The organism is Mammaliicoccus sciuri (assembly GCF_002901825.1).
GTDB classification, from domain to species: Bacteria; Bacillota; Bacilli; order Staphylococcales; family Staphylococcaceae; genus Mammaliicoccus; species Mammaliicoccus sciuri.
Map to the genome: position 1 here is coordinate 298,565 of NZ_PPQD01000018.1, position 107,035 is coordinate 405,599.

107 protein-coding genes (1 of these 107 only partly in view) are annotated in these 107,035 nt (G+C 31.9%); 35 read left to right on the plus strand and 72 right to left on the minus strand.

Annotation, left to right across the window (positions count from 1 at the left end; all coding sequences use genetic code 11):
• The 7 genes in view from CD035_RS05960 to CD035_RS05990 are tightly spaced (at most 54 nt apart) and all read right to left on the minus strand, a layout consistent with a single transcriptional unit that may run on beyond the window.
• A protein-coding gene (locus CD035_RS05960; protein WP_048541613.1) for a solute:sodium symporter family transporter crosses the window boundary here: on the minus strand, positions 1-335 show its beginning. It extends 1,255 nt beyond the left edge of the window; only the first 335 of its 1,590 coding nucleotides appear in the window; the start codon lies at positions 333-335; the stop codon falls past the left edge of the window.
• 54 nt (positions 336-389) lie between these two features.
• Positions 390-1,274, minus strand: a complete 885-nt coding sequence (gene iolE / locus CD035_RS05965) for a myo-inosose-2 dehydratase (RefSeq protein ID WP_048541612.1) — start codon at positions 1,272-1,274, stop codon at positions 390-392.
• A 10-nt stretch (positions 1,275-1,284) separates the two neighbouring features.
• Positions 1,285-2,304 (minus strand): Gfo/Idh/MocA family protein, encoded by a 1,020-nt coding sequence (locus tag CD035_RS05970; protein ID WP_048541610.1) that lies wholly within the window; start codon positions 2,302-2,304, stop codon positions 1,285-1,287.
• A gap of 16 nt (positions 2,305-2,320) precedes the next feature.
• Positions 2,321-4,234, minus strand: a complete 1,914-nt coding sequence (gene iolD / locus CD035_RS05975) for a 3D-(3,5/4)-trihydroxycyclohexane-1,2-dione acylhydrolase (decyclizing) (protein ID WP_048541608.1) — start codon at positions 4,232-4,234, stop codon at positions 2,321-2,323.
• A gap of 13 nt (positions 4,235-4,247) precedes the next feature.
• The gene (iolC, locus tag CD035_RS05980; protein WP_048541606.1) at positions 4,248-5,207 is read right to left on the minus strand and encodes a 5-dehydro-2-deoxygluconokinase; all 960 of its coding nucleotides are present in this window, start codon (positions 5,205-5,207) and stop codon (positions 4,248-4,250) included.
• Between the two features lie 13 nt (positions 5,208-5,220).
• Positions 5,221-6,039 carry a 5-deoxy-glucuronate isomerase gene (gene iolB / locus CD035_RS05985; protein WP_048541603.1) on the minus strand — a complete coding sequence of 273 codons (819 nt, stop codon included), beginning with the start codon at positions 6,037-6,039 and terminating at the stop codon, positions 5,221-5,223.
• A gap of 16 nt (positions 6,040-6,055) precedes the next feature.
• A complete protein-coding gene (locus CD035_RS05990) occupies positions 6,056-7,510 on the minus strand; it encodes a CoA-acylating methylmalonate-semialdehyde dehydrogenase (protein WP_048541601.1) in 1,455 nt (484 codons plus the stop codon).
• A 205-nt stretch (positions 7,511-7,715) separates the two neighbouring features.
• Here CD035_RS05990 and CD035_RS05995 point away from each other — a divergent pair, with 205 nt between their 5' ends.
• A complete protein-coding gene (locus CD035_RS05995) occupies positions 7,716-8,471 on the plus strand; it encodes a DeoR/GlpR family DNA-binding transcription regulator (RefSeq protein WP_048541599.1) in 756 nt (251 codons plus the stop codon).
• 174 nt (positions 8,472-8,645) lie between these two features.
• Here CD035_RS05995 and CD035_RS06000 read toward each other — a convergent pair whose 3' ends face one another.
• From CD035_RS06000 to CD035_RS06055, 12 genes are all read right to left on the minus strand, one after another.
• Positions 8,646-9,911: a Gfo/Idh/MocA family protein gene (locus CD035_RS06000; protein WP_048541597.1), complete on the minus strand. Its 1,266-nt coding sequence runs from the start codon at positions 9,909-9,911 to the stop codon at positions 8,646-8,648.
• A gap of 191 nt (positions 9,912-10,102) precedes the next feature.
• The gene (nagE, locus tag CD035_RS06005) at positions 10,103-11,593 is read right to left on the minus strand and encodes an N-acetylglucosamine-specific PTS transporter subunit IIBC (protein ID WP_048541594.1); all 1,491 of its coding nucleotides are present in this window, start codon (positions 11,591-11,593) and stop codon (positions 10,103-10,105) included.
• Between the two features lie 215 nt (positions 11,594-11,808).
• The gene (locus tag CD035_RS06010) at positions 11,809-12,165 is read right to left on the minus strand and encodes a zinc ribbon domain-containing protein YjdM (protein ID WP_048541593.1); all 357 of its coding nucleotides are present in this window, start codon (positions 12,163-12,165) and stop codon (positions 11,809-11,811) included.
• An 80-nt stretch (positions 12,166-12,245) separates the two neighbouring features.
• Complete coding sequence (locus CD035_RS06015; RefSeq protein WP_048541590.1) at positions 12,246-12,833, minus strand: helix-hairpin-helix domain-containing protein; 588 nt, start codon at positions 12,831-12,833, stop codon at positions 12,246-12,248.
• A gap of 16 nt (positions 12,834-12,849) precedes the next feature.
• Positions 12,850-14,442, minus strand: coding sequence for an ABC transporter permease (locus tag CD035_RS06020; RefSeq protein WP_048541588.1), 1,593 nt, complete (start codon positions 14,440-14,442; stop codon positions 12,850-12,852).
• Between the two features lies 1 nt (position 14,443).
• Positions 14,444-15,340, minus strand: coding sequence for an ABC transporter ATP-binding protein (locus tag CD035_RS06025; protein ID WP_048541586.1), 897 nt, complete (start codon positions 15,338-15,340; stop codon positions 14,444-14,446).
• A 1-nt stretch (position 15,341) separates the two neighbouring features.
• Positions 15,342-15,983, minus strand: coding sequence for a TetR/AcrR family transcriptional regulator (locus CD035_RS06030; RefSeq protein WP_158258846.1), 642 nt, complete (start codon positions 15,981-15,983; stop codon positions 15,342-15,344).
• A gap of 362 nt (positions 15,984-16,345) precedes the next feature.
• Positions 16,346-18,223 (minus strand): BglG family transcription antiterminator, encoded by a 1,878-nt coding sequence (locus CD035_RS06035; RefSeq protein WP_048541582.1) that lies wholly within the window; start codon positions 18,221-18,223, stop codon positions 16,346-16,348.
• A 36-nt stretch (positions 18,224-18,259) separates the two neighbouring features.
• The gene (locus CD035_RS06040) at positions 18,260-19,642 is read right to left on the minus strand and encodes a glycoside hydrolase family 1 protein (RefSeq protein WP_048541580.1); all 1,383 of its coding nucleotides are present in this window, start codon (positions 19,640-19,642) and stop codon (positions 18,260-18,262) included.
• Positions 19,639-19,953, minus strand: a complete 315-nt coding sequence (locus CD035_RS06045) for a PTS lactose/cellobiose transporter subunit IIA (protein ID WP_048541578.1) — start codon at positions 19,951-19,953, stop codon at positions 19,639-19,641. The genes CD035_RS06040 and CD035_RS06045 overlap by 4 nt, the downstream gene beginning before the upstream one ends.
• A 22-nt stretch (positions 19,954-19,975) precedes the next feature.
• Complete coding sequence (celB, locus tag CD035_RS06050) at positions 19,976-21,256, minus strand: PTS cellobiose transporter subunit IIC (RefSeq protein ID WP_048541576.1); 1,281 nt, start codon at positions 21,254-21,256, stop codon at positions 19,976-19,978.
• 9 nt (positions 21,257-21,265) lie between these two features.
• Complete coding sequence (locus tag CD035_RS06055) at positions 21,266-21,580, minus strand: PTS sugar transporter subunit IIB (RefSeq protein ID WP_048541575.1); 315 nt, start codon at positions 21,578-21,580, stop codon at positions 21,266-21,268.
• Positions 21,581-21,787: 207 nt separating this feature from the next.
• Between CD035_RS06055 and CD035_RS06060 the strand changes: the two genes are divergently transcribed.
• The 3 genes from CD035_RS06060 to CD035_RS06070 all read left to right on the plus strand — a co-directional run bounded on the left by CD035_RS06060 (position 21,788) and on the right by CD035_RS06070 (position 25,776).
• The gene (locus tag CD035_RS06060) at positions 21,788-23,152 is read left to right on the plus strand and encodes an amino acid permease (protein ID WP_048541572.1); all 1,365 of its coding nucleotides are present in this window, start codon (positions 21,788-21,790) and stop codon (positions 23,150-23,152) included.
• Between the two features lie 219 nt (positions 23,153-23,371).
• Positions 23,372-24,541, plus strand: coding sequence for a hypothetical protein (locus CD035_RS06065; protein WP_048541570.1), 1,170 nt, complete (start codon positions 23,372-23,374; stop codon positions 24,539-24,541).
• A gap of 17 nt (positions 24,542-24,558) precedes the next feature.
• Complete coding sequence (locus tag CD035_RS06070) at positions 24,559-25,776, plus strand: metal-dependent hydrolase family protein (protein WP_025904434.1); 1,218 nt, start codon at positions 24,559-24,561, stop codon at positions 25,774-25,776.
• Between the two features lie 82 nt (positions 25,777-25,858).
• On the opposite strand, the gene CD035_RS06075 is transcribed toward CD035_RS06070, so the two are convergent.
• Genes CD035_RS06075 through gabT form a run of 3 tightly spaced genes read right to left on the minus strand, consistent with a single transcriptional unit; the run spans position 25,859 to position 29,910 of the window.
• Entirely contained in the window at positions 25,859-27,238 is a 1,380-nt protein-coding gene (locus CD035_RS06075) for an NAD-dependent succinate-semialdehyde dehydrogenase (RefSeq protein ID WP_048541568.1), read from the minus strand.
• Complete coding sequence (locus tag CD035_RS06080) at positions 27,201-28,592, minus strand: APC family permease (RefSeq protein ID WP_048541567.1); 1,392 nt, start codon at positions 28,590-28,592, stop codon at positions 27,201-27,203. Before CD035_RS06080 ends, CD035_RS06075 begins: the two co-directional genes overlap by 38 nt.
• A 31-nt stretch (positions 28,593-28,623) precedes the next feature.
• On the minus strand, positions 28,624-29,910 hold the full coding sequence (gene gabT / locus CD035_RS06085; RefSeq protein ID WP_048541564.1) for a 4-aminobutyrate--2-oxoglutarate transaminase: 1,287 nt from the start codon (positions 29,908-29,910) through the stop codon (positions 28,624-28,626).
• Between the two features lie 101 nt (positions 29,911-30,011).
• On the opposite strand from gabT, the gene gabR reads away from it, so the two are divergent.
• Complete coding sequence (gene gabR, locus CD035_RS06090; RefSeq protein ID WP_048541562.1) at positions 30,012-31,394, plus strand: MocR-like transcriptional regulator GabR; 1,383 nt, start codon at positions 30,012-30,014, stop codon at positions 31,392-31,394.
• An 85-nt stretch (positions 31,395-31,479) separates the two neighbouring features.
• Here the strand turns inward: gabR and CD035_RS06095 are convergent, their stop codons facing one another.
• Complete coding sequence (locus CD035_RS06095; protein ID WP_048541560.1) at positions 31,480-32,490, minus strand: aldose epimerase family protein; 1,011 nt, start codon at positions 32,488-32,490, stop codon at positions 31,480-31,482.
• A gap of 62 nt (positions 32,491-32,552) precedes the next feature.
• Positions 32,553-33,140: a signal peptidase I gene (gene lepB, locus CD035_RS06100; protein WP_048541558.1), complete on the minus strand. Its 588-nt coding sequence runs from the start codon at positions 33,138-33,140 to the stop codon at positions 32,553-32,555.
• A gap of 140 nt (positions 33,141-33,280) precedes the next feature.
• Between lepB and CD035_RS06105 the strand changes: the two genes are divergently transcribed.
• A complete protein-coding gene (locus tag CD035_RS06105) occupies positions 33,281-33,529 on the plus strand; it encodes a DUF3923 family protein (protein WP_048541555.1) in 249 nt (82 codons plus the stop codon).
• Positions 33,530-33,620: 91 nt separating this feature from the next.
• Here CD035_RS06105 and CD035_RS13920 read toward each other — a convergent pair whose 3' ends face one another.
• Positions 33,621-33,782 carry a hypothetical protein gene (locus CD035_RS13920; RefSeq protein WP_153653627.1) on the minus strand — a complete coding sequence of 54 codons (162 nt, stop codon included), beginning with the start codon at positions 33,780-33,782 and terminating at the stop codon, positions 33,621-33,623.
• Between the two features lie 28 nt (positions 33,783-33,810).
• The gene (locus CD035_RS13925) at positions 33,811-33,966 is read right to left on the minus strand and encodes a hypothetical protein (RefSeq protein ID WP_103354199.1); all 156 of its coding nucleotides are present in this window, start codon (positions 33,964-33,966) and stop codon (positions 33,811-33,813) included.
• Positions 33,967-34,197: 231 nt separating this feature from the next.
• On the opposite strand from CD035_RS13925, the gene CD035_RS06115 reads away from it, so the two are divergent.
• On the plus strand, positions 34,198-34,377 hold the full coding sequence (locus CD035_RS06115; RefSeq protein ID WP_048541552.1) for a VraH family peptide resistance protein: 180 nt from the start codon (positions 34,198-34,200) through the stop codon (positions 34,375-34,377).
• 46 nt (positions 34,378-34,423) lie between these two features.
• Here CD035_RS06115 and CD035_RS06120 read toward each other — a convergent pair whose 3' ends face one another.
• Positions 34,424-35,032, minus strand: coding sequence for a YIP1 family protein (locus CD035_RS06120; protein ID WP_048541551.1), 609 nt, complete (start codon positions 35,030-35,032; stop codon positions 34,424-34,426).
• A gap of 902 nt (positions 35,033-35,934) precedes the next feature.
• Here CD035_RS06120 and CD035_RS06125 point away from each other — a divergent pair.
• From CD035_RS06125 to CD035_RS06135, 3 genes are read left to right on the plus strand one after another with little or no spacing between them, the layout of a single operon-like run.
• Complete coding sequence (locus tag CD035_RS06125) at positions 35,935-37,026, plus strand: efflux RND transporter periplasmic adaptor subunit (RefSeq protein WP_048541548.1); 1,092 nt, start codon at positions 35,935-35,937, stop codon at positions 37,024-37,026.
• Positions 37,023-37,703 carry an ABC transporter ATP-binding protein gene (locus CD035_RS06130; RefSeq protein ID WP_048541546.1) on the plus strand — a complete coding sequence of 227 codons (681 nt, stop codon included), beginning with the start codon at positions 37,023-37,025 and terminating at the stop codon, positions 37,701-37,703. The genes CD035_RS06125 and CD035_RS06130 overlap by 4 nt, the downstream gene beginning before the upstream one ends.
• Positions 37,700-38,875 (plus strand): ABC transporter permease, encoded by a 1,176-nt coding sequence (locus CD035_RS06135; RefSeq protein WP_048541545.1) that lies wholly within the window; start codon positions 37,700-37,702, stop codon positions 38,873-38,875. The genes CD035_RS06130 and CD035_RS06135 overlap by 4 nt, the downstream gene beginning before the upstream one ends.
• Positions 38,876-38,935: 60 nt before the next feature.
• Here CD035_RS06135 and alsE read toward each other — a convergent pair whose 3' ends face one another.
• The 14 genes from alsE to CD035_RS06205 form a co-directional block, all read right to left on the minus strand.
• Positions 38,936-39,619: a D-allulose 6-phosphate 3-epimerase gene (gene alsE, locus CD035_RS06140; RefSeq protein WP_048541542.1), complete on the minus strand. Its 684-nt coding sequence runs from the start codon at positions 39,617-39,619 to the stop codon at positions 38,936-38,938.
• Positions 39,620-39,633: 14 nt separating this feature from the next.
• A complete protein-coding gene (locus CD035_RS06145; RefSeq protein ID WP_048541539.1) occupies positions 39,634-40,734 on the minus strand; it encodes a PTS fructose transporter subunit IIC in 1,101 nt (366 codons plus the stop codon).
• 16 nt (positions 40,735-40,750) lie between these two features.
• A complete protein-coding gene (locus CD035_RS06150) occupies positions 40,751-41,203 on the minus strand; it encodes a PTS sugar transporter subunit IIA (RefSeq protein WP_048541537.1) in 453 nt (150 codons plus the stop codon).
• Between the two features lie 12 nt (positions 41,204-41,215).
• Entirely contained in the window at positions 41,216-41,527 is a 312-nt protein-coding gene (locus CD035_RS06155; protein ID WP_048541535.1) for a PTS fructose transporter subunit IIB, read from the minus strand.
• A gap of 15 nt (positions 41,528-41,542) precedes the next feature.
• On the minus strand, positions 41,543-41,926 hold the full coding sequence (locus tag CD035_RS06160; RefSeq protein ID WP_048541533.1) for a PTS sugar transporter subunit IIA: 384 nt from the start codon (positions 41,924-41,926) through the stop codon (positions 41,543-41,545).
• The gene (locus tag CD035_RS06165) at positions 41,919-43,403 is read right to left on the minus strand and encodes a BglG family transcription antiterminator (RefSeq protein WP_048541531.1); all 1,485 of its coding nucleotides are present in this window, start codon (positions 43,401-43,403) and stop codon (positions 41,919-41,921) included. Before CD035_RS06165 ends, CD035_RS06160 begins: the two co-directional genes overlap by 8 nt.
• 230 nt (positions 43,404-43,633) lie before the next feature.
• Complete coding sequence (locus tag CD035_RS06170; RefSeq protein WP_048541530.1) at positions 43,634-44,638, minus strand: zinc-binding alcohol dehydrogenase family protein; 1,005 nt, start codon at positions 44,636-44,638, stop codon at positions 43,634-43,636.
• Between the two features lie 21 nt (positions 44,639-44,659).
• Complete coding sequence (locus CD035_RS06175) at positions 44,660-46,159, minus strand: tagaturonate epimerase family protein (RefSeq protein WP_048541527.1); 1,500 nt, start codon at positions 46,157-46,159, stop codon at positions 44,660-44,662.
• Positions 46,160-46,184: 25 nt separating this feature from the next.
• Positions 46,185-47,432 carry an MFS transporter gene (locus CD035_RS06180; protein WP_048541526.1) on the minus strand — a complete coding sequence of 416 codons (1,248 nt, stop codon included), beginning with the start codon at positions 47,430-47,432 and terminating at the stop codon, positions 46,185-46,187.
• Positions 47,433-47,456: 24 nt separating this feature from the next.
• The gene (locus CD035_RS06185; protein ID WP_048541524.1) at positions 47,457-48,290 is read right to left on the minus strand and encodes an SDR family oxidoreductase; all 834 of its coding nucleotides are present in this window, start codon (positions 48,288-48,290) and stop codon (positions 47,457-47,459) included.
• Positions 48,283-49,365, minus strand: coding sequence for a mannonate dehydratase (uxuA, locus tag CD035_RS06190; RefSeq protein WP_048541522.1), 1,083 nt, complete (start codon positions 49,363-49,365; stop codon positions 48,283-48,285). Before uxuA ends, CD035_RS06185 begins: the two co-directional genes overlap by 8 nt.
• A 12-nt stretch (positions 49,366-49,377) precedes the next feature.
• Positions 49,378-50,394, minus strand: coding sequence for a zinc-binding alcohol dehydrogenase family protein (locus CD035_RS06195; RefSeq protein WP_048541520.1), 1,017 nt, complete (start codon positions 50,392-50,394; stop codon positions 49,378-49,380).
• Positions 50,395-50,410: 16 nt separating this feature from the next.
• The gene (locus CD035_RS06200) at positions 50,411-51,355 is read right to left on the minus strand and encodes a sugar kinase (protein ID WP_048541518.1); all 945 of its coding nucleotides are present in this window, start codon (positions 51,353-51,355) and stop codon (positions 50,411-50,413) included.
• 15 nt (positions 51,356-51,370) lie between these two features.
• A complete protein-coding gene (locus CD035_RS06205) occupies positions 51,371-52,003 on the minus strand; it encodes a bifunctional 2-keto-4-hydroxyglutarate aldolase/2-keto-3-deoxy-6-phosphogluconate aldolase (RefSeq protein ID WP_048541516.1) in 633 nt (210 codons plus the stop codon).
• 157 nt (positions 52,004-52,160) lie between these two features.
• On the opposite strand from CD035_RS06205, the gene CD035_RS06210 reads away from it, so the two are divergent.
• Positions 52,161-52,913 carry an IclR family transcriptional regulator gene (locus tag CD035_RS06210; RefSeq protein WP_048541515.1) on the plus strand — a complete coding sequence of 251 codons (753 nt, stop codon included), beginning with the start codon at positions 52,161-52,163 and terminating at the stop codon, positions 52,911-52,913.
• 368 nt (positions 52,914-53,281) lie between these two features.
• On the opposite strand, the gene CD035_RS06215 is transcribed toward CD035_RS06210, so the two are convergent.
• A complete protein-coding gene (locus CD035_RS06215; RefSeq protein WP_048541514.1) occupies positions 53,282-54,124 on the minus strand; it encodes a LysR family transcriptional regulator in 843 nt (280 codons plus the stop codon).
• Between the two features lie 97 nt (positions 54,125-54,221).
• On the opposite strand from CD035_RS06215, the gene CD035_RS06220 reads away from it, so the two are divergent.
• The 3 genes from CD035_RS06220 to CD035_RS06230 all read left to right on the plus strand — a co-directional run bounded on the left by CD035_RS06220 (position 54,222) and on the right by CD035_RS06230 (position 56,592).
• The gene (locus tag CD035_RS06220; protein ID WP_048541512.1) at positions 54,222-55,208 is read left to right on the plus strand and encodes a YeiH family protein; all 987 of its coding nucleotides are present in this window, start codon (positions 54,222-54,224) and stop codon (positions 55,206-55,208) included.
• 57 nt (positions 55,209-55,265) lie between these two features.
• Complete coding sequence (locus tag CD035_RS06225) at positions 55,266-56,090, plus strand: trypsin-like serine peptidase (protein WP_229412525.1); 825 nt, start codon at positions 55,266-55,268, stop codon at positions 56,088-56,090.
• A gap of 85 nt (positions 56,091-56,175) precedes the next feature.
• Positions 56,176-56,592: a DUF2188 domain-containing protein gene (locus tag CD035_RS06230; protein WP_048541510.1), complete on the plus strand. Its 417-nt coding sequence runs from the start codon at positions 56,176-56,178 to the stop codon at positions 56,590-56,592.
• A gap of 362 nt (positions 56,593-56,954) precedes the next feature.
• Here the strand turns inward: CD035_RS06230 and CD035_RS06235 are convergent, their stop codons facing one another.
• Positions 56,955-58,643 (minus strand): CocE/NonD family hydrolase, encoded by a 1,689-nt coding sequence (locus CD035_RS06235; protein WP_048541508.1) that lies wholly within the window; start codon positions 58,641-58,643, stop codon positions 56,955-56,957.
• A 219-nt stretch (positions 58,644-58,862) separates the two neighbouring features.
• Between CD035_RS06235 and CD035_RS06240 the strand changes: the two genes are divergently transcribed.
• A complete protein-coding gene (locus CD035_RS06240; RefSeq protein WP_048541506.1) occupies positions 58,863-59,459 on the plus strand; it encodes a TetR/AcrR family transcriptional regulator in 597 nt (198 codons plus the stop codon).
• 22 nt (positions 59,460-59,481) lie between these two features.
• Here CD035_RS06240 and CD035_RS06245 read toward each other — a convergent pair whose 3' ends face one another.
• The 3 genes from CD035_RS06245 to CD035_RS06255 all read right to left on the minus strand — a co-directional run bounded on the left by CD035_RS06245 (position 59,482) and on the right by CD035_RS06255 (position 60,943).
• Positions 59,482-59,859, minus strand: a complete 378-nt coding sequence (locus tag CD035_RS06245; protein WP_048541504.1) for a nuclear transport factor 2-like protein — start codon at positions 59,857-59,859, stop codon at positions 59,482-59,484.
• Between the two features lie 67 nt (positions 59,860-59,926).
• Positions 59,927-60,706, minus strand: a complete 780-nt coding sequence (locus CD035_RS06250) for a GH25 family lysozyme (RefSeq protein ID WP_048541502.1) — start codon at positions 60,704-60,706, stop codon at positions 59,927-59,929.
• A 33-nt stretch (positions 60,707-60,739) separates the two neighbouring features.
• The gene (locus tag CD035_RS06255) at positions 60,740-60,943 is read right to left on the minus strand and encodes a DUF6440 family protein (RefSeq protein ID WP_048541500.1); all 204 of its coding nucleotides are present in this window, start codon (positions 60,941-60,943) and stop codon (positions 60,740-60,742) included.
• A gap of 71 nt (positions 60,944-61,014) precedes the next feature.
• Here CD035_RS06255 and CD035_RS06260 point away from each other — a divergent pair, with 71 nt between their 5' ends.
• On the plus strand, positions 61,015-61,329 hold the full coding sequence (locus CD035_RS06260; protein WP_048541498.1) for a thioredoxin family protein: 315 nt from the start codon (positions 61,015-61,017) through the stop codon (positions 61,327-61,329).
• 2 nt (positions 61,330-61,331) lie between these two features.
• On the opposite strand, the gene isaB is transcribed toward CD035_RS06260, so the two are convergent.
• The 3 genes from isaB to CD035_RS06275 form a co-directional block, all read right to left on the minus strand.
• Positions 61,332-61,883 carry an immunodominant staphylococcal antigen IsaB family protein gene (isaB, locus tag CD035_RS06265; RefSeq protein ID WP_048541494.1) on the minus strand — a complete coding sequence of 184 codons (552 nt, stop codon included), beginning with the start codon at positions 61,881-61,883 and terminating at the stop codon, positions 61,332-61,334.
• Between the two features lie 229 nt (positions 61,884-62,112).
• Positions 62,113-63,333, minus strand: coding sequence for an MFS transporter (locus tag CD035_RS06270; RefSeq protein ID WP_048541492.1), 1,221 nt, complete (start codon positions 63,331-63,333; stop codon positions 62,113-62,115).
• A gap of 128 nt (positions 63,334-63,461) precedes the next feature.
• Complete coding sequence (locus CD035_RS06275) at positions 63,462-63,794, minus strand: YflT domain-containing protein (protein ID WP_048541491.1); 333 nt, start codon at positions 63,792-63,794, stop codon at positions 63,462-63,464.
• Between the two features lie 148 nt (positions 63,795-63,942).
• On the opposite strand from CD035_RS06275, the gene CD035_RS06280 reads away from it, so the two are divergent.
• On the plus strand, positions 63,943-64,932 hold the full coding sequence (locus CD035_RS06280; RefSeq protein ID WP_048541489.1) for a siderophore ABC transporter substrate-binding protein: 990 nt from the start codon (positions 63,943-63,945) through the stop codon (positions 64,930-64,932).
• A gap of 26 nt (positions 64,933-64,958) precedes the next feature.
• Here CD035_RS06280 and CD035_RS06285 read toward each other — a convergent pair whose 3' ends face one another.
• Entirely contained in the window at positions 64,959-65,831 is an 873-nt protein-coding gene (locus CD035_RS06285; RefSeq protein WP_048541487.1) for an AraC family transcriptional regulator, read from the minus strand.
• Positions 65,832-66,036: 205 nt separating this feature from the next.
• On the opposite strand from CD035_RS06285, the gene CD035_RS06290 reads away from it, so the two are divergent.
• From CD035_RS06290 to CD035_RS06320, 7 genes are all read left to right on the plus strand, one after another.
• Positions 66,037-66,612 carry a GNAT family N-acetyltransferase gene (locus tag CD035_RS06290; RefSeq protein ID WP_048541485.1) on the plus strand — a complete coding sequence of 192 codons (576 nt, stop codon included), beginning with the start codon at positions 66,037-66,039 and terminating at the stop codon, positions 66,610-66,612.
• Between the two features lie 485 nt (positions 66,613-67,097).
• Positions 67,098-68,405: an LLM class flavin-dependent oxidoreductase gene (locus CD035_RS06295; protein ID WP_229412529.1), complete on the plus strand. Its 1,308-nt coding sequence runs from the start codon at positions 67,098-67,100 to the stop codon at positions 68,403-68,405.
• A gap of 9 nt (positions 68,406-68,414) precedes the next feature.
• On the plus strand, positions 68,415-68,984 hold the full coding sequence (locus tag CD035_RS06300; protein ID WP_048541480.1) for a GNAT family N-acetyltransferase: 570 nt from the start codon (positions 68,415-68,417) through the stop codon (positions 68,982-68,984).
• A gap of 34 nt (positions 68,985-69,018) precedes the next feature.
• Positions 69,019-69,645, plus strand: a complete 627-nt coding sequence (locus CD035_RS06305; RefSeq protein ID WP_048541896.1) for an amino acid ABC transporter permease — start codon at positions 69,019-69,021, stop codon at positions 69,643-69,645.
• A gap of 9 nt (positions 69,646-69,654) precedes the next feature.
• Complete coding sequence (locus CD035_RS06310; protein WP_048541478.1) at positions 69,655-70,413, plus strand: amino acid ABC transporter ATP-binding protein; 759 nt, start codon at positions 69,655-69,657, stop codon at positions 70,411-70,413.
• The gene (locus CD035_RS06315; RefSeq protein WP_048541476.1) at positions 70,410-71,747 is read left to right on the plus strand and encodes an MmgE/PrpD family protein; all 1,338 of its coding nucleotides are present in this window, start codon (positions 70,410-70,412) and stop codon (positions 71,745-71,747) included. Before CD035_RS06310 ends, CD035_RS06315 begins: the two co-directional genes overlap by 4 nt.
• A gap of 3 nt (positions 71,748-71,750) precedes the next feature.
• Positions 71,751-72,524, plus strand: a complete 774-nt coding sequence (locus tag CD035_RS06320) for a transporter substrate-binding domain-containing protein (protein ID WP_048541474.1) — start codon at positions 71,751-71,753, stop codon at positions 72,522-72,524.
• A 46-nt stretch (positions 72,525-72,570) separates the two neighbouring features.
• Here the strand turns inward: CD035_RS06320 and CD035_RS06325 are convergent, their stop codons facing one another.
• Positions 72,571-73,281 carry a GntR family transcriptional regulator gene (locus CD035_RS06325; protein ID WP_048541472.1) on the minus strand — a complete coding sequence of 237 codons (711 nt, stop codon included), beginning with the start codon at positions 73,279-73,281 and terminating at the stop codon, positions 72,571-72,573.
• Between the two features lie 78 nt (positions 73,282-73,359).
• Complete coding sequence (locus CD035_RS06330; protein WP_229412527.1) at positions 73,360-74,739, minus strand: PTS transporter subunit EIIC; 1,380 nt, start codon at positions 74,737-74,739, stop codon at positions 73,360-73,362.
• A 242-nt stretch (positions 74,740-74,981) separates the two neighbouring features.
• Between CD035_RS06330 and CD035_RS06335 the strand changes: the two genes are divergently transcribed.
• From CD035_RS06335 to sarA, 6 genes are all read left to right on the plus strand, one after another.
• Positions 74,982-76,181, plus strand: coding sequence for an enolase C-terminal domain-like protein (locus tag CD035_RS06335; protein ID WP_048541471.1), 1,200 nt, complete (start codon positions 74,982-74,984; stop codon positions 76,179-76,181).
• A gap of 584 nt (positions 76,182-76,765) precedes the next feature.
• Complete coding sequence (locus CD035_RS06340; RefSeq protein ID WP_048541469.1) at positions 76,766-78,277, plus strand: PTS mannitol transporter subunit IICB; 1,512 nt, start codon at positions 76,766-76,768, stop codon at positions 78,275-78,277.
• Between the two features lie 24 nt (positions 78,278-78,301).
• Positions 78,302-80,344, plus strand: coding sequence for a BglG family transcription antiterminator (locus CD035_RS06345; protein ID WP_048541467.1), 2,043 nt, complete (start codon positions 78,302-78,304; stop codon positions 80,342-80,344).
• Between the two features lie 6 nt (positions 80,345-80,350).
• Positions 80,351-80,785, plus strand: a complete 435-nt coding sequence (locus tag CD035_RS06350; protein ID WP_025905499.1) for a PTS sugar transporter subunit IIA — start codon at positions 80,351-80,353, stop codon at positions 80,783-80,785.
• Positions 80,785-81,903, plus strand: coding sequence for a mannitol-1-phosphate 5-dehydrogenase (locus CD035_RS06355; protein ID WP_048541464.1), 1,119 nt, complete (start codon positions 80,785-80,787; stop codon positions 81,901-81,903). The genes CD035_RS06350 and CD035_RS06355 overlap by 1 nt, the downstream gene beginning before the upstream one ends.
• A 381-nt stretch (positions 81,904-82,284) precedes the next feature.
• Positions 82,285-82,653, plus strand: a complete 369-nt coding sequence (gene sarA / locus CD035_RS06360) for a global transcriptional regulator SarA (RefSeq protein ID WP_048541463.1) — start codon at positions 82,285-82,287, stop codon at positions 82,651-82,653.
• A 738-nt stretch (positions 82,654-83,391) separates the two neighbouring features.
• On the opposite strand, the gene CD035_RS06365 is transcribed toward sarA, so the two are convergent.
• From CD035_RS06365 to CD035_RS06425, 13 genes are all read right to left on the minus strand, one after another.
• Positions 83,392-84,174 carry an alpha/beta fold hydrolase gene (locus CD035_RS06365; RefSeq protein ID WP_048541461.1) on the minus strand — a complete coding sequence of 261 codons (783 nt, stop codon included), beginning with the start codon at positions 84,172-84,174 and terminating at the stop codon, positions 83,392-83,394.
• A gap of 132 nt (positions 84,175-84,306) precedes the next feature.
• Positions 84,307-85,023: a hypothetical protein gene (locus tag CD035_RS06370; RefSeq protein WP_048541459.1), complete on the minus strand. Its 717-nt coding sequence runs from the start codon at positions 85,021-85,023 to the stop codon at positions 84,307-84,309.
• 94 nt (positions 85,024-85,117) lie between these two features.
• Positions 85,118-85,645 (minus strand): SA0570 family protein, encoded by a 528-nt coding sequence (locus CD035_RS06375; protein WP_048541457.1) that lies wholly within the window; start codon positions 85,643-85,645, stop codon positions 85,118-85,120.
• Positions 85,646-85,769: 124 nt separating this feature from the next.
• Positions 85,770-86,549, minus strand: a complete 780-nt coding sequence (locus CD035_RS06380) for an alpha/beta fold hydrolase (RefSeq protein WP_048541455.1) — start codon at positions 86,547-86,549, stop codon at positions 85,770-85,772.
• Positions 86,546-87,310 (minus strand): HAD family hydrolase, encoded by a 765-nt coding sequence (locus CD035_RS06385; RefSeq protein ID WP_228065162.1) that lies wholly within the window; start codon positions 87,308-87,310, stop codon positions 86,546-86,548. The genes CD035_RS06380 and CD035_RS06385 overlap by 4 nt, the downstream gene beginning before the upstream one ends.
• An 86-nt stretch (positions 87,311-87,396) precedes the next feature.
• Positions 87,397-88,377: a FecCD family ABC transporter permease gene (locus CD035_RS06390; protein ID WP_048541452.1), complete on the minus strand. Its 981-nt coding sequence runs from the start codon at positions 88,375-88,377 to the stop codon at positions 87,397-87,399.
• Positions 88,370-89,260, minus strand: a complete 891-nt coding sequence (locus CD035_RS06395) for an ABC transporter substrate-binding protein (protein ID WP_048541450.1) — start codon at positions 89,258-89,260, stop codon at positions 88,370-88,372. The genes CD035_RS06390 and CD035_RS06395 overlap by 8 nt, the downstream gene beginning before the upstream one ends.
• 97 nt (positions 89,261-89,357) lie before the next feature.
• Positions 89,358-91,016 carry an arginine--tRNA ligase gene (gene argS / locus CD035_RS06400; RefSeq protein WP_048541448.1) on the minus strand — a complete coding sequence of 553 codons (1,659 nt, stop codon included), beginning with the start codon at positions 91,014-91,016 and terminating at the stop codon, positions 89,358-89,360.
• The gene (locus CD035_RS06405; RefSeq protein WP_048541446.1) at positions 91,013-91,429 is read right to left on the minus strand and encodes a YwiB family protein; all 417 of its coding nucleotides are present in this window, start codon (positions 91,427-91,429) and stop codon (positions 91,013-91,015) included. The genes argS and CD035_RS06405 overlap by 4 nt, the downstream gene beginning before the upstream one ends.
• Before the next feature lie 205 nt (positions 91,430-91,634).
• Entirely contained in the window at positions 91,635-92,147 is a 513-nt protein-coding gene (locus tag CD035_RS06410; protein ID WP_048541444.1) for a YwhD family protein, read from the minus strand.
• Positions 92,148-92,215: 68 nt separating this feature from the next.
• Complete coding sequence (locus CD035_RS06415) at positions 92,216-93,514, minus strand: HD domain-containing protein (protein WP_048541443.1); 1,299 nt, start codon at positions 93,512-93,514, stop codon at positions 92,216-92,218.
• A 23-nt stretch (positions 93,515-93,537) separates the two neighbouring features.
• The gene (locus CD035_RS06420; RefSeq protein ID WP_048541441.1) at positions 93,538-94,299 is read right to left on the minus strand and encodes a 2-keto-4-pentenoate hydratase; all 762 of its coding nucleotides are present in this window, start codon (positions 94,297-94,299) and stop codon (positions 93,538-93,540) included.
• A gap of 13 nt (positions 94,300-94,312) precedes the next feature.
• Positions 94,313-94,789, minus strand: coding sequence for a GNAT family N-acetyltransferase (locus tag CD035_RS06425; protein WP_048541439.1), 477 nt, complete (start codon positions 94,787-94,789; stop codon positions 94,313-94,315).
• 639 nt (positions 94,790-95,428) lie between these two features.
• On the opposite strand from CD035_RS06425, the gene CD035_RS06430 reads away from it, so the two are divergent.
• A complete protein-coding gene (locus CD035_RS06430; RefSeq protein ID WP_255209537.1) occupies positions 95,429-95,764 on the plus strand; it encodes an SDR family NAD(P)-dependent oxidoreductase in 336 nt (111 codons plus the stop codon).
• Positions 95,765-95,914: 150 nt separating this feature from the next.
• Here CD035_RS06430 and rihB read toward each other — a convergent pair whose 3' ends face one another.
• Entirely contained in the window at positions 95,915-96,844 is a 930-nt protein-coding gene (gene rihB, locus CD035_RS06435) for a ribosylpyrimidine nucleosidase (protein ID WP_048541437.1), read from the minus strand.
• Positions 96,845-96,946: 102 nt separating this feature from the next.
• Between rihB and yeiL the strand changes: the two genes are divergently transcribed.
• Entirely contained in the window at positions 96,947-97,609 is a 663-nt protein-coding gene (gene yeiL / locus CD035_RS06440) for a transcriptional regulator YeiL (protein ID WP_048541436.1), read from the plus strand.
• A 60-nt stretch (positions 97,610-97,669) separates the two neighbouring features.
• Here yeiL and CD035_RS06445 read toward each other — a convergent pair whose 3' ends face one another.
• The 5 genes from CD035_RS06445 to CD035_RS06465 form a co-directional block, all read right to left on the minus strand.
• Positions 97,670-98,005, minus strand: a complete 336-nt coding sequence (locus CD035_RS06445; RefSeq protein WP_025904905.1) for a YuzB family protein — start codon at positions 98,003-98,005, stop codon at positions 97,670-97,672.
• Between the two features lie 78 nt (positions 98,006-98,083).
• Complete coding sequence (locus CD035_RS06450; protein ID WP_048541435.1) at positions 98,084-98,923, minus strand: lipoate--protein ligase family protein; 840 nt, start codon at positions 98,921-98,923, stop codon at positions 98,084-98,086.
• A 2-nt stretch (positions 98,924-98,925) separates the two neighbouring features.
• Positions 98,926-99,912, minus strand: a complete 987-nt coding sequence (gene pta / locus CD035_RS06455; protein ID WP_048541433.1) for a phosphate acetyltransferase — start codon at positions 99,910-99,912, stop codon at positions 98,926-98,928.
• Positions 99,913-100,025: 113 nt separating this feature from the next.
• Positions 100,026-100,706 (minus strand): hypothetical protein, encoded by a 681-nt coding sequence (locus CD035_RS06460; RefSeq protein ID WP_048541431.1) that lies wholly within the window; start codon positions 100,704-100,706, stop codon positions 100,026-100,028.
• A 71-nt stretch (positions 100,707-100,777) separates the two neighbouring features.
• A complete protein-coding gene (locus CD035_RS06465) occupies positions 100,778-102,577 on the minus strand; it encodes a purple acid phosphatase family protein (protein ID WP_048541429.1) in 1,800 nt (599 codons plus the stop codon).
• A gap of 659 nt (positions 102,578-103,236) precedes the next feature.
• Here CD035_RS06465 and CD035_RS06470 point away from each other — a divergent pair.
• Genes CD035_RS06470 through CD035_RS06480 form a run of 3 tightly spaced genes read left to right on the plus strand, consistent with a single transcriptional unit; the run spans position 103,237 to position 106,129 of the window.
• Complete coding sequence (locus tag CD035_RS06470) at positions 103,237-104,109, plus strand: hypothetical protein (RefSeq protein WP_048541426.1); 873 nt, start codon at positions 103,237-103,239, stop codon at positions 104,107-104,109.
• Entirely contained in the window at positions 104,106-104,903 is a 798-nt protein-coding gene (locus tag CD035_RS06475) for an aspartyl protease family protein (protein ID WP_048541424.1), read from the plus strand. Before CD035_RS06470 ends, CD035_RS06475 begins: the two co-directional genes overlap by 4 nt.
• A gap of 8 nt (positions 104,904-104,911) precedes the next feature.
• Positions 104,912-106,129: an MFS transporter gene (locus CD035_RS06480; RefSeq protein WP_048541422.1), complete on the plus strand. Its 1,218-nt coding sequence runs from the start codon at positions 104,912-104,914 to the stop codon at positions 106,127-106,129.
• Between the two features lie 52 nt (positions 106,130-106,181).
• Here CD035_RS06480 and CD035_RS06485 read toward each other — a convergent pair.
• Positions 106,182-107,035: ABC transporter substrate-binding protein (locus CD035_RS06485; RefSeq protein ID WP_103354209.1), on the minus strand; the 854-nt coding region annotated here is incomplete at its 5' end.

Genomic DNA, 107,035 nt, shown 5'->3' on the forward strand with positions numbered 1-107,035 from the left:
CTCATTTCAATAAAATCTGATATTGTATCAACACCATACCTAAAATATCTAGGTAAAAAGACAAGTGCTAATATAACAATAGCTACTGATGAGGTTACTTCCCATGCCATAACTTCCATACCTGCAACGAAACTTTGACCATTTTGACCAACTATTTGTTCAGTAGATAAATTGGTCATGATAATTGTAGAAGCAATTGTAAAACCAGTTAAACTTCTACCACCCATAAAGAAACCGTCGGAATTTTGAGTATCGATTTTTCTACTCCGTAAGTAAGCATATACACCTACACATATAACAACTAAAATAAATGAAATTGCTGCAAACATACTCATGATAATTCTCTCCCTTTAGGAGCCCTTAACTCCTATACCATTTTGTTTTAAATTTTATTGATATTGTGCAATATACTCTTTTGCTTTTTTAGCATATATAAATGGATTTGCAATCGCTGGATCTTGTTCAGCTTCAACTACAATCCATCCACTGTAATCAGATTTATAAATTAAATCTAAGATAGGTTTAAAATCTATTACACCGTCTCCAGGTACTGTGAACATACCTTTTTTCACACCATCCAAGAAGCAACTACATTCTTTATCTACTGCTTCTTTTACATCTTGTCTAACATCTTTAAAGTGAATATGTTTTATCCTACCTTCATGTCTTTTAAATATGTCAATCGGGTCTTCGCCTGAAAGGACAAGGTGTCCTGTATCAAATAAGAGAGAAACATTATCTTTGTTTGTTCTTTCCATTAACTCGTCTATTTCTTTTGTCGTTTGTACACCTGTACCCATGTGATGGTGGTATACGATTTCCATATCTTTTTCGTGTGCTAATTGCCCTAACTTCTCTAAACCATCTACTAATAATTGCCATTCTTGTTCTGTAAATATAGGTTTTTCTTTAAATAATGCTTTCGTTAAATCCCCTTGAATACTATTGCCTTGTTCTGAAACAACAATAACTTTTGCGCCTAATTCATATAAAAAATCTCTATGTTTTATAAACGCTTCTTCTGTTACTTCATATGGTTCCGAAGTTAAATATAAACTCAACCATGCACTTGCGACAGATAATCCTCTTGGTTCCAAATATGATTTCAAGACTTCAGGATCTTTCGGGTACTTGTTACCTATTTCTGTACCTTCATACCCAGAGAGTGCCATTTCACTAATACATTGTTCAAATGAATTTTCACGCCCTAGTTCTGGCAAATCATCATTTGTCCAAGCTATCGGTGCACATGCGTATCGAATATTTTTAGTCATTTACTTCACCTCATAACGTAATGATTGTTTTCTTCTCATACGATTCTTGCATTGCAATTGCAACTTCTGTACTTTTTAATCCATCAATACCTGTTATTGATGAAGGAACATTATTATTGATAGATTCTATAAATGCATTAATTTCATTAATAAATGCTAATTTAAAGCGTTCAGGAAAATGACCTGAAGTTGGTCTAACGACACCGTTTTTGTCATAAACTGTAACTAAGTTTTTCTCAGGTGCATTTCCGATTCTTATCATACCTTCAGTTCCTATAATTTCTGTTTCAACATGATATCCATGTTGAGCATTTCTTCCAGCTAATAAGTATGCGATTGTGCCATCTTCTAATTCTGCCAGACATGCACCTGTTTCCAATTCTTCACATTCGGTTAATTCAGGTGCTGCTATGTTATTACCTAGTGAATAAACAGTTTTAAATTCTGAACCTGTAAACCAACGTACAAGATCAATATCATGAATCGACATATCTAAAAATATGCCACCACTTGCACTGTTCTTCGCAAATTGTATAAAGCTGTCTAACCCTGCACTAGGATCAATTCCATAACATCTCATTGCTGTAATTTTGCCTAGTTCACCATTCTGAACAACGTCTTTAGCAAATTGATAAGAATCATCAAATCTACGCATAAAGCCTAATTGAAATACTTTGTCTGAGTAACTATTTATTTTTTCAACAACTTGTTTAATATTGTCTAACTCAAGTCCAATAGGTTTTTCTGAAAAGACATGTAAACCTTTATCTAATGCTTGTGAAATTTGAACTGCATGAAATCCACTCGGTGAAACAATTACAACTGCATCAAGCTCATCGTTTTCTATCATCTCTGAATAGGATGTATAACAATTTTTTACTCCTAATTCTTCTTTGGCATATGCTAATTCTTGCTCAACAACACTTGCAACAGCGAATAATTCTGCACCCTTTACATGGTTAACAATGTTTTCTGCATGCACTTTTCCTAATCTACCTAAACCAACTTGACCAATTTTTATTTTTGCCATGTTATGAATCTCCTCTTTAATATTGTTTTGCTTTTTTCAAAGCTCGAACCTTTTCTTGATAAGATGTTTTTATATCTGGTTTTTCACTATGTTCGGATACACCAACATTCCAGAATGATTCATATCCGTCAGTCATCGTTTTAGGTAAAGTTTTTATTTCTATTAATGTTGATTTTGTTTCTTTTTTAGCATCTTTAATTGCATCTTCTAACGCTTGAAGACTATTAACTTTGTAAGAAACTGCACCATATCCTTCTGCAATTTTCTTATAATCTACATTCATGACTTCACCGTTATAATCATTAAATTCAGTACAGAAGCTTTCACTACCATTACCCATCTGTAAATTATTAATACAACCAAATCCACTGTTATCAAATAATACAATGTTGATTTTATAGTTATATTGCAACGCTGTTAGCAATTCAGTGTGCAACATTAAGAAACTTCCATCACCAACTAATGCATATACTTCTTTTTGGGGGTTTGCTATTTTTGCACCAAGTGCAGCTGCAATTTCGTAACCCATCGTAGAATAACCATATTCCATATTGTAAGTATTAAATATGTCGGTCTCCCACAATCTTTCTAAGTCTCCTGGCAATGAACCCGCTGCAGCTACAATAATCGCTTCATCATCAATTGTTTCATTAACTTTAATCACTGCATTTGTCTGAGGTAATTCCGTTTCTAATGCTTCAATATATTGATTAAGTTTTTCTTTACTAAAATGACCTGATATTTCAGCTTCAAAATCATTTTTATTAATATCTACATGAGATAATCTTTCTCTTTCTTCAGACCATCGATTCTTTAAATTTTTTACTTGATTTAATGTATTAAATTGACATTCACTTAATGCTTTATCCAATAAACTAATTGATATTTTTGCGTCTCCAACTACTTGTATCGCATCTAATTTATAAGCATCAACTCTATTAACATTAATGTTTATAAATTTCGCATTATCAAAGTTAGCTACTGTCTTTGAGCTTGTTGTAAAGTCTGAATATCTTGTTCCAATACCAATAATGACATCAGCTTCTTTTGCATATAAATTGGCTGCTAAATTTCCTGTAACGCCAAGACCACCAAGATTCAGTGGATGAGAGGCTTCTATTGTCGATTTACCTGCTTGAGTTTCTGCAATAGGAATATTCGTTTTTTCTATAAATGCTTTTATAGAATCTTGAGCTACCGAATACTTAGCACCACCACCAACAATTAATAGTGGTTTTTTAGCTGTCTTCAATAGTTCGACTGCTACATCTATTGATCTCTTCGAAGGTTGAAGTCTATCAACATAATGTACACGCTTTTCAAAAAACGATTCTGGGAAATCATATGACTCTCCTTGAACATCTTGACTCAATGCTAATGTCACAGGACCCGCTGTTTGAGGATTTGTCATGACCTCAAATGCACGAATTAAGGCTGACATGATTTGCTCAGGTCTTGTTATGCGATCAAAATATCTCGAAATTGGTTTTAACGCATCATTTGTAGTAATACCAATACTTTGAGGATTTTCAATCTGTTGTAATACTGGATCTGGTTGACGAGTCGCAAATGTATCTCCTGGTAGTAATAATACTGGTATATGATTTGCTGCCGCTGTACCTGCAGCCGTTACAAGGTTAGCAGCACCAGGACCGACAGATGTTGTCACTGCAAATACTTTTTTTCGTAAACTTTGTTTACTAAAGCCAATCGCTGTATGCGCCATACCTTGTTCATTTTTACCTTGGATTATTTTTAATTCCTTTTGATAATTTGATAGACCTTCTCCTAAACCAAGCACATTACCATGACCAAAAATATTCATGACACCTTCAACAAATCTTGTCTCTTTTCCATCAATAGAAATATATTGTTTAGTCAAAAATCTAACAATTGCTTCTCCAGTTGTTAACTTCACTGTATTAACCATGTTTAATACCACCTTAAGATTGTTCTTTAATTAAATTCTCTATTTTATCAACTGTAGGCATCGCTTCAGATGAACTATGACTACTTACAACAATCGCTGCTGAAGCTGCACCATATTTCAATGCTTCTTCAACTGATTTACCTTTAACTAATGCATAAATAAATGCGGCTGCATATGAATCTCCTGCACCAAATGTTTTAACGACATTCGCTTTAAATGCTTTACCTTCATAAGTGTTTCCTTCTTTATCAAATGCATTTGAACCTTGCACACCGTGTTTAATGACAACTAAATGTGGATTAGCTTTAAATAATAGTTCACTAATTTCTTTGTCTGATAATGCTTTATATCTTTCGACCATATCAAATTCATCACGTGTTCCAATGACGACATCAGCTTGTTCAGCGACTAACTCATAGTAAATAGAAGTTTCTTCTTCGTCTGTCCAACTATACGGTCTATAATCGAGCTCAAAGATTACTTGTACATTATGTTGTTTTGCTAGTAACAGTGCTTTTAATACTGCCTCTCTTGATGGAGATTTAGCTAATGCTGTTCCTGAAATAAGCAAATATTCTGAATTTTTAACATATGATTCATCTACATGTTCAGGCGCTAAATATAGATCTGCTACTTCTTCTCTATACATTAATATGCTTGATTCACTCGGACTTTTAATTTCTGTAAACGTTAAACCGATTTTATGTCCATCTTCATCTACATGTATTTGAGACGTATCAACGCCTACTTCTTCAAAGTAATTCGTAATAAATTTTCCATGTTGATCATCTGATACATTAGCAATCATACCCACATCTAATCCTAACTTTGCCGTACCAATCATGATATTAGCTGGTGAACCACCAACATATTTGCGAAATGATTCTGTTTCTTCCATTGGTCTATTAATTTCTATTGAGTTCAAATCTATTGCAGCACGACCTATTGCTATAATTTGTTTTTTATTAGACATTCACGTACACCCCTTATTCTCTATCAATAATCCATTCATGATCTGGTTGGTTATAAAATTTCCAAACTTTTTTAGGTCCTGCCATAACATTTAAATAATAACCATCGTAACCATCAGGTACAGCTACTGGATGATAGCCTTTAGGCACTACAACAACATCACTATTCTCTACTGTCATCGTTTCATCTATTGAAAGGTCGTCTGTAAATACACGTTGAAAGACGAAACCTTTACTCGGATTCATTTCATGATAGTAAGTTTCTTCAAGTAATGATTCATTTGGTAAGTTATCAACGTCATGTTTATGTGGTGGATAGCTCGACCAATTACCTTGATCTGTATACACTTCAACGACAAGTAATTTTTCACTCGCTGTATGTGTATCAGGTAAAATATTATGAACATGTCGTTTATTTGAATATTTACCTCTATCTTCTACTGAGTTCTCAGATGCTGGGATTAATTGTGTTGCTCTTTCTTCATCTGCTGGCGAATAACAAAGCACAACTCTTGAATCTTTATTCGCTTTAATTGTCACTTCATGATTTTTAGAAATATATATACTGTCTGTTGGTATTTTTTCAAATACAGATTCTCTTGTTCCTAAATCTTCATAAGAACTTTCTCCATCTGACACATCGATGTTGCCAGTTAAAGCGACAATACATAGTTCAAAATCACCCGTTGATTCTGTGTAAGTACCTTGTGATTTTATGTCTAACACTTTAAATCCGATATAAGCTAAATCAATATCTTCAGGTTTCAAATCATGTATCACTTGTACATCATCACTTAATGGATGATGTACAGGTTTATTTAATAATCGAGCCATCTCTATTTTTCACTCCTTAAAATTGTGGATTACCATGTCTAGCAGTTACGACCTTACGGTGTGTATAGAAATCAATACTATCTTTACCGTTCGCATGTAATGAACCATAGAATGATGATTTCCATCCAGAGAATGGGAAGATTGCCATTGGTGCTGGTACACCTAAATTAATACCTAACATACCTGCATCAATATACTCTCTGAAGTATCTAATGGATGATGCACTGTCTGTAAATAAACATGCACCGTTCGCAAATTCAGATTGATTCGCTAATTGAATGCCTTCTTTTAAATCTTTTACTTTAACAAGTGATAACACCGGTGCGAATATTTCATCTTGCCATAGTTTCATATCAGTTGTAACATCTTCGAAAATAGTCGGTTTTACGAAGAAACCATCTTTGTTGTTGTCTTCTCTACCATCTAATACAAGTTTGGCACCTTCTTCGACACCTTGATCAACGTAATTTAATGTACGTTCAACATTTTCTTCTCTAATAACTGGACCTAAGAAAACATTATCTTCTAAGCCATTTCCGATAACGATATCTTTAGAAGCTTGTACAAGTTTTTCTTTAAATTCGTCATAAACACCTTCTTGAACAGCTACTACTGCTGCTGCCATACAACGTTCACCTGCTGATCCAAATGCTGCACCAATTACATCTTTAACTGCGCCATCAATGTTCGCATCATTTAAAATGATTGTATGGTTTTTAGCACCTGTTAAACATTGCGCACGTTTTAAGTTTTCAGTTGCTTTTTTATAAACATATTCACCTACTGGTTTAGAACCAACGAATGATACAGCTTTTATATGTTCATTTTCACAAATACCATTCACAACATCATGTGCACCATGTACAACATTGAATACACCTTTTGGGAAACCTGCTTCTTCAATTAACTCTGCAAGTTTATTAACAAGTAATGGTGTCTTTTCAGAAGGTTTAATCACAAATGTATTACCTAATGAGATTGCCATTGGAAACATCCAACAAGGCACCATCATTGGGAAGTTAAATGGTGTAATACCACCTACAACACCTACTGGGTATCTATAGCTTGTTCCTTCTATATTTGTTGCGATACTTGAAAGTGAGTCACCCATCATTAAAGATGGTGTCCCAGCAGCAAATTCAACATTCTCAATACCTCTTTGTACTTCTCCTAAAGCTTCTGTCGTATTCTTACCATTTTCTTTCGTAATAATTTCAGCTAATACTTCTCTATTGTCTGTTAATAATTGTTGAAGTTTGAATAAAAGTCGAGCACGTTTAGGCACAGCAACTTCTTTCCATTCTTGAAACGCTTCATGTGCAATTTTTGCCGCTTCATCTAATTCTTCTCTTGTTGAAACAGGTACTTTAGCAATCACTTCTTTAGTAGCTGGATTGTATACATCTATTGTTTCCTTACTTTTTGACGCTTGCCATTGTCCGTTAACGTAATTCTTTAAGATTTCTACCATTTACATATCCTCCAGTTATAAATATTAAAGTAACCGCTTTCATAATCTTTTAAAAAAATGAGTATATATTGATTAACTATTGGTTACTTGTTGAGATAATATTATAATAACGAGTATAATATGTCAACTTTTGAGTAACTTATATTTTTTATAGTTGTTATATAAGTAAATTTTGGGTATATTGTAAGAAATGGGGGAATCGTATATGAAATCTAAACGAATTTATGAAATAGAATCTTTCATAAAAAAAAACAAAACGGCTTCAATTGATGAATTGAAGGATATATTTAATGTATCTGTAAATACAATAAGGCGTGATATCAATCTTTTAGTAGATATGAATGTAGTTAAAAAAGTTTATGGTGGCATTGAAGTTATCGAAGATGAATATAAAGCAGTTGATTACCAAAAAAGGAATGTGGAGAATTATCAATCAAAAAAACACATTGGAAAATTAGCTGCTGCACATATCGAAACTAACGACATTATTTATATTGATACAGGAACAACAACAATACATGTATTAGATTATGTCGACAAAAAATTATCATTTACAATTATTACAAACAGTCTTGATATCATGAATAAAGCTTCACAATTTGAAAATGTAACTTTATTTATAATTGGCGAGAAATACAAACCACGTACTCGATCATTTATAGGTATAGATTCTAATATTTTATTGAATAAATTTAATATTAATAAATGCTTTATGGCAGCTACTGGTGTCAATATTCCAAATGGTCTATCTAACTCAGAGATGGAAGAAAACTTAATCAAACAACTTATAACAAAAAAAGCACGGCAAACATATGTGTTAGCTGATAATAGTAAGATAGGACATTCAACATTACTAACATACTGCAATCTAAGTGACGTAGACAAAATAATTACTAATAAAATACTCCCACAAGAAATACAACAATTCTGCGATGAAAATGATATTAGGGTATTATTTTAGTTAATAAATTTAACATGCGTTAATTCGTGCGCTAACGATCTTGTTTCGCTTTCTTGGACGTTAGAATTTCTAAAGATCTTGTTTGCGACTCTTGAGCGTTAGCGCTATTTTCACGCACAAAAAAGACGTGATACTGCTATTTTCTAGCGGTATCACGTCTTTATTTATCTTATATTATGAAGTTAAGGCTATTTCATTATATAATTCGTCTATATTTATGGATTGGCCGTGGTTCAGTCTTGATTCTTCTGCTGCAAATGCCATTAAGTGACTGATTAAGGATTTACTTGCTATGGATTTAGATTCATTTTGATCTGAGCTATTAATTGCATCTATAAAATCTCTCATAATACCTTCGTCTCCTCCTCCATGTCCACTGCTCACTTCTGGGAATTTGACAATTTTTTCTTCTCTTGTTAAAAAGTCAAAAATGCTTATTTCATTTGTTTCCATATTCCCTCTTATTTCACCTTTTGTTCCCATTATTTGAACAATTCTTGTTTGTTCTCTTGTAAATGCGCTCATACTAAATGTTGCTGTTGCACCATTTTCAAATTCCATATTCACAACTTGATGATCGACAACGTCATTATCTGATTGGAAAACGCATTTCCCATAATCCGTATGATTCAATCTTTCTATGATCGCTTCGTTAGAATTTTCTTCTGTAAATTTCATCGCCCATCCTCTACCGATACCTAAATAATACCTTCCAGCATGAAATGGACATTCATTCTCTACTGGGCATCCGTCTAGACATCTTAATGGTGCGCCTTCTGGTTTGTTTGCTTCATTAAAATACATCAATGAACCAAAGGAATTGATTCTTTTACAATCTTGATCCATGATATAACTGATAATATCCATGTCATGGCAAGATTTAGCTAATATCATTGGACTTGATTGTTCTTTACTTTTCCAATTACCTCTTACAAAACTATGTGACATATGCATATATTCTACATTTTCATTAAGTTGAATAGATGCAATCTGACCAATATCTCCGTTTTGAACGATAGATTTTATCCTACTCCAGAATGGTGTATATCTTAATACGTGACAAATCGTTAATGTTCTATCCATTTCTTTCGCTTTTTCTACCATTTTTATACACTCTTTAGGAGTAGGAGACATCGGTTTTTCAAGCAACACGTGATATCCTAAATCTAATGCTTTCATTGTTGGTTCAAAATGCGCTTTATCTTGTGTACATATGATTGCTATATCAGCTTCTGGCTTCATGTCCAATAATGCATTCCAAGACGCTTGTACATATTGTTCATCTAAACTATGATGACTACTTATGCGCTCTCTTCTTTCTTTAACAGGTTCCGCTACCCCAATTAATTTAATTTTATGAGGCAAAGACTTTATCAAATTCGCATAAACTCTTCCCCCTCGATCACCTGCACCTAACAAAATCGCTTTTTTTATACCCATTGAATCGTCCCCCTTTATCATTCAATAATTTCATATTACTACTATAAAAGTAAAAAATCACACATTTACCATGATTTTTTGTTCATATTTGTTCAAAAATGTTATTATTATAAATAAAATTAAAGATAAAAAAACAGTAGGCTTTCAAATTATAAAATGAATGTCTACTGTTTAACTATTGATATATTCAATTACTGACCTTGATTTTGTTGCATTTGCATGAGCTCATCTGCTGTAAATTGTACATCAGTTCCAATAATAATTTGGATATTTTTATCACTAATCACTTTGTTTCCTAATGCGCCAGATTGTTTGATTTTTTCTTGATCAACAACACTTGTATCTTTTAAAGTTAGTCGTAGTCTTGTTGCACAGTGATCGATAACTTCTATATTATCATTACCACCAATTGCTTCATATATAAGTTTTGTCTTATTAGATACTTTCACACCACTATTGTTTGTTGAAGTACCTGCTTCATCTTCTTCAAGACTAGGATCTTGCTTTGCCGCTTCTTCCATTAAACCATCTCGACCTGGTGTCTTAAGATTAAATGTACGAATCGCAAAATCAAATACGACAAAGTATACGACACCCATAATCAAACCAAGTACAAGTAACATTAATGGTTTATTCGCAATCGGAATACTTAAACTTAATAAATAATCTATTAATCCTGCGCTAAATGTAAATCCTGCAGTCCAATGGAATGTTGCTGCAATAAATAATGAAATACCTGTTAATAACGCGTGAATACCAAATAACATTGGTGCTGCTACTAAGAATGAGAATTCTAATGGTTCTGTGATCCCTGTTACAAAGGAAGCAATCGCTGCTGTAACCATTAAAGAACCTACTACTTTTCTATTACGCTTCTCAGCATTTTTCCAAATCGCTAATGCTGCAGCTGGCAAACCAAACATCATAATTGGGAATAATCCTGCTTGGTAACGACCTGTTATACCCGCTTCACCTTTACTAGACCAGAAGTTTGCAATATCATTAATACCCGCAATATCAAACCAGAATACTTGGTTTAATGCGTGATGCAATCCAAATGGTAATAATAAACGGTTAAAGAATCCATATAACCCGGCACCAAGAGGTCCAAGTTTAGAAATCATTTCACCAAATGACACTAAGCCGTTATATACTGGCGGCCAAATAAACATAAGTGCGATAGAAATGACTAACATTGCCGCTGCTGATAATATCGGCACAAGACGTTTACCACTAAAGAAAGCAAACGCTGTTGGTAATTTCGTATCTTTAAATCTATTGTAAATTGCTGCTGTAACTAAACCACAAATAATCCCGATAAACACATTACTAATACCTGTAAATGCGATATCAACTTTATCCTCAGCAACATGCAATACTTTCGCCATTGCTTCTGGCTTTAATACTTGTGTAACCACTAAAAATGATACAAGTCCACTAAGTGCTGCTGCACCATTTTTATCTTTAGACATACCGAATGCTAAACCTACTGCAAAGAGTATTGGTAAATTATTAATAACTGCTAAACCACCATTTGCTAAAAAGTTTGCAACGCTATTTCCTTCCCCGTTAATTGCACCTGAATCAATAAAAGATGCGATACCTAAAAGTAACCCAGCTACCGGTAAAATCGAAATAGGTAGCATTAGAGACTGTGCAAATTTTTGCATATAAGCCTTCATATTTTTCTCCCCTTATATATTTGTTGGAAACGTAATCTCTATTACATATTTACCATAAAAAACATTTGATGTATATAACGAATTAATATTTCAAAAACTTAAAATAATCAATTAATTATTTTAAATTAAAAATAATACACATCCCTTCTATATATTTTTCAACCTATTAAAAATTAAGAGCCTGCAACAATTTTCATGTTCAGACTCTTAAAAGCTTATTTATTCACTTTTTTAACAACTGATGACTTCAATCCTATTTGTCCAAAACCAGGTATTTTACAATCAATGTCGTGACCATCTTCTGGGTCCACTAATTTGATACCTTTAACTTTAGTGCCTTGTTTAATAGAATTAGATGATCCTTTTACTTTTAAATCTTTAATGACCGTTACAGTATCTCCATCATTTAATTCAACACCATTTACATCTTTAATAACTGTGTTTTCTTCCTTTGATGCATCTTCGTCGTTTATAGACCATTCATGATTACACATTGGACAAATATAAAATTGTCCATCCTCGTAAGTATATTCTGAATCACATTTAGGGCAATTTGGTAATGTTGCTTCCATCTTTCAACCTCCGAAAGTTTATCATAACCTCTATAATTTATCACATTTTCATAAATACTGGTATTGGATTTTTCATAAATTTAAGGTTTCATGATGATATATGACGTAATCTCTTTCACTTTAGCGTCTTTTTTATGATTTTCAAATTTATACATTTCAGCAAAATAAATTTCTTCACCAGAATTCAATATGAATGTGCCGTGCGTAGAAGCTTCTTTACCGTGCGTAAGCATTGATTTAATTTCAAGGCTGGATACTTTTTGCAAGTGCTCGTTAATTTCATCTAAAAATGCTTTTCTACCCTTTAATTCAAAAGAACCTGGTACTTTCCATACTAAATCATCTGTTAGCCATTCATTAAGATACTTTTCATCTCCAACGAGTGAAGCAATCACAATATCTCTGATAATTCTTCTTTTTGGTGCGTTATCACATTTTAAATCTCCTAGTACTGTGAATTTCACATTCTTTAAATCATCATCTAATTGACTAAATGCTAACCCTTGTTCTAATAATGCTTCTTTCAAAATACCTATAGCTTTTGGTCCCATACCATGAAGTTTCGCCAAATTATGTTCATCTAATTGAGCAACCTGTTCTAACGTCGTAATATTGATCTTGTTCAAAGCATTTGTTGCTGGTTTCCCTATTTTCGGCAAATTTGTCATCCGAACACAGCTCCCTTTATGAAATGTCTTTTCGTTTAAACCCTATAAATCCAATTATGATAAGCACGACAGATAAGATGATTAATATACTTATACCCGAATAATTCATATCTTCAACAGGTATTTCAGGAATATGATGAAATGGCGTTATATCTTTTAACCAGTCTTTAATATTTAACAATTGTCCTAAGTAAACGACGAAAAATGTATAAGTTAAATATAAATAAACGATAAAGTGTCCTTTATTAAACCATCCTAAAAGTACAACACCAAGTGCTACGAAAGATATAATGGCAGGTATATGTACAATTCCTGACTTTATAATTGTCCAAAAACTAAATGGATCATGTAACACAGATGTTTGGGCAACATACAAACCGAATGCAGCTATAAAAATCATAAAGATAGCATTAAATAATGAAACAACTAAATAGCTACTCAACAACTTAATTCTTGAAATAGGTCGAGACATTATAAGTTCTATACGATGAGTATCTATTTCGTTTTTTATTTTGTACAAGCTTATCAGCGCAGGTATTGTTGATACTATAGCCATTATAATCATTAAAGTCGGTAAGAATGCTTCTATATAATGATCACCTTTCCCAGCTACCATTTGCTGCAACATTTCGTTATCTTTAATAAAATCATCTAACTCACCAAATATTGATCCATATGAAGCGCCAAATACAAACATCCCTATTGCCCAGGAAATAAGCCCTACTTTATACAATTTAAGTTGTAAACCTAGTGGAGATAACCATATTTTATGTGCTGTTCTTTTACCTGGTTTAGAAGGCAGTAAGCCAGACTCTATATCCCTTCTAAAATAAAGTATCATCGCTATCATTAAGAAAATAATAGCCGTTATTAAAGTTATGACGATTGGCCACCAATTATTTTCAGAATAAGCAAACGTTCTTGTAATCCATCCTAGGGGTGAAACCATAGAAATATCTTCATTTATGACGTCACCAACAGCTCTCACTAAATAGCTTAAGAGCAATACTGTAATGCTATAGCCAGTAACACTACTACTTGTTTCAGTTAACTGTGAAAATATAGCTGTCATCATACCAAATAGAATCCCAATTGATCCTAATGAAACTGCATAAACAATTGAACCTTGCCAATCCACACTATTAATATTCATTAAAGGTAATATCACCATAATCAAAATGGTTATCATGACATTCACAATTATCATCTCAATAAGTGCACTTATGAGTGGCGATACTTTTCCAACTGGCAATGCTCGAATCATTTCAATACGACCTGCAGATTCATCTCCTCTAGTACTCTTTGAAACAAGTAAAATACTCATTATTGCAACGAGAATACTTGTAAATAGTAACATCTCGTGCGTAAATAACACGCCAACTGATACATGTTCAAATTGTCCTGGTCCTAACATTGCTTCCATTGCAGGATTTTTAGAAGTTTCAACAATTGGTTGCATATCTGATTGGTGTGGATACATACTTTTAAATGTTGGTGGTATGATAACTGTTAAAACTACGATACCTAATATCCAAAACAGCATTTTCCATTTATGTGTCTTAAGGTAAAATAACGTTAATTGTCCAACACCGTTAAAGAGATTATTCATATTACTCACCTCTTTCAATATTCACACCATAATGTCTCATAAATAAATCTTCTAATGTAGGTGGCATACTTTCTAATTTCAACAACTCAAACCGACTTAAATATTTAATAATATTAGAAACCTTCTCTGAATCCACTTGAAAATGATATGTCTCTCCTTCTTTAGAAATATCATGTACACCATCTTGTTCGTCTAAATCTGTTAGAGCTTCTTTAGACTGAACGACGAAATGCATTCTCGTTAAATGTCTCAAATCATCCAACGTTCCCATTTCTACGATTTCACCTTTTCTAATAATGCCGACTCTGTCACATAATTTTTCTACTTCACTTAATATATGACTCGATAATAGAACACTTTTGCCCTCTTTTTTCTTTTCTAATACACATGCTTGGAATACTTGTTCCATTAAAGGATCCAATCCAGATGTCGGTTCATCTAATATAAGAAGTTGTGCATCTGTTGTAAATGCAGCGATAAGTGCAACTTTCTGTCTATTACCTTTAGAATATGACCCACATTTTTTAGTAGGGTCTAAATCAAATTTTTTAATCAGTTCATCTCTTTTTTCATCATTTCGAGTCCCACTTAATTTCAAGAATAAATCTATCACTTCTCCACCTGTTAAGTTTGGCCACAAATTAACATCACCTGGAACATAGGCAATTTGTTTATGAATTCGAACTGCATCTTTCCAAGCATCTTTATCAAATGCCTCAATAGTACCTGAATCTGGTTTAAGCATGCCTAAAATTGCTTTAATGGTCGTAGATTTCCCAGAACCATTTGGACCGATAAAACCAAATATTTCTCCTTCTTCAACAGTGAAATTCACACCGTTTAAAGCTTTAAATTTACCAAACGTCTTCGTAACATTATTTACTTTTAACAATGTCATATTAATCACGATCCTTATAGAAGATTTTACGCATTTCCTTTATATATAAATCGAATTCATCATAAAAGCTTTGATAATCATTCTGCTCGATCATTTGATGTGTTATTCGTGTCTTCATAGATTCTGCTAAACCGTCAATCGAGTACTTTATAATATTGATAGACATTTCAACATTTAAATTATTTTTAAAAAGATCCTTATCTAAATCTTCAAATAGTGCATTTTGAACTTTACTTTGTAATTGTTTAATATGTTGGTCTTGTTCTTCAGATATATAATGATGTCGAGATTCCTCCAGAACAATTTTCGTTAAAAACTTCGACATATGAGGATGAATCGTCATTAAATTAGATTTAATCTTCGCTTGTTTAACTAATCTATTAAAAACATCCTTCTCAGAAGTATCAATCTGTTTAAAATAATATTCCTCAATGAAATCTAATGAATAATCCACTAGAAATTTAAATAATCCTTTTTTATTTATAAAGTAATAAAAAAGCATCCCTTTACCAATACCAGCATTTTCAACAATACGATTCGTAGAACTTTGTTGATAGCCATAATTAGAGAACTCCATCAGCCCTGAATTGATTATTTTTTGACGCTTTTCTTCATCTAAATTATAGAATGCATCATTCATCATATACACCTTCCAAAACATATTAGACCAGTTCGGTCGACTACATCATAACGCTATCGACCATATTGGTCAATTATTGTTACTAAATAGAAAAGCCACCAATTCGCAAAATACGAATTGGTGGCTTTTCTATTTAGTACTTACAGCACTATGTACTGACCCCTTTGTTTGCATATCAAAATAAATCAAATTCAAATTAAAGACCTAAAGCTGTAATCAAATCTACGATTGGTTGTAAAATACTTGTTAACATAAGAAATCTCCTCCTTTGTTTAAGTTATTCTTATTCTATATCAAATAATTATAAGTACAAAAAATGAGTAAAGTTACATTACAAGGTATGTAATGTAACTTTACTCTTATATTTAAGGTGAAAATATTTTTTTAAAAGATTCTTTAGAATCTGCCTCTAATAGTTTTAATACTTTAGAATAATCATTTATTATTTCAGAAAGATTTTGATACACTTTTTCTAAATTAATCGTAGTATTCTTTTTCAATCCTAAACAAAAAATAATTTGTACTTCTTTATCTTCCCAAGCAATTGGTTTATCCATCGTTATTATATAAATAAAAGTTTGTTTAGCTAAAGGCATTAGTGGATGTGGAATGGCTACCAGATTACCATAAGCTGTAGAAGCATGATATTCTCTTTCTTTTACACTATCGATAAAATTACTGTGAATTAAATTCTTATTTTCAAGTTGTTTACCTAAGTATTGCAACAACTCATCTTTACTGTTTATTTTTTTATTTAATTCAATAATCTCTATAAGTTCTTCTGAGTGTCGAGAATCTTTTAAATCTATATAACGTTGAATTTTGTCTGAGTCTTGCTGTGACATAATTGGGTTAACATAAAGTATTGGTAAACTGACATCATCATTTATTGGTACTGTTGAAATTATTAAATCTGAATGCTCAAGTTGAGCTCTATGAATATTGTATAATTCTATAATTTCAGTAATTTGAATTTGATTACCAAAATTTTGGATTAACTTATATTTAATTAATTGAGAACTCGTTAATCCGGAGTTACACACTAGTATAACCTTTAACTTTTCTTTTTCATTTTCAATTCTATTGAGAGCCATTTCAAAGTGCAATGCTAAATAACCAACTTCACTTTCTGAAATTTGCACTTTCAAGTCTTTTTCAATCATTTTACTAGCCACTAAAGCAATATCAAATGCGAAGGGGTAATTTTTTTTGATTTCATTTAACATTGGATTTCTAATATTCATCTTGTATTTATATCTATTTATTGATGTACTCAAATGTAAATATAAATTTTTCTTAAGTGTATTATCCGTAATTAGGTCTAAATAAAAAATAAGCTTTATATGATCTAACATATGTGTAATCATACTATCAATAACATTATTTTTTTGTATCATATTACCTTCATTCATAATTCCAGTAGTAACAAAATGGATATATAAATAATCTTTTTCTTTTATAGGCAATGTCAAATCAAATCTTTTTTCAACAAACAGTATAAGTTCATCAAAAAATTGACTCAATTCATTTGTTAATGGAAGATCATCAATTTGGAATTGCTGTTCAACCATCAGTTGATTTTTGATTCGAACTATCGCAATGTTAATGTGTGTTACAAGATTATCAAGTTTAACTTCAGGTATCTCAATTTGGTAATTTCTAAGTAACTTCACAAGATATGACTTTACACTGGAAATATCATCTTCAGTAAATCCAATGTTCAAGTGCTGATTATTCAATAGAAACTCTGCTATTGCATATCTTATCTGAAATTCTTTACCAATTAACTTCATTCCATAATTTGGTCTACTGACTACTTCTATTTCATAACGAGCTAAAATTCTCTTCATTTCAATCGTATCATTCTTTAAAGTTCCCACACTGACAAACAAGCTTTCACTCAGAGATTCTAATTTTGTATAATGATTATCAAGAAGTAATTTTTTCATGATAAATCTAATTCTGCTATCTTGATTATTGAAATTTAAGTTTTCATCTTTCAAAAAACGCTCATTTAAAAAATAATTAAACTTACCCTCATCAGTAATATTTAATTGATAGCCTTTCGATTTTTTTATAAAGATTACGAACCCATTTTCTTTACTCGTTTCATTGATAACCTTTATGTTTTCTCGAATAGTTTTAGACGAACACCCTAAAAGTTTGGCTATGGATATACTATTCATATATTCGTGCTGATGTTGATACAATATCTTTACTATATTGAGGTGTCTGGTTTCCATCACGCTCTCTCCTAGTAGTTCTGTATATATTTCAGATTAATCTGTAAAACCATTACTTGAAGAAACTTCTTTAAACCATCTTCCACTTTCTTTAATTGTTCTTTCCATTGTTTCAAGGTCAATAGAAACAAAACCATATCTATTTTTATATGCATTCATCCAAGACCAATTATCCATAAAAGTCCACATATGATATCCTCTACAATTTGCACCTTCTACTATAGCTTTATTCAACCATATTAAATGTGATTTCACAAAATCTATTCTATAGGTATCATTTATTTTACCATTTTCGATAAATCTCGATTCATTTTCAACACCCATACCATTTTCTGAAATAAAACTTTCAATATTACTGTAATTATCCTTCAAATTAATCATAATATCATAAATCCCTTTAGGGTAAATTTCCCAACCACGATATGGATTCATCTTTCTACCTGGCATTTCATAATTTTCAAAGTAATATTCTGGGAAGAATGGAGAATTAGGATTTGGTAAAGTTTCTCTAGCTTTTACACGTCTAGGTTGATAATAATTTACGCCTAATAAATCTACTGTATAATTTTTTATAATTTCAAGGTCATCTTGTGTAAAAGTTGGTAATAGATCATGATGTTTTATAATATCTACTAATTGCTCTGGATAGTAGCCTTTTGTTACAGGATCTAAAAAACTTCTATTAAAAAATAAATCTGCAATTTCGGAAGCTTTAACATCTGCTTCATTTTTACTTCTTGGATAAGATGGTGTTAAATTTAGTATAATCCCAATTTTCCCATCATATCCTGATTCCTTATATTCTTTAATTACTTTAGCATTAGCAAGGATAGTATTATACGCAACCTGAAATCCTCTTTTAGCATCTACAATATTTGGATAATGGAAATTATATAAATATCCACCTTCAACTGGTACTATTGGTTCATTAAATGTAAACCAATACTTAACTCGATCGGCAAATAACTCAAAGCACTTTCTCGAGTAATCTACATATCTTTCTACAACTTCAAGTGATTCAAAACCACCTTGTTTTTGCTTTTCATATGGCATATCAAAGTGATATAAATTCACAAAAGGTTCAATATTATTTTCAATTAAGCTATCTATAACTTTATTATAAAATTGAACTGCATCTTCATTAATTTTATTACTACTTTGATTTATTAAACGGGTCCAAGATATAGATAATCTAAATGAATTATGTCCTGTTTCCTTCATTAACTTAATATCTTCTTCAAATTTATTATAAAAATCTGACGTTTTATTAGGACCAACATTTTCAAAAAATCGATTTGGTTCTTCATCAAACCATTTATCCCAAATAGTTTGATCATTTATTGTTTTTGTACCTTCCGTTTGTGTTGCACTAGCTGCACTTCCCCACCAAAAGTCTTTTGGAAATTTATATTGAGTCATGATTTCATCTCCTTATATAGATCTATCATTTCATTCGCTAAATCCTTTACAGTAATTGCATTCATTAAATGATCTTGAGAATGTATTAATAACAAATTCAATTCACTTTCTGTTCCTTGCGCTTCATTTTGTAACAATTCAGTTTGAAATTTATGCGCCTTATTAATTTCTTGTTCCGCTTCTTTAATAAGATCTGTTGCTTCTTCAAAATTTCTTTCTTTTGCACATTGTATAGCCTCCATTGCACATGAACGCCCATTTCCTCCATATAATATAATTTGAAAAGCTATCTCATTAATTGAGGTTGCCATTGTATATTCCTCCGTCCTTATACTATTTTTCTATTTCTTGTTTTAAATAGTTTTTATCTAATAATTTTAAAAATGGCCACCATATAATAAATGTAATAATTAGGTTTACAAGTTGTAATGCTGCACCTTGCCACGCATTACCAGTTGCTAAATATCCACTTATAAATATTGGAGTAGTCCAAGGTACGATAACGCCAGAAGGCTTCGGAACTATACCTGTATACATAGCTGAATAACTCACAATAGTTACAATCACTGGTGATATAATCCAAGGAATTATAACTAAAGGGTTCATTATGATAGGTAAACCAAATAGAATCGGTTCATTCACATTAAAAATGGATGCTGGTGTACCTAATTTAGCAATTTCTTTATTTTGTTTACTTCTACAAATTAAGTAAATTGCAATTACGACCGCTATCGTTCCACCTGTTCCTCCCATACCAACTAAGAATGTATCTATAAATTGCTTTGTAATGATATTAGGTAACTCAATTCCTTTTTGGAATGCCTCAAAATTTTCATTATTTAATGAATACCATATTGGATCAAATACAGTGTTCACAATAATCTGGCCGTGCAATCCGAAGAACCAAAATATCTGAATAAATAAAACCGCAATAATTGTTGCAGGAAGTCCTTTACCTAAGGCAGTTAAAGGTTCTTGAACAATTGTATAGATTAAATCTTGTAATGTATTAAAAGGTGTTAAGGCAATTAAGATTCTTATTACCAAAAATATAGTTAAAGTAAATGCTACTGGTAACAGTGCACTAAATGATTTAGATACTTGGTCAGGTACACCTTTAGGCATTTTTATTGTTATTTCCTTCTTTGTAAAATAGCTATACAACTCTGAAGTAATTATAGAAACAATAATTCCTAAAAACATACCTTTAGCACCTAATATTTCTGTAGGAATAACGCCTTCAGTTTTACCTACAACTTGAGGTGTTAAAATAAGTACTGCACTTAATGCAGTTACAGCACCATATATTCCTTCTAACCCATTTCGCTCAGTTAACTTATATCCTATTCCCAATATTACAAAAAGACCCATTATTGATAATGTCGCTGCTGATGCTGGACCCACTGCATTTTGCCAAGCTGTATATTGACTTTCAGAAAGTAATTTATCTAAAAATGGAAAATTAGCAATTACAACAAATATAGAACCAAATATAATTAAAGGTAGTGCAATCATAAAGCCATCACGTAAAGAGGCTAAATACTTATTATTATTTAACTTATCTGCAATGGGCAGTAAAACATCTTCTAACTTATCCATAAAAGTGCTTTGCATTTTTATCACCTATTCCCCTAATAATTTTAATGCCTGCTTAAGAACGCCTTCTCCGTCAATTCTGCCATAACTTACAGAATCAATTGTTTCAATTGGTAATTCTAGACCTTTTTCTTCAGCTGCTTTCATAAATTTTTTCTTCATAAATCTCATTTGTGGTCCAATTAATAACACATCATACTCTTCTAAAGAATGAAATGCGTTATCACTAGACATTGCTTTGATATTCACTTTAATCCCATCCGCATCTGCTGCTTCTTCCATCTTATTTACTAATAAACTTGTAGACATTCCCGCTGAACATGCTAATAAAATATTTTTCATCTTGATTTCCCCTTTCGAATATATTTTCATTATATTTTGGTTGCGCTTACATATCGATATAATCATTTTCCTCTACTAGTGGAACAGAAACATTTATTTATATTAATATGCAAAATACAAATAATCGTAGTATAATGCTTTTTATATTGTTTTATAAATCTTATTGTTTACATATGTTTTATTGTGTTTAAGGAGAGCGAATTAAAAATGGAAAATCATGAGTTACAAAGAAGTATGTCAAATCGGCATATTCAGTTAATTGCTATTGGTGGCGCGATTGGTACCGGTCTTTTTCTTGGGGCTGGTAAGAGTATTTCACTAGCGGGTCCATCTATTTTATTAGTTTATATTATTATTGGTTTTTTCTTATTTATTATGATGAGAGCCTTAGGGGAATTATTACTTTCAAATAGTAACTACAATTCTTTCATTGATATTGCTGAACATTATTTAGGTCCTTTATTCGGATTTTTAACTGGATGGACGTATTGGTTTTGTTGGGTTGCAACGGGAATAGCGGATATTACGGCTGTGGCTAAGTATATTCAGTTTTGGTATCCTGATGTTCCTGCATATGTTTCTGCAATTGCAACAGTTGTTATTCTATTAGGTTTAAATCTTATGACTGTTAAATTATTTGGTGAGGTCGAATTTTGGTTTGCACTTATTAAAATTATCGCCATTATATTATTAATTGTCATTGGTTTATGGATGATATTTAATGGTTTTAAATCTAGCACAGGTATTCAATCTGGATTTAATAATTTATATAGCCATAATGGTTTCTTCCCAAATGGTGCTATGGGCTTCTTACTGGCTTTCCAAATGGCAGTATTTAGCTTTGTAGGAATTGAACTTGTAGGTGTTACAGCTCGTGAGACGAAAGACCCTGAAAAGAATTTACCTAAAGCGGTTAATTCTATCGGTATTCGTATTTTAATTTTCTATGTATTAAGTTTATTAATCATTATGAGTATCACACCATGGAATAAAATTGATCCTGCTGAAAGTCCTTTTGTTAATTTATTTGTATTAGCTGGTATTCCAGCTGCTGCGGGTATAGTTAACTTTGTCGTGTTAACTTCAGCTGCAAGTGCTGCAAACAGTGGATTATTCAGTAATAGTCGTATGGTTTATGGTTTAGGTCAAACGGGTCATGCGCCTGAAGGGTTAAGCAAGACAAATAAACGTGGTGTACCTTATCCAGCATTGATATTCTCAGGTGTTGTATTATTCTTCGCTGCGATATTAAATTATTTTATACCAGATGACGTATTTACACTCGTTACGACATTAGCTACAATATTCTTTATTTTTATTTGGTCTATCATTTTAATTTGTTATATCAAATTTAGAAAAGAAGACAAATCTTTACACGAAAAATCTAAATTCAAAAATCCATTCGGTGTGATTGGATCATATCTTGCATTAATATTCTTTGTATTTGTATTAGTTATTTTGTTCTTTGCAAATGATACACGTACAGCATTAATGTACTCACCTTTATGGATTGTACTATTGCTTGTTGTTTATTATATAAATCGTCGCAAGCATTCTACTTCAAATGAATAAATTTTAAAAACAGTAAACATCGTCATATGACATGTTTACTGTTTTTTATTGAATAAATGTAATATACCATAGAATAATATTTAAATTCTTGTTATATATTGAATGCAATTAATAGTGTAATATTTATCTATATATTCTAAATTTTTAGAAAATACTATTAACTTCTTGATTTAGATATGCTAAAGTTTGACTATTAACTTTAAAAAGGAGGGAATGCTAATGGTTAGTGAACCGCTTATTTCAGCAACAATACTATTCGCATTAATCGTTCTCGGGGAAATTATTTCTTATCTTACAAAGGCTCGTGTACCAATGTTATTAACTGCAATGGTCAGTTACTTGCTTTTATCTTGGGCAGGCGTCTTACCTGAAAAGATATTAGATAATGCCATTTTACCTTCACTTGGTGCGCTTATTATTGCACCAGTTATCATGCATATGGGGACAATGATGCCGCTTCATATACTTAAATCACAATGGAAAGCAGTTGTTATATCAATATTAGGTATATTGGGTTCTACAACCTTAATATTAGTCTTCGTTACACTCCTATTTGATTTCCGTACTGCCGCTTCAGGTGTTGGACCTATTGCTGGAGGTATCGTCGCGCTGCTCATCACAGTCGAAAAGCTTCAAGATTTAGGATTAGCCAATCTCATTGTTTTACCCGCTATCGTGCAGGCTCTTCAAGGCGTTATTGGTATGCCATTAAGTTCTATCCTTATGAAGCGCTATTCAAAATATTACTTAGCAAATAGACATACAGACAAAAATGTCGCTAATATTTCTAACAAAAATGAACCTAAGAAAGAAACGATATTTAATAAGAATCCGTTACTTCAAAACAATGTTATCAGACTCTTTATTATGTTCTTCTTAGCAAGTATTGCCTTCATGATTGGCGAAGTAACAGGCATTCATTTCACACTCATCAGTTTATTATTTGGTGTTATCGGTTTGAAAATTGGCTTGTTTGAACAAAAAGAACTGGAACGTAATCAATCATTCACAATCATGATGGTTATTATCATTTTAATCGTTATCGGTTCTATGGGTGGCATTAAACCACATGATTTATGGGAATTCTTACCTGCTATTTTATCTATTCTTGTTATAGGTACAATTGGTATTTTAATTGGCGGATTTATCGGTGCTAAATTAATTGGTTGGAAACCAACTAAAGCATTACCTGTTGCTTTAACCGCATTGTATGGTTTTCCAGGTGATTTTATTTTATGTGAAGAAGTCAGTCGATCTGTTACTGATAATGAGGAAGACAGAGAAGATGTATTTAACGAGTTATTAAGCCCGATGATTATTGGTGGGTTTACAACAGTTACAGTTGCATCTGTTATTTTAACATCTATATTAATGAACTTTATTAAGTAATTGAGGAGGACATAGATATGATTATAAAAAACATCAATTTAATAGACGGTACTGGAAAAGACATTCAACGAGGTGTGGATATAAAAGTTGAAAATCATGTCATTTCTGAAATTGGTAGTAATTTAAATGGCGACAATATAATAGAAGGAAATGGTCAATATCTATTACCAGGTATAATCGATAGTCATGTACATGTTATGTTGGAAATGGAACCTTTAGAAAGAAGATTATCTACACCTTTTTCATATAACTTCTACAAAGCAATTGATCATTTAAAACGAACAGTTGATGCAGGTGTTACAACCGTTCGAGATGCTTTAGGAGCAGATTTAGGTTTAAAAGAAGCTGTGAATGATGGTTTAATACTCGGACCGCGTTTACAAATAAGTGTCAACGCATTAACCATTACAGGTGGTCATGGGGACAGTTATACTAAATCCGGTATACAACTCCCTATTTTGCAAGATGGCTATCCTGGTTTACCGAGTGGTATATGTGATGGTGTGAATGAAGTCCGTAAAAAAGCACGCGAAATGTTAAGAGCTGGTGCTGATGTATTAAAAGTACATGCAACAGGTGGTGTAACAAGTGCAACTGACCATCCAGATTATACGCAATTCTCATTAGAAGAATTAAAAGTCATTGTAGAAGAAGCGCAATTTAGAAATAATCGAAAAGTTATGGCACATGCTCAAGGGTTGCAAGGTGTTAAACAATGTATAGAAGCAGGCATTCACTCAATTGAGCATGGTATATATTTAGATGATGAAGCAGTTCAATTAATGAAAGAAAAAGAAATGTATCTCGTACCTACATTACTCGCACCTCTTTCTGTTATAGAGTTCGCTGAAGAATTAGGTATGAGTGAAAATTCTATTAAGAAATCTAAACAAGTCATGCAAGACCATATTGATAGCTTTAAGAAAGCACATCAAGCTGGTGTAAAAATAGCAATGGGTACAGATGCAGGTGTATTCAAACATGGAACTAATTTAAGAGAATTAGAGCTTATGGTTGAACACGGCATGACAGAAATGGAAGCTATTGTTTCGTCTACTAAGACAGCTGCTGAATGTTTAGGTTATGACGACGACTTAGGTACAATTGAAGTCGGCAAGAAAGCAGACTTCATTATACTAGATCAAAATCCTTTAGAAGACATCAAAGTATTAAGAGACCCAAATAAAATTAAAGTCGTTTCAATAGATGGCAAAATTGTCAAAGACATTAGATAATATCATAGCATTTAAAGTGTATTCTAGAAATAGATACATATGAGAACCCCCTAAAAGTGGTCACTTTTAGGGGGTTCATTTATTACATATTACCGATTGATAAATATTTAGTTTCTAAATAAGGTTCAATACCTTCGATACCACCTTCACGGCCATATCCACTTTCTTTAAATCCTCCAAATGGCGCATGCGCTGCTGATGGCGCACCATCATTCCAACCTATCACACCGAAATCAAGCTTCTTATAAATATCAAAGCCTGTACGATAGTCATTCGTGAAGAAATAAGCGGCTAAACCATATTCTGTATCATTGGCAACTTTAATAATGTCATCTAAGTCTTCGTATGCCATGACTGCAGCGATTGGTCCGAATGTTTCTTCATGCATCACTTTCATATCAAGATTTGCTTGTCTGATAACGACTGGCTTTAAGAAATTTCCACCTAATTTTAATTGTTCTAATGGTAATGACAATTCTCCACCATGATGTACGGCATCTTCAATTTGGTCAATGACTTTATCTACAGCTTGTTGATTAATTAGTGGACCCATTTCAACACCCTCTTCTAAGCCATTTCCTACATTTAATGCATTTACTTTTTCAGTTAAACGTTCTGTAAAAGCTTGTTCTATATCTTGATGTACATAAATTCTATTTGCACTTATACAAGTTTGTCCTGAATTTCTAAATTTAGTCGCGATTGTTTGATCAACTGCTAGTTCAATATCTGCATCTTTATGAACAATAACTGGTGCTAATCCACCTAATTCCATCGTGACATTTTTAACTGTATTTGCAGAATCTTTTATTAAATGTTTACCTACTGGTGTAGATCCTGTGAATGTTATCTTCTGTATAATTGGACTTTCAGTAAATATTCTACCTGCGTCTTTACCACTTAATACAACATATTGAATGGCATCTTCAGGGATACCCGCTTCATGTGCCAATTCAACCATTCTTATCGTCGTTAGTGGTGTTTCTAAAGCCGGTTTACAAACAATTGTACAACCTGCTGCTAATGCTGGTGCCATTTTTCTCGCAATCATTGCTGCCGGGAAATTCCAAGGAGTAATTGCACCAACAACACCTACTGGGAACGGATCAGTGATAATTTTTTTACCTTTTTGATTAGCAGGTATAGTCTTACCATAAATACGTTTTGCTTCTTCTTGATACCATTGAATGTAACTATTTGCGTAAGCAACTTCGCCTAATGCTTCTTTATAAGGTTTACCGTTCTCTAGAGTAATTAATTCTGCTAATTCTTCTTTATGTTCATCAATTAATTGATACCATTTTAATAAAAGTGATGAACGTTCATGAGCGTCTTTTTCACGCCATGATTCATATGCAACTTGTGCTTTATCAATTTGTTGAATTGCTTCTTCTTCAGAAGTATAAGGAATCGTCTTAACGACTTCATTCGTTGCTGGATTGTATACTTTTAGCTGTTTCAAATACTTCATCCCCTTTTGATTTTGTTAAATATAAGACTACTGCTATGCCATACCATACGAATACGATAATCCATTCATGTGGCCAAATAAGTGATGACGGCATTCCTGGTAAATAGATTGCGATAAACGCAATACTTAAAATTACAGCAATCCAACCAACTACTTTACCACTTTTAATACGATATGGTCTTTCTAAATTAGGTTCACTTTTTCTTAATTTCAAAAATGCACATGCAACTAAGAAGTAACCTAATACAACACCGATCCCACCAGCATCAACAATCCATACTAATGCAGGACGACCTAATAAAGGTGCAATAAATGCTAATACACCAAGGAATATAATACCGTGTGTTGGTGTTTTGTATTTAGGGTGAATGTATGCAAACCACTTAGGAATCATATTATTTTTCGCCATCGCATATAAAATACGACTACCACCGATAATAAATGCATTCCAACTTGTGATAATACCAGCAATTCCACCTAATACGAGTAATATTCCAAATCCACTTGATCCAAATAAATTCACCATTGCATCTGCCGTAGCTAATTCACTTGTACTTAATTGACTTGGTGTTAAACCAGTCGCAACACCAAACACAATTAATAAATAGAAGATAACCGATGCTATAATAGAGATAACTAAAATACCACCTATTTTTTTAGAAGGTGCTTTTACTTCTTCAGCTATTTGTGGAATAACATCGAACCCTACGAATAAGAATGGAATCATGATCAGAACAGACATTGTTCCACCTACACCACCATTAAACAATGGTTTAAGATGTGTAAAGTCACCATTGAACCCTGCACCAAAGAATAATAATAAACCGACGCCTACAATAAATATTGTGAATACAGTCTGCATAACTGCAGCTGGTTTAACGCCAAAGTAGTTTAATGATGTTAATATGACACTACCTAATGAACCGATAAGTACCCAAGTTAAGTAAACATCCCAACCGGCTAAATTCCATAATAAGCCAGAATGTTCAAACGGTATGACATAGTCTATAACAGTTGGTAATGCGACTGCTTCAAATGTAATAACAGATACATAACCAAATAACACTGACCAACCAGATATAAATGCTACACCTGGACTAAATGCTTTCTTAACGAAGACAAATCCGCCACCTGTTTCAGGAATTGCAGAGGCAAGCTCTGCGTATGTTAATCCAATAAAAATTACTAATAATCCACCAATTACAAATGCGATAATACTACCTAGAAATCCTGCTTGTGAAATCCATTCTCCCGAAAGAACAACCCAGCCCCATCCAAGCATGGCGCCAATCGCGAGAAATAATACGTCTGCTATATTCATTGATTTATTAAATTGAGAATTCATAATTATACCCCATTTTTATTAGTCAAATTTCTTAAAGACTAGATTCTAAGATTGATAATCCTTCGTTTAATTCTTGATCTGTAATGACTAACGGTGCTAAAAATCGAATCACATTTCCGTTAATACCAGCTGATAATAATAATAAACCATTTTCATTTGCTGCTTTAACGATTTGTGACGTTTTAACTTTATCAGGTGATTGCGTTTCTGGATCGACAATTTCCATTGCGACCATTGCGCCTAATCTACGAATATCTCCTATAAATGAATGCTCTAATTTAAATGCTTCTAATCTTGATTGAATTGTTGCGCCAAGTTGTTCAGCTTTAGCATTTAAGTTTTCTTCTCCAATAATTTCAATTACTTTTAATGCTGCTTCACATGCAAGTGGATTTCCTGCATATGTACCACCAATTTCGCCTGGATTTGGGCTATCGACAATTTCGCTTCGTCCAACAACACCACTTAATGGGAATCCTGCTGCTAGAGATTTTGATACAGTCATTAAGTCTGGAATAACATCAAAATGCTCAATTGCAAATGTCTTACCAGTACGTGCAAAGCCTGTTTGAATTTCATCTGCAATAAATACGATACCATGTTCTTCACAAATATCTTTTAATGCATGAATAAATTTCTTATCTGGAATGATAAATCCACCTTCACCTTGTACTGGCTCAATCACAACACATGCCACTTCTGAAGGATCCACTGTTGCGATAAAGAAATTCTTCAAATCTTTAATGACTGAATCTATGTATGCCTCATCACTTAATCCTTCAGGTTTATCTGCTAAATAAGGATATGGCGCTTGATATACTTCTGGTGCAAATGGGCCAAACCCCAATTTATAAGGTCTTACTTTACTTGTCATAGACATCGTTAAATTTGTTCTTCCGTGAAAGCCTCTAACAAATGATACAACTTGTTGTCTACCTGTATATTTTCTAGCGATTTTTACAGCGTTTTCTACTGCTTCTGCGCCAGAATTTAGTAATACTGTTTTCTTTTTATGGTCACCTGGTGTAATTTCTGCTAATTTCTCTGCTAATTTAATATAACTTTCATACATAATCACATTGAAACCAGGTAAAATAAATCTTTCAAGCTCGTTTTTTAAATGTTCAGTTATTTTAGGATGTGAATGACCAACGTTTAACGTACCAATTGCTCCTGCAAAGTCAATCCACTCTTTACCGTCTTTATCTGTAACTGTTGCCCCTTTTGCAAAATCAGCAATATGTGTATTACCATTACTGACACCTCTTGCTACATATTCGTTACGTAAAGATTCTAATTGTTCTTGAGTCTTACCCATCAAAATCCCTCCTATTGTTTATTTAGTATATATTAAAAAAAGATTGGTATAATGAAAAGTACCAGTTTTTAATTTTTAATAGTACCAGAGGGGTGAACGATATGACTCAAACTTACAAATATAGAGAAATTTATCTCAAATTAAAACAAGATATACTCTCTCAAAAATATAATAGTCACGAAAAATTACCATCCAAAAGACAACTTTCAATTGATCAAAATGTCAGTATTAACACTGTCAAGAATGCTTATGAACAACTTTTTGCTGAGGGTTATATATACACAAAGGAAAGACAAGGTTACTTTGTTGAGGCATTAAATAAGTTAATCATTCAAGATCAACATATTACGCAACCTTTAAACTATAACCCCACTCAAATTAAATCTTCATATCGTTATTCTTTATCGCATATGACAACAGACATCTCACAGTTTCCAATAGACTTATGGTCTAAATATGTGAAAGAAGCTTTTCATCTTTTCAAACATGAAATGTCAGAAATCCCTGTATATAAAGGGCCGCTTGAGCTAAGAAAATCAATCGCTCAATTGATTTCATACAAAAGAGGTGTCGTTTGTTACCCTGAACAAATCATTGTCGGCTCAGGTACAGCGAACTTATTAAGCAGCTTATTCAAAGCATTTTCAAACAATCAAAAAATCGCTATTGAAAATCCTGGATATTCTCGAATGAGAAAGCTATTTATCGGCATGGAACAGGATGTCGTTAATATCCCACTAGACAACAAAGGGTTATCTGTTGAACATGTGAAACAGGCAAAGCCTGATTTTGTCGTGACAACACCTTCACATCAATTTCCAACAGGCACCATTATGCCAATTTCAAGAAGAATTGAATTACTCAACTGGGTAACTGAACATAATAAATATATTATAGAAGACGATTATGATAGTGAATATAAATATGGTACAGATAATATTCCTTCATTATATAGTTTAGATAAGAATGAACGTGTCATATATTTAGGTACATTCGCGAAAACATTAATGCCAAGTTTAAGAATAAGTTATATGGTCTTACCCTATCCACTTTTATATAAATTTGATGCGATAACAGATACATCCATTACAGATTTAAGCTTAATAAATGCTTACGCCCTACATTTATTTATTAAATCCGGAAACTATGAGAAATATATTCGTAAAATGCATCATACTTATACTGAAAAGAGAGAGCTTTTTCTAAAAGTATTAAAAAGGGCATTTAAAGAAGACGTCTCGATATACGACATGGAGGCAGGTCTTCATTTTCTAATTAATATTAAGACAGACTTAAGTTATCAAGAGATTGAACAAAAAGCGCATGACCACGGTATAGAATTATATACGATTAGACGTTTCATGGCTGATGAACCTGAAAACACACCATTTAAGACACTTATTATTGGATTTGCGAAAATAAATCGAGATGATATCGAACCTGCTATTTTAAAACTAAAAGACATTATATATGATAGCCATTGATAACTATGACATAAAAAATACTTTCATAACCAACGCTTCTATACAAGGTTGGTTATGAAAGTATGATTGTCTTCTATTATATAAACTATTTCTTATAATTGATTTGATAACTTGTGACACTATTAAATGTGTCGCCATTTCTTAAAATTGATGGTGCTGATTCATTTAATAAATTAATATCATTAGGTAGTGATTGCGTTTCTAATGTAAAGCCACTATGTACATGAATAGAGTCTTTGCGATCATTCCAATTTACATCGTTCAATGTAAATATGACAACTTCATTCTGATTAGTCGTCATTTCAAGTTCCAATTTATCATTCGACACTTTGAAAGTGCCATCTTCTAATTTCACTGGATGATCAATACCATTAAATTGCTTGATTTGTTGTAATCCACTTTCGAATATATCTTTAAAAGTTATACTATCTTTCCCAATTTCTACATTAATATTCTCTGTATCGAGAGATTCCACAATTTGATTATCCTTTAGCGGATATAATTGAACGTTATGATGAAGTTGATGGTTTTCAATAGATGCATTTGTTTCATTCAAATTAAAATACACATGATTCATCGGATTCAATAAAGTATCTTCAGTACTCGTTGCTTCATATATAATCGACCACTTCAAATTCGTTAAATCATAATGATGTGTTACGGTCATATCAATATCACCTGGGAAATGATCAACTGAATGTTTCAATTCTACATGATATACAATACGGACAATATCATCTTCATTAACAATGTCATAATCAAACACTTGAGTATGCAACCCATTAGAACCACCATGTAAATTATGCACACCATCATTTTGTTCAATCTGATAGGATTCACCATTTAATACAAACTGACCATTTTCAATTCTGCCACCATATCTTGCAACAGTCGCACCAAAGAAATAAGGATTTTGCTCATAATATTCTATTAAATCATCGCTTTCAGTCGGACCAAGGATAACGGATCTACCATCAATTTTCCAATCGACAATCCGCATACCAAAATTCGTGAATTGAACCTTTGAACGCTCATCATAGATTGTAATCAAATCTATATTCTTCTCTTTATCTAAAGTCTCAATCTCAAATGACATTAGCCTCATCCTATTCTATAAAGTCTACATGCAGTTAATTAAAGTTTAGCATTTTGTTCCAATCAATTCTCATTTACATGATCAAACGAATCAGCGTAAAAGTCATATTTCATATTATTCGTTGGTAAAATTCTTATTTTAGCTTTTCCTACAATCTGTTCGTCGGTAATGAGCCCAACATCTTGGCGACTATCGTTACTATTCAAACGATTATCACCGAGGACTAAATATTTACCTTCTGGAATTACTTTTTCACCTTCAGAATTTTTTGTATCTGATACATCAAAGTTTTCCGTTAAATATTCCGTGAATTTATGCTTCTTATTAAAATCTAAATAAGGTTCTGCAACTTTTTCATGATTGATATATAATTGATCATTCTTATAACTGACAGTGTCACCAGGTACACCTATTAATCTCTTAATATAATCCTTTTCTTCATTCGCATGAAAAATAATCACATCACCTCTATCAATCGTACCAAGCGTTTTCGAAATTTTACTAACAATCAAATTGTCTTTATCATTAAACGTAGGATACATAGACTGTCCATGCACCTCATATCTACTAAATAAAAAAGTCGCAATAAGCCACGCCACAACAATAGCGACAACGATAGACGCAACCCATTCCATTAAATTCTTAACCACTATAACCCTCCTCAAACTCATATTATTTACATGTTATTCAAACCATATCATATATTCAAGCATTCTTCCCTTTATTGCTCATTTAATATTTAAATGATAATATTAAATTAATATATTATATACTGAAAAGAGGCATTCTCATGAAAGTATCTTGGATATTGTGGTGGATTTTAACAATCATTGAAGTTGGTGCATTTTTAACGTTCTCAATCTTTTTATGGTTTAGAGAAGTCGATGCCACTGGAGCTGTGCAAACAACAGAATTAAAATGGTTCTCTATCGGTATCATGGCAACACTTTTTATCATTCCATTCTTAACACAACTCGTTTGGTTAATCGTCAATATCATCACTTCTAAAAAGTTAAAATCTCAAAATCAAAATGTATAAATATAAAATAACGATACACTCCGTCACATTTCACTTAAATAAGAGATAAAGACATAGCGTGTATCGTCTGTTTTTATTAAAAAGAGCCACCCTAATTCATGACCTTTTTTACTACTTTATATGCAGCTATTATAAAGAGAAATATTGAAACTCCCCACAATACAGCAGATAAATTGGTTAAACTTCCTTCTAAATTAGTTGCAATAACTGGAAGTATACCTGCTATTAATATTAATAAAATAATTTGTTTCATAAAGATTCACCCTTTAGTACATTATTCTTTATTTTGGCCATCCTAAATAAATAGCAAAGATAATAAGAACGGCACTAACAACTATAGATCCTTTATAAATATTATGCTCTTTTCTACGTTTTATACCAACTACTACTATAACTAAACCTAATATAAATGAAAGTAACATTATATAAAAACCCATGTGATATACCTCTTTCGTTGTTAATATTATTTTAAAGACTCAAAAACTTATGATATTCATAATATATTTCTTTATAATATAAATGTAACATTTTATACATAATTATGGTAATCATATATATTAAAGAGATGAAAATGTTATCTGTTTTACCAGTAATTATATGAGATGGTATAATATGAAATGAATAATCTCACATAAATTATAAGAAAGAATATCAATGGAGGGTTAAGCATGAAAGTAAAAGAATTACTTCAGAAAAGTTTCAACGATTTACTTGAGTTAGAATTAACGGGTTATAATATCGCAGTTGTACTAGTTGCGGTTGTTGTCTTAAGCGTTCTCATCACACCTTTATTTGGAATTCCTGTCGGACTTTTAGGTGGCGCGTATTACTTAAAAAATTATAAATAATATTTAAAGCCCGTTTCCTTGAAAACGGGCTTTATTGATCAATTCCTTATATACTTGCTTGAATTAAACCTATTCCAATTACGACAACAAGATAAATCACAGTCCATATTACTGCTGTCTTTCCTTTAAATCTACTTGTTGCATATAATACAACTCCAAATAAATATACTGCTAATAATGTTGATAAATCAAATACATCGAGATAATCATTACTTTGGCTAAATACTGCCAAACTTGAAATAGAGTGTTTAACTGGATCTAAACCTACAATTGCTATAATAGCTATAACGATAAGATTAAAGATTGTTGTAATTAATTTTACAAACGTTGCAGCTGCGAATAAACTTGAAGCTTTTACATCAGATTTCATAATTTTTGAGATAATTAGAAAGATTAGAAACGAAAAAGCAATGCCTATTATTGGTGCTAAAATACCACCTATGTATGCAAATACTGTAGTAAATGTAGACATTTGATTAATTTCAGTTTCACTTAATCCAGCTTCTTTTAAATCAGCTATAAGATCATTTGTTATTGATGTAATCCATATTGAAGCAACTGATAAAATAATGACCAAAATCATATTTAACAACCACTTAGGTCGTTCTCTATAGTTGTTTAAAGTTGGTGCAAATAATAAATTTGAATGTTTCATCACTATACTCCTTTGCTTTTTGTATAATTTAAGGTTAACATTCATAAAGCATTAATAAAATACTTAATTATATTATTAATATTCTTAAATTTTATAATCGTTATTTAATTTTTGCATAGAATATGATATTCATGTACTTCTTAAGGAACTATGGAAATTAAATATTCATATGATTACTCAACAGAAATAGACAAAATATACCAAATTATGCTATTATGTAAATGAAAAAGGCAACGTGCTGTCACACGTTGCCCATGAGCCCGTTAAAAAGACGGTGGCTTTATTTAATTGGTTAATAATAACCATCGAAACATACCAAAGTTAGCGATGGTTATTTTTTATGGTTATTTTTACTAATTAATACTAAACCAATGATTGAAATAACAATCATCAGTATTTCATAATCAGTCATATTACTCCTTTCTAGGAGTTGAAACCATTATCATAGGCATCACCCCTTTATTTAAGAGATTAGCCACCATCTATCTAACTTGCTCTGTTATATTATACCAAATTCCCATTATTTGTAACATTGTTTCAGTATTATAATAGACAAAATATATGTATTTATTTTATAATATATACATAAAAGGCAACGTGCTGTCACACGTTGCCTATGAGCCCGTTAAAAAGACGGTGGCTAGTTAATTATTTATAAAAAATAACCATTAAACTGTCCAAAGTTAGAGATGGTTATTTTTTTGTACTTTTTTATGGATATTTTTAATTTTACGCTCTATCACTCATGTATGATTCCACTATTGTTTGTGAATTACATAAAAAACCATGAATAATTAATTACAAATTTAATATTCTTAAATCTCATAAGTATTATTTTTTATTGTTCCTAACTGTGGTAACATTTCCCATGTGAGAATAAAAATATATAGGAGTGGAATAAGTTGAAGCGTAAATTATTTTGGATAATCGGGATTATCGTTATCGTTTTGTTAGTTGTTGTTGCGCTTATTGTAAAACAAACGACAAATGACACAGACGATAAAAATGACGGTTATGATACATATAAAGTTAAAAAGGAATCTCCTTTAAGTATTTCTGGTAAGGCTGCACCTACTAAAATTAAAACTTATAACAATAATGATCAGTTAGGTGAATTTGTGAGTACAGTTGTTGAAGATGGTCAATCTGTTAAACAAGGTGATCAATTGATTAACTATAATGTGAATGATCAAAAGCGCCAAGATTTACAAGATAAAGTAAATGCTGCACAAAACAAAGTTGATCAAGACTACCAAAATATTAATCAGCAACCGAACAATAATGATTTACAAAACACTTTATCTAAAGATTTAAATACATTAAATGATGCTAACAAACAGTTATCGCAGTACAATCGTCAAGTAAACGAAAGTATGTATGCTTCATTTGATGGTAAAGTCGAAATGGAAAATGATAATGACGCTAACAGTGGTGAAGCGATTTTAAAATTAGTCGCAAGTGAACCTCAAATCAAAACTTCTGTATCTGAATTTGATATTACTAAAATTAAGGTTGGCGATGCAGTTAATGTAACGGTGAACAGTACTGGCGAACAATGTAAAGGGAAAGTGACAAAGATTTCTGAATTACCTACAAGTTACGATGATAGTAACCAAAGTGAATCGATGAATACTGCAGATCCAGAAAGTGAAACAACGCAGACATCTAATCCTGTTTCTAATAATCCAAGTGTTGGTAAAGGCAACTCTAAATATCAAGTAACGATTGGTAAATTAGACATTTCTGTACGTAGTGGTTTCTCAACTGAAGGCGAGATTCCTTTAGATACGATTAAATTACCTAAATCTGTATTAACAAAAGGTAATCATGTATTTGTTGTCGATAAAAATCATAAAGTTCATAAACGACATATTAATATTAAACGACAAAACGGTGAAATCTATGTTGAGAAAGGACTTAAATCTGGCGATAAACTGATCATTTCACCTAAGAAAACATTAAATAATGGTGAAAAGGTTGAGATAGCATCATGATTAATTTAGTTAATGTGAATCGACACTTTAAAAACGGAGAAGAAACAAATCATATATTGAAAGATATTAATATATCTATTGATACAGGTGAATTTATCGCGATTATGGGACCTTCAGGTTCTGGGAAAAGTACACTAATTAATATTTTAGGGTTTATAGATAGAGGATACACAGGTGAATATCTGTTTGATGATGAGAATTATCAACAAGTTTCAGATAATAAGCTTGCCTTTATTAGAAATAAAACAGTCGGTTTTGTCTTTCAAAATTTTAAATTGATACAAAATAATACGATTATGGAGAATGTTAGTATCCCCCTATTATATTCAGGTATGTCTTCAAAAGAACGTAAACAACGTGTTGAATCTGTCTTAAAAGACGTTGGAATAGCAGATAAAAAACATCTTGTACCGAATAAATTATCGGGTGGTCAACAACAACGTGTCGCCATCGCGCGCTCGATTGTCAACAAACCTAAATTCATTATCGCTGATGAACCAACAGGTGCGCTTGATTCTCAAACTTCTAAAGATATTATGGATTTATTTGTACGACTTAATCGCGAACAAAATACAACGATGATTATTGTTACGCATGATCGTCAAGTAGCTGAACAAGCTGATCGCGTGATACACATATTAGATGGTCGTGTTCAGCGAGAAGAGGTGATAGAATGAAGAACTTACCGAATATCATATCAGTCTCTCTCAAATCTATCATGAAGAATAAACGCCGTAACATCTTTACGATGATTGGTATTATTATCGGTATAGCTGCCGTCATTACCATTATGTCTTTAGGTAATGGTTTTAAAAAGACGGCATCTGATGAATTTGCTGATACGGGTGCGAGTAAAGGACAAGCTATGATTAGCTTCATGCCTGAAAATATGGAAGGCTCTAAAGAAAATCCATTCGACAAACAAGATATTGAGCTCGTCAAACAAATAGATGGTATCACAGATGCTAAAATTAAAGAAGATGACAGTCAAAGTTATGGAGCAAAAATGACCAATTCACAAAAGCAATCTGACATCAATATCTTTAAAAAAGACCATGTCGACAATACATCTGAAGGTAAAGGGTTCACACAATCAGATAATGAATTGAAAGAAAAAGTCGTCACAATCGATCAAACGATCGCTAAAAAAGCGTTCAAAGGTGACGCGATTGGCAAGACGTTATTTATAGATGACCAAGGATTTAAAATTGTAGGTATTGTCAATAATCCTATGTATGAAAATACAGTCAATATGCCTAGCGAAACATTCAATCGATATATGGGCGACTTAAGTCAGGAACTTCCACAACTTGAATTAAAAGTAGATAACGATGATAACAAAAAAGAAATCGCTAATAAGGCAGCTAAGCTCTTAAATAAAAGAGGTTCAGGCATGAGCGAAGGTAGTTATCAGTATTCAGATATGGAAGAAATCATGAAAAGTATCACACAAGTATTCGATGCGATTACGTACTTTGTTGCAGCAGTAGCAGGTATTTCATTATTCATTGCGGGTATAGGTGTGATGAATGTTATGTATATTTCAGTCGCTGAACGTACAGAAGAAATTGCGATAAGACGTGCGTTTGGAGCTAAAGGTCGAGACATTGAAATTCAATTCTTAATAGAAAGTATCGTGCTATGTCTAATCGGTGGCATTATAGGATTAATCGTAGGTATCTTGATTTCTAAACTTGTAGAAGCCGTTACGCCTGATATGGTTCAAAGTGTTGTGAGCCAAGGATCTATTTTACTAGCTGTCGGCGTTTCAACATTAATTGGTATTGTATTTGGTTGGATACCAGCAAGGTCAGCATCTAAGAAAGAATTAATAGATATAATTAAATAGTTTAAATATAATTTAACCGCCACCTGAGTTGTCGTCCAACTCAGGTGGCGGTATTATTAGTTATACTTCAGTTAATGCATTATTAAAGTCTGCTATCATTTTGTGCCATGCTTCGTCAATACGTTCATCTAAACCGAATAGCCCGCTTCTTCCCAATATATAAATATCTGGATTGGCTTTTTGAATTTTACTAAATGTCTTTTTATTTGAAGAACCATCCATTTCAATTAAATATTTGTATTGATGTTCATCTCTTAACTTTCTTAATTCTACTATTTTATCTAATGTTTCATCGATAAATTTTTCTCCAGCAAACCCTGGGTCAACGGTCATAATTGTGATCTTATCTAAATATTGAATATATGGTTTAATCACTTCAATGGGTGTTTCTGGATTTAATACGACCCCTACTTTTTTACCTTGATCATGAATCTTATGAATCAATCGGTAAGCGACACCATTGACGACTTCTGCATGTATACATATATAATCTGTATCTACTTTTAATAATTCATCCACCCAAAATGAAGGCTCCATGACCATTAAATGTGCAGAAATGGGTACGTCAGAAATTTTCTTAACTTGTTCAATAAACCAAGGTGAAAGTGTAATATTCGGGACATAATGACCGTCCATAATATCTATATGATAAGATTCTACGTGCTGATTCAAAAATGTAATCTGCTCGCTAAATTTATCTAAGTCCATCGTCATTAATGATGGTGAAAACTTTACATTCTCCATATGTTAAACCTCCATTAGTATACTTTAATATCGCCTAATTCTATGTCATCTTCTTCGATTTCATCGACCATTTCTTCTGATTCATTTACAGGTTTTTTAAGTAGCACAAGTACTAGAGCCGTAACAATAACATTTGCTACGATAGCGATGACGAAACCTAATGGCTGAGACATTGTTGGAATTGCCAACATGCCACCAAACGGTACTTTCGAGTCAGCGTTCATCACCATTGAAATCGCGCCACCTACTGCACCACCGATTCCTGTAGCAATAACACATCTAATAATGTCATTTAAAACAATCGGTAAGACGCCTTCTACAATTTCAATAATCCCCATTGGGAATGCTGTTTTTAATGTTTCTACTTCTACTTTTTTATAAATATTTTTACGCATTAATCTTCCAATCCAATATGCAAATGCGAATCCAATTGGTGTAGCTGTGTTAACGACAATCAATGCTGTTATAGGTTCATGAATACCTTGTGCTTGTAAAGTTAATACAAATGCAAATACTGTCTTATTAATTGGACCACCATAATCGACACTTGCTAATACTCCGATGATAATGCCATAAATTAATTTAGAAGTACCGCTGAGTGATTGCAAATACTCCGTTAAAATATGCGTAAATTGTGTAATTGGCGCGCCGATTACATAGACCATAATAAGCCCACCTATAAGTGAAGCGATAAATGGAATTACAAGCATGGGCATTAAGCCTTTTGCCCAATTTGGCATTTTGATATATTTAATAATTAATACAACAAGATAACCTGCCAAGAAGCCACCTATTAAACCTCCGATAAAACCTGATCCAACTGCATTAGCTGTTAAACCAATAACGAGTCCAGGTGCTATACCCGGCTTATCAGCAATTGAATAAGCGATACCTGTTGCAATAACGACTGGTAACATACCCAGTCCAGCTCCACCAAGTGTTGCAAGTACATCCCAGAATGAATAGCCAGTCTTCGTTAAATCTGTTGATGAATCTCCGCCTAACGCCATCCCAATTGCGATCATGAATCCCGCTCCACATACAACTGGAATTAAATAAGATATTGCCGTAAGTAAATGACCTTTTAAATTCAACTGATTAAAAAATGTTTTCACGTTATCTCCCCCTTTGTTAGTTAGATAAAATTGCTACAACTTCTGTTTTATTTTTAGAATTTAATAATTGTTCAATCACTTCATCATTACTCAACTTTCTTGCGATTAATGATAAGAGTTTCAAATGTTCTTTAGAATTGTCGTTATCTTCACCAACTGCAAGTAAAATAACGACTTTCGCACCTGTATCATCTAAAGATGGCCACTCTACTTCATCTTTTAAGACGCCAATTGCAATACCAACTTTGTTAACGCTACTACTTTTCCCATGTGGAATCGCCACAAAGTTACCAATACCTGTTACGCCTTCTGACTCTCTTTTATAAACCGCTTCTAAAAATGCTTCTGAATTGTCTATATATTGTTCTTTATCAAATAAATGAACGAGTGTTTCTAAAGTTTCTTCTCTATTATTTGTCTCAAGTTCTGTTAAGATTGTGTTCTCATCTAATACATCTATTAAATTCATATGGCATCTCCTTTATTGTTGTGAAATTTGTTCGATTTTTTCTATTAATTTATTTGGAGATTTTATTGCGACATCTGTCGGTATTTCGATGACTTTTTTACCTTCAAATCTTTCTTTAGCGCTTACCTTTACATCTACAGCAAGCAACACGATATCAGCTTGTTTTATATCTTCAGATGACAATTCATTTTCTACACCAATTGTGCCTTGTGTTTCGATTTTAATATTATGACCTTTCTTTTTAGCTGCTTTTTCTAACTTTTCAGCTGCGATATATGTGTGTGCAATACCTACTGTACATGCACAAATACTCACGATATTCATATTTCATTCCTCCAATTATAATAATGATTCTACAAAGTCTTCGTCTGCTAAATTTCTCATAAATACTTGAATGTCTTGCAATACTGCTTGATCTTCTTGTGGTTTAAGATTTAGCAAAATAATCAATTTCAATGACTGGTCATGCCAATTGATAATATTTGTCTCACTTTTAATTAAAAATATTTTAGTCTTTAAAATGTTCTCACTTTGAATGTGCGGTAAAATCACTTCTGGGAAAATTTCAATATTCCCATGATGTTCTCGCTCATGTACCTCTTCAATAAAAACACTTTCAGACTGAATGTATCGATTCTTCTTTAACTGACTACCTATTTCTTCTATGACATCTTGATACATTGTGTTAGTTGTATTAATTTCATAAAATAACGATTCATTCATTGTGATCACCTAACATTTCTATCATCTTTCGCAATTTGATTTGATCATTCTTATTAAACATTGCGCTGATGACTACGATTGGAATTTGCTTTACTTCAGGTATATGAACAGTTGAAATAATCAAATCTATTTTATGCAAGTCATCTTCTTGTAAATCAAAAGAAGATTTAACATCTACAATCTCAATTTCAGGTACATTTCTGTCTATTTTTGTTTTCAATAATTCAGAAGTACCTATGCCTGTAGTACATGTAATCAGTGTTTGTATTTTCTTCGGATTTCTCTCAAGTTCTTTCGCAAAATACAATGTTAAAAAGCCTATCTCATCGTCATTCATCTTTTTAATATGATACGTTTCAGAAATTTGATCTGAAATCTGTCGAATAACTGTAAATACATGTGGATATTCAATTTTAATTTGTTCTATTAAAGCATTTCTAACATTTAACCCATGTTCAATTCGATTTAGCATCGGTTTAATATGTTTAAGAAGTTGTTGCTCTAAATCAATATTTTTAAATGATTGATTTAATTCCTGACTCGCACCATCTATCAATGCATTTGTTATATCGATGACTCCTTGTGAATATTGCATGTCTTCTTGATTATGCTGAACATTTTGCGTTTCAAATCTAGAAGAAATGAGATATTCAAACAAATAAATTCGTTCATTTTCAGGTAATTGAGTATGAAGATATTGTTCAACATTGCCAATAATCATGTCACTCATTCTATAAAATGATTGATACTCATTTTTTAACTTTATCAATTCAGCTGTCTTTCTATCTTTGTCTTGTTTAATCACACCTCTTTTTCTAAAGCGCATGATCAAGATATATAAATGAGAGAAAATGTTCACATTATAAGGATAAGGAATAATCATATCTTTATAATTCTCAATCTTATTAATTTGTTCTTGAACAAAATGTGCATCTTTATCTTCATTTTGATCGATAACATTATATGCAGAGAAATTAGACAGTTGCCCATCTCCAATAAGTTCTAACAATGCATTTCGAATATCACTTTCATCACCGTTTATAGATAAATGACGATTCTTTCTTTCTAAATTTAAATTAAAACGTTTTAACATCTCTTCAATTTTTTTCTCATCTGTGTTCAGAACACTCTCAGAAATATAATAACGTTCGATAATATTAAAGATAGATATCGATTTAGGGGAGATTAATAATAAATCTTTTATCATCATATTTCGTCTTTCAATAGGAGAAAACAAATCATTTTGATAAAGTTGCCCCGTTTCGAGCTGTTCAATATATTCTTTATCATCAATACGATAGCCCTTACCTTTTTCAGATATAATAAGAGGCTCTTTATAATAATCATTTATACGTTTAACAAGTCGATAAATCGTTTTAGTAGAAACATCTAGATGTTTAGCCAATCGATTTGAATCGACAAATGAATGCGCATTTAATAAGTAATGAATTAACTTCTCTTGATTATCACCTTCCATGACTTTTACAACCTCCCTGTAGCTTTATCATAAAACAAATATATGTAAGCGTTTTACTTTTGTTTGTCCATTACAATAGACATTAAAATATCATTCATTATAAACTATCGCGTTACTAAAGTAATGAATTAACTTCTTTTACACTTCTACATCTGTAAAAAGCCTGCATACCAATTAAAATTGCGCACAAAAAAACTCACTTTAACAAAATTGCTAAAATGAGTTTAAAATTATAGTTCTATAAGTGTTTTGTTCGTTTGAAACTGCTCTTGCTCAAAAAATTCTGGGACATCTCCGAATTTAATATGTTTAGTAAAATAGCTTTCTTGTATTTTACCTTGTCTAATTTGCTCAATTACAAATTCAAAATCATCTAATGTCGCATTTCTACTTCCCATAAGTGTTATTTCTTTAGCATGAAAATCTGGGTCTACAAATTCAATCGTGTCTTTAACTAAACCGACATAGACTATTTTACCGCCATGATTAACGTAATTAAATGCTTGTTCCATAGACTTCTTGTTACCAGTTGCATCAAACACAACTGTTGGATATTCATTATCATTTACTGAAAGAATGTCATCAATAATGGAAGGACTAACTACTATAGTTTCATCACACTCCGACCATTCTTTACAAAATTCTAATCTTTCAGCACTAAGATCAACTACAATAACCTTCGCACCTTTTAATTTAGAGAAACGAGCAACGCCTAAACCTATCGGACCAGCTCCAACAACCAATACTGTTTCACCTGATTGAACATCTGCTCTATTAACGCCATGTGCACCAATACTTAAAGGTTCAATCATAGCAGACATATGAATCGGTAAATCATTAACTTTAATCACATTTTGAGCTGGAACTGATAAATATTCTGTCATACCTCCATCACTATGTACACCGATTACTTCTATGTTCTGGCAACAATTCGTCTTATTATTACGACAAGCTAAACATTTTCCACAATGGACATAAGGTATGATTGTGACTTTATCATCTTTCGAAATATCTTCAACATTTTTCCCAATCTCTTTAACGATCCCTGACAATTCATGTCCTAATATTCTAGGATATTCAAAAAATGGCTGATTACCACCATATGCATGAATATCTGTTCCACATATTCCAATATGTTTTACATTAATTAATATATGATCATCTTCTATGAAGATTTGTTCTTTAGTTTCTTGAATAATCATTTTCCCAGGTTCTTCACAAACAATTGATTTCATATTATACACTTTCTTTCATTTTTATTTTGAATTAAAGTTCAATAGTTCCAAATGTTTACCAATATGATTTTTAAGCAATTCAGCATATTCATCTTCATATTTTACTAAAACGGCATATATATCATCTTTAAAAATATAGTGACCATTATCATTTTTAACAGTCAGAAGTAACCCATATGAGACATGTAGGAGTTGTCTCGCATTATCATCTTCTAAATAAGATTGATATTGCGTTTCAGTTAATTGCTCAATTGGCTTTATATCTTCAATATTAGGCGTGATGTGATAATATTTTTGCGTTATCGCAAAATGATCCAAAGCATATTGATGTATATTCCTATATAGATTCGGTTCATGTATGGCTATTAAGCGCACAGCTTCTAACCAGTTAGTACCTGCTGTTTTTAGATGGAAACGTTTATGCGTCTTTTCACTTATTAAAGGAAATACAGAAAATTTATCACTACCTGAGTGAATGCTTAATTTATATTTAAAATAATCTGCAATATAAGCATGTACTTCAAGTTCTTGTTCAAACTGAGCAATATCACCAATATAATCTATACCTTTTTGAAATTCTCCACAAAACCTTGGTGCTAAACTCGTCACTTGCACGTCTTGATCATATAATTCCTTTGATACGAAAAAGTGATCAAAAGGTGTTGTAATAGTCATTGTTTCATCAATAGAAATTTCAAAATCAATATCTCTATCTAAAGGCTCGATGTAAGTTTTGTATATATAAACCATGTATTCGATTGCTTTATGATAAACGACAACAACTTTCATAAGTTCATGTTTATCAAACACCAAATCATTATGTTCGATTTGATAAGACTTACCTAAGTACTTATCTTCATAGTATTGCTTTATCTCTTGATTAAACGGTTGATAGGCAGCTTCTACTTCATCATGATTGTCTAAATCAACATCATTTCTAATGTAATCAGAACAATCTAAAGTTAACATCGAAATACCGAGCTCTAATTCATGTTTAATATCGCTTTCTTCTTTAAGATGATCACCATCTGCACCGTAACCATCTGTATAACCTGCTTGTATAACACTGTAAGCTGCTGAGTCGATAACATCTTCCATTTTTCGATTTGTTAAATCTAATTCTCGAATACTTTGTTGTGCAAAAATAGGTCTCATTTTAGAAGTTCGTACTGCTTCAACATGGCCAGGTGTCGCAAGACCTAATCTATCACCTAAACCTATCGTTGTTTCATTCTGACCAAATGCTCGCGGTTTTGTAAATTCAAAATATTGATTTAACACTAATCTATTTTCATGAGTTAATGGGCACAATTTAGCATCATTACCATATTCTTCACCATTAATATCTTGAAATAAATGATCATTACCAACTGCTAATAAATACTTTTCGTTTTCAGCTTTAATCATGATAATACTTGTATTTTTTTCTTTAAATAGAGATTTTTTATATACTTTTATGATTTCTGATTCTGGTAATTCATCTTTTTTCACAGAAGAAATAATCTGATGTAATCCTTCCATTATTTCACCCATCCTTTACTCGATTTTATACGCTTTCAGGTTTTACAATTGGTTTAACAAAGAATATAACGGCGATAGAAGCTATCACTGCTAATCCACCTGCAAGTAGAAAGGCAGCTGTGTATGTTCCTGTTGTTTGAATAATATAACCTGTAATAGTTGGACCAACAATACCAGCAGTATTTGCTAATAAATGCATAAAACCACCAACAGATCCAACATTATTACTATCTACAACATCCTGTACAATCGCCCAATAAATTGCGCCTGTTAAATATAAGAATAAAACAGATAAGGCAACTAACGTTACAGCACCCGCAGTTGTTGTGACTATTCCCGAAATACCGATACACACAGCTGAAAGGAATAAACAAACAACTAGGACAACTTTTCTAGAGAAAAGCACACCTTTTTGAACAGTATGTTTATAAACAAAGTCTGATACTATACCACTCATTGCTAATCCTAAAAATCCTAAAACCCATGGTATGACAGTAATTAAACTCATGTTTTCTATACTTAAGTTTCGAGCATCAACTAAATAACTTGGGAACCATGTTAAGAAGAAGAATAAAATATAGTTATAAGCAAAGAAAGCAAATGCTGTAAAGAGCACAGTTGGATTCTTTAAATAATATCCTAATTTAAATGTAGTAACTGGTGCTATATCTGCTTTTTCATCAATTTTAGTTTCTTCAATATAATCTGGTTTTTCTTTCGCAAAGAACCACCAAGATATAGCCCAAATTAAACCAATGACCATAATAGCTACGAAAGATACTCTCCAACCTAAATGTAAAGCGATATATCCAACTATCGGACCTGAAATAGCACCACCAAGAGGTGTACCACTGTTTGCTAGTCCTACAGCTGTTGCACGTTTTGAAGGTGGATACCAGTTATTGACCATCTTATTAATCGTTGCACTTAATGGACCTTCACCCATTCCAAACAATATTCGGACAATAAATAAACTTACAAATCCGACTACTAAAACAATCGCACCACTAAATAGTGACCAAACAATCATTGCAACAAACAATGTGATTTTTGCACCAAATTTATCAGAAGCTACACCACCGACAAAGTTGAAAATTGCATAACCAATTGAAAAACTACTAAAAATAATACCCATTTGACCTGGTGTTAATTTTAAATCCTCTTGTATAAATGGTGCTGCTACTGAAAGTGCAGAACGATCTAAATAATTGATAACACCCGCTAAAAATAGAAATATTAAAATAATCTTGCCATTTCTACCTATTTTTCCCATGCTTCAATCCCCTTTATATGTTTATTAAACGCCTGAGTATGCCATAAACCCGCCATCAACTGGTACAGTAATGCCATTTACAAATGATGAATATTCTTTATCTAATAACCATAAAATCGTACCGATAAGTGCTTCTGGTTTTCCAAATTCTCCAAGTGGTGTTTGGCTTAATATTTTTTCTGAACGTGCCGTCAGACTTCCGTCTTCATTTAATAATAAGTCTCTATTTTGTTCTGTTAAGAAAAATCCTGGTGCTATCGCATTGACTCTAATATCTTCCTCTGCAAAATAAACAGCCAACCACTGCGTAAAATTATTAATGGCAGCTTTTGCTGCACTATATGCTGGGACTTTAGTCATTGGTGCATAACTGCTCATAGAAGAAAAATTAATAATACTGGCATGCTCTGACTTCAGTAATTCTTTACCGAATACTTTAGCAGCAACAAATGAACCAATAAAATTATTATTAAATACATGTTCAAATCCACTTTGTTCTAAATCGAAAAAGTTCTTTTTATCTTCAGCATTATATGATTCTGAATCTGTAATAGCGTCAGGGTTATTACCACCTGCACCATTAATTAAATAGTCAATTTTTCCAAATGCTTCTAAAATTTCATCTTTAGCTTTTGTAAGAGATTCTTCATTTGTCACATCAACTGAATAGTTACGAGCCATACCACCTTCAGCTTCTATTTCTTTAACAACTTCTGCACCTTTATCATAAGTACGATTTAAAATGGCGATTTGCATGCCTTGTTTGCCTAATTCTTTCGCAATTGTTCTACAAAGAACTCCGCTGCCACCTGTAATTACAACAACTTTATCTTTTAAACTTTCATGTTTACTAAACATTTTTACCAGACTCCTTTTCAAGTTGATATGCATCCCATAATCCATTTAAGTACATAATACCTAATGCTCTATCATATAATCCGTATCCTGGACGGCATTCTTCGTTCCATAAATGTCTGCCATGATCTGGTCGAATATACCCTTTATAATCTGCATCTGATAAATGTTTCATAATTTGTGAAATATCAATATTACCGTCTTCTGTAAAATGAGAAGTTTCAACAAAACTGCCATTTTCATAGATATGAACATTTCTAATATGCATAAATGGTGCATGCTCATGATATTTCAAAGCAATTTCTGCCATATCATTATCTTTACTAGCACCCATAGAACCTGTACATAACGTAATCGCATTATTTGGGCTATTATTGATTTCAAACATTCTCTCGTAACTATCTGCGCCAGTTATAATTCTTGGTAAGTTAAAAATAGAATACGGTGGATCATCTGGGTGAATTGCCATTTTAATCCCACAACGTTCTGCAGTTGGAATGATTGCATTTATAAAGTAAGCAAAGTTATCCCATAATTTTTCTTCATCTATATCTTTATATGCTTCAAATAGTTCTGAAATTTGATCTAATTTTTCTGGTTCCCAACCTGGCATTGTTAGATTTTTACTCGCATTTGAAACAGTTTCTATTAATTCTTTCGGATCTAAATTTTTCACTTTTTCATAATCAAAATAAAGTGCTGTAGAACCATCTTCTAATGGATGGAACATATCTGTTCTAGTCCAATCAAATATTGGCATGAAGTTATAACAAATAACTTCCACACCATATTCAGCTAAATTCTCAATTGTTTGTTTATAGTTTTCAATTAATTCATCACGTTCACTATTACCTAATTTAATTGATTCATGAACATTTACACTTTCAACAACTTTTGCATTAAATCCATGTGATTCAATATATTCAACTTCATCTTTAATTTCTTCTTTTTCCCAAACAGCACCAACTGGCTTTTCATGAAGTGCCCATACAATCCCAGTTGTATTAGGTATTTGTTTAATATCTTCTAATGTAATTGTGTCATTGTTTCTTCCGTACCAACGAAATGTCATTTCCATTTTATCCATCTCCTAATTGAAATTAATAATAGCCTTCTTAACTTGTTCTGGATGTTCATCTATATATTGAAACGCTTCTTTTGCTTCATTTAAATCAAATTGATGTGTGACTAAATCAAAATCATCAAATTTACCTTTTTCAATATTCTCTATTACCTCTGCAAATTTATAAGTTTGTAATCTTGAACCAACGATTGTCAGTTCATTTTTTGTAATAGGCATTTGTGAAATATTAGCTGGTCTTTCATCAAATCCTAATACGACCACTCTTCCTGCTGCAGATGTTACTTGAACACTTGTTTCAAATGTTTGAGGCATACAAACTGCATCTATCGACACATTGACGCCTTCTCCATTCGTGATGGATCTAACTTCTTCAAGTAAATCTTTCTCAGCCACATTAATAGTAATATCTGCACCTTGTTGTTTTGCATAATCCAATCTTGATTGATCTAAATCTGAAATGATTACTTTCACATCTTTCAACTTAGCGTATCGTAATATGCATAATCCAATAGGACCTGCACCCTGTATAAGTAGAGTATCTCCATCTTGAAGATTCCCTCTACTAGTTGCTTGAGCACCAATTGTAAGTGGTTCAATCAGAACACTCATTTCAAAAGGAATATCTTTATTGACTTTATGAAGTTGCTTCTCATTAATTGCGAAGTACTCTCTCATACCACCATCTTCATGAACACCAAAGACGACTAAATTCTCACATACATTTGGTCTGTCTTGCTTACATGCATAACATTCTCCACAAGGTCTAATAGGTTCAACGACAACGTGATCGCCTACTTGTAATTCAGTCCCTCCATAAACCTCATCTACAACGCCTACCACTTCATGTCCAACCACTCTAGGAATAGTTGCTAATGGGTTAGTTCCATGTAAAATATGTCTATCTGAACCGCATATGCCAACCTTTTTAGTTTTTACTAAAATATTTTGTTCTTCGTTTATCTTAGGTTTATCTAACGTTTCTACAACAAGTTCATTTTTTCCGATTACTCTAGCTGCTTTCATGTATACACACTCTTTTCTATCTATTTATAAGTTCTTTACCACTCAAGAAACTTTCTACTTGTTCTAAATATGGCAATCCTTCGTTATCGCCTATTACTTCTGTAACCATTCCACCAACTGCATTTGCGAATCTTACGCGTTCTTTTGCTGTATATCCTTTACTTAAAGCGAACAAGTATCCACTTGAAAAGCCATCTCCAGCGCCTACTGTATCGATTGGACTTACTGGAAAGACTTCTGTTTCAAATTGTTCTTCATTACTTACATATTGTGTTGGTAAATGTCCACGTTTGATAATAATTTCTTGTAAGTCTTGTTCTTTTAATAAATCTTCAATATTTTCAAATGGTGTCGCTATTTTAAGGATTTCTAGTTCTTCATCGCTTGTTAACAGAGTATCTGTATAAGGTAATAATGCGCCTAGACTTTCACTTGCTGTCTCTTTAATCCAAGTTTTTAGTCTAATATTAGGATCTAAAGTTACAGTTGTATTTGCTTTTTGCGCTTTTTTCATCATCGCTTGAATCAGTTCAATTTTATGATGTAATAATGCGACAAACACACCACTGACGTGGAAATAATCAATATCATCAAAGTTAATATGTGCGACATCTTCTTCTGTTAAGTCTTTAATGGGTGCATTGTCTCGATAATAAAATGAAGCACCGCTTCCATCTGCATTTATTTGTTTAAAATAAACGGACGTGTTTTTTCCTGATACTTGTTCGATATGATCTGTATCAATACCTTCTCCACGTAAATTATTGATAATATGTTGACCAAATTCATCTTTACCAACTTTTGAATAAAAAGTTGTTTCTAACCCTAATCTACTCGCACCAATTGCTACATTTAATTCCGCGCCTCCAATTGTTCTTTGGAATGTATGATTAAATTTCAAAGGTCCTTTATTACTAGGATTCATGGCTATCATGGAATCACCAATTGTGAAAAGCCTCATTTCTACCACTCACTTTCATCGATTTCTAACAGCTTCTACATACTTTTGAGCTTTTTCTGAAATAACTTCAAAATTATTTCCTGTAAATTCTTTCGTTAAGTCGCCACCAATACCTACAGCGAATGAACCTTTTTCAATCCAATCTGATACGTTATCTAAATTCACGCCTCCAGAAGGCATGAGTTCAACATTGGGTACTGGACCTTTTATATCTTTAATAAATCCAGCGCCTAATTGTCCTCCTGGGAACAGTTTGATTAAATCCGAACCATAGCGTAATGCTTCTATAATTTCTGTTGCACTACTACAACCTGGTAAATATGGAATGGAATATATATTACATAATTTAGATATATTGGTGTCTAAATGTGGACTTACAATATATTGAGCCCCTTTATTAATCGCAATTTGTGCTGTAGCAGCATCTAACACTGTACCTGCACCAAGTACGATATCATCACCATATTGTTTATGTACTTGATTAATCACTTCTTCAGCATTCGGTACAGTAAACGTAATTTCTATATTTTTAAATCCACCTTTAATGATTTCATCAACAATTTTCTTTGTTTCATCCTCGTCATTTCCTCTAACAACTGCAACGAGGTAATTTTCATGTAGCTGGTTTAAAATTTTATATTTTTTCAAAATAGCCCTCCGTTCCACATTGTGATACAATGTATTATATAGTAATATTTAGTATTATTATAACGTTTGTGAAAACGTTGTCAATTATTTATTTTCATCTATGTTACTTAATTCATAGATTAATTTATGCTATATTTTTATCAAAGAGGTGATGATTATGGCTTCTAACGTTCAATCCATTGACCGCGCATTAAGCATTTTAGAAATCATATCCGAAAAAGAACAAATATCATTAAAAGACTTAGTAGATGAAATTCAATTATCTAAAGCAACTGTACATAGACTTGTTAATTCATTGATTAGCAATGGCTACGTTCAACAAAACGCATTGACCAATCAATATGAAATAACTTTTAAAATGTTCCAACTTGGGAATAAACGTGTACAAAATATTGATTTTTTAAATGTAGCTAAAAGTATGATTAGTCAGCTGATGACAACAGTTGGGGAAACATGTCATTTAGTAGTGGAAGACAATAACGAAGTGGTATATATAGATAAATTTATACCAAGCAATAACAATCGATCGATGGCATCTAAAATCGGGAAACGAGCACCTATGTATTGCACAGCAGTAGGTAAATCTATACTTTCGACGTATGAGAATGAAAGAATCCAAGAAATATGGAATCAATCGAATATTGTTAAACTAACCGAAAATACAATCACAGACTATAATCAATTCATCGATGAAATAGCAGTCATCCGGGAACAAGGTTATTCCGTTGATAACGAAGAAAATGAAAAAGGCATATATTGCGTAAGTACCTACTTCGTAAACTATCGAAATGAAGTCCAAGGTGCTATCAGCCTCTCATTCCCTACAACAGAATTAGATAAGAAAGAGTTCTTTGTAGAAGAATTAAAAACATGTGCTAACAAAATTTCTAGATTACTTGGGTATCATTAAGAGATTGGGCCATAATATAGGGGGCGCACGATATCTCTTAGTCTTCGTGCGTTACACCCTGATTTTGCACCTTAGCGCACGATATCTTTCAGTCTTCGTGCGTTACACCCTGTTTTTATACCCTAGCGCACGATATCTTTCAGTCTTCGTGCGTTACACCCTGTTTTTGTACCTTAGCGCACGATATCTCTTAGTCTTCGTGCATTACACCCTGATTTTGCACCTTAGCGCACGATATCTTTCAGTCTTCGTGCGTTATGGTTTTAAGTTAAGCTAGTATCCAAATTTGGATGTATTAAAATACTCAAAACAAAAACAAGCCTATCACTTTAAAACTGACATAATCAGTTAAGTGATAGGCTTATTTATTATCTAAACTCATAATTCTTAATTTCATTTACAATCGTATTATATTTATTTGTCTTGTATCTTGATTTGTTAGACACTACAAAGAAATTCCGATTTAAATCTAGGTCGTTTGTGACGATATAATCTTCATCAAATGATTTTATAGAGAAATTGGATAATATCGTATAGCCCATATTTTGTTTAACGAGTTCTAAAATTAATTGGTTATCATTAATGACTACTTTACGAGATGTTAAATTCAATTGCTGTAATAGCATATCTTGATAATATCTTATTCCTGATCCTGTTTCTCTAACGTAACATCTTAATTGATTTAAATTTTGGTTTGTTTGTTTATTTTTCACGAGTAATAATTTATCTCTTGTTAGGACTTCACTATTGATTTTGTCGTCCAGTACTGGCTTTTCGATAATGCCTAGATCAAGTGAGTAATCTTTCAACTTACTTAATATATCAGCTGAGTTATAGACATATATATGAATATTCAGTTTAGGATATTTCGTTTGTAGATAGATTGTTAAGTCTAATAACATCGATTGGCCGAATGTGTGACTCGTCCCTATGACAAACTTCCCCTTCACATCTTCTTTATGCTGATTAATTTTTGTTTGCAGTTGCTCATCTAATATAGCTAATTGGCATGCGTAGTTATATAACTCTCTTCCTTCTTCTGTCAAAATAATATGCTTTCTCGTATTTTCAAAAATTTTGATTTGATATTTCTCTTCTAGTGTCTTGATATCTCTACTTATGGATGGCTGTGATTTATATAACTTTTCTGCAGCATTCGTAAACCCTTCTTCTTCTACAATAACTTTTAAGATTTGTAATTTATCTTCCATTGCAACCACCTCATATCATTTTTGTTATATTATATATTTAAAAATAGCATTTCACAAATATTCATCTTACGATTAAACTTACGTTGAGGTGAGCATTATGTGGGAAAAATTTAATAAACGTTTTTTACTCGGTATTGGATTTACTTTTTTAGTTGCTATTGTCAGTATACTTTTATCGTATTTACCTGTATTTAACAAAGTCGGGGCGCTCGCAATTGCGATTATTACAGCTATTTTATATAGACATTTCAGGGGATACCCTACGCAAATCGAATCGGGAATTGCATTTTCATCAAAAAAATTATTAAGATATGCGATTATTCTATATGGGCTTAAGTTAAATTTGTGGACAATTATTAACCAAGGTAGCACATTGTTATTACTAGATGTTGGTGTCGTCGCTTTTGCGATATTGTTTATTTTATTTTTAAATAAAATCGTTAAAGGAGATAACAATTTAGTCTTGTTATTAGGTGTTGGAACTGGCGTTTGTGGTGCAGCTGCGATTGCCGCGATATCACCTATACTTAAATCTAAAGACAGTGATGTTGGAATTAGTGTAGGTTTAGTGGCCATAATGGGTACAATATTCTCTTTAGCTTACACATTATTATTCGCTATTTTTCCAATGAACGCTGAATTTTATGGTATTTGGTCAGGTGCAAGCTTACATGAAATTGCGCACGTTATTTTAGCAGCAGATGTTGGTGGCCAGTCCTCACTAGGCATTGGCTTATTAACAAAATTGGGTAGAGTATTTCTATTAATACCATTAAGTATTATTTTCTTAATCATCGTTAATAGAAAGAGATCACATAAAGTTTCACAAAAAATAGACTTTCCGTACTTTTTAATTGGATTTTTAATCATGAGCGCCGTGAATACATTCATTCCTATTCCTGAAGCAGTATTAAATGTAATCAGTACATTTACAACGCTTATATTAATTATGGCAATGGTCGGTATCGGTTTAAATGTATCTTTCAGTGACTTAAAAACAAAAGCATTCAAACCAATGATAGCAATGCTTATAACGTCAGTTGTGTTGTCAGTAATCACGTTTATTGTTGTTGGATTTTTATAATTGAAATATAAGGGTATAACATAGTTATGATTCAATTTTGAGAAAGATTGTGATTAAATGCTGTTATACCTTAAATTATATTTAATACTCATAATTTCGACGTTCAATTATTTATTTATACCACCTGATGTCCCTGCGTCTTATAAAGATACATTTACAAAAGCCACACATCATGATTATCAAGAAGCTTTTAAATTAGGTTCACAAATTTCAAATGAGAATCTTAAAATTAAACCATTTCATTCAAAAGATAAACGTACCAGTCAAGCAGTTGGTAAAGTCACATCTGATGAAACAGGCAAGTCAGGAAATGGCGCAACAGGGTTTGTCGTCGATGATCATACAGTTATCACCGCGTCACATGTCGCAAGTGATGATGACGGAAATAAAGAAAAGAAACAATTTTATTTCTTTCCTGCTAAATCTAATCAATATACACCGATGAAATTCAAGATTAAGCAATTTTATAAATCAAACGAAAGAGATGTCGCAGTACTCATTACTGAAAAATCATTAACACCCAAAATTAAACCTTTAACTATAGCATCAGAACGTGAAATTCATCATTTGAAACCTAAATCAACACTATCTATGACAGGCTATCCAAATGAAGAACCATTTGATGGTCAATATATGTACCAATCAAAAGGATTCTATCTCAAACCAACTCACGAACATATCGAATATATCGGACACATGCATCGAACAATAGGATTTTCAGGATCTCCAGTATTTAATCATGATAACCATGTCATCGGTATACATGCACATGGCATTCGTCCTGATATGAGATTAAAAAATCAAGATACCCGTGATATTTACACAGGAGGTCCACTTATAACAGGTGAAACACGAAACTTTATTAATAAATACCGTAAATAATTTATACACTGCACAATTGTACCCGTTTGATAAATCAAAATAGTGGTATTCAATAAGTGTGTATATTATGAAAGGATGATGAAACATGCCATGGACTATGGACGAATATCCTCAAACTTGGAAAAACTTTGATCAACTTGAAAGAAAGAAAGCTATTGATATTGGCAACGCAATGTTAACCAACGGGTACAAAGAAGAAGATGCCATTCCAATTGCAACGAAACAAGCAGAAGACTGGTACAAGAACGCTACTAAAGAAGAATTAAATGAATTGAAAGATAAGAAAATTACACAACATAAACAAGACAGTTCTGCCAATCCTCAGTTAAACGATAAAGATATACATGTCTATTATGAAGACAATCAATGGAAGATAAAAACTGATGGTGCTAAACAAGCTAGCGAAACCTTTGATAAGAAAGAAGATGCTGTGAAGCGCGCTCGAAACATAGCTAGCAATCGTGACACAGAGATTATTGAACATAAGAAAAATGAATCGTAATGACAGAAGGCATAATCAGAAATGTACCATAACGGAACATAATGATTATGCCTTAATTTTTATCTATTTTCCCAATATGTGAACAACGGTCCTGTTTCCCCATATATAGGGTCTTGTTCTCGTAATCCAACCTCTTGAATGCGTTTCTTCTACTCTTCTATATTTGTATCTTCTTCTGTACATACGTCTTAATCTTATCCATTTGGATATGCCCCAATTACTTCAAAATCCGAACAAGATTCTAATAATTTATGGTCTACGCCTGCAGGAACAATCATAACATCTCCAGCTTCTACACTTACTTTTTCACCTTGTTCGCCACCTAAATGTAATAATGCAGTTCCTTTATCTACAACTATAGATTATTTATGACATATTTCTGGTACAAGAATATGAGAATCGTATTTACCGCCTACGTATATATTGTGAATACCTTTATTAACTGTTTCTTCGTGTTCATAACGTGTTTTGAGTCCAGGTGTACTATTACCTTTAACAACTTCACTTGCATTTATGACTACTTCAAGTTGTTCACCTTTTTTAAATAATGTACTTGAAGGTAAGATTTCAATTTCAACTGGCACGATTTCATCTTTAGCTAATTTAAGTTCTGATTCGTGTTTATGCCATGGTTGTAATGGTGTTGATTTTTCAGTATCTAATTCTCTGTGAGATACACGTAACCAACTTGATGCGACTTGACCATGTTCGATATGGTTGAAGTCTGGGAAGTTTACTTCTTCACCTTTTTTATTGAATTTTTTAATACCTACAAATAAATCCATATCATCCGCTTCTTCTGCAGATACCCATAATTTCAATTTCATATTACCAGTTAGTTCAGTATCTTCATTAAATACTTTATTAAATCTCACTTCATCTTTGCCTTCAACTTCACTATTATAAGAAATTTTAGTTGATGTTTCTGGTTTCAAATCTTTTAAAGTCATGTCTGATCCGTCTAAATATAAAGCAGTTTCTTTAGTGTTAGGTAATGGGAAGTTTGTTGCTGTTTTAGTGTTACCTCTATAGAATTTATCTCTTACTTCATAACTTACTTTAGGTGTATCTTTCCAATCATTTTCAATACCTTTTAAATAATAATCGAAGAATTCTTTTTGTTGTTCAAGAGATTCACGTGCATAATATGATTCCCATTCTTTACGGCCATGTATCTTTAGCCATTTATCTTCTGATGATGCTTGTTTAAATCCTTCAAAAGTACCGCGATTATGCAATCCTTGAGTTGACCAACTTGCACATACAAACATTGGTACTTTAATTGCTGATAAATCTGCTTGTTTACCTTTCCAATATTCGTCAAACATCGTATGCAATTTTTGTTCTTTTTTCAAATCTTCAATTTCTGATTCTGGCCATCTTGCAACAATTCCTTCATACCAGAATCTATAGAAACCAGTATCTGGTATACCACCATGGAAAGCAATTTCTCTGTACATGTCATTTAAACCTTCCCAAGGTATCATCGCTTTTAAGTGTGATGGATTTAATGAAGCTACCCACCATTGTGTTACAGCTAAATATGAAACACCATTTGTACCGACATTGCCGTTACTCCATTCTTGTTGTCCAGCCCATTCAATAACTTCTGCATAATCTTTCGCTTCTGAAAGACCCCAAGGATATAGTGCACCTTTAGATTTCGCACTACCTCTTAAAGCAACTTTTACGACAACATAATCATTTGGTACCCAGAAACCTGGGTCTGGTGATTCTTCCGGTGTAATACTTGATGTTGGAATTGCACCAAGTGTTGGCCATAATGATCCCATATTTGTAATTTTTGGTTTGTTATCTTTACCATATGTGTCAGCTGACATGACAACTGGGAACTTCCCAGGTTTATTAGGGCGAATAACGTTTACATATAATACTGCACCGTCTGACATTGGTACAGCTACATCTTTTTCCATAATCATTTCTTGATTACCATATTGAATGCTATCAACAACAATATGATTGATGCCTTCTTTAATATTTTCAATAGATGTTACTGTTAATTTTGGATTACCTAGCATTTGTTTAGTCATATATTTCAAACCCTTTCTTTATATAGTGTTATTTTGAATACATATAAAGCTTAATCCTCAAGCACATATTACACAATAATCACGACAACTAAAGGTGTTTGAAAATGAACAAACTGATTAAAATTGTTCATTAACTATGTTTGAAATGACAATTTATGATTTATTTAAGATAATTCTATATACTTAATATACAAATCTTGATAAGAGGAGATGTTGTGAATGGCACAAGACAGAAGGAACCGAAAAACTCAAAATGCTATTAAAGAGATCTTTCTAAATTTACTACAAAAATATTCATTTTATGACATTACGGTTCAACAAATAGCTGATATTGCTGATATTAATAGAGGTACATTCTATTTTCACTATGTAGATAAATATGATTTATTAGAAAAAATGGAGAATGAAAAAATAAATGATATTCAAACATTTATCGCTGAGCAAAATAAAAATGCTTTCTCTGATTCTCCTAAAGATATTGTCCATAATATTATGGCGTATTTAATTGAACATATTGATTATCATTTAGAGTTTTATAAGACGATGTTTAATATTGGACAAGTTTCTATGTTACGAGAAAAGCTTTACCAATTGATATTTGATCATTTAAGTTCATATAAAAATATCAACAACACTATTGGAGATATTCCATTACTATATTTCACAAGCTATGTATCAGGTGCAGGTATTTCCTTTATTAAACATTGGATACAAGACGAAAATAGAATCGATAAATCTCATTTAATCAATCATTTCACAACCATCGTCAATAATGGGCCCGTCCCATTAATGGAAAAAGAACAGTTCCCAAAATAATTTTAGGAACTGTTCTAATTTTTTATGATTGATTTGAAAACAATTGATCATCTTTAGGTTGGTTTTCTAAGTAGGTAATTTTACCGTTCTCATCTAATCTTGCGATATCTTTGCCTTCTTGTGTATAAACACCTGTTTCATATCGGTTACCACAAATTGCCCAATCTGTTTCATAGCTACCATCTTCATTTTGTGTCCAACCGTTATGCATATGTTTTAAATCTTTATTTGTTGTATAAACACTTTTAACAAACTGCTTCCAAGCTTCTTTACCTTTAAAAGTCTTCTTATTTAATACAAATTCTATATCATCATGAAATAGTTCATTTAATTTATGAAAACTTTCTTCACTGTATCTTGCTCCATCAAATAAGATAAAGTATTCATCTAATATGTTCATTATATTCACCTTCTTTTCTTCAAGTGATTATACCGTTCACTTTACAAAAGAGATATCATAATGCTCATTAATTTATAAACCAGCTTGTTTGCACATTTGGTCCTAGTACATTGGCATCGACATTTTGATCAAGTTCTGATGAATAGTAACTATCTGTATATTGCCATAATACATGTTCTCTTTCAGGTTGTGTTTCTTGATATGAAGCTAACCAATAACCATCATAAGAGCCGACAGCATTCGCTGTATGATTAACCATAAAGTCTTCATAAGAGTATAGTAATACTTTCTTATCACCTGAATACTTCCTCATTTCATTCAACCAAGCGAGTGTACTTGCATTTGTATCTCCTGAAGCAACTGATTCTTCCTCATAATCATTGATATAAAAACTTGCATTAGGTGCTCTATTATATAGCGATTTCGCTTCTGTTCTTGCTTCACTTGCATTTTCATACATACTATATGTATAAACACCATACTTCATATTATTGGCAGAAATTAATTTTGAATTTGTATCAAATGCTGCATCTTTATAGTCTGAACCATATTGTGCTCTTAAAATAATAAAATCATAATTGGCTTTAAGCTTTTTAACTTGTGCTGATGTTAATTCTCCTTGCCATTCTGATAAATCAAGTATTGAATCATCTTTGGCTACTGTCGAAGATTCCTCTATTTCTTGTTTGTTTCTAAAAGTATTTTGATTTTCATTTTCTATGTATTTCTTATAACCATGACCCATCGTACCCTCTTCTTGGGCCGCTTCTACTTTTTCAGATGATACATTAATGATAAGCATCATCGTCACGACTGTTATCATCATTTTTAGAAATCTTCTAGACATTTAAATACTCCTTTGTCATTGATGCATATTTTATTAAACTTTATCTATTACAGGTTTTCCATTCTCGTCTAACAATGGTGTTAAACCACTGCCTGTACCTACCCAAGCATTGATATAATTAACACCTGTTTCACGATCAACAAGAATCGAAATGCGACCTAATCCTTTAACATTATCTACCGATTTAACAAAAAATCGATTATTATCTTTTGAATCATTATCTTTGTTACCAAACATATTTTTTCCTCCTTTTCTCATATAATGGTATAATATTTGCCATTATAATTAAATGATAGGAGCTAAATTTCATGAAAATCATCACAACTTTTGATGAATTAAATAAACAGATTGATGCACATACATTCACACTAATCTACATATCTAGCGAGAATTGTTCGGTATGTAAAGCGGATCATCCCATCGTACAAAAAATGGTGGAAGACTATGACATTCCAGCATACGAAATTGTTGCTAACCAAATGCCAGAAGCAGTCGGACAATTAAATTTATTCACTTCACCTGTCGTATTACTTTATTACAACCAAAAAGAAGTTCACCGACAAGCCCGTATAATAGACTTTGATGAACTTCAATATCGTATAGAACAATTTAATAATCTATAGCATTATTCAACAATCGTATAGAAATCAATTCTCGTTACAGTACCTGTTTCGTCAGAAGTAAAGGCAATTTTATAACCATTTAAACTCCAAGAATATTGACCTTCAACACTTCTCGGACTACCTGATTTACTGAAATCTGTACCGTAAGAATCAACAACATCATCTATCGATAAATTAAATTGATTTGCATTTGTTGGTTGTGCATTAGCATCTAAACCGTAGTTACTATATACATTTAAATTTTGATCATATAAATTTATATTTTTAGCCTCATCTTGATGTTCTTTAGCATAATCTTCATGTGCAGGTGTTTCATATCCATTTAACGTGAAATTACCTGACTCAAATCCTTTTTTGAATGTATCCGTTATGAAAAATCCAGGATCATAACTCACATATCCATTGTAATAAGAAGTATAAGGTTGAGAAGCTTGGCTATCCATATTACTGTTGCTCGCCGCATCAACGGAATGACCGTTACCCGCTGCGCCTACCGTAAATACTGTCGCTACTGCTAAACCGGTTGAAACAAAAACTTTTAAAAATTTGTTCATTCGATTACTCTCCCTTTATATAGATTATGTATCATAAGATGATACACCTTCATCCTACACTTTTAAAATTCAATTACAAGGGATATTAAATAAAACATTTATTTGTTTTTATTACTTTTGTTTAATAGTAATCATTTCAATAAATTCAAAAACCCCAACCCGATATTTTCGAGTTGGGGGTTTAATATATACTTTATTCTAATACTTCTTTTGCTTTGTCAATAATGTCTCAAATTACACCGTCATGTTTTTTGATAAATGTGTAAAGATATGCCAAGATAAAGCATAATATTGCTGTAATACTGAACGAAATAATATAGAATGCTGAATTAATGTCAAAGAGTATACCTGCTACTAAAATTCCAAAAGGCATCATTACTTGTGACATTGTTTGTGACAATGCTAAATATTTACCTTTTATTTGCTCTGGTACATTTTTTTGTACATAAATGTTTATCGGTACATTACTCAGTACAACACCGCTTCCGATAATAAATATACTTATAAAATATATTACAAGTATCGATAATTTATAAAAATCTGTTATAAACGGAATACATAAAATGAGTATTCCCACAGCTAAAGTAATCATGGCAACTTGCATATTTGCTACAAGTGTTCCTTTATTCTTCAATTTAGGATAAATCAAACCAAACAATATACCTGCTAAAGGAAATCCTGATTCAATGATTCCTAACTGTTTAGAATTCATATTAAATATAGTGACAAAACTTCCTGGAATACCTACCGTAACGAAACCAAACATAAAGTTAATGATAGATCCTGATAATAGAATTAAAAATATGTCTTTATTTGATTTCAAAAATTTAAATACGACTTTATAACTGTTAAAGAATGTATCCTTAACTTCTTCATAGACTTTTTTTGCTGGAACTTTATTAAACGCAATATTAAGCACTATTATTAATGAAATGAGCTCAGTCACAAACATAATAATCATAAAGGTCTTAATATCGAAATAAGCGTATACTATTCCACCTAAAATTGGAGCACCTATTTGTAATACATTCTGAATGACGTTTCTATATGAAACTGTTTGATCAATGAAACGTTCACTAACTAAACTTAACAAGCCACTGTTAAAAGTGAGTGAAACAGCCATATCTGTAACTGTCAAAATGATTACAATTATGTATATGTATAGAAGTTGGTTTAAACTATTTGGTATTAAGAAAATACTTATAATTGATAAAATCGAAATGCACTGCATAGATATAATAAATGATTTTTTATTAATCTTATCTATATAATATCCAATAGACGTACTGCCCAATATAAATATGAGCGAATATATAATCATAATATTAGAAAAAGCTTGTACACTCCCTGTTATCTTTAAAACATGAAATGAAAGCGCAAAAGTAAATAATTTACTGCCAATAATGCTAAAAAAGGTAAATAAAATAATAAATATATAGTTTTTCTTCATATTGCATACCACCATATCATGACTTACTTTAATTATATACAAATTATCCTATGGGTGGAATAAGTAATTATACGGACATAAAAAAACCCCAACCCGATATTTTCGAGTTGGGATTTAATATATATACTTTATTCCAATACTTCTTTTGCTTTATCATCTTTGGAAATTAGGAATACTTTTCCTTCGTCCATTTTTTCTTCGTAATCTTCTGCTTGTTCTTTGGACAAACCTATTTCTATTAATTTAGCTCTTAGTTCGTCACCTTGTTTATCAAATGTTCGACCTAAGTCTTTGTTGTTGTAATCTATATTGTCATAGTCTGTATGCTCAACGATTCTTGCTGTTCTGTCATCGTCATGTGATAGTACAAAAATATCTGTTGGGTTAATATTTAGTTCTTTCAGCTTGTTAATGTCATTTTCCAATGTTTCATCATTGATATAACTTTTTACGACTGTCATGAATAAATCCCCCATTTCTATTTTATATTATTAATATTCCCGTCTTATGTTTATTAAAACATCACTAAATTTTAAAAATAGCACTTGTTATTCTTAAATTATTTTGTATAATTGAGAAATGTTATCAATTAGAAAATGGGAGGCAATCATGAAAAAGTATATTACCGTCATCGTTTGTGTACTTTTATTATTATCTGCATGTAGTAATAGTAAAAGTGAAGTCAGTCATAAAGATACTGTCACAATCAAGAAGACTTTTGAATACAAAGAAAAGAATAAAGATCATAATAGAGGCAAGAAAAAAACTGAAAACGTAACAATACCTAAGAATCCTAAAAAAGTTATTGTCATGGATTATGGTGCTTTAGATATTATGAAAGATTTGAAATTACAAAAACATATAACGGCTATTCCTAAAGGTCCAAATGGTGATTTCTTACCAAGTTATTTATCAGAGTTTAAAAATGATAAATATACCAATTTAGGAAATCCTGGTAGACCTAATTTTGAAAAAATTGCTGAAGAAAATCCGGATTTAATTTTAATATCATTTAGGCAAGCTTATACTAAAAACTTAAAAGAATTTAAAAAAGCTGCGCCAAATGCAAAAGTACTTTACGTAAGTCCTGATGATGATCGTTACATAGAATCTATTAAGGAAAATGCACAAAATATTGGAAAAATATTCGATAAAGAAAATGAAACTCAATCACTCATAAAGAAACTCGACCAAAAAGTTAAAACTGTAAAAAGTAAAGTGAATGACGATACCGTTATGTTTGCGAATATTGACCAAAAAGGCATTAAGACATACGGTAAAACTGGTAGATATGGTGGCTTTTTAAGTGGTGATTTAGGTATCAAACATATTGATCCAGACATGCCTGCAAACTCAAGTGGACAGTTAGTGTCATACGAATATATCGCTGAAAAGAATCCAGACAAAATCTTCTATATAAATAGAACAGATGATGATTCTAAAGGATTACCACAAGAACTTAAAAATCCAGTTATTAAAAATATTAGTGCCATCAAAAATAAAGATATACTGAAATTTGATTCCAACACATGGTTCTTCGGTTCTGGTGGCATTAGTTCAACAATTAAACAATTAGATGATATAGAGAAAGCTTATTGATGAGAAAAAGTCTAGGGTATGGCACCCTAGACTTTTTCTATACTTCTAACTGCTATCCAAATTTCACTGTAAGCTGTTTCTTCCTGGCTATTCATTTTTGTAAATGAGAAATTTGGTACATCTTCTAATTCATACCCAGAAGATGGTAGCCATTCTGCATAAATGCTTGCCATAGTATTTTGCATTGTAGTTGGGAAATGTCCTTCATTAGGAAATACAGCCCAAGTATGTGCTTCAACTTCAAAAACATCTAATAACTCACGATTTATTTCTACTTTATCAGTAATTACACCAATCATATGAGTTAAGTATCCTTCTTCTTTTTCAAAATATGCATCAGCATCATAAGAAATATTTAATACTTCTTTTGGTTCAATATTATTAAGTGTATGCATATATGATTTTTGTTCGTTTGAAATACTATTTGCAAGCTCTACAATACTTTGATTTACACCTGCAAATTGCATAGGTATCTTTGTTGAAACCCCGACAAATTTAATAGCAGGTTTATTTTCAATTCTGTATTCCATATCTATACCTCCTCTTATACTTAGCGTAAAAGTAAATTTAGGGAATGATTTTATACTTGCAAGATGAATCGCATTTGATGGCAAAGAACCTGTCCAATTTTTAAATGCGCGACTAAATCCATCTACTGAATGATAACCATATTTAAAGGCTACTTCAGTAACAGATTCACCATTTTTTAAATCAACATTAGCTGATGACAATTTACGCTTTTTAATATATTCACTCAAGGGCATACCAGATATTGCCTGAAATATTTTCCGAAAGTGATAATCCGATATACCTACATATTTAGCAATATTTTCAATAGATAAGTCATTTGTTAAATTATCTTCAATATAATCTAATGCTTTATTTAAATCATCTATCATTCCATTCCCTCCTTACATGGTTAATCATAATTTATTACTATAATATTTACTCGACGTTATATAACCAAATTATATCGGATAGTATTCATTACCTCTAATAATTCATGAATAGCATGCATCGTTATTGTAAGCTTCCTCTATAAACCTAGGAAATTAAAGTATATAATATGATTAATTACACATATTTTTACAAAAGGGATTTTTAATGTATACAGATAAAGAATTAACTTTCCGTACAAATAGGTTGACGATTCGACCTTTAAACTATGATGACCACAAAGGTTGGATTGAAGGCTTTGAAAATCGCTACCCTTCGCAATATAAACATGACAAAGGGGAAATCAATATGGAAGAATGCGACGAAACATGGTTTATAGAACTTGTTGATAAACAACAAACGCTCATTAAACAAGACGATACGTTTATATTTGGAATATTTTTAGAAAATGGCAAACATGTAGGCATGTTGGATATTAAAGTATTAAGCAGATCAGACTTTCAATGGGGAGAATGTGGCTATTTCTTGCACAACCAATTTTGGAATCAAGGTTATGCATATGAAGCTATGAAAGAAGTCATCAGTCAATGTTATAAAACATTAAACCTTCATCGAATAGAAGCACATATTAATATAGATAACGAACCTTCTAAGAAACTCATTAAAAAATTAGGATTTGAATTTGAAGTATTAAGAAAGAACTTTATTTATGAATTTGATGAATGGACAGATAACGAAGTATATTATATTAATTTACATAACGAAAAATTGATTGAATCTTAAAGATTGAGCGACCCGAAACATTGTTTTCGGGTCGATAATTTTATTTATCGGCCTGCAAATCCTGTTTTCGGGTCGCTATTTTATTTTATCGGCCTGCAAATCTCGTTTTCGGGTCGATAATTTTATTTATCGGCCTGCAAATCTCGTTTTCGGGCCGCTATTTTATTTTATCGGCCTATAAATCTCATTTTCGGACCGGTAATTTATTTTATCGGTCCAGAAATCTCCGCCAACATAACTCCCTCAATCCCTCCACCCTATTTTAATATATTTTAATAATATTATTAATCAAATCACACTTACAAAAACCCGATTTAACAAGCATGACATTCAATTTTTTATATCATCTTACAAATGTTCACAAATAGTACATTATTTTAATATTAATCCCTAATAAAATAGTCAGATTTTATTGACAATTGTTAAAATTAAGTGGTATTCTTTATATCTTATTAAAACTATCGGATTAAAATGTTTGGGAGGATATTATGACAACACATAAACATATAAAACTGGGTCTCTTTTTAGCGGGATATGGTCATCATGTGGCGAGTTGGCGCCATGAAAATGCTATTGAAAAGGGTCCTATGGATTTAACTCATTTAATAAATACTGCGCAATTAGCAGAGAAAGGTTTATTCGATTTAGTCTTTCTTGCTGATAGCTTATTCGTATCTGAAAGTTCACATCCAAATATATTAAGTAGATTTGAGCCGTTTACACTTTTATCTGTTCTTTCTACAGCAACGACTAATATCGGATTAGCTGCTACTGCCTCTACTACATACAGTGAACCTTTCCATATTGCACGTCAATTTAGTTCTTTAGACCACTTAAGTCATGGAAGAGCTGCTTGGAATATTGTAACTTCTTCAATAACTTCTACTGCTGAAAATTTTAATGGTACTAAGTTAATGGAACATGAATTACGTTATGAACGAGCAAATGAATTTGTTGAAGTAACGAATAAGTTATGGCGCTCATGGGATAAAGGTGCTTTAGTTCGCGACAAAGAAACTGGAGCTTTTATTGATGCTTCAAAATTACATACGATTGATCATGAAGGGAAACATTTCAAAGTTAGAGGTCCTTTAAATATTGAATGTTCTCCACAAGGAAGACCATTATTAATACAAGCTGGTTCTTCCCCTACAGGAACAGATTTAGCTTCAAAAGTAGCTGATGTTATTTTTACAGCACAAACTCAAATTGAAGATGCTCAGAACTTTTATAAACAGTTAAAAGAGAAAGTATCTAAACAAAATCGTAATCCTGAAGAAGTATATATCATGCCAGGTTTATTCCCTATTTTAGGTGACACTGAAGAAGAAGCGCATCAAAATTATCAAGAAATTCAAGACTTAATCTTACCTGAAGTTGGATTAAGTATATTGGCACCTTATGTTGGAAATATCGATTTATCACAGTATGACTTAGATACTAAGTTTGCTGATTTAGATCTATCAACAGGTAACGGTGTTCAAAGTCGATTTGAAATAATTCTTAAAGAAGCGATTAAAAACGATTTAACTTTAGAAGAAGTTTATAAGAAAGTTGCTGGTTCTAGAGGTCACCATATCTTTGTCGGTACACCAGAACAATTAGCAGATAAGATGGAAGGATGGTTTAAATCTTCTGCTGCAGATGGTTTCAACATTATGCCACCTATTCTACCTTCACAATTTGAATTATTTATCAATAACGTTATACCAATTTTACAAGAAAGAAATTTATATAAAGAAATTTATTCAGAAGGCACATTACGACAAAAATTAGGCTTAGAAAATGAATAGAGGTGCGCAATGGAAACAATTGTTAGACGTGCAACTGAAGATGATATATATGACTTAATCAATTTGATGTACGAAGCCTACGAGCCCATTCGAGCACTAGGTATTAACTTTCAGTCTGCTAACCCAACCGAAGCTTCAATACGTAAAAATTTAGAAGAAAATATTTGTTTCATACTTGAATCTGGTGATGAAATTGTCAGTACACTTTCATTAAGGATGCCATGGAGTGACAATCCTGGACCATACTATTTCCCTCATATATGGTGGTTCGCAACATCACCTAAATATAAAAACAAAAAATTCGGGTCAAAACTTTTAAATTATGTAGAAAATGATTACTTACTGAATCATTTAAACGTTCCAGCCGTTTCACTCGGAACTGCTGATCATCATCCATGGTTAATAGATATGTACGTCAAAAAAGGGTACCAAAAATTTGGTAAGCAAGACTTAAAAAAAGGACATATTACGCAATATTTAGTGAAAGTCCTTAACCAAGACAAATTTAAAGGCACTGAAGAACTTAAAGAAAAATTTAATCAAGTCATATTCGAAGAAGGTGAAACAATTGAAATTTGATCCAATATATTTTCTACAAACATTTCCAAAATTAATGCCCTATTTACCTATTACATTGTCACTAGCTGTAATTTCACTAGTCATTTCAATATTAGGTGGATTAGTTATTGCATTAATTTTACGTACTAAATTACCCGTACTTAAAGAACTCGCCCTACTATATATTTCGTTCTTTAGAGCCATTCCGAGTTTAGTACAACTGTTCTTAATTTATTACGGACTACCACAACTTATTCCAGGTATGAGAGTTGTTGATGCTTTAACAGCAGCTGTTATAGGTTTAAGTATTAAAAATGCAGCTTACTTAGCAGAAATTTTTAGAGCGGCTATTACATCAGTAGATAAAGGTCAATTTGAAGCAGCCCATTCTATCGGACTCAACAAATTCCAAACTTATCTTAAAATTATACTGCCACAAGCAACACGTAATGCCATACCAGCATCAGGTAATATTTTTATCGGGTTAATTAAAGAAACATCACTTGTATTTACATTAGGTGTTACTGAAATATTCGCTAAAAGTAAATTATTATCTGCCGCTTCATATAAATATTTAGAAACATTCTTAGCTGTCGCAATTGTATATTGGTTAATTACGATTATATATACATACTTGCAAAGTTTATTAGAGAAAAAACTCAACAAACCTTATGAAAGTTAGGTGACATTCATGATTTCAATACGAGGTATTAAAAAATCTTTCCACAAAACACCTGTATTAAAAGGTATAGATATAGAACTTAATAAAGGTGAAGTCCTTGCGATTATTGGACCGTCTGGATCAGGAAAGTCCACTTTGTTAAGATGCTTGAACTGGTTAGAAGTACCAGATGAAGGCATTATTTCAATAGATGATGTAACAGTAGATGCCGAAAATTATAAAAAGAGACAAGTTCAACAACTTATTCAAAAATCAACAATGGTATTTCAGCATTATAATCTTTTCAAAAATAAATCCGTTATAGAAAATGTAACACAAGGACTTATTACGACTAAAAAGTTACCTAAAGATGAGGCATATTCAATTGGCGAAAAATATTTAGACCAAGTCGGTTTACTAAAATTCAAAGATAAATATCCTGCAACTTTATCTGGAGGTCAACAACAACGTGTTGGTATAGCGAGAGCATTAGCTATGGACCCAGAATTATTACTTTTTGATGAGCCAACATCTGCGCTTGACCCTGAACTTGTTTCAGGTGTTCTAAAAATCATTAAAGACATTGCTTCAATGCAGAAAACAATGATTCTCGTAACGCATGAAATGTCATTTGCAAAAGATGTTGCAGATAAAATCATTTTTATGGAAGATGGAAACATTATTGAAAGTGGAACAACTGACGAAGTGTTTAATCAGTCTCACAATTCTAGAACACAATCATTCATCAATAAAATTGAAACTGAACAAGATGAAGAGGTTCTACAATGACAGATACAGAAGCATTAGTTGAAAGGATTTATCGTCAGTCGAAACATATTTCTACTATTGAAAGAGATAACGCCATCACTGGCATACTTGACTTTATAGCAACAACTTACAGTGCTAACAATCATCATAAAGTCAATGATTTAATAAGTTTCATTCAAGAAGAAGAAGGATCAGGCAATGCATCTATCATAGGATATGAAGCTCAATTGTCACATTCAAATGCTGCTTTAGTGAACGGTTTTATTGCACATATATTAGACTTTGATGATGTTCACTCAAGTATGAGAGGTCATCCTACAGCTGTTATACTACCGAGTTTATTAGCAGTTGCAGAAAACGATACGCAAACTTTCAAACACTTTATTGATAGTTATATTATCGGTGTCGAAATGGCGACTCAAATTGGCGAAACAATTGGTGCTTGTCACTACGAACAAGGTTGGCACTCAACATCAACAATCGGCTTATTAAGTGCAACTGCTGCATGTTGTTACTATTTAAATTTAGATGCTCCTTCATTTGCGAATGCTATTGGAATAGCTGTTACACAAGCAAGTGGTTTACGTAACCAATTCGGTTCTGACGTTAAACCATTCCATGTTGGACTTGCATCTCAAAAAGCCTATTTAGCAGCACGTATCTCACAGAAACGTGTACTTGAAGGTAATAAAAATATGATGCCTACTTTTTATGAATTATTTGGTACATCAAATCGTTCATTTACGCAAATTATTGAAAATTTCGGCGATCAATGGTCAATTACACATCCAGGAATGTGGTACAAACTTTATCCATGTTGCTCAGCAAATTACCATTTAATCGATGCTATTAATACTATTAAACAAACACATCATATTTCCCCGGAAAAAGTAGAATCTGTCAAAATTACTTTTCCTACGAACGGTGATGCAGCATTGAAGTTTAAATCACCAGAAACTGGCTTAGAAGGTGCTTTTAGTGCTGAATATGTATCAGCACTTTTATTACTGAATCAAGAATTAACAGTGGATCAATTTTTAAATAAACCTATTAGTCATGACGTTAATCAACTTATGGAGAAAATCGTTAGACACTATGATGATGACATTCAACCAAGTCCACATGCCCTACCGAAAAATCGATTTACAATCGTTGAAATAACTTTAGTGACGGGTGAACAGTTTAAACAAAGAGTGAATGCACCTAAAGGTAGTCCATATAAACCATTAACGAAAGACGAACATCTTACTAAACTCAAACATGCATCTTATAAACATTGGGAAAATATTCATGATTTCTATGAAATTAAAGATACTAAAATGTTACAAAACTATATATTTAAAGGAGAAATATAAAATATGAAAAAAATATTAACATTTTTACTAATTGGCCTCATCGTGTTGGCAGGCTGTTCAAACGATTCAGGCAAAAAAGATAAAGGTACAATTGTCGCTGGTACTACAGGACAAAGCTATCCAAATTCATATGAAAAAGATGGTAAATTAGTTGGTTACGACATCGAAGCATTTGAAAAAATCGCTCACGAAGCTGGTTATAAAGTTAAATGGGTAAAAGCTGACTTCTCAGGACTTATGGGACAATTAGAATCAGGAAGAATTGATACAATAGCAAATGCTGTGGCAACAACAGATGAGCGTAAAGAGAAATATCTCTTCACAGATGCATACTCATATATCGGTAGCCAAATCATTACATCATCTAAAAATAAAGATATTAATAGCTATAAAGATTTAAAAGGTAAAAAAGTTGCAGGCGTGTTAGGTTCAAATCACACAGAAGCATTAGAGAACTTTAATAAAGAAAATAATTACGGATTCAAAACTAAAACTTACGAAAACCGTGAAGGCGCCCTACTTGATTTAGAAAACCAAAGATTAGACGGCTATGTCAATTCAGACTCAGTATCAGCTGCAGATAAAAACAAACGCGGAAAAGAAATTAAATTTGTAGGTAAACCATTTAATGTAGTCGGAACAAGTTTCCCATTCACAAAAGAAAATAAAGATCTAAAAGAAGACATCGATAAAGGCGTTAAAAAACTTAAAAAAGACGGCACACTATCTGACCTATCAGATAAATACTTCGGTACAGATACAACGAAAGAAAAATAAAGAAACAGAGGGCTTGAGATTTTCAAGCCCTCTGTTATTATATATTTTAATCTTGTTTACGAGATTGATGTACTTCTTTATTGAATGGGGTTAAGTATGTACAAGAATAATCTAATGCTATTACCTCGCTATACTCATATATAACGCCATTATTCAACAAACTTCTATTTTGAATATGCATTGCTGGAATTCCTTTTTTACAGCTTAACAATTCAGCTTGATTTTTATCAACTATTGTCGGTTTATAAGTCGTTATATTATGAGAAATTTTGTAACCTTTTTTCTGAACGAATTCTTGAATTGAATCTTTTAAATCTTCTACGCTTAAATCAAAAAATGCTCTATATGGTAACCTAGAAGTTTCAATCTGCACAATTTGATAGTTAGCAATTCTTATTCTTTGAAACTCCCAAACTTCTTCTGATTTTTCTAATTCAAACATTCTTCTATCTTTATCCGTAGCTTTAACTTTCCTTAAATATATTGGTTTAGATGTTAATCTAGAATAAGGAGTTGCAGTAATCGAATTATATATCAATGGATTTTGGCGAACATTTTTTTTAATAAATATGCCAGATCCTTGAACTGATTTTATAACTCCTATATCAGCTAATTGATCTATTACGGTTTGAATAGTATATCGAGAAACTTGATAGTCTTTTGCTAAATTACGTTGTGTAGGTAATTTTCCGTTAATAAAGTGTTGTTGATAAATTTTACTCAATATATCATTTAATATAAATTCTTTTTTCTTCATAATGATAAACGCCCTCTATTTTAGGTGATTAAGATATGACTAGATTATCCTTACTTTATTGTATCCTATACATAAGTATTATTCTGTAACTTTTTTATCCTCTTCTAATTCAGGACTTCGTTTTACCATTAGCATCCCACTAAAGTAAGCAACTGCTATAGCGATTACAATACCTATTATTGCAAAAATAAAATATTTGCCTATGTAAGCTGGTAAGCTAAATATACTTGATAAAATATAGCCATAAATTCTAACTCCAAAAAAGCTAATAAATGCTGATGCAATTGCACTTCCTAAGGTAACTGCTACAAGTGCTCGTTTATATTTAGTAATCACACCAAATAATGCAGGTTCAGTTATTCCTAAAAAAGCTGAAATTGCAGAAGAAACAATTATAGACTTTTCTTTAGATGACTTTGTTTTTCTATACATTGCTAAAGTAGTACCAGCAATTGCCATATTAGCCATGAACATCATTGGCATTAGCATATCATAACCTTGATTCGCAAAATTTTGAAGTGCTATAGGCGTCATTGCATGATGTAACCCAGTCAATACAGCTATCGGACGTATTGCTCCAACTATTACTCCTGCTAAAATTGGAGAAATATTAAATAACTGTTCTATTAAAAATGCAAGACCATTTCCAAGGAAAATACCAATTGGCCCAATAATAGTAAGTGCAATTAATCCAGCTATAAAAAGTGAAAATGTAGGTGTAAAGACCGTTCTCAGTACTTTCGGCAATATATTATTAACCCAATTATAAATATAACTTAGTATCCATACTGAAAAAATAATAGGTATAACAGTACCAGCATAATTAAAAACTGGAATAGGTATAAATCCAAATAAATGAAATGCAGAAACATTACCTGCATCTGCTGCTTCTGTCATAGTAGGAAACATCATAGATGCTGCAATAGCTATCGCTAAATATGTATTTGTTTTGAATATTTTTGCTGCAGAAGCTGCAATAAAGAATGGTAAAAATGTAAACACACCACTCGCTAACATATCTAACACTTTAATTGTATCACTTTTTTCTGAGATAACTTCAAGTGCTACTAGTCCCGCAATTAGACCTTTTATCATACCTGCACCGGCAATTGCTGGAACTATAGGTCCAAATACACCTGATAAAATGTCCATAAATAACTTCCCGATACTTTTCTTATCATCATCCGACACATCGTTATTTTCTGTACTTAAATTCAGTTTCTTAGATAAAATATTAAAGTAAGACTCTACCTCAGTACCAATTATAATTTGAAATTGACCATTTTGATTTTGAGATCCTAGCACTCCTGAAAGATTGTCGATACTATTTTTATCAATTAATTCCTCATTCTTAATATCAAATCTTAGCCTTGTCATACAATGCCATGCATTTATAATATTATCTTTACCACCAAGATTTTTTATTATATCGTCTATTACCATATCCTTTTTAACCAATAATATCCCTCCCGCTTCTGTATGCGTTTACAAAAATATAACACAAAATATTAAACATAAAAAACCAACCAAAATTATATATAGATATTTACAATCATTGATTTATCAATCTTTTAGATGATATATATTTTAAAATTGGACTGATTTATTTAGTCTATTGCACATATATTTAGTCCAAATTGACTTTGCCTAGATTCAAATGTTTCAATTAATTTAATATTAAAAAGAAATGAGGACAAATAATGGAACCTACTATTATAGAAGATATAAAATGTTACACCGTAAAACCGGATAGACATAATTTAGTAGTTGTATATGTCGAAACGAACAAATCAGTTTCAGGTTTTGGTTGTGCTACTTTTCAACAACGTCCATTAGCTGTTAAAACAATTATTGAAGAATACTTAAAACCAATTCTTGTTGGAAAAGATGGAAATAACATTGAAGATTTATGGAAATTAATGAATGTAAATGCTTATTGGAGAAACGGCCCAATATTAAATAATGCTATTTCAGGAATTGACATGGCTTTATGGGATATAAAAGGAAAGTTATCTAAGATGCCTTTATACCAGATTCTTGGAGGGAAATCTAGAGATGCTATCCCTGCCTATTCACATGCTTCTGGAGAAAGCCTTGAAGATTTATTCAATGAAATTGATACTCTAAAAAATGATGGTTATACTCACATAAGATGTCAATTAGGATTTTACGGTGGTATAGCTTCTAAAATTAATATGCCTAAAAATAACACAGAAGGTAATTATTATGATCAAAAACAATATATGCAAACTACTTTAGAAATGTTTAAACAAATACGAAACAAATACGGAAATGATATAGAAATATTGCACGATGTACATGAAAGATTATATCCTAATCAAGCTATTCATTTTGCAAAGCAACTTGAAATGTATGATCCTTATTATATAGAGGACATTTTGCCACCAGATCAAAACGAATGGCTAACACAACTAAGGAGCCAAAGTACTACACCAATTGCAACTGGTGAACTCTTCAATAACCCAATGGAGTGGAAACATCTCATAGTTAATAGACAAATTGATTTTATTAGATGTCATGTATCTCAGATTGGTGGAATTACTCCTGCTATTAAATTAGCTCATTTCTGTGAAGAAATGGGTATAAGAGTTGCATGGCATACACCACCTGATATTTCGCCAATAGGTATTGCAGTAAATACACACTTAAATATTCACTTGCAAAATGCAGCTATTCAAGAACATGTAGATATAAAAGAAAATACAAGAAAATTATTTACACATATTCCTGAACCAAGTAATGGATATATTTATCCAATTGATAAAAACGGTATAGGGGTAGAAATAAATTTAGATTTAGTCGATTCTTATCCAATACAGTATAGACCTCACGAATGGACGCAAAGTAGATTACCAGATGGTACATTATTTACACCATAAATGAAATGAAACTAGCCTTCGTGAATATGTATCAGGTAGATTTTCAGGTCGATAATTTATTTTATCGGCCTGTAAATCTCGTTTTCGGGTCGATATTTTTATTTATCGGCCTGTAAATCTCGTTTTCGGATCGATATTTTTATTTATCGGCCTGCAAATCTCATTTTCGGGTCGATATTTTTATTTATCGGCCTGCAAATTCCGTTTTCGGGTCGATATTTGTTTTTATCGGCCTGCAAATCTCATTTTCGGGTCGCTATTTATTTTTATCGGTCCATATTTCTCATTTCTGGACCGGTAATTCCCACGAATCGGTCCAGAAACCTCCTCTTCTTCCTTCCCCTTCTTCTATTTCACCTTTATTTTCTATTTTATATTCCATAACAGTATGAAGCATATCTCCAAAAGTGTATAATTACATTACAAGTGTGTATAGGCTATTTTAATCCCCCAAATAAATGTTTATGACACGCATGTCAAAATGGATGTGACAAAGTTGCATTTACTAATCATTGTATATGTACATACATCTTCGTATGATTAAGTTACAAAATACTTTTTATATAAGGGAAGGTGTGTTCAATATGGCAGAACAATCTGAAAAGAAAAAAGGCATTGGTCCTAAGGTTCAAGCTTTTGGTTCATTTTTAAGTAGTATGATTATGCCAAACATTGGTGCTTTTATTGCTTGGGGGCTAATTACAGCACTGTTTATTAAAGATGGTTGGCTACCTAACGAAGAACTTTCTTCAATGGTTGATCCAATGATTAAATATTTAATTCCATTACTTATTGCATTTAGTGGTGGTCGTTTAGTTCACGGTTTACGTGGTGGTGTCGTTGGTGCGACAGCTACTATGGGTGTTATCGCGGCATTCCCAGATACGCCGATGTTAATCGGTGCAATGATTATGGGTCCATTACTTGGTTGGTTAATGAAAAAGGTTGACCAATTCTTAGTTCCTAGAACTCCACAAGGTTTTGAAATGTTATTCAATAACTTCTCAGCTGGTATTCTAGCTTTCATCATGGCGATTGTTGGTTTCAAAGGATTAGCGCCATTAGTTGAAGGACTTATGAAAGTCTTAGGTATGGGTGTTGACTTCTTAGTTTCTCATCACTTATTACCATTAGTAAGTATTATTATTGAACCAGCTAAAACAGTATTCTTGAACAATGCAATTAACCACGGTGTCTTAACACCTCTTGCATCTGAACAAGTAGCTCACGCTGGTAAATCTATTCTTTATACTTTAGAATCAAATCCTGGACCAGGTTTTGGTATTCTATTAGCTTATATGGTATTTGGTAAAGGTACTGCAAAAGCAACTTCATATGGTGCTGGTATCATCCACTTCTTAGGTGGTATTCACGAAATTTACTTCCCATATGTTTTAATGCGTCCTTTATTATTAGTTGCCGTTATTTTAGGTGGTATGACTGGTGTTGCAACATTTAGTATGTTCGACTTCGGTACTACTGGACCAGCATCTCCAGGTTCAATCTTAGCTTATATAGCTATTACACCTAAAGGTAGTTACTTAATTATGTTACTTGGTATCTTCTTAGCAACATTAGTTTCATTTGTAGTTGCATCTATCATCTTAAAATTCACTAAAGACCCTGAAGGCGACATTGAATCAGCTACTGCTGATATGGAAGCTCGTAAAGGTAAAAAATCTTCTGTTAGCGGTGCTTTAACTGGTTCTAAAGAACAAGAAAAAGGTGAAGCTTCTGAAGAAACAGAAGAAAAAGACGAATCTGAAGAACTGTTAGATCAATATGACACAGAAAATATTGATGCACATGATTTCTCTAATGTTAAAAAAGTTATCTTTGCTTGTGATGCTGGTATGGGCTCAAGTGCTATGGGTGCTGGTATGTTAAGAAATAAATTCAAAAAAGCTGAGTTAACTGATATTGAAGTTACAAATACAGCTATTAACCAATTACCAGACGATGCTGATGTTGTCATTACGCAAAAAACATTAACAGATAGAGCAATTAAGAAAAATCCTAAAGCAATTCATATTTCAGTAGATAACTTCTTAAATTCACCAAGATATGAAGAATTAATTAACGAACTGAAAAAATAATTTTACACAAAGGAGTGAAGAACGATGATGATCAGTAACCGGGAAAAGAGTATTCTCAAATTACTATCTGAGCGTCTTCACTCTTTTTTAACAATTCATGATATTGCACAAGCACTTGGTATTTCGTCTCGAACTGTTCATAGAGAGATGAAAAGCGTTGAAGATACACTGAATAAATATCACTTATCTCTGACAAGAGTTCCTAAATTAGGATTACGTATTGAAGGAGAACCAGAAGACATTGACAATTTTGTACAATCATTGACTGAACAAAATACAATTGATTTATCTGATGAAGAAAGAAAAGTTATTATTCTATACAACCTTATTCAATCTAAAGATCCAGTGAAATTATATAGTCTTGCGAATGAAATTGGTTCATCTACGCATACACTTAACAAAATCATTGAACAATTGGAACCTGAATTACACACATTTGAACTTTCATTAGAGCGAAGACGTGGTGAAGGTTTGATTCTGAATGGTGAAGAAGTCAACAAAAGACAGTTACTTGCTAGAATCATGTTAGAAAAATTAGATGGTGACAGCGTGTACTCTGTAGTAGAAGATCATTTCGTATATCATACGTTAAACGAAACACATCTTCGAGGAATCGTTGATATAGATAGATTGTTTAATGTCGAACGCTTGTTAATGGATGAACTCGGTACATTACCTTATACATTAACTGAAGCCAGTTACCTTACTTTAACGATTCATATCGTTTTAGCAATTGAACGTATTAAGCAAGATGGACATGTAGAAATTGAGAATGATATTTTAAATGAATTGATTTCGACGGATGAATTCAAAGTATCAGAGAGACTTACCAATGTATTAAGCGATATATATGATGTGACATTTAATCATTCTGAAATTGCTTTTATTACAATGCATTTAAGAGGTGCAAGACGTCGCCATGAAACAACTTATGAAAACAATGATATTCATAAGCAGCGCGTTACCGAACTTATAGAATTTGTAAAAGATCAAGGATTTTCATTTAAAGATGAAGAAGCCCTATTCAAAGGATTAAATTTACATTTAGAACCTGCGATTAATAGACTTGAGGCAAACATTGAAACCTACAATCCGCTTACCGAAATGATAGAAACCTATGATCAAGAGTTATTTGAAGCCGTTTCATCAGGTTTAAAGATTGTATTCATGAATTATCATTTTCCAAAAAGCGAAGTTGCATATATTGCACTTCACTTTGGTGGCATGTTACAAGCAAAACAAAGACGTTCATTACATGTTCTCGTTGTATGTAGCAGTGGAATTGGTACAAGCCGTATTCTATCCAATCGTTTGAAACAGCATTTTTCTGAAATCACGCAAACTACCGAAGTTTCTGTCAGTAGTTTAAAGTCGATTGATTTTTCAAAGTATGATGGCATGATTTCAACTGTAGCTGTAGATACGAAATACCCACACATTACAGTAAATCCTTTATTACCAAAGCAAGACGCTGAAAATGTGAAATACTTTTTGAAATTACAGCAATCTGTTGTCCATGATCCTCAAAATATGCAGAATCAAGAACAACCACTATCATATGAAGATTATGATCGCACTGTAACTTTTATAGAAGAAAGTTTATCACTGATTCAAGATATGATCGTTGAAAAGAAAAAAGTAACACAGTTAGAACGATATCTCATTCAAACACTGTCGAAGCATCGTGTGATTGACAATACACATACGTTCAGTGAAAAGCTTAACAGCCGTATGAATTTACAAGGCTTTGCATTAACTGGTTATCCAGTTGCTATTCCTCACCTTTCTGATGAATCAATCAAAAAGCCACAATTAATTATTACGGAGTTAACAAAACCATTAAGGCTAAAAACGATTGAAAATGAACATCAAGAAGTAAATTGGCTTGTATGTATGTTTATTCCGAGAAATTCGGAACAAGGACAACTTATGAGCGAAGTGTCATCCTTAATTACAGAACATTTGGATGATATTGATCAGTTGTTAAATGATAGAGTAAAGATAGAGAACACACTCAAATCATTTTTCTTAAATAAATTAAAACAAAAACTAACGAAAACGGAGTGAATTAAAATGACAAAATTATTTAATCCAGAAAACATTTTTATGAATCTTTCAGTAAATTCTCAAGAGGAAGCTATCGAAAAAGCTGGCCAAGCATTAGTTGAAGAAGGTGCTGTAACTGACAAATATATTACTGCAATGAAAGAACGTGAACAAATCGTTACAACATATATGGGTAACTTCTTAGCTATCCCACACGGTACAGATGAAGCTAAAACTGAAGTATTAAAATCAGGTCTTGTATTACTTCACATTCCAGATGGCGTAGATTGGGACGGCAATGAAGCTAAAGTAGTTGTTGGTATTGCTGGTAAAGATGGCGAGCATTTAGATATTCTTTCTCAAATCGCTATTGTATTTAGTGAAGAAGAAAATGTTGAACGTGTTATCAATGCACAATCTAAAGATGAAATTCTTGCAATCTTTGAGGAGGTTGAACTTTAATGAAAGCCATTCACTTTGGTGCTGGTAACATCGGACGTGGCTTCATAGGTAAAGTATTAAATGATAATGGCTATGAAGTAACATTCGTCGATGTTAACGAAACAATTATTAATCAAATTAATGAAGAACAAGCTTATCAAGTTGTTATCGCAAATGAAGAAAATACTAAAGAACCTGTTGCAGGTGTTAAAGGTATCAATAGCATTACTGAAACAGACAAATTAAAAGCAGCGATTTTAGAAGCAGATGTCATTACGACAGCTGTTGGTGTAAACATCTTACCTATTATCGCTAAATCATTTGCATCATTCTTAAAAGAACGTGAAGCTGGTAAACCATTAAATATCGTTGCTTGTGAAAATGCTATTATGGCAACAGATCAACTGAAAAAAGCCATTTTAGATATTACAGGTCCATTATCTGATGACATTAGCTTCCCTAACTCAGCAGTTGATCGTATTGTACCTCAAGGTCAAAAAGAAGGATCATTAGATGTATTAGTTGAACCTTTCTTTGAATGGGTTGTAGAAGCTTCAAAATGGCAAGGTACACAATTACAAGATGTACACTATGTTGATGATTTAACACCTTATATCGAAAGAAAATTATTAACAGTTAATACAGGTCATGCTTATTTAGCTTACTTTGGCCAATACAAAGGTTACCATACAATTCTTGAAGCTATTCAAGATGAAGAAATTAATGCAGGTTTACGTGAAGTATTAAAAGAAACAAGTGAATATCTTGTTTCTAACTTCGATGAATTTACGAAAGAAGATCAATCTTACTATGTTGAAAAAATAATTGGTCGTTTCCAAAACCCATATTTATCTGATGATGTAACAAGAGTTGGACGTGGTGTATTACGTAAAGTTGGACCAAATGATCGTATCGTCAAACCTCTAGTAGCATTATCTAAAACGAATAAGAAACATTCTGGACTCGTAAAAGCACTTTGCTATTTATTAGAATATCAAGATGAAAATGATAAAGAAACAGTAGAGAAAAACGACTATATCAAGGAACATAGCGTTGCTGAGTTCTTAAGTAAATATGCAGAATTAGAATCAGACATTATCGAAGAAGTTATTATTCAATATACTTCAATCAATAAATAATATTCTAGAAGTCGTATGTAAAATACGACTTCTTTATATGGCTAATTTTATAATATTCCCATTTAATATCGGCATATTTCGTAATTTTCAATTTATTTTATTGAAAGAATTAATAATAACCATGCACTTTAATTTTTTGAGATTATATTATACCTACCTTTCGTTTGTGACAGTTATATTATTTATATTATTATTTAATTAAATCCTACTCTTATTAGTTTACATACAGTTATTTTTAGGCTAAAATAAGTAAATAATTGATAAACTATAATTATGAATTAAAAATTTAAAACGCTTCCATGTTGATAATGCGAGGCTTTACCACCTAACTGTATTATTTCAATTACAGAAGCAAAATACTCACTTCTAGGGGGATTCAAAATGGCAATTTCTAAAATAGAAAATTGTTCAGATTTATTAGCACTTGTAACATATGTGGACAAATTAAAATCTATCATTAAAAAGGATTTTTCACTTAGCTTTGAAGAATTCGCAGTATTAACTTACATTAATGAAACAGACGATGAAGAATATCATCTTAAAAAAATCATTAGCAAGTTAAACTACAAACAACCACAAATTGTAAAAGCAGTTAAAAACTTATCACAACAAGACTACTTTACAAAAAGAAGAAATGAATATGACGAGCGTACAGTTTTAATTCTAGTTAATAAAAAACAACGTAAATCAATTTCAGAAGTTCTTGAAAAAATCGATAACGAAATCGCTAAGACTGAAATTAACGATTAATATGAACGAAGCGGAGACATTCTATGATGTCTCCGCTTTTTTGTGTGATATGGGGTATCTGTTATAGGGATATTCTTGGCTTTACTCAGGACTTAAGCCATGACTTGGATGATCTCTTGGCTTTATTCACCACTTAAGCCATGACTTCGACGATCTCTTGGCTTTACTCGACACTTAAGCCATGACTTAGACAATCTCTTGGCTTTACTTAGGACTTAAGCCACGACTTGGGCGATCTCTTGGCTTTACTCAGGACTTAAGCCATGACTTGGATGATCTCTTGGCTTTACTCACCACTTAAGCCATGACTTCGACGATCTCTTGGCTTTACTCGACACTTAAGCCATGACTTGAGCGATCTCTTGGCTTTATTCGACACTTAAGCCATGACTTTAGTAATCTCTTGGCTTTATTCAGGAGTTAAGCTACGACTTGGACCATCTCTTGGCTTTACTTAGGACTTAAGCCATGACTTGGATGATCTCTTGGCTTTATTCACCACTTAAGCCATGACTTCGACGATCTCTTGGCTTTACTCGACACTTAAGCCATGACTTGGGCTATCTCTTGGCTTTATTCACCACTTAAGCCATGACTTCAGCTATCTCTTGGCTTTACTTAGGACTTAAGCCACGACTTCAGCAATCGCTCCTCCTCTCCAAACCTCCCTATTCCCCAATCACCTCTCCCTACCAATAAAAAAAGCTAAGACATTATCAAATGCCCTAGCTCGCTTTATTATATAACTTGTTTATCTCTTACTGGTTGGTTTAAAAAAGATGATACGACTTGTTTGAATTTTTCACTTTCTTCAATAAATGGTGCGTGCCCTGAATGTTCGAATATTTCTGTTTGGGCATTTTTTATATTTTCCGAATCATTATCAATATCAAAAGGATCATGTTTACCTTTCACTATAAGTGTTGGTATGTCTATATGATCTATTTTGATATTTATACCATTTATAGATCTAACAGAAATTGCATCTTCTTCTGGTGTCATTCGATAATATTTTTTCACTTCTTGATACCATTTAAAAGTCGATTTAACATCATGAAATATTTCATTGAACAATATTAACATTGCTTCTTCTTTACTAAATCCTGCGACTTTATCTCTATGTTTGGCAATTAATTTAATAAGTGGTTGTTTACCTTGATTGGAAATTGAAGATACGAGTACTAACTTTTCTACTTTATCTGGATGTTGGTTTGTAAATTCTTGTGCAATTACGCCACCCATATCATGTCCTAATATATAAGCTGATTCTAAGTCTTCATTATGCATTAAATCTACAATGTCATCTATATGATTTTGGATGGAAATTTCTTGTTGTTTATCTGATTTACCATGTCCCCTAGAATCCATTGTATATATTGTAAATTGATCTTTCAGAAGTTGTACTGTTGAATTAAATGTTGCTAAATTCATATTTAATGCATGTAACATAATTAATGGTTTCCCTTTACCGTGTTTTTCATACACTATATGAGTACCATCCCTTGTTAATAATTCTCCCATAATGAGTACCTCCCTACTTTACAGTAATAATATACCCATTTAACAATTTTTCACACTTATAATATTAAGTTAATGTCATAAAAATAAATGCAAAAAATGATTGTAGCCAATACATCATTTCCTGCATTTATGTTATACATATTTTCTTGTTGAATACATCATTACAAAATAAAGGATAATAACGAGTATAATCGTCCAACTCGCAAATGTAACAATCATAATGACTGTTTCGTTCAACGTTACAGATGCAATTGTTTTTTGAATAACAGCTAATCCCATTGCAGCGACTTCAAGCTTTTTCATAAATATTGCGAGTATGACGAGAATGATCCCGACGCCAAATATGGTTTGAAATACTTGTAAAGGTAATACATACATTCCTAACGTAACATTAAATATTTTAAGCATACATAGAACAATACCTATACTAAATAAGGAAATATTGGTCATCATCAATTTCTGATTAGGATAGAGATAACTATGTTTTTTTATAATTAAATATATAACAAGTGTAATCGATAGTATGATCACAAAATAAAATATATACAATCCCGTTACAGCATTAAACGGAATGAGCTTTTTATCAAATAAATATGCCAATAATAAGAAGTGTAGTGTATAAAAAATGATTGGATTATAATTTACAACCACAATATTTCTCTCTATGATTTGAAGTATTTCAGCGTGAGATTTGTGTCGATATTCTGCATAGTCTATATCTTTCTCATCTGACTTTTTCATATCCTTCTTTAATGAATGTTGAACTTTATCAATTTGTTTAGGTAATACACCGACATGCTGTAAATAGTCATTTACATTTTCCAGCAATACATTATTGTTCGGACGCAAATAAATACACCACCTTCATTATAATATTGTATAAATTAATCCCCTATTATGCAATATGTATATAACATAACAGGGGATTAAATTCGTTATTGATTTAGTATTTACCTATATCAATACGATATACTTTAAATTGTTTACTATCAGGTGTTGCTTTTGAAAGCTGGAAGTGTGCTTGTCCATTATTTACGTAAGCATAACCGCCTGTATACTTATTATTTTGTACACGTTTAGTTGTATTGTCACCTAGAATTGAGACAAGCGGATCTAACTTCACATTTGTTAATTTGTCATAAATCATTGTAACACGTTTAACCGTTTCTTTATTACCGTTAACTTTGGCAGTAATAATCATATGTCCATTTTTAGTATCAAATTCGTAATAATTTTCTCTATCGTTACTATCATCAGAATATGAGAACATTAAATTAGGATACTTTGATTTAATTTTAGAAATCTTATCACCAATTTTAATACCTTCGATTGTTACTGTACCGTCTTTATAGGTCTGCACATTATTTTCGTTAATATTTAATTGATTTTTAGTTGCAGCATTTGCCTCAGCAAAAGTTGAAAATGGCAGAACCATAAGTACCATTGCAATTATTAAGAGACATTTTTTCATATGAGGTTCTCCTTCAGTCTGTGTCTTATATGTTATGCATTGAACTGCGTTAATTATAACATACAGATTACAAAATGACCACTTTTGTTACAATCATGTAACAAAACCGTGAAATATCGCTTGATTAACTTAAAAATTTTTCCAATACTCCAATGAATTTTTCTTTTTCCTCAATAAAAGGCAGTTCTCCTGAACCTTCAAACAGTTTGAATTCAGCATTCGGTAACAGTTCACTTATTCTTTTACCTTCGCTATATAATATTTTGCCATCGTATTGACCAGAAATGACGAGCGTACGTGTTTCAATATCTGGAAGTAACGATATAATATCAAAGTCTTTAAAAGAACGCTTAACAGCAATTTCCTCTTCCATCGTTTGCAGATCATTTGAAGGAATATGTGACTTTACAAACTTTTTAGCTTGTTTAATATTTTTATACCTGAATCTTAATAAATATTTTTCTTTGTCTTCATCAGACATCGTTCTAATTTCATCAGCATGTCTATCATAAATACGATTATCTGGAAACGTTGAATGATTGTCTGTAGGATTAATTAACACCATGCCATTGATTAAGTCAGGATTCTTATATGTGAGACCTGTTGCAATTGTTGCGCCAAGTTCTAGGCCAATCACATATGCTGAATTAATGAATAATGCATTTAATAGTTGTTGAATATCTGAAATATAGTCATCTACTCTACTATCATGTGGTGTATCACTTAAACCATGACCTCTTAAGTCAATAGATATAACCTGATAATTTTTACTTAACTTTTTAATAAGTGGTTCAAAGACATCCATGTCTTGAAAAACACCATGCAACAAGATAATTGGATAGCCGCTACCTTTTGTTTTATAGTGTATGGCAACATTTTCTTTCGTTAAAAATAAATTCATCATGCTTCACCTCTTTCGATTTGTTTACAAACTTCTATGAGATCACTTAAGCTTTCGATTGTATAATCTAATTCGTGCTCCTCTGGTGTACCAATGACTGAATTAGCCATCCATGCAGTCTTCATGCCCATAGCATGTGCTGCTGCGATATCATTTAAAGGACAATCTCCAACATATAATGCATGATGCGCCGTTATGCCAAGATGTTTCAATATATCTTCAAATATGATTGGGTCTGGCTTCATAGCGCCCACCTCATCAGAAGTTGAAACATAATGAATGTATGGATAAATACCGATTGCATTCATAACATGTGTAATTTCTTCACTCTTACCATTCGCTACAACACCTAATTTATAACCCATGCTGCGTAATTTATCCAATGCTACCAATGTATCATAAAAAGGAAAATGGTATCTGTAGTGATGCATTTTATAGTCGTTATAAAATGTCTTCCACGATATCCTTTCTATATTTAATCTCTTAACAAGTTCTTGATATACCCATTCAACATCTTCTATACCATAGGGATTTAACGTTAAATATACTTTTTCAAAATCACGTCTTTGGACTGTTACCATTAACTCATGAAATCTCTCAAATTGTTCTTCCAAAAACTTCATTCGCGATTTCTCACGATCTACAAGCGTATCTTCTAAGTCAAAAATAATCGCTTGAATATCACACGAACACATGTCATCATCCCTTTCATAGAAACATTTTAAACTATTCCATAAAGAAAGCAATACAATTTTTACATACAAAACACCAACCCTCTATCATAATGTTTAAAGGATTGGTGTCCGTATGCTATTGATAGTCATTTAATACTGATTGTTACCTTAAATATTTAGTAAGTTCTTTCTTTTTTTCGTTGTTCTGTAATCATTAAATACATCATAATTGGTATGGCAATAATTGAGAGTATAATGCCAACCGGAATTTGTATCGGACTTATGATAATTCTGCCAACAGTATCTGCAATTAATAAAAGTGCACCGCCGATTAATAAATTCAAAAACATTTGTACGTTAATAGGTACCTTGTACACCCTTCTAACAACTTGAGGTACAATCATACCAATAAATCCAATAATACCCGTGAAACTTATAATAACGGCTGTCATTATAGCAGCTAATAGCAAACATGTCCATGATATCAATCGAACATTCACGCCAAGTGTTGTCGCTTTATCTTCACCTAATTGAATCATTTTAATATAATGACTCATCATAAACAAGATTAAGATACAGATTAAAGAAACAATACCAGTTATTTCTACAGTTATTTTTTCGGCAGATGAAACGCTACCAAACATATACGACACCATGCTATTTACTTTATCCGGTTTCAGCAATAAAAGTATATAGAGTGCCGAACTAAAGAACGCACCAATAAAAATACCTGAAAGTATCATCGTTGCTACATGAAATGTTTTGACCATCGTTTCTGTAATGAGTACAACAACGATAAGCGTTAACAAACTGAAGAATATAGAAAATAATGGCACAAACCAAATGGAAACACCTATAAATACGGCAAGCGCACTTCCGAATGTTGCACCGCTTGCTAAACCTAACGTAAAACTATCCGCGAGTGGATTATTCAATATCGTTTGATAGATTTGACCACTCATGACTAGCCCCATACCAACAATTAATGCTAAAAGTGTCCGCGGTACTCTTAACTTGTAAAAGATTGTCCATTCAAGTTGATTATCAAATTTCCATGTTATACCCGTAGATCCTACGAATAAAGAAATACCAATTGCAAACAATAGAACGAGAAACCATATCACAACATGGCGATAAACTTTATGATTATTAGTCATAAACTTTTTCAGAAAGTTCTTTTAGCCCTTTCGCTAATCTTGGTCCTGGTCTAGAAATCATATCTGCATTTAGTGCATGAACGTGTTTCTCTTTAACAGCATTAACTTGGTCAAAGCCATCTCTATTGTTATTTAATTTTTGATATTCTGCTTCAGACTGTCCACTAGTTGTAATCATCACATCAGGATTTCTTTTAAGAATGCTTTCTTTATCCGTTTTAATCCATCCTTCTTGATCATGATAAAGGTTCTTAGCTTTGATAGAAGTTAACATATCATCATAAAACGTATTTGATCCTGAAGTGTAAATGTCAGGTTGAGAAGAAATTTCCATAAACACTTTTTTACCTTGTTGATCTTTTGGTACATCTTTAACAACATCTTCTATTTCTTTCTTCACTTTACTTACTAATTTATCTGCTTCTTTTTCTTTACCTGTTACTTTTCCAACTTGCTTGAATGTATCATACATTTCATTAATTGAATTTGCATCATCTATGTAGACGACTTTCACGCCTGCATCACTTAATTTTTTTAAATCTTTTTCTTGTGTAGATTTGTTCGACTCATGCGCCAAAATTAAATCAGGTTTTGCTTTTAATAATGCTTCTGTATCGAGTTTAAAGGCATCGAATTGTTTTTTATCTTTCACATCTTTAGGATAATCATCAACAGTTGATACCCCAACGACTTTATCTCCAAGTCCTAATGCGTATAATATTTCTGTATTACTTGGAATAAGCGACACAATACGCTTATATTCTTTCTTATCAGTTGTTTCTTGTTTCGTTTCTTTTTTGTTATCCGTCTTATCTCCGCTTTGGCAACCCGTCACTATAATCATAGCAGCAAAGATTAAATAAAATATTTTGTTTAATTTCATACTTAATTTCCTCCATATATTTATTTAAAAAATGGTACACAAAAAGGCGCAACTCAAATAAGATTGAGCTGCACCTCAATTAAAATAATGATTAAAATTACATAGATTCTGGAGCTGACACACCTACTAATGCTAACGCATTGCGAAGTGTAATACGTGCCGCTTCAATTAAAGCTAAATGCGCTTTAGTCTTCTCTGCATCATCTGTTAATACTTTCTCTGCATTATAGAACTTGTGGAACTGTGCAGCCAAATCTTGAATATAATTCGTAATACGATGTGGACTGCGTGATTCTGCAGCAGAAACAATTGTTGGTTCAAATTCAGCAATTTTCTTCAATAAATCAAATGCTTTTTCATGTGTAATTAAAGATAAATCGACGTTTTGATCAATCGTGATACCTTTTTCTTCTGCTTGGCGAATAATAGATGATATACGCGCATGTGCATACTGTGCATAATACACTGGGTTATCTTGTGATTCTTTCTTAGCTAATTCCATATCAAAGTCAAAGTGTGTATCAGGACTACGCATCGTTAAGAAGTAACGAGCAGCATCAATGCCTACTTCATCCATAATGTCACGTAATGTAATAGCATTACCTGTACGTTTACTCATTTTTACTTCAACGCCGTCTTGTAATAATCGTACCATTTGCATAATTTGTATTTCAAGACGTTTTGAATCTACGCCAAATGTTTCTAGAGATGCTTTTAATCGATTAATATAACCGTGGTGATCAGCACCAAATAAATTAATTAATTTGTCAAAACCACGTTCTACTTTATCGTAATGATAAGCAATATCTGGTAAGAAATACGTATACGTACCGTCTTGTTTAATTAACACACGGTCTTTATCGTCACCAAATTCTGTTGTTTTTAACCATGTTGCGCCATCTTGTTCATAAGTATAGCCTAATTCTGTCATTTTATCTAAGACAGCTGAAATTTTGTTTGTTTCATATAATGATGTTTCACTGAACCAATTATCAAAATGAATATTAAAATCTGCTAAGTCTTGTTTTAATTTTTCCATTTCATAATCTAAACCAAGTTTACGGAATGTTTTAATACGTTCTTCTTCAGCTTCATCTTTAATTTCAGGATGTTTTTCAGCTAAGTCTTTACCGATTGCGATAATATCTTTACCATAATAACCATCTTCAGGTAATTCAGCATCTAAACCTAACGCTTGATTATAACGCGCTTCAATAGAGTGCGCTAAATTTTCAATTTGTTTACCTGCATCGTTAATATAATATTCACGTGTTACATCATAACCAGCTGAGCTTAACACGTTTGATAACGTATCACCTACTGCTGCATTACGTGCATGTCCAATATGCAAATCTCCTGTTGGGTTTGCAGATACATACTCAACGATGATACTTTCGTTTTTACGTTCTTCTGTTTGACCAAATGTTTTACCTTTTGTTAAAGCTGTCTTAATAATTTCAGTTAAATATTGTTGATCTAGGTAGAAATTAATAAATCCAGGACCTGCAATATCTACTTTCTTAACATTTGCTTTATTTGTGTCTAAATTTTCTACGATTTGATTCGCAATTTCACGAGGATTTTTACGCGCTAATTTTGTTAATACCATCGCAATATTTGAAGAATAATCTCCATTTGCAGGGTCTTTAGGTGTTTCAATTTTAATTTCTGGAACTGTTTCTACAAGTTCAGATTTAATGATACTTGCTTTAATTTCTTCAATTAACGTTTCTTTAACTTGGTTAATAATGTTCATTCATTTATCTCCTTATAATTAATTTGAAATTGGTATGTTCCAAGTAACCCAGTTTGATCACTTAGCTGATAATGTATCCTGAGTTTACCTTGTTGATCGTCTATAAAGTGTTTGATTGATAATGTATTAACGTGCATGGTCATGCGTCCTGCTTCTGTATCATAATAACTAATCGTTTCTTGTCCTTCAACAAAATGAAAGACTGTTTTGACCGCGCCAGTACGGTGGATTTTTACGCCATCATCTTCTATTTTAAGCATATTTTTTACGATTTGTTCATCAATCGTTTCTTCATATCTAATTATATCGCTATTTCTTCTATGAAATGTACCTGATGTTTTTGTTTGAAATGCTTCTTTCTCGCCATTTTGTTTCACGACTTGTTTAATATTTATATTAATATTTTCTTTCATAATTGGCCACCTCACCGTTTAAGAACGTATATCATTATAGCATATTTGACTATTAAAATTAAAAAAAGCAGGGCGAAAAGCGCCTGCTTTTTTTAGTGTCCTAGCTATAGTAGCTATCAACTATTTTACTTATGATATTGTGAAAAGACAATAGCTATTTAGTTGAATTGTGATAATTCACAATTAAGTCACAAAATAGACATATTTAATTTATCTCTAAAGAAGATTTTAGTTCATCACTACTGTTATGCCACATTTCAGAATTATGTTCTTGAAGGAATTTCTTAAGAACAGCTCTATTTTCATCACCAATTTGGTCAATTTTTACTTGATGTTTCATAGATTTATCCATCATATTCACGTGCTCCGGCATACTTTTATATCCACGCTTCTTAGGTTTATTGACCATTAAATAGCAACCTGTTAGCCCTGCATAATATGGTCCTTGTTCGCCACGTTCAGTTGTAACCCAGCAAAGCCAATATTCTTTTGCTTCTTCACCTTTGACTTCTTCTATATCTTTAACCCATTTCAAACGCTTTTCTACTTCAGCTCTAGCATGCATGGCACCAATATCGATAAATGCAGTTTGTTCTGATACATCGATAAATACAGGCGCAACGTTGTCTAAACTTATAGAGCCTATATTTGTACCTTTATGCCCATCTAATGGATCATTTTTAATGATATTAAATTGAAATCCTTTCTTTTCAGCCACTTGTTTCACCTCATTTAATTCATGATTACATCATACTAGAGTATCAGACTGACATTCAAGTTTGTAATCTACACGAGTTCATTTAATATATTGATAATATCGCCTTTAATCGTTTCATCTTCCATTTCTATAATTAATTCTTTAGGATAATACAATTTATAGTCTAAACGTTTAATCCCTGTAATACTATGGATGATGACTGATTGGCTACTAATTTCTTTAATACGACCTGTCTTCTGTAATAGATGAATCGGCTGTCTATTTGATCCTGGTCGGTCATAATCATACGGTAAGTCTGAGAACGAGTCACAAACGAAATAATATTCTGGATCAATGCCACCTTTTTCAAATAGATCTGTCAGTTCACCAATCGTAATTATAGATCCATCAAATGGTAAGTATTTAAACAAATCACGATTAACAAATCTTTTACTCAAATCACTCAAGATCGGGTCATCTTCTTCAGTCCACTCTTCTAAATAATACATCACGACCGCTTCATCTAGACGAATATAATCAGCGATTGAAACATCTTCTTCAAAAAATGGAATTAAATATTTTGGTTGCTCTTTAAATGAATATCCTTGATCATAAAGTACTTTCGCACGCTTAAAGCAGCGATTAAGCAATACTTCTCCACCTCGACTCACCGGGTGAAAATAAATTTGCCAATACATTTGATAACGACTCATTAAGAAGTTTTCTACTGCATGCATACCACTTTCTTTAATCAACACTTCATCTTTAGACGGACGCATCAATCTAAGTACGCGTTCCATATCAAATTGACCATAACTAACACCTGTAAAATAAGCATCTCGCTGTAAATAATCCATGCGATCTGCATCTATTTGAGATGAAATCATCGATATGACTAATTTATTTTCATGTGTCTTATTAATCACTTCTGCTACTTCAGCTGGAAAATCAGGCGACACTCTACTCAACACTTCATTAACTTCTGTATCACCTTTAATGATCAGCTGTGTGAATTTTTCATGATCCGTTAGAAAGATTTTTTCAAAACAATGTGAAAACGGACCGTGCCCTAAATCATGTAAAAGTGCTGCACATAATGCGAGTGGTCTATCCTTATTATCCCAATGTGCACGCCCTTCAAATACTTCATCTATCATACGTCGTACAATTTCATATACACCTAGAGAATGTCCAAAGCGACTATGCTCAGCTGTATGGAAAGATAAATAGAGTGTTCCAAGTTGTTTAATTCTTCTTAAGCGTTGAAATTCTTTCGTTTTGATAAGATCCCAAATTAATTGGTCTCTTACATGTATATAACGATGAACAGGGTCTTTAAAAACTTTCTCTTCAGGTAATTTTTTTGTTCCATAAGCTTCCTGTGTCACTTTGTTCCCTCCATTTCATCCAATTATTCTACAATAAACTCTATTTCGCCGACATTTTCATATACGACTTTATACTCTCCTTGTGTTAAAGGTTTTGGCAAAATAAATGTTCCGCTTGAAATAAACATGCCAGGTGTTAATGAACGATTATATTCTTTAATTTCATTAATCAACCACTTAACAGCTTTAGCAGGATGTCCCTCAACTTCTGTACTAAATCCAGAAGCTAATTCTTTACCATCTAAATATAATGTCCCTTTAATGTTATCTATATCTTCATAACTTAATTTCTTAGGTTCACCGTATACAACGCCACCACTTACTGCGCTATCAGCAATAATTTCCGTTACAGATAAATTAGGGAACCAATTACTAAAACGTGAATCTGGAATCTCTACTCCTGGTGCAATCAAGCATTTATTCATAATATCTTCAAGGCTATCTTCTTCTGTTAATTCTTCTTGTACAATAAAGACTAATTCTAACTCTGCTAAAGGTTCATTTAAGTCATTTAAATAAATATGTTTATCCAAAATAGTTGTTTCTCCCATCGCACCATATAATGGCGTTGTTGAGGAAAAGATATCTCTCGTTTCTTGACTCGTTAAACTAATTTTATAACCTTTATGAATTTCAGTTTCTTCCTTACGCTGCAACACACCTTCTTGAATATCATATGCAGCATGTTCAGTTATATTCGATGGTAAAACACCATTTGGAATAATTGATTGATTCTCATAAGCTTCATAAAATTGTGAAATCCATTTATTTAGTGATTGTTCCATTACAATCAACCTCCTAAAAAGTTTTTTTCATTAACGTCGTGCGCATTGTGTCACCAAAAAGTAATTCCTCATATTCACGTATCACTTCAAAACCTTCCTTTTTATAAAAGGCTATACCGATATCATTCTTTCCATCCACTTCTAAATAAACTTCATGATATGAATCTTTGTATTGATCTAAACCTGCCTGTAATAAAGCTTTACCATACCCTTCACGTTGCGCTTCAGGTAGAACATAATGAGAAGATAAATACAATTCAGTACCTTTGATAAAATTAGCAAAACCTACAATCTTATCTTCATCTTCTGCAACAAAGAAATCAGAATCATTAATGCGCTTTTGAAGCATCTCTTTAGAATAAGACGCATTTAAAAATGCCGTCACAGTGCTCGCAGTATAAATATTGGTATACGTATCATACCAAGCCTTAGACGCTACATTTTTAATACCTGAATAATCTTCAATTGTTGCTTTTCTTACATTTGCCATAAATATCTCTCCTCTATCTACCTTACACATCAATCGTCAATTCATGATGTCTATTAATCTAAGTTTGTAAATCCCCGTTTAATAATGTTCTAATGTACACATTTTAAATAACTTTATATCTCACGTTATAAATAATTATATCATTTATATATTAAAAACTATAATATTCAGAATACTTAATTATACCCGAAAACCCTACAGAAATGTAATATTTGTTAAGTATGTTAACACAAATTTAAAATACAGAACGTCAAAATATAAAAAATGAAAAACTAACAATCATTTTTACCATATAATAATCCCCTCACTATAAAAAGAGTAAACCACCAAACTCTTTAATATGTAATTACAGAATAATTTATAATGTCACTAAGTGATTTATTATCTGTAGAGATTGATGCCACACTCTTCTACTTCCATAGTGTGGGTTAGATAGAGGATCATGTACCAATAGAATATTCTGTTTCTAAATACAGAGGCGATTTAAACTCATTTATCTTTAATATTTCTTCATAATTTAGCCATGTTCAAACAATTTATAAGCTCGACGATAGCAATAATGCAGTCCAATCATGAATAAAAAGGTGATATGCTATCACAAATATATTAGAGCACTTCAAATTACAAGGTAAAGTTGCAATCTTTAGCGGTGGCACAATAGGAATAGGTCAATCAATGGCATTAGCATTAGCACAAGCAGGCGTTCAGATTATCATTGCAGATCATAACGCCTCATCAATTAAAGAAACACTCTCAGGAATTAAACAGAGTGAAGACTTTGAAACAGTTGCATTAAAAGTAGACATAACCGATCCAACATCGGTAAATCAAATGCTCAATAACGTCATAGAACAATTTGGCAAAATTGATATGTTAGTCAATAAAGTTGGGATGACATACAACGTAACAGAAGAAGAACTCACATTTGAAGATTGGAATAAAGTTATGAATCTAAACTTGAATGGAATATTTTGAGTGAGTTGATGTTTGAATAGTGAATTCGCGGAGCTGATCGCACGAAGACTAGCGGTGAAAAGCTTTTTCAAATTAAATATTTAATTTAAAGGCCACACTTATAAAAGCGCAGCCTTTTTTCTATTTATATTTTACACATATATTCTTTCTTTAATACATACGTATACATTCATATAAAAGATCGAAGAATTCGTCGACTTTGACGTTTTTTGCTACTTTAACGTTATGTTCTTTTTTGAGTACGTCCGATTCGTCACATACTGTTCGTCCATAACTTGGTCCGCGATTAATGTCGATTTCTACGTACATATCTTGAACTTCAAATAAGTCTTTATTTACGAGATATCCTATTGTTGTTGCATCGTGTAATGGACCTGCTTCTAATCCAAATTCTTGGAATTGTGTTTTTAAAGTAAAATTCATTAAATCACTAAATAATTGGCCAGCTTTATTATTTGTTGATTCCATGCGTTTTATAATTTCTGGTGTACATAATGTCTTGTTTGTTACGTCTAGACCCATCATGATGATTGGTACACCTGATTTAAAAACAATATGTGCCGCTTCTGGATCAGCAAAAACATTAAATTCTGCTGATGGCGTGAAATTACCATTACCATATGCACCGCCCATTAATACGATCTCTTTAATTTTAGATGAGATGGATGGTTCTAATTTCATCGCTAAAGCAATATTTGTTAATGGGCCAGTTGGTACTAGCGTAATATCTCCTTCACTATTTAATAACGTTTCAATGATAAATTGTACCGCTCTTTTATCTTCGGGTTCTCTATTTAACGCATCAAATACAGGACCATCCATACCTGTTTCTCCATGAACATTGTCAGCTACTACACGTTCTCTCACTATAGGTTCAGACGCCCCACTATATATTTTAACGTCCATATTCAAGTGTTGTGCAACACTCAAGCCATTCTTAACCGTTTTCTCAAGCGTTTGATTCCCTGAAACAATTGTTATACCAAGTAAATCAATATTAGGATGAATGTATGCCATTAACATCGTTATTGCATCATCATGACCAGGGTCGCAATCTAAAATTATTTTTTGTTTTTCCATTATAATTCCTCTCCTCTTTGTAAGCCTTTTCTTTATTCTTGTATTATACTTCTGCAAAGATTAAAGTAAGTATGAGAAATATCATATAAGAGGTGTGAAATATTGAGAGAAATTTATAATGACAAACTTAAACAAGATATGATAGACCAATTCAATTATCTCGATCTCTTTGGATTTGATGTGCAACAACACGTAAAACTCTTTTTCATTTCTCAAAAAGATCATATCATCCAAGACACTCAAAAACCCGAATATTTATTTTATCTTGTTAAAGGAAAGACAAAATTATACGAATACATGGAAAATGGCCAAGTTTCTTTAATCGATTTTTTTGATCCTTCTTCTTTTATAGGAGAAATGGAACTGATAGATGAACACGCCGCACCTCTTAATGTCCAAGCAATAGAAGATTGTTGGTGTTTAGCAGTACCACTTTATGAACTTAAAGACAGTTTATTAACTGATCCAGTATTATTAAAGAATTTACTATCTTATATCGCACATAAGAACATGAAAAATATTCGAACTTCAACACGAAATCAATCATATCCATTGTCTAAAAGACTTGCTTCTTTTATTTTAGTTACAGAACAAAATGGTAAATATGAAGAAAAACATACACAAGTCGCACAATACTTAGGTGTATCTTATCGACATTTATTATTTGTTATCGCAGAATTTGTACAAAAAGGATATATAGCAAAAGAGAACACTAACTATATAATATTAAATAAGGATGAATTAAAAAAGTTAGCAAATATATAATATGATATAAAAAAGCCCCCACTTCATGTTGTAGTGAGGGGATTATAGCTAATATTTATATTATGACTGTGTCTTTTTCAACTTCTTATTTAACTTCTCGTCTAATTCTTTTTGTCGACGTTTTCGTTCTTCATTTCTAAGTCGCAATCTTTCTTCTTCTTCTGGATCGCGTTTCTTTTGAAGTTGTTTTTGGATTTTTTCCATTAATTCGTCTTCTGTTAAAGCGGCACATGGGCGGTTATTTACGAATGCGAATGTCTTTCTTCTACCTGGTCCACAATATGATTGGCATGCTACTTCTATTTCAGCTTCTGGGTCTAATTTTTTAATTTTTTTCAAAAGTGATGGCAAGTTAACGGCTTGGCAATCATCGCAGACTTGAAATTTATTTCGCATTTGTTCCCCCACCTTTCTTAATTGTTAATTTTGCAATAAATTATTATACCACCTTAACAGTTGTTTGAGAATGTCATTTTATCGTTTTTCCATATTTCGAATCATTTTATCATTGCGTTCAATCATTCGTTCGAAATATTTATCGTACAATGTCCATTCTTCCGTTGTGACAGGATCCATATTCAAAGTTGCACCTAAATTTTTCAAACTTCCTAACAATTTAAATAGTATGTCGTTAGTTGTATATTCAGTGCCTAATAATTCGTTCAATGAAGCCATGCTTTCAGGTATAATAGTCGGGTAAATGAATTTTGTCTTTTCGTTTTTCAGTGCATGTTCATAGAATGCTTTCATCATTTCGGCACGTTCAGCGCCTGATCCTTCCACACATAAATAGATTTGAACTGCTATACCACCTTTCACTCTTCGTTGTGATATACCAGCAAACTTTTGATTATGAATACTTAAGTCATAACTACCAGGGCAGTATGATGCGGTAATTTCTTTATTCTCAATTTCATTAGTATCTTCTTTAAACATTTCACGAATAAGACGTAACATCACTTCATATCCTGTATCAATGGATACATCATGCTTACCCTTAAAAATTAAAGATATATTAAGCACACCTTTATCTAGCACAACACCTAATCCACCAGAATTTCTAACGATTGCACTATAACCTCTAACATCATTTAAATATGCAATACCATCTTTTAAATAAGGTAATCTAGAATCATGTATGCCTAATATCACGACGTGATTGTGTATCCATGTCCTAACAACACTTGGACTTTTATCATTTCCTACTTGATCACAAAATGTATCATCGAAACTAAAGGACTGCATTGGCTGCAGTCCTGAAGTGTGGTCAATGTATCGCCATTCTTGTGTAAAATAATCTTGCAAATTAGCCATGATTATAATGTTTGAGCAGCTGTAATGATTGAAAGACTATATACGTCTTCAGCTGAACAGCCACGAGATAAATCGTTAACAGGTGCGTTTAAGCCTTGTAATACAGGACCAACTGCATCAAATCCACCTAAACGTTGTGCAATTTTGTATCCAATATTACCCGCTTCTAAGCTAGGGAAGATAAATACATTTGCATCACCTTGAATTTCAGAATTTGGTGCTTTCTTAGCAGCAACTTCTGGTACGATTGCTGCATCAAATTGGAATTCACCATCTAATACAACATCTTTTAAATCTGTTTCTTTTAAGTTCTCTTGAGCAATAGAAACTGCTTCAGATACTTTTTCAGTATCAGGTGATTTAGCTGAACCTTTAGTTGAGAAGCTTAACATTGCTACTCTTGGAGACATACCAAATGCTTGAGCAGTCTTAGCACTTTCGATTGCAATCTCAGCTAGGTCTTGTGCATTAAGTTCTGGGTTAATTGCACAATCACCGAATACATATTGTTCTTCACCTTTAGTCATGAAGAATACGCCAGATGTTTTTGTAACGCCTGGTTTAGTTTTGATAATTTGTAATGCTGGACGTACAGTGTCTGCAGTTGAATGTGCTGCACCACTTACTAATCCGTCAGCTTGATTTGTGTAAACTAACATCGTACCGAAGTAGTTAACGTTATTTAACAATTCTTCAGCTTGTTCTTGAGTTGCTTTACCTTTACGACGTTCAACAAATTTTTCTACTAAATCTGCTTTTAGTTCACTAGTTTCTGGGTTGATGATTGTAAGACCATCGATTGATAAGTCTGCACCAGCTGCAGTTTCTTTAATTTTTTCTTCATTACCAAGTACGATTGGTGCAACCAAATCTGTAGATTGTAATTTAACTGCTGCTGTTAATACGCGCGCATCTTCACCTTCTGGTAATACGATACGTACATTTTTACCTGATAGTTTGTCGCTTAGAACATTAAGTAAATTAGACATAATTGCCTCCTATATATGATTGCTATTATTTTTCCATTCACAATTATAACATTTTTTCATAAATTTTCACGTATCTAAACTGTGAATTTATATTGGATATTTTTAAAATATTATCATTTATATTCTGAAAGCAACATTTTCCATTTTTTATTTAAAATTTTATCCTTTGAAACTGTAAATTTTTCGTTTGGTTTTAAATTTGGATCTTTGCCGTTGTAATCTTTAGTTGCAAATCCTGTTGATAGGGATGGTTCACTATTTGGCTTGAATTGATATTCGTATACTTTACCGTTATCTGCAAACAAATATTTCGTAATCGGTTTATCCATTTTAGCGACACTACTGTATCCTTGAATATTATTTAAATCTTGTGCCTGTTCATCATAACCACCTTGATTATGCTTGCCTTGATACATCGTTAATCCAACAACGTTATGGATATTAAAATGTTTCCACCCTGGTTTATCATGATCTGTTATTTGTATTTCACCATCGTCACTAATCGCATAGCCATCACCTTCCATTTGTTCATTTCGACTAAAATAACGATTAGTTACTGCTTTATGTTGATCTTGGCCATATTCGTCAGCAATTTTTAGTAACTTTTGTTTCAATTCATCTTTGTCTTGCTCTGAAAGTTGAATATGCTTAGTTTCAGCATGTTTCGTTTCACTATGTTGCTTTGTCTCTTCTTGTGAACTATTTTGACAACCGCTTAATATTAAGATCATCACTACTGCCACACTTAAATAATTGAATACACGTCGCAAAGTAACCGCTCCTTCTATTAACAAATAGGCGCCTCCATATCATCATATTTGAAGGAGACGCCTTATGGATATTTATTTAACTTTAAAATCTATGATTAGTCTTTTTTAATACCGAATTCATCGACTAATTTAACTGTTCTTTGTTCACCTTTACTAATATCGCCATGTAATTGATAAATTTTAACGACTAATTTACCTTCAGATACATCATAAACTGAAAAGTTCTGATCAGATGAATCACGATTATTTTCATGACTATCGTTAAAAGCATCTGTCTTATGAGGTTGCTCACCTATCGCAAATAAACTATTATAATGATCTAATTCTTCTTGAGTTAAATCTTCTAGCTCTGGTCTAACTTTCTTAATATGTTCTAAAGGACGGTCGTATATACTGTCATACGCTTTTGTACCACCTGTATTAGGCAGTACGTAGACTGAACCTTCTGGGTTGTCATAATATGTGATGTTATCTTGACCTCTAATTTGTTTGGCATCTTCTTTCTTAGCATTTACAAAGCTATTTTTAGTCGATGTATGTTCTAGTGGTTTCGTACGAGAAAGCACATGGTCATGACCTTGTAATACTAAATCCACATCTAAATCATCAATTTGTTGAGTCAGTTCGTCACGTATTTTAGCAACATCTTCATCTGATAATGCATGATACGATTTAGAATACATTGGTTTATGCAGGTTTAAGATAACCCATTTAGAGCCATTCTTTCTGGCATCTTTAATATCTTGTTTAATCCATTCCATTTGTTCTTTGCCAATTGCTTTTTCTTCAGGATTATCTTTAGATTTCTTATTATCATTCGTATTAGCGACAACCATATGTGCACCATTATAATCAAACGAATAATAAGATCCACCATTGACCGCATTGTTTTCTTTAGGTACATTGACATGTTCATTATACTTTGTCAGTAATTTTTCATCATCTTCACTTAACGCATATTCGTCATGGTTACCAGGTGCAGAAGCTACTGGTAGTGACATAAATGATGGACGTGATTGATCATATAAATCTAACCACTCATCTTCAATTTCTGCAGTTTCTACAAAGTCTCCTGTGTGTAATGCGAAGTTTGGATTACCTGCTGTTTGAATAGCATTGCTTAACGTATCTGCTCCAAATTGTGCTTCATTTCTTACGTGTTCATTCCAATAAGCATTTTGTGTATCTGTATACTGTACAAATTGGAAAGGATCGCCGTTGTTGCCAGAAGTCTTAAATTGTCCAACTTCACTTTGAGGACCACTTGCACTACCTACTCGATAATAATATGTAGTATTCGGCTTTAATCCCGTTGCTTTCGCTTTATAATTATATTCAGGAACTGTCATTAGTTCAGACTTCCCATGTTTATCACCGCGCGTCCATTCAGCACCTTGTGCATGTTCATCTGTATAATATCCATTTATTTTCTCTTTACCTTGAGCATCTTTTACAGGTTCACCTTCATCATCTTTTTCTACATCCGCAAAGATGAAATTGCCGTTCTTATCTCGTTCAACATATTTAGAATCCACTTGCTTAGAAGTTGCATCAAACGCTTGTGCATCATCAAATTGACCCGACTCTGACACCCAAACTTTAGCATCATTAAATTGATCTGTCGTATACCAATTAAAAGCCATTTCTGTTTTCGTATCACCATTAAAATTCGTAATAATACGATTCGGCTGATTTTTCTTAGGTACAGGCGCTACTTCCGGTTTCTGTGACATCACTTTAATATCCGAATGAGATTGTTGATTCACAACAGACGAATCAGATCCCGAACCACCAGCACCACTCGCCTCAACCGTACCAGAAGTAGAAATCCCTAATAATAACATCATACAAGCCGTACCACTAATGAATCTCTTTGCTATTGACTGATTATACATGTACACTTCCTCCTAATTAACCCTATAGTGATTTAAAAAGCAATCTATTAAGAAGTATATCAATCATATTTTAACCTTATGTAAAGATAGTATGAGTATTGTATGAATGTAATATGAAGAGAGATGAGTTAGGAAAATAATCATTGAAATAAAACTGAAAATTCCGTTAATTCAATTGCTAAATTTTGGATATCGCACTATAATATAGAAAAGATATAGATAAATTTATATAGAAAGGATGTTTATTATGGAAAATAAAGAAGTTGTAGAAACAGTAATTGAAACAGAATCTAACCCACGTATAACAATTTCATGGTAGTATAAAATCTACTAAAAAATCCAAGAAAAATCTTCTCTAAAGGTTAATTTTTCTTGGATTTTTATTTTTTGATATACTTTCTCTTTTTCTAGAATAGTTCACCTTCTATTGTACTATTATTTATGTTTATAGATTAAAAATTTTTAATGTCATAGAGAATAAAGATACTAAAGTTTCAATTGTAATTACTCCGTTGTATATATTTTTACTAATAAACATTTTACTTCACTTTATTTTTATAAATTTTAATTATTTAAATGCATTCCACTTATAAAATAATATATCCTTTTTAATGGAAGTTTAGTATAATTATAGAAAATTATACTTGTAGGAGATTGAAATGCAAAAAAGTACACTTATTAATTTATTGAATATTGATGAAGATCAATACGATACTTATAATAAAGTGTTGAAAAATTTAAATATAGAATTTTCATCAATATATTTTCCATTTATAGAATCTAATGATTTATTACCAGTAAGCTTTTATTCTTACTATCCCGTTGTTTTTCAAGATTTTTTCAATTTTTCTAAAAAAGAAATTTTTCATTTGATAGATTTATCTCATTTTCATTTTATATGCCTATTTATTTTAGACAAGTTATATGATTGTAATACTAATAAAGAAAAATTAGATTTTTTAATTATGACAGAGATGTATAGTCATGCTAAATCAAATATATTTAAAAATATAAAAAATGATAATATAAATGTTGAAATACAAAGACTATATGCTATGAATATGAAATCTTTATATGATGAAAAATATAATTTAGACATATACCAAAATAGAGATATGAATGATATTGAATTATACTGTACAGAAAAATATTCATTTGCAAAAATTATGATTCTACTATTTTCAGATGTTAGAAAAATCGATAAAAACTTGTTAAAGCTAATTCTACATACTCATGATAAATTTGCTATTGCTAGACAGATCCTAGATGATTTAACAGACTATATAGAGGATTTCAGTGAAAACACATTTAACATTTATTTGAATCAATTAGACAACACCTATTTGCAATCCAAAAAACTCAATAATACAGAGTTAAAATTTTATTTAATTAATTACTCAATTAAAAACTTTGAAATTATAAAAGACATACTCTATACATATAAATATACTAGTTGGTATAAATATATAGATTTTTACCATTCAGAAGCTTTAAATTTAAAAAATGATTATGAAGATAAGGTAAAAAAATGATTAATATTATAAGAAAAATATTAAAAAAGCGTAATAATTTCATCGTTACTGATGTAATTATAAATAATAAAAGCAAATCATTTCTAATTGATACAGGTTCTGAGAAATCATTTATAAAAGCGAAAAATAATGATAGATATAAAGAAAATAAATCTAAAAGATATTTAGTGAAAGGATTAGGCGGAAATAAAATATATAGTAAAACATACTCTATACCTTTAATTAATATCTGCGGTATTGAAATTCAAGAAGTCGAATTCATAGACTTTAAATCTAATAGTATTTTGTTTAAATACTTAAATATTGATGGAATTATTGGATGGGATATTTTAAAAAGATTTTCTTTTAGTTTAGATTTCAAAAATTATATTATATTTTCAGAAAAGATAAGTAGTAGTCATTTCCTCATTAATATACCTGTTATATCTAATGAGAAAATCCCTGTATTTGAAGTCATGATAGATAGTCAGAAATTCAAATCTATAATAGACACTGGCTCTACTTATACATACTGTAATAATGAACAAAAATTAAAAAATTCATTTTTAGAATCAGATTTTGAAAAGAAAATTATACTTGGAATTAATGGAATTACTTTTCAATATCACGCCTTTAAAAAATATAAAACTGTTACTTTTTTAAATAAATATAATTTTCAAATCCCCAAATTATATATTGAAGAGAGTAAAAATAACAATATGTATTATGAGGTTTTACTTGGCAATGACTTTTTAAAAGACAAAATACTGACATTTAACCATGAGTATCAGTATTTTAAATTAAGTATGGGGTGAACTTACATATGAATAAAAATATTTTCAAAATATTATCTATTACTTTTTGGGGGAATTTTTTTAGTAGTACTTTAATATTTATTATTGGATTATATATCTTGAAAGAATTTGAAAATATTATTTTGTTTGGATGGAGCCAAGCTATTGGCCCTATTGTAACACTGGCTTTAATGCCTTTTTTAGGTCCAATAATAGATAAACTATCTAAGAAGAAAATATTAATTATTGGTCAATTTATTTCAATAACAGCTCTATCTTTATATTTTTTCACTTTCTCTCATCACAATCTTTATCTATTATTAATGATTATTGTCTTTCTAAAAATTACAGATAATATTGTCACAACCGCTATTTCATCTACTATCATATTAATAACTGAAGAAGATGAAGTTCAGCGCATAAAATCATTACAACAGGTATTGTTAGCATTAATCAATATTATGGCTCCATTACTAGGTGCCATATTCTTCACTGTAATTAGCTTAAAATCTTTAGTATTTATTGAATTGATTTGCGAAATGATTTGTCTCTTATTTATTACGAGTTTGCATATTAAAAATAGAAGAATCACAGATAACACAGGTGATGAGAGAATTTTAAGCATGTTTTTAGACGGATTAAAATATTCATTTAAACACAAGAAAATTATGTTCTCACTTTTTTTCGCGGGAATAGTGAATTTCATCCTATGTTCTTATCTAATCGGACTTCCATACATTCAAGTAAATGTATTAGATTTTAAAAATATAGAGTTCGGACTTACTGAAAGTATATTTTCTTTAGGACTGATAGCATCAGGTATATTTTTATCAATTTCTAAAAGTTTAAAATATCCTTTGAAATTCTCATATTTGAGTGTAATTGGAATGAGTTTTTTAACAATTCTTTTAGGTTCATTATTAATGATTGAATTTAATCGCTTTATATATATACTTTTATTTTGTGGATTTAACTTTATTATAGGAATTTTTATATCATTTGCGAGTATTCCAGTAACCAGTTGGTTAACGATCAATATTGAAAACGCATATCAAGGAAGAATATTTAATTTATTGAATGTTCTATCACAAGTTCTTTTACCATTAGGAATACTATTCTATAGTCAAATATTCAATTACTTTAGTTACACTACTATTTTTATTATTAGTGGAATTGTGCTTTTTCTATTTAGTAGCCTGAGTACAAAAATATTTGCAATTGATTTAAATGATAATGAATTAAGTTAATTTATTAGAACAAAAAAGAAGCTCAACTCGAGCTTCTTTTTTGTATATTACTTTATTTTTTTAATAATTCTTTTTTAAATGTTTCTGCTTGTTTCTCTACTGAGATTAAATCTCCGTATAATGCTTCATTACTTGTATAGTAAATGACGTTATTATTTTTCACTGCTTTATTATTTTTCCAAATTGTTGAATTTGTAAATTCATTATTTGGTTTTTTACCGTCTTGTGTTGGAATAAATAAGTAGTCTCCTGAATAATCGTTAAATTTTTCTTGAGGTACTTTCATGAATTTTTCTTTTGGCATTGCTTTTTTAGCTTCTGGATCTTCTTTTAATTTGAAACCATCGAATAGTGCGTCACTACCTCTACCGAATCTTGCGCCGAACTGATAAATATCTTTTGCTTGTACGTCCATAATTGAAGCTGTTTTATCTGCTCCGATATGTTTTTTAATTTCTTTACCGTCTTTTAAAAGTTTATCTGATAGTTCATCTGCTTGTTTTTTAGCTTTTTCTTCTTTGTTCACTAATTTACCGTATTCGATATGCGTTTGTTTATAATCTGTGTCTTGTACTTTTAATGATACGGTTGGTGCTATTTTTGAAAGTTTATTATTATTTTTATTTTCTTTATACGTTACGATTAAATCTGGTTTAAGCTTCGCTGCCGCTTCAACATCTTCTGGATCTATTTTCTTAACATCTTTCATATCTAAATATTTAGAATCTGGGAATACACTTGTGATCGCTACTGGTTCTACACCTAATTTTTTCAAGTTACCATAGTTAGCTGTCAGTAATAGAATACGCTTTGGATTTTTAGGGATTTTTACTTTATCTCCACTTTCAGTCGTAAATGTTCGTTCTTTACTGTCACTTTTACTACTTGATGCTTCGTTCTTATTAC

Bases quoted from the DNA above. Each gene is read 5' to 3' on its own strand.
- celB (WP_048541576.1), bottom strand. From the start codon at position 21,256: ATGCAAAGCACTTTTATGGATAAGTTAGAAGATGTTTTACTGCCCATT.
- CD035_RS06210 (WP_048541515.1), top strand. From the start codon at position 52,161: ATGGCTTCTAACGTTCAATCCATTGACCGCGCATTAAGCATTTTAGAA.
- CD035_RS06195 (WP_048541520.1), bottom strand. From the start codon at position 50,394: ATGAAAGCAGCTAGAGTAATCGGAAAAAATGAACTTGTTGTAGAAACG.
- CD035_RS06035 (WP_048541582.1), bottom strand. From the start codon at position 18,223: ATGGAAACCAGACACCTCAATATAGTAAAGATATTGTATCAACATCAG.
- CD035_RS06280 (WP_048541489.1), top strand. From the start codon at position 63,943: ATGAAAAAGTATATTACCGTCATCGTTTGTGTACTTTTATTATTATCT.
- CD035_RS06095 (WP_048541560.1), bottom strand. From the start codon at position 32,490: ATGTCATTTGAGATTGAGACTTTAGATAAAGAGAAGAATATAGATTTG.
- CD035_RS06315 (WP_048541476.1), top strand. From the start codon at position 70,410: ATGACAGATACAGAAGCATTAGTTGAAAGGATTTATCGTCAGTCGAAA.
- CD035_RS06055 (WP_048541575.1), bottom strand. From the start codon at position 21,580: ATGAAAAATATTTTATTAGCATGTTCAGCGGGAATGTCTACAAGTTTA.
- CD035_RS06480 (WP_048541422.1), top strand. From the start codon at position 104,912: ATGAATAAAAATATTTTCAAAATATTATCTATTACTTTTTGGGGGAAT.
- argS (WP_048541448.1), bottom strand. From the start codon at position 91,016: ATGAACATTATTAACCAAGTTAAAGAAACGTTAATTGAAGAAATTAAA.
- CD035_RS06160 (WP_048541533.1), bottom strand. From the start codon at position 41,926: ATGAATGAATCGTTATTTTATGAAATTAATACAACTAACACAATGTAT.
- CD035_RS06450 (WP_048541435.1), bottom strand. From the start codon at position 98,923: ATGGCTAATTTGCAAGATTATTTTACACAAGAATGGCGATACATTGAC.
- CD035_RS06340 (WP_048541469.1), top strand. From the start codon at position 76,766: ATGGCAGAACAATCTGAAAAGAAAAAAGGCATTGGTCCTAAGGTTCAA.
- CD035_RS06165 (WP_048541531.1), bottom strand. From the start codon at position 43,403: ATGGAAGGTGATAATCAAGAGAAGTTAATTCATTACTTATTAAATGCG.
- CD035_RS06250 (WP_048541502.1), bottom strand. From the start codon at position 60,706: ATGTCTAGAAGATTTCTAAAAATGATGATAACAGTCGTGACGATGATG.
- CD035_RS06060 (WP_048541572.1), top strand. From the start codon at position 21,788: ATGGAAAATCATGAGTTACAAAGAAGTATGTCAAATCGGCATATTCAG.
- CD035_RS06305 (WP_048541896.1), top strand. From the start codon at position 69,019: ATGCCCTATTTACCTATTACATTGTCACTAGCTGTAATTTCACTAGTC.
- CD035_RS06395 (WP_048541450.1), bottom strand. From the start codon at position 89,260: ATGAAATTAAACAAAATATTTTATTTAATCTTTGCTGCTATGATTATA.
- CD035_RS06320 (WP_048541474.1), top strand. From the start codon at position 71,751: ATGAAAAAAATATTAACATTTTTACTAATTGGCCTCATCGTGTTGGCA.
- CD035_RS06105 (WP_048541555.1), top strand. From the start codon at position 33,281: ATGAAAGTATCTTGGATATTGTGGTGGATTTTAACAATCATTGAAGTT.
- nagE (WP_048541594.1), bottom strand. From the start codon at position 11,593: ATGAAGGCTTATATGCAAAAATTTGCACAGTCTCTAATGCTACCTATT.
- CD035_RS06345 (WP_048541467.1), top strand. From the start codon at position 78,302: ATGATGATCAGTAACCGGGAAAAGAGTATTCTCAAATTACTATCTGAG.
- CD035_RS05990 (WP_048541601.1), bottom strand. From the start codon at position 7,510: ATGGTAGAAATCTTAAAGAATTACGTTAACGGACAATGGCAAGCGTCA.
- CD035_RS06020 (WP_048541588.1), bottom strand. From the start codon at position 14,442: ATGAATAATCTCTTTAACGGTGTTGGACAATTAACGTTATTTTACCTT.
- CD035_RS06285 (WP_048541487.1), bottom strand. From the start codon at position 65,831: ATGATAGATGATTTAAATAAAGCATTAGATTATATTGAAGATAATTTA.
- CD035_RS06215 (WP_048541514.1), bottom strand. From the start codon at position 54,124: ATGGAAGATAAATTACAAATCTTAAAAGTTATTGTAGAAGAAGAAGGG.
- CD035_RS06150 (WP_048541537.1), bottom strand. From the start codon at position 41,203: ATGAATTTAATAGATGTATTAGATGAGAACACAATCTTAACAGAACTT.
- CD035_RS06015 (WP_048541590.1), bottom strand. From the start codon at position 12,833: ATGACAAATTTGCCGAAAATAGGGAAACCAGCAACAAATGCTTTGAAC.
- CD035_RS06245 (WP_048541504.1), bottom strand. From the start codon at position 59,859: ATGAACATATTAGATGAATACTTTATCTTATTTGATGGAGCAAGATAC.
- CD035_RS06255 (WP_048541500.1), bottom strand. From the start codon at position 60,943: ATGTTTGGTAACAAAGATAATGATTCAAAAGATAATAATCGATTTTTT.
- CD035_RS06010 (WP_048541593.1), bottom strand. From the start codon at position 12,165: ATGGAAGCAACATTACCAAATTGCCCTAAATGTGATTCAGAATATACT.
- CD035_RS06170 (WP_048541530.1), bottom strand. From the start codon at position 44,638: ATGAAATCAATTGTTTGTGAAGAACCTGGGAAAATGATTATTCAAGAA.
- CD035_RS06390 (WP_048541452.1), bottom strand. From the start codon at position 88,377: ATGACTAATAATCATAAAGTTTATCGCCATGTTGTGATATGGTTTCTC.
- CD035_RS06335 (WP_048541471.1), top strand. From the start codon at position 74,982: ATGGAACCTACTATTATAGAAGATATAAAATGTTACACCGTAAAACCG.
- CD035_RS13925 (WP_103354199.1), bottom strand. From the start codon at position 33,966: ATGGGTTTTTATATAATGTTACTTTCATTTATATTAGGTTTAGTTATA.
- CD035_RS06180 (WP_048541526.1), bottom strand. From the start codon at position 47,432: ATGGGAAAAATAGGTAGAAATGGCAAGATTATTTTAATATTTCTATTT.
- CD035_RS06350 (WP_025905499.1), top strand. From the start codon at position 80,351: ATGACAAAATTATTTAATCCAGAAAACATTTTTATGAATCTTTCAGTA.
- uxuA (WP_048541522.1), bottom strand. From the start codon at position 49,365: ATGGAAATGACATTTCGTTGGTACGGAAGAAACAATGACACAATTACA.
- CD035_RS06405 (WP_048541446.1), bottom strand. From the start codon at position 91,429: ATGAAAGAAAATATTAATATAAATATTAAACAAGTCGTGAAACAAAAT.
- CD035_RS06225 (WP_229412525.1), top strand. From the start codon at position 55,266: ATGCTGTTATACCTTAAATTATATTTAATACTCATAATTTCGACGTTC.
- CD035_RS06355 (WP_048541464.1), top strand. From the start codon at position 80,785: ATGAAAGCCATTCACTTTGGTGCTGGTAACATCGGACGTGGCTTCATA.
- CD035_RS06445 (WP_025904905.1), bottom strand. From the start codon at position 98,005: ATGCGAAATAAATTTCAAGTCTGCGATGATTGCCAAGCCGTTAACTTG.
- iolC (WP_048541606.1), bottom strand. From the start codon at position 5,207: ATGTCTAATAAAAAACAAATTATAGCAATAGGTCGTGCTGCAATAGAT.
- CD035_RS06080 (WP_048541567.1), bottom strand. From the start codon at position 28,592: ATGAATTCTCAATTTAATAAATCAATGAATATAGCAGACGTATTATTT.
- iolB (WP_048541603.1), bottom strand. From the start codon at position 6,039: ATGGCTCGATTATTAAATAAACCTGTACATCATCCATTAAGTGATGAT.
- CD035_RS06470 (WP_048541426.1), top strand. From the start codon at position 103,237: ATGCAAAAAAGTACACTTATTAATTTATTGAATATTGATGAAGATCAA.
- CD035_RS06025 (WP_048541586.1), bottom strand. From the start codon at position 15,340: ATGACATTGTTAAAAGTAAATAATGTTACGAAGACGTTTGGTAAATTT.
- CD035_RS06230 (WP_048541510.1), top strand. From the start codon at position 56,176: ATGCCATGGACTATGGACGAATATCCTCAAACTTGGAAAAACTTTGAT.
- CD035_RS06375 (WP_048541457.1), bottom strand. From the start codon at position 85,645: ATGAAAAAATGTCTCTTAATAATTGCAATGGTACTTATGGTTCTGCCA.
- rihB (WP_048541437.1), bottom strand. From the start codon at position 96,844: ATGGAAAAACAAAAAATAATTTTAGATTGCGACCCTGGTCATGATGAT.
- gabR (WP_048541562.1), top strand. From the start codon at position 30,012: ATGACTCAAACTTACAAATATAGAGAAATTTATCTCAAATTAAAACAA.
- CD035_RS13920 (WP_153653627.1), bottom strand. From the start codon at position 33,782: ATGAAACAAATTATTTTATTAATATTAATAGCAGGTATACTTCCAGTT.
- CD035_RS06425 (WP_048541439.1), bottom strand. From the start codon at position 94,789: ATGGCAAATGTAAGAAAAGCAACAATTGAAGATTATTCAGGTATTAAA.
- CD035_RS06155 (WP_048541535.1), bottom strand. From the start codon at position 41,527: ATGAATATCGTGAGTATTTGTGCATGTACAGTAGGTATTGCACACACA.
- CD035_RS06175 (WP_048541527.1), bottom strand. From the start codon at position 46,159: ATGGAAGGATTACATCAGATTATTTCTTCTGTGAAAAAAGATGAATTA.
- CD035_RS06365 (WP_048541461.1), bottom strand. From the start codon at position 84,174: ATGGGAGAATTATTAACAAGGGATGGTACTCATATAGTGTATGAAAAA.
- CD035_RS06030 (WP_158258846.1), bottom strand. From the start codon at position 15,983: ATGATGAATGATGCATTCTATAATTTAGATGAAGAAAAGCGTCAAAAA.
- CD035_RS06115 (WP_048541552.1), top strand. From the start codon at position 34,198: ATGAAAGTAAAAGAATTACTTCAGAAAAGTTTCAACGATTTACTTGAG.
- iolD (WP_048541608.1), bottom strand. From the start codon at position 4,234: ATGGTTAATACAGTGAAGTTAACAACTGGAGAAGCAATTGTTAGATTT.
- CD035_RS06275 (WP_048541491.1), bottom strand. From the start codon at position 63,794: ATGACAGTCGTAAAAAGTTATATCAATGATGAAACATTGGAAAATGAC.
- CD035_RS06070 (WP_025904434.1), top strand. From the start codon at position 24,559: ATGATTATAAAAAACATCAATTTAATAGACGGTACTGGAAAAGACATT.
- CD035_RS06475 (WP_048541424.1), top strand. From the start codon at position 104,106: ATGATTAATATTATAAGAAAAATATTAAAAAAGCGTAATAATTTCATC.
- alsE (WP_048541542.1), bottom strand. From the start codon at position 39,619: ATGGAGAATGTAAAGTTTTCACCATCATTAATGACGATGGACTTAGAT.
- CD035_RS06310 (WP_048541478.1), top strand. From the start codon at position 69,655: ATGATTTCAATACGAGGTATTAAAAAATCTTTCCACAAAACACCTGTA.
- CD035_RS06290 (WP_048541485.1), top strand. From the start codon at position 66,037: ATGTATACAGATAAAGAATTAACTTTCCGTACAAATAGGTTGACGATT.
- CD035_RS06000 (WP_048541597.1), bottom strand. From the start codon at position 9,911: ATGGGTATAAAAAAAGCGATTTTGTTAGGTGCAGGTGATCGAGGGGGA.
- CD035_RS06420 (WP_048541441.1), bottom strand. From the start codon at position 94,299: ATGGAACAATCACTAAATAAATGGATTTCACAATTTTATGAAGCTTAT.
- CD035_RS06240 (WP_048541506.1), top strand. From the start codon at position 58,863: ATGGCACAAGACAGAAGGAACCGAAAAACTCAAAATGCTATTAAAGAG.
- CD035_RS06185 (WP_048541524.1), bottom strand. From the start codon at position 48,290: ATGTTTAGTAAACATGAAAGTTTAAAAGATAAAGTTGTTGTAATTACA.
- CD035_RS06300 (WP_048541480.1), top strand. From the start codon at position 68,415: ATGGAAACAATTGTTAGACGTGCAACTGAAGATGATATATATGACTTA.
- CD035_RS06235 (WP_048541508.1), bottom strand. From the start codon at position 58,643: ATGACTAAACAAATGCTAGGTAATCCAAAATTAACAGTAACATCTATT.
- CD035_RS06135 (WP_048541545.1), top strand. From the start codon at position 37,700: ATGAAGAACTTACCGAATATCATATCAGTCTCTCTCAAATCTATCATG.
- isaB (WP_048541494.1), bottom strand. From the start codon at position 61,883: ATGAACAAATTTTTAAAAGTTTTTGTTTCAACCGGTTTAGCAGTAGCG.
- CD035_RS06325 (WP_048541472.1), bottom strand. From the start codon at position 73,281: ATGAAGAAAAAAGAATTTATATTAAATGATATATTGAGTAAAATTTAT.
- CD035_RS06380 (WP_048541455.1), bottom strand. From the start codon at position 86,549: ATGATGAATTTATTTTTAACGAAAGAAAATGTTGCCATACACTATAAA.
- CD035_RS05970 (WP_048541610.1), bottom strand. From the start codon at position 2,304: ATGGCAAAAATAAAAATTGGTCAAGTTGGTTTAGGTAGATTAGGAAAA.
- iolE (WP_048541612.1), bottom strand. From the start codon at position 1,274: ATGACTAAAAATATTCGATACGCATGTGCACCGATAGCTTGGACAAAT.
- CD035_RS06040 (WP_048541580.1), bottom strand. From the start codon at position 19,642: ATGACTCAATATAAATTTCCAAAAGACTTTTGGTGGGGAAGTGCAGCT.
- CD035_RS06220 (WP_048541512.1), top strand. From the start codon at position 54,222: ATGTGGGAAAAATTTAATAAACGTTTTTTACTCGGTATTGGATTTACT.
- CD035_RS06260 (WP_048541498.1), top strand. From the start codon at position 61,015: ATGAAAATCATCACAACTTTTGATGAATTAAATAAACAGATTGATGCA.
- CD035_RS06270 (WP_048541492.1), bottom strand. From the start codon at position 63,333: ATGAAGAAAAACTATATATTTATTATTTTATTTACCTTTTTTAGCATT.
- gabT (WP_048541564.1), bottom strand. From the start codon at position 29,910: ATGGGTAAGACTCAAGAACAATTAGAATCTTTACGTAACGAATATGTA.
- CD035_RS06120 (WP_048541551.1), bottom strand. From the start codon at position 35,032: ATGAAACATTCAAATTTATTATTTGCACCAACTTTAAACAACTATAGA.
- pta (WP_048541433.1), bottom strand. From the start codon at position 99,912: ATGTCTAATTTACTTAATGTTCTAAGCGACAAACTATCAGGTAAAAAT.
- CD035_RS05995 (WP_048541599.1), top strand. From the start codon at position 7,716: ATGAAATCTAAACGAATTTATGAAATAGAATCTTTCATAAAAAAAAAC.
- sarA (WP_048541463.1), top strand. From the start codon at position 82,285: ATGGCAATTTCTAAAATAGAAAATTGTTCAGATTTATTAGCACTTGTA.
- CD035_RS06200 (WP_048541518.1), bottom strand. From the start codon at position 51,355: ATGAGGCTTTTCACAATTGGTGATTCCATGATAGCCATGAATCCTAGT.
- CD035_RS06465 (WP_048541429.1), bottom strand. From the start codon at position 102,577: ATGTATAATCAGTCAATAGCAAAGAGATTCATTAGTGGTACGGCTTGT.
- CD035_RS06065 (WP_048541570.1), top strand. From the start codon at position 23,372: ATGGTTAGTGAACCGCTTATTTCAGCAACAATACTATTCGCATTAATC.
- CD035_RS06130 (WP_048541546.1), top strand. From the start codon at position 37,023: ATGATTAATTTAGTTAATGTGAATCGACACTTTAAAAACGGAGAAGAA.
- CD035_RS06045 (WP_048541578.1), bottom strand. From the start codon at position 19,953: ATGGCAACCTCAATTAATGAGATAGCTTTTCAAATTATATTATATGGA.